Origin of the sequence: Bacillus sp. 105MF (genome assembly GCF_000374885.1) — a bacterium.
GTDB lineage: Bacteria > Bacillota > Bacilli > Bacillales > Bacillaceae_G > Bacillus_A > Bacillus_A pseudomycoides.
In genome coordinates this window covers 403,701-519,043 of sequence record NZ_KB895565.1, presented here as the reverse complement: position 1 = coordinate 519,043, position 115,343 = coordinate 403,701, and the positions used below count along the sequence as shown (strand labels likewise).

Annotated in this window: 128 protein-coding genes, 3 other RNA genes, 6 pseudogenes and 3 riboswitches (2 of these 140 cut by a window edge); of the genes and pseudogenes, 28 read left to right on the top strand and 109 right to left on the bottom strand. The window is 35.4% G+C overall.

From position 1 onward, the window contains the following. Positions 1–553: the 3' portion of a GntR family transcriptional regulator gene (locus C564_RS0102895; protein WP_006094393.1), read on the top strand. 119 nt of this gene lie to the left of the window's left edge; 553 of the gene's 672 nt are visible here — the last part of the coding sequence; its start codon lies off the left edge, out of view; it ends in the stop codon at positions 551–553. A gap of 62 nt (positions 554–615) precedes the next feature. Here C564_RS0102895 and fbpA read toward each other — a convergent pair whose 3' ends face one another. The 5 genes and pseudogenes from fbpA to C564_RS0102870 all read right to left on the bottom strand — a co-directional run bounded on the left by fbpA (position 616) and on the right by C564_RS0102870 (position 4,799). After that, positions 616–786 (bottom strand): Fur-regulated basic protein FbpA, encoded by a 171-nt coding sequence (gene fbpA / locus C564_RS0102890; protein ID WP_003196601.1) that lies wholly within the window; start codon positions 784–786, stop codon positions 616–618. A 191-nt stretch (positions 787–977) separates the two neighbouring features. Further along, positions 978–1,807, bottom strand: a pseudogene (locus C564_RS36070) (cation diffusion facilitator family transporter). Between the two features lie 279 nt (positions 1,808–2,086). After that, positions 2,087–3,187 (bottom strand): DUF4179 domain-containing protein, encoded by a 1,101-nt coding sequence (locus C564_RS0102880; RefSeq protein ID WP_018764363.1) that lies wholly within the window; start codon positions 3,185–3,187, stop codon positions 2,087–2,089. Then, complete coding sequence (locus C564_RS0102875; RefSeq protein ID WP_018764362.1) at positions 3,184–3,750, bottom strand: sigma-70 family RNA polymerase sigma factor; 567 nt, start codon at positions 3,748–3,750, stop codon at positions 3,184–3,186. The genes C564_RS0102880 and C564_RS0102875 overlap by 4 nt, the downstream gene beginning before the upstream one ends. 254 nt (positions 3,751–4,004) lie before the next feature. Then, positions 4,005–4,799, bottom strand: coding sequence for a protein phosphatase 2C domain-containing protein (locus C564_RS0102870; protein WP_018764361.1), 795 nt, complete (start codon positions 4,797–4,799; stop codon positions 4,005–4,007). Between the two features lie 162 nt (positions 4,800–4,961). Between C564_RS0102870 and C564_RS0102865 the strand changes: the two genes are divergently transcribed. Genes C564_RS0102865 through C564_RS0102855 form a run of 3 tightly spaced genes read left to right on the top strand, consistent with a single transcriptional unit; the run spans position 4,962 to position 6,632 of the window. Further along, the gene (locus C564_RS0102865) at positions 4,962–5,372 is read left to right on the top strand and encodes a MarR family winged helix-turn-helix transcriptional regulator (RefSeq protein WP_003196588.1); all 411 of its coding nucleotides are present in this window, start codon (positions 4,962–4,964) and stop codon (positions 5,370–5,372) included. Continuing rightward, on the top strand, positions 5,356–5,685 hold the full coding sequence (locus C564_RS0102860; protein WP_018764360.1) for a DUF3147 family protein: 330 nt from the start codon (positions 5,356–5,358) through the stop codon (positions 5,683–5,685). Before C564_RS0102865 ends, C564_RS0102860 begins: the two co-directional genes overlap by 17 nt. A 14-nt stretch (positions 5,686–5,699) precedes the next feature. Next, entirely contained in the window at positions 5,700–6,632 is a 933-nt protein-coding gene (locus tag C564_RS0102855) for an alpha/beta hydrolase (RefSeq protein WP_018764359.1), read from the top strand. A 46-nt stretch (positions 6,633–6,678) separates the two neighbouring features. On the opposite strand, the gene C564_RS0102850 is transcribed toward C564_RS0102855, so the two are convergent. The 8 genes from C564_RS0102850 to C564_RS0102810 all read right to left on the bottom strand — a co-directional run bounded on the left by C564_RS0102850 (position 6,679) and on the right by C564_RS0102810 (position 13,119). Continuing rightward, positions 6,679–7,071 carry a hypothetical protein gene (locus C564_RS0102850; RefSeq protein WP_018764358.1) on the bottom strand — a complete coding sequence of 131 codons (393 nt, stop codon included), beginning with the start codon at positions 7,069–7,071 and terminating at the stop codon, positions 6,679–6,681. Positions 7,072–7,190: 119 nt separating this feature from the next. Continuing rightward, positions 7,191–7,754 (bottom strand): histidine phosphatase family protein, encoded by a 564-nt coding sequence (locus tag C564_RS0102845; protein WP_018764357.1) that lies wholly within the window; start codon positions 7,752–7,754, stop codon positions 7,191–7,193. Between the two features lie 142 nt (positions 7,755–7,896). Further along, on the bottom strand, positions 7,897–8,976 hold the full coding sequence (locus C564_RS0102840; protein ID WP_018764356.1) for a serine hydrolase: 1,080 nt from the start codon (positions 8,974–8,976) through the stop codon (positions 7,897–7,899). A gap of 135 nt (positions 8,977–9,111) precedes the next feature. After that, positions 9,112–9,738, bottom strand: coding sequence for a cupin domain-containing protein (locus C564_RS0102835; RefSeq protein WP_003196576.1), 627 nt, complete (start codon positions 9,736–9,738; stop codon positions 9,112–9,114). 171 nt (positions 9,739–9,909) lie between these two features. Next, entirely contained in the window at positions 9,910–10,071 is a 162-nt protein-coding gene (locus tag C564_RS0102830; RefSeq protein WP_003196574.1) for a hypothetical protein, read from the bottom strand. A gap of 165 nt (positions 10,072–10,236) precedes the next feature. Then, positions 10,237–11,031 (bottom strand): SDR family oxidoreductase UcpA, encoded by a 795-nt coding sequence (gene ucpA, locus C564_RS0102825; RefSeq protein WP_018764355.1) that lies wholly within the window; start codon positions 11,029–11,031, stop codon positions 10,237–10,239. A 160-nt stretch (positions 11,032–11,191) separates the two neighbouring features. After that, positions 11,192–11,716, bottom strand: coding sequence for a DUF4398 domain-containing protein (locus C564_RS0102820; protein ID WP_018764354.1), 525 nt, complete (start codon positions 11,714–11,716; stop codon positions 11,192–11,194). A 134-nt stretch (positions 11,717–11,850) separates the two neighbouring features. Then, entirely contained in the window at positions 11,851–13,119 is a 1,269-nt protein-coding gene (locus C564_RS0102810; protein WP_018764353.1) for an MFS transporter, read from the bottom strand. Between the two features lie 119 nt (positions 13,120–13,238). Between C564_RS0102810 and C564_RS0102805 the strand changes: the two genes are divergently transcribed. The 5 genes from C564_RS0102805 to C564_RS0102780 all read left to right on the top strand — a co-directional run bounded on the left by C564_RS0102805 (position 13,239) and on the right by C564_RS0102780 (position 16,244). Beyond that, positions 13,239–14,453: a helix-turn-helix domain-containing protein gene (locus tag C564_RS0102805; RefSeq protein WP_018764352.1), complete on the top strand. Its 1,215-nt coding sequence runs from the start codon at positions 13,239–13,241 to the stop codon at positions 14,451–14,453. A gap of 68 nt (positions 14,454–14,521) precedes the next feature. Further along, the gene (locus C564_RS0102800; protein ID WP_006094378.1) at positions 14,522–14,701 is read left to right on the top strand and encodes an H-type small acid-soluble spore protein; all 180 of its coding nucleotides are present in this window, start codon (positions 14,522–14,524) and stop codon (positions 14,699–14,701) included. A gap of 226 nt (positions 14,702–14,927) precedes the next feature. After that, a complete protein-coding gene (locus tag C564_RS0102790) occupies positions 14,928–15,263 on the top strand; it encodes an antibiotic biosynthesis monooxygenase family protein (RefSeq protein ID WP_018764351.1) in 336 nt (111 codons plus the stop codon). Positions 15,264–15,266: 3 nt separating this feature from the next. Continuing rightward, on the top strand, positions 15,267–15,872 hold the full coding sequence (locus C564_RS0102785) for a dienelactone hydrolase family protein (protein ID WP_018764350.1): 606 nt from the start codon (positions 15,267–15,269) through the stop codon (positions 15,870–15,872). Positions 15,873–15,884: 12 nt separating this feature from the next. Beyond that, positions 15,885–16,244 (top strand): hypothetical protein, encoded by a 360-nt coding sequence (locus C564_RS0102780; RefSeq protein WP_018764349.1) that lies wholly within the window; start codon positions 15,885–15,887, stop codon positions 16,242–16,244. Between the two features lie 30 nt (positions 16,245–16,274). Here the strand turns inward: C564_RS0102780 and C564_RS37280 are convergent. From C564_RS37280 to C564_RS0102745, 8 genes and pseudogenes are all read right to left on the bottom strand, one after another. Next, positions 16,275–16,490, bottom strand: a pseudogene (locus C564_RS37280) (hypothetical protein); the annotation flags it as partial. 83 nt (positions 16,491–16,573) lie between these two features. Then, the gene (locus C564_RS34315) at positions 16,574–16,744 is read right to left on the bottom strand and encodes a DUF3951 domain-containing protein (protein WP_018764348.1); all 171 of its coding nucleotides are present in this window, start codon (positions 16,742–16,744) and stop codon (positions 16,574–16,576) included. Positions 16,745–16,806: 62 nt separating this feature from the next. Then, a complete protein-coding gene (locus C564_RS0102770; RefSeq protein WP_018764347.1) occupies positions 16,807–17,118 on the bottom strand; it encodes an AzlD domain-containing protein in 312 nt (103 codons plus the stop codon). Next, a complete protein-coding gene (locus tag C564_RS0102765) occupies positions 17,109–17,834 on the bottom strand; it encodes an AzlC family ABC transporter permease (RefSeq protein ID WP_003196550.1) in 726 nt (241 codons plus the stop codon). The genes C564_RS0102770 and C564_RS0102765 overlap by 10 nt, the downstream gene beginning before the upstream one ends. Next, positions 17,834–18,664, bottom strand: a complete 831-nt coding sequence (locus tag C564_RS0102760) for a TrmB family transcriptional regulator (protein WP_018764346.1) — start codon at positions 18,662–18,664, stop codon at positions 17,834–17,836. Before C564_RS0102760 ends, C564_RS0102765 begins: the two co-directional genes overlap by 1 nt. Positions 18,665–18,775: 111 nt before the next feature. Then, positions 18,776–18,921 (bottom strand): annotated as a pseudogene (locus C564_RS37275) (alanyl-tRNA editing protein); the annotation flags it as partial. A gap of 208 nt (positions 18,922–19,129) precedes the next feature. Further along, entirely contained in the window at positions 19,130–19,543 is a 414-nt protein-coding gene (locus C564_RS0102750) for an NUDIX domain-containing protein (RefSeq protein WP_003206653.1), read from the bottom strand. Between the two features lie 99 nt (positions 19,544–19,642). After that, entirely contained in the window at positions 19,643–20,548 is a 906-nt protein-coding gene (locus C564_RS0102745) for a DNA-binding domain-containing protein (RefSeq protein WP_018764345.1), read from the bottom strand. A gap of 181 nt (positions 20,549–20,729) precedes the next feature. Between C564_RS0102745 and C564_RS0102740 the strand changes: the two genes are divergently transcribed. Further along, positions 20,730–21,332 (top strand): HD domain-containing protein, encoded by a 603-nt coding sequence (locus C564_RS0102740; RefSeq protein WP_018764344.1) that lies wholly within the window; start codon positions 20,730–20,732, stop codon positions 21,330–21,332. A gap of 214 nt (positions 21,333–21,546) precedes the next feature. Here the strand turns inward: C564_RS0102740 and C564_RS0102735 are convergent. After that, positions 21,547–22,332: pseudogene (locus C564_RS0102735) on the bottom strand (nucleoside triphosphate hydrolase); the annotation flags it as partial. Between the two features lie 334 nt (positions 22,333–22,666). On the opposite strand from C564_RS0102735, the pseudogene C564_RS33280 reads away from it, so the two are divergent. Then, a pseudogene (locus C564_RS33280) lies at positions 22,667–23,130 on the top strand (VOC family protein). A 279-nt stretch (positions 23,131–23,409) separates the two neighbouring features. Here the strand turns inward: C564_RS33280 and C564_RS0102725 are convergent. The 10 genes from C564_RS0102725 to C564_RS0102680 all read right to left on the bottom strand — a co-directional run bounded on the left by C564_RS0102725 (position 23,410) and on the right by C564_RS0102680 (position 31,032). Beyond that, positions 23,410–24,231, bottom strand: coding sequence for a GNAT family N-acetyltransferase (locus tag C564_RS0102725; RefSeq protein ID WP_018764342.1), 822 nt, complete (start codon positions 24,229–24,231; stop codon positions 23,410–23,412). Between the two features lie 31 nt (positions 24,232–24,262). Continuing rightward, on the bottom strand, positions 24,263–24,691 hold the full coding sequence (locus tag C564_RS0102720) for an NUDIX hydrolase (protein WP_003196533.1): 429 nt from the start codon (positions 24,689–24,691) through the stop codon (positions 24,263–24,265). Positions 24,692–24,708: 17 nt separating this feature from the next. Then, positions 24,709–25,506: an ABC transporter permease gene (locus C564_RS0102715; RefSeq protein ID WP_018764341.1), complete on the bottom strand. Its 798-nt coding sequence runs from the start codon at positions 25,504–25,506 to the stop codon at positions 24,709–24,711. Positions 25,507–25,508: 2 nt separating this feature from the next. After that, positions 25,509–26,492, bottom strand: a complete 984-nt coding sequence (locus C564_RS0102710; protein WP_018764340.1) for an ABC transporter ATP-binding protein — start codon at positions 26,490–26,492, stop codon at positions 25,509–25,511. Between the two features lie 11 nt (positions 26,493–26,503). After that, positions 26,504–27,313, bottom strand: coding sequence for an ABC transporter permease (locus C564_RS0102705; protein WP_018764339.1), 810 nt, complete (start codon positions 27,311–27,313; stop codon positions 26,504–26,506). Next, a complete protein-coding gene (locus C564_RS0102700; protein ID WP_018764338.1) occupies positions 27,304–28,275 on the bottom strand; it encodes an ArsR/SmtB family transcription factor in 972 nt (323 codons plus the stop codon). Before C564_RS0102700 ends, C564_RS0102705 begins: the two co-directional genes overlap by 10 nt. Positions 28,276–28,407: 132 nt before the next feature. Continuing rightward, the gene (locus C564_RS0102695) at positions 28,408–28,992 is read right to left on the bottom strand and encodes a DJ-1/PfpI family protein (protein ID WP_026008444.1); all 585 of its coding nucleotides are present in this window, start codon (positions 28,990–28,992) and stop codon (positions 28,408–28,410) included. A 99-nt stretch (positions 28,993–29,091) separates the two neighbouring features. After that, positions 29,092–29,826, bottom strand: a complete 735-nt coding sequence (gene nfsA / locus C564_RS0102690; RefSeq protein ID WP_018764336.1) for an oxygen-insensitive NADPH nitroreductase — start codon at positions 29,824–29,826, stop codon at positions 29,092–29,094. A 197-nt stretch (positions 29,827–30,023) separates the two neighbouring features. Then, positions 30,024–30,341: a DUF4870 domain-containing protein gene (locus C564_RS0102685; RefSeq protein WP_018764335.1), complete on the bottom strand. Its 318-nt coding sequence runs from the start codon at positions 30,339–30,341 to the stop codon at positions 30,024–30,026. Positions 30,342–30,453: 112 nt separating this feature from the next. Further along, positions 30,454–31,032: a YdcF family protein gene (locus tag C564_RS0102680; RefSeq protein ID WP_026008443.1), complete on the bottom strand. Its 579-nt coding sequence runs from the start codon at positions 31,030–31,032 to the stop codon at positions 30,454–30,456. A gap of 173 nt (positions 31,033–31,205) precedes the next feature. Between C564_RS0102680 and C564_RS0102675 the strand changes: the two genes are divergently transcribed. Further along, positions 31,206–31,883 (top strand): DUF421 domain-containing protein, encoded by a 678-nt coding sequence (locus C564_RS0102675; protein ID WP_018764333.1) that lies wholly within the window; start codon positions 31,206–31,208, stop codon positions 31,881–31,883. 20 nt (positions 31,884–31,903) lie between these two features. On the opposite strand, the gene C564_RS0102670 is transcribed toward C564_RS0102675, so the two are convergent. Both C564_RS0102670 and C564_RS0102665 read right to left on the bottom strand, forming a co-directional pair. Beyond that, complete coding sequence (locus C564_RS0102670) at positions 31,904–33,262, bottom strand: MATE family efflux transporter (protein WP_033794770.1); 1,359 nt, start codon at positions 33,260–33,262, stop codon at positions 31,904–31,906. Between the two features lie 96 nt (positions 33,263–33,358). Then, positions 33,359–34,192, bottom strand: a complete 834-nt coding sequence (locus C564_RS0102665; protein WP_003196509.1) for a MerR family transcriptional regulator — start codon at positions 34,190–34,192, stop codon at positions 33,359–33,361. A 293-nt stretch (positions 34,193–34,485) separates the two neighbouring features. Here C564_RS0102665 and C564_RS0102660 point away from each other — a divergent pair, with 293 nt between their 5' ends. Then, positions 34,486–35,643, top strand: a complete 1,158-nt coding sequence (locus C564_RS0102660; RefSeq protein ID WP_018764331.1) for a cation:proton antiporter — start codon at positions 34,486–34,488, stop codon at positions 35,641–35,643. A 140-nt stretch (positions 35,644–35,783) separates the two neighbouring features. Here the strand turns inward: C564_RS0102660 and C564_RS0102655 are convergent, their stop codons facing one another. The 7 genes from C564_RS0102655 to C564_RS0102625 form a co-directional block, all read right to left on the bottom strand. Then, on the bottom strand, positions 35,784–37,136 hold the full coding sequence (locus C564_RS0102655) for an aspartate aminotransferase family protein (protein ID WP_018764330.1): 1,353 nt from the start codon (positions 37,134–37,136) through the stop codon (positions 35,784–35,786). A gap of 190 nt (positions 37,137–37,326) precedes the next feature. Then, positions 37,327–38,877: a solute symporter family protein gene (locus tag C564_RS0102650; RefSeq protein WP_003196504.1), complete on the bottom strand. Its 1,551-nt coding sequence runs from the start codon at positions 38,875–38,877 to the stop codon at positions 37,327–37,329. Positions 38,878–38,879: 2 nt separating this feature from the next. Continuing rightward, entirely contained in the window at positions 38,880–39,218 is a 339-nt protein-coding gene (locus C564_RS0102645) for a DUF485 domain-containing protein (RefSeq protein ID WP_018764329.1), read from the bottom strand. Positions 39,219–39,410: 192 nt separating this feature from the next. Then, complete coding sequence (locus C564_RS0102640) at positions 39,411–40,040, bottom strand: sterol desaturase family protein (protein WP_018764328.1); 630 nt, start codon at positions 40,038–40,040, stop codon at positions 39,411–39,413. Between the two features lie 83 nt (positions 40,041–40,123). Next, entirely contained in the window at positions 40,124–40,417 is a 294-nt protein-coding gene (locus C564_RS0102635) for a hypothetical protein (protein ID WP_018764327.1), read from the bottom strand. Between the two features lie 19 nt (positions 40,418–40,436). Continuing rightward, positions 40,437–41,069 carry a LysE family transporter gene (locus C564_RS0102630; protein ID WP_018764326.1) on the bottom strand — a complete coding sequence of 211 codons (633 nt, stop codon included), beginning with the start codon at positions 41,067–41,069 and terminating at the stop codon, positions 40,437–40,439. 141 nt (positions 41,070–41,210) lie between these two features. Next, complete coding sequence (locus tag C564_RS0102625; protein WP_018764325.1) at positions 41,211–41,939, bottom strand: YqcI/YcgG family protein; 729 nt, start codon at positions 41,937–41,939, stop codon at positions 41,211–41,213. A 270-nt stretch (positions 41,940–42,209) separates the two neighbouring features. Between C564_RS0102625 and cspB the strand changes: the two genes are divergently transcribed. Further along, complete coding sequence (gene cspB / locus C564_RS0102620) at positions 42,210–42,407, top strand: cold shock-like protein CspB (RefSeq protein ID WP_003196492.1); 198 nt, start codon at positions 42,210–42,212, stop codon at positions 42,405–42,407. A 120-nt stretch (positions 42,408–42,527) separates the two neighbouring features. Beyond that, positions 42,528–42,776 carry a DUF2564 family protein gene (locus C564_RS0102615; protein WP_003206638.1) on the top strand — a complete coding sequence of 83 codons (249 nt, stop codon included), beginning with the start codon at positions 42,528–42,530 and terminating at the stop codon, positions 42,774–42,776. A 31-nt stretch (positions 42,777–42,807) separates the two neighbouring features. Here C564_RS0102615 and C564_RS34305 read toward each other — a convergent pair whose 3' ends face one another. From C564_RS34305 to C564_RS0102600, 3 genes are all read right to left on the bottom strand, one after another. Further along, positions 42,808–42,984: a zinc-finger domain-containing protein gene (locus C564_RS34305; RefSeq protein ID WP_003196489.1), complete on the bottom strand. Its 177-nt coding sequence runs from the start codon at positions 42,982–42,984 to the stop codon at positions 42,808–42,810. A 12-nt stretch (positions 42,985–42,996) separates the two neighbouring features. Then, positions 42,997–43,656 (bottom strand): ribonuclease H family protein, encoded by a 660-nt coding sequence (locus C564_RS0102605; protein ID WP_006094345.1) that lies wholly within the window; start codon positions 43,654–43,656, stop codon positions 42,997–42,999. 670 nt (positions 43,657–44,326) lie between these two features. Beyond that, positions 44,327–44,812 (bottom strand): QueT transporter family protein, encoded by a 486-nt coding sequence (locus C564_RS0102600; protein WP_003196485.1) that lies wholly within the window; start codon positions 44,810–44,812, stop codon positions 44,327–44,329. 6 nt (positions 44,813–44,818) lie between these two features. Continuing rightward, positions 44,819–44,863: riboswitch (PreQ1 riboswitch) on the bottom strand. A 131-nt stretch (positions 44,864–44,994) separates the two neighbouring features. On the opposite strand from C564_RS0102600, the gene C564_RS0102595 reads away from it, so the two are divergent. The 3 genes from C564_RS0102595 to C564_RS0102585 all read left to right on the top strand — a co-directional run bounded on the left by C564_RS0102595 (position 44,995) and on the right by C564_RS0102585 (position 47,268). Continuing rightward, complete coding sequence (locus C564_RS0102595; RefSeq protein WP_018764324.1) at positions 44,995–45,867, top strand: aldose 1-epimerase family protein; 873 nt, start codon at positions 44,995–44,997, stop codon at positions 45,865–45,867. A 95-nt stretch (positions 45,868–45,962) separates the two neighbouring features. Continuing rightward, positions 45,963–46,349, top strand: a complete 387-nt coding sequence (locus C564_RS0102590) for a reverse transcriptase-like protein (protein ID WP_003196481.1) — start codon at positions 45,963–45,965, stop codon at positions 46,347–46,349. A 13-nt stretch (positions 46,350–46,362) separates the two neighbouring features. Then, a complete protein-coding gene (locus C564_RS0102585) occupies positions 46,363–47,268 on the top strand; it encodes a DMT family transporter (RefSeq protein WP_018764323.1) in 906 nt (301 codons plus the stop codon). 2 nt (positions 47,269–47,270) lie between these two features. On the opposite strand, the gene C564_RS0102580 is transcribed toward C564_RS0102585, so the two are convergent. Further along, positions 47,271–47,531 (bottom strand): DUF6123 family protein, encoded by a 261-nt coding sequence (locus tag C564_RS0102580; RefSeq protein ID WP_018764322.1) that lies wholly within the window; start codon positions 47,529–47,531, stop codon positions 47,271–47,273. 374 nt (positions 47,532–47,905) lie between these two features. On the opposite strand from C564_RS0102580, the gene C564_RS0102575 reads away from it, so the two are divergent. Further along, positions 47,906–48,466 (top strand): cysteine hydrolase family protein, encoded by a 561-nt coding sequence (locus tag C564_RS0102575; protein ID WP_018764321.1) that lies wholly within the window; start codon positions 47,906–47,908, stop codon positions 48,464–48,466. 400 nt (positions 48,467–48,866) lie between these two features. Here the strand turns inward: C564_RS0102575 and C564_RS0102570 are convergent, their stop codons facing one another. The 9 genes from C564_RS0102570 to C564_RS0102530 form a co-directional block, all read right to left on the bottom strand. After that, on the bottom strand, positions 48,867–49,718 hold the full coding sequence (locus C564_RS0102570) for a GNAT family N-acetyltransferase (RefSeq protein WP_018764320.1): 852 nt from the start codon (positions 49,716–49,718) through the stop codon (positions 48,867–48,869). 220 nt (positions 49,719–49,938) lie between these two features. Then, a complete protein-coding gene (locus C564_RS0102565) occupies positions 49,939–51,918 on the bottom strand; it encodes an acetoacetate--CoA ligase (RefSeq protein ID WP_018764319.1) in 1,980 nt (659 codons plus the stop codon). Positions 51,919–52,184: 266 nt separating this feature from the next. Continuing rightward, positions 52,185–52,436 (bottom strand): hypothetical protein, encoded by a 252-nt coding sequence (locus C564_RS0102560; protein WP_018764318.1) that lies wholly within the window; start codon positions 52,434–52,436, stop codon positions 52,185–52,187. 111 nt (positions 52,437–52,547) lie between these two features. Continuing rightward, entirely contained in the window at positions 52,548–52,688 is a 141-nt protein-coding gene (locus C564_RS34295) for an FbpB family small basic protein (protein WP_006094338.1), read from the bottom strand. Positions 52,689–52,935: 247 nt separating this feature from the next. Further along, entirely contained in the window at positions 52,936–53,802 is an 867-nt protein-coding gene (locus tag C564_RS0102550; RefSeq protein ID WP_018764317.1) for a 5'-3' exonuclease, read from the bottom strand. 134 nt (positions 53,803–53,936) lie between these two features. Next, positions 53,937–54,668 carry a P-type ATPase gene (locus C564_RS0102545; RefSeq protein WP_018764316.1) on the bottom strand — a complete coding sequence of 244 codons (732 nt, stop codon included), beginning with the start codon at positions 54,666–54,668 and terminating at the stop codon, positions 53,937–53,939. Between the two features lie 394 nt (positions 54,669–55,062). Then, a riboswitch (M-box (ykoK) riboswitch) is annotated at positions 55,063–55,226 on the bottom strand. 67 nt (positions 55,227–55,293) lie between these two features. Then, entirely contained in the window at positions 55,294–55,680 is a 387-nt protein-coding gene (locus C564_RS0102540) for a DUF350 domain-containing protein (RefSeq protein ID WP_018764315.1), read from the bottom strand. Next, on the bottom strand, positions 55,677–56,909 hold the full coding sequence (locus C564_RS0102535; protein WP_018764314.1) for a glutathionylspermidine synthase family protein: 1,233 nt from the start codon (positions 56,907–56,909) through the stop codon (positions 55,677–55,679). The genes C564_RS0102540 and C564_RS0102535 overlap by 4 nt, the downstream gene beginning before the upstream one ends. 3 nt (positions 56,910–56,912) lie before the next feature. Continuing rightward, positions 56,913–57,224, bottom strand: coding sequence for a hypothetical protein (locus C564_RS0102530; protein WP_003196444.1), 312 nt, complete (start codon positions 57,222–57,224; stop codon positions 56,913–56,915). Between the two features lie 82 nt (positions 57,225–57,306). Here C564_RS0102530 and C564_RS0102525 point away from each other — a divergent pair, with 82 nt between their 5' ends. Continuing rightward, entirely contained in the window at positions 57,307–57,756 is a 450-nt protein-coding gene (locus C564_RS0102525; protein WP_018764313.1) for a hypothetical protein, read from the top strand. A 169-nt stretch (positions 57,757–57,925) separates the two neighbouring features. On the opposite strand, the gene ssrS (C564_RS34290) is transcribed toward C564_RS0102525, so the two are convergent. The 5 genes from ssrS (C564_RS34290) to C564_RS0102510 form a co-directional block, all read right to left on the bottom strand. Beyond that, positions 57,926–58,109, bottom strand: a non-coding RNA gene (gene ssrS, locus C564_RS34290) — 6S RNA. A gap of 21 nt (positions 58,110–58,130) precedes the next feature. Then, positions 58,131–58,313, bottom strand: a non-coding RNA gene (gene ssrS, locus C564_RS34285) — 6S RNA. A gap of 115 nt (positions 58,314–58,428) precedes the next feature. After that, positions 58,429–59,262 (bottom strand): sulfurtransferase, encoded by an 834-nt coding sequence (locus tag C564_RS0102520; RefSeq protein WP_018764312.1) that lies wholly within the window; start codon positions 59,260–59,262, stop codon positions 58,429–58,431. A 2-nt stretch (positions 59,263–59,264) separates the two neighbouring features. Continuing rightward, entirely contained in the window at positions 59,265–59,537 is a 273-nt protein-coding gene (locus tag C564_RS0102515) for a DUF2533 family protein (RefSeq protein WP_003196439.1), read from the bottom strand. A 56-nt stretch (positions 59,538–59,593) separates the two neighbouring features. Beyond that, a complete protein-coding gene (locus C564_RS0102510; protein ID WP_018764311.1) occupies positions 59,594–60,049 on the bottom strand; it encodes a GNAT family N-acetyltransferase in 456 nt (151 codons plus the stop codon). 71 nt (positions 60,050–60,120) lie between these two features. Between C564_RS0102510 and C564_RS0102505 the strand changes: the two genes are divergently transcribed. Continuing rightward, positions 60,121–60,375, top strand: a complete 255-nt coding sequence (locus C564_RS0102505; RefSeq protein WP_000369734.1) for a DUF3931 domain-containing protein — start codon at positions 60,121–60,123, stop codon at positions 60,373–60,375. A gap of 3 nt (positions 60,376–60,378) precedes the next feature. Here the strand turns inward: C564_RS0102505 and C564_RS0102500 are convergent, their stop codons facing one another. Continuing rightward, positions 60,379–64,038, bottom strand: a complete 3,660-nt coding sequence (locus C564_RS0102500; RefSeq protein ID WP_018764310.1) for a dynamin family protein — start codon at positions 64,036–64,038, stop codon at positions 60,379–60,381. Between the two features lie 490 nt (positions 64,039–64,528). Here C564_RS0102500 and C564_RS0102485 point away from each other — a divergent pair, with 490 nt between their 5' ends. Continuing rightward, entirely contained in the window at positions 64,529–65,692 is a 1,164-nt protein-coding gene (locus tag C564_RS0102485) for a DUF418 domain-containing protein (RefSeq protein ID WP_018764307.1), read from the top strand. 19 nt (positions 65,693–65,711) lie between these two features. Here C564_RS0102485 and pbuX read toward each other — a convergent pair whose 3' ends face one another. From pbuX to C564_RS0102470, 3 genes are all read right to left on the bottom strand, one after another. Then, entirely contained in the window at positions 65,712–67,034 is a 1,323-nt protein-coding gene (pbuX, locus tag C564_RS0102480) for a xanthine permease PbuX (protein WP_003196428.1), read from the bottom strand. Between the two features lie 2 nt (positions 67,035–67,036). Further along, positions 67,037–67,630, bottom strand: a complete 594-nt coding sequence (locus C564_RS0102475) for a xanthine phosphoribosyltransferase (protein ID WP_016114144.1) — start codon at positions 67,628–67,630, stop codon at positions 67,037–67,039. A gap of 106 nt (positions 67,631–67,736) precedes the next feature. Beyond that, a riboswitch (purine riboswitch) is annotated at positions 67,737–67,838 on the bottom strand. 126 nt (positions 67,839–67,964) lie between these two features. After that, entirely contained in the window at positions 67,965–68,711 is a 747-nt protein-coding gene (locus tag C564_RS0102470; RefSeq protein WP_026008441.1) for a type I methionyl aminopeptidase, read from the bottom strand. Between the two features lie 439 nt (positions 68,712–69,150). Here C564_RS0102470 and C564_RS0102460 point away from each other — a divergent pair, with 439 nt between their 5' ends. Beyond that, positions 69,151–69,624, top strand: coding sequence for a cytochrome c oxidase subunit II (locus tag C564_RS0102460; protein ID WP_018764305.1), 474 nt, complete (start codon positions 69,151–69,153; stop codon positions 69,622–69,624). Further along, positions 69,621–71,270 carry a b(o/a)3-type cytochrome-c oxidase subunit 1 gene (locus C564_RS0102455; RefSeq protein WP_018764304.1) on the top strand — a complete coding sequence of 550 codons (1,650 nt, stop codon included), beginning with the start codon at positions 69,621–69,623 and terminating at the stop codon, positions 71,268–71,270. The genes C564_RS0102460 and C564_RS0102455 overlap by 4 nt, the downstream gene beginning before the upstream one ends. A gap of 90 nt (positions 71,271–71,360) precedes the next feature. Here the strand turns inward: C564_RS0102455 and C564_RS0102450 are convergent, their stop codons facing one another. From C564_RS0102450 to C564_RS0102405, 11 genes are all read right to left on the bottom strand, one after another. Continuing rightward, entirely contained in the window at positions 71,361–71,918 is a 558-nt protein-coding gene (locus C564_RS0102450; RefSeq protein WP_026008440.1) for an SMI1/KNR4 family protein, read from the bottom strand. Between the two features lie 94 nt (positions 71,919–72,012). Continuing rightward, on the bottom strand, positions 72,013–72,492 hold the full coding sequence (locus tag C564_RS0102445; RefSeq protein ID WP_018764302.1) for a GNAT family N-acetyltransferase: 480 nt from the start codon (positions 72,490–72,492) through the stop codon (positions 72,013–72,015). A gap of 84 nt (positions 72,493–72,576) precedes the next feature. Next, positions 72,577–74,094 (bottom strand): carboxypeptidase M32, encoded by a 1,518-nt coding sequence (locus C564_RS0102440; protein WP_018764301.1) that lies wholly within the window; start codon positions 74,092–74,094, stop codon positions 72,577–72,579. A gap of 147 nt (positions 74,095–74,241) precedes the next feature. Continuing rightward, positions 74,242–76,179 carry an ATP-dependent DNA helicase gene (locus C564_RS0102435; protein ID WP_018764300.1) on the bottom strand — a complete coding sequence of 646 codons (1,938 nt, stop codon included), beginning with the start codon at positions 76,177–76,179 and terminating at the stop codon, positions 74,242–74,244. Between the two features lie 133 nt (positions 76,180–76,312). Next, positions 76,313–76,498 (bottom strand): DUF3921 domain-containing protein, encoded by a 186-nt coding sequence (locus C564_RS0102430; RefSeq protein ID WP_003196411.1) that lies wholly within the window; start codon positions 76,496–76,498, stop codon positions 76,313–76,315. 62 nt (positions 76,499–76,560) lie between these two features. Continuing rightward, positions 76,561–77,700, bottom strand: a complete 1,140-nt coding sequence (locus tag C564_RS0102425; protein WP_018764299.1) for a THUMP domain-containing class I SAM-dependent RNA methyltransferase — start codon at positions 77,698–77,700, stop codon at positions 76,561–76,563. Between the two features lie 180 nt (positions 77,701–77,880). Continuing rightward, positions 77,881–78,272, bottom strand: an RNA gene (rnpB, locus tag C564_RS34280) — RNase P RNA component class B. An 87-nt stretch (positions 78,273–78,359) separates the two neighbouring features. Continuing rightward, a complete protein-coding gene (gene gpsB, locus C564_RS0102420) occupies positions 78,360–78,695 on the bottom strand; it encodes a cell division regulator GpsB (RefSeq protein ID WP_016114126.1) in 336 nt (111 codons plus the stop codon). Between the two features lie 97 nt (positions 78,696–78,792). Then, positions 78,793–79,347 (bottom strand): DUF1273 domain-containing protein, encoded by a 555-nt coding sequence (locus C564_RS0102415; protein ID WP_003196406.1) that lies wholly within the window; start codon positions 79,345–79,347, stop codon positions 78,793–78,795. A gap of 56 nt (positions 79,348–79,403) precedes the next feature. Continuing rightward, entirely contained in the window at positions 79,404–79,877 is a 474-nt protein-coding gene (locus tag C564_RS0102410) for a CotD family spore coat protein (RefSeq protein WP_018764298.1), read from the bottom strand. A gap of 151 nt (positions 79,878–80,028) precedes the next feature. Next, positions 80,029–80,493 carry a YppG family protein gene (locus C564_RS0102405; RefSeq protein WP_018764297.1) on the bottom strand — a complete coding sequence of 155 codons (465 nt, stop codon included), beginning with the start codon at positions 80,491–80,493 and terminating at the stop codon, positions 80,029–80,031. 175 nt (positions 80,494–80,668) lie between these two features. On the opposite strand from C564_RS0102405, the gene C564_RS0102400 reads away from it, so the two are divergent. Further along, entirely contained in the window at positions 80,669–80,860 is a 192-nt protein-coding gene (locus C564_RS0102400) for a YppF family protein (protein ID WP_006094322.1), read from the top strand. Positions 80,861–80,883: 23 nt separating this feature from the next. On the opposite strand, the gene C564_RS0102395 is transcribed toward C564_RS0102400, so the two are convergent. The 3 genes from C564_RS0102395 to C564_RS0102380 all read right to left on the bottom strand — a co-directional run bounded on the left by C564_RS0102395 (position 80,884) and on the right by C564_RS0102380 (position 82,941). Continuing rightward, positions 80,884–81,210 carry a YppE family protein gene (locus tag C564_RS0102395; RefSeq protein ID WP_006094321.1) on the bottom strand — a complete coding sequence of 109 codons (327 nt, stop codon included), beginning with the start codon at positions 81,208–81,210 and terminating at the stop codon, positions 80,884–80,886. 33 nt (positions 81,211–81,243) lie between these two features. Then, positions 81,244–81,486, bottom strand: coding sequence for a hypothetical protein (locus C564_RS0102390; protein ID WP_003206610.1), 243 nt, complete (start codon positions 81,484–81,486; stop codon positions 81,244–81,246). 429 nt (positions 81,487–81,915) lie between these two features. After that, the gene (locus tag C564_RS0102380) at positions 81,916–82,941 is read right to left on the bottom strand and encodes a DUF2515 domain-containing protein (protein WP_018764295.1); all 1,026 of its coding nucleotides are present in this window, start codon (positions 82,939–82,941) and stop codon (positions 81,916–81,918) included. A 103-nt stretch (positions 82,942–83,044) separates the two neighbouring features. On the opposite strand from C564_RS0102380, the gene recU reads away from it, so the two are divergent. Together recU and C564_RS0102370 are read left to right on the top strand one after the other, a co-directional pair. Beyond that, positions 83,045–83,647, top strand: coding sequence for a Holliday junction resolvase RecU (gene recU, locus C564_RS0102375; RefSeq protein ID WP_018764294.1), 603 nt, complete (start codon positions 83,045–83,047; stop codon positions 83,645–83,647). A gap of 65 nt (positions 83,648–83,712) precedes the next feature. Beyond that, a complete protein-coding gene (locus C564_RS0102370; RefSeq protein WP_018764293.1) occupies positions 83,713–86,373 on the top strand; it encodes a PBP1A family penicillin-binding protein in 2,661 nt (886 codons plus the stop codon). 23 nt (positions 86,374–86,396) lie between these two features. Here the strand turns inward: C564_RS0102370 and C564_RS0102365 are convergent, their stop codons facing one another. The 17 genes from C564_RS0102365 to C564_RS0102285 form a co-directional block, all read right to left on the bottom strand. After that, positions 86,397–86,915, bottom strand: a complete 519-nt coding sequence (locus tag C564_RS0102365) for a YpoC family protein (protein ID WP_006094318.1) — start codon at positions 86,913–86,915, stop codon at positions 86,397–86,399. 4 nt (positions 86,916–86,919) lie between these two features. Continuing rightward, on the bottom strand, positions 86,920–87,567 hold the full coding sequence (nth, locus tag C564_RS0102360; RefSeq protein WP_006094317.1) for an endonuclease III: 648 nt from the start codon (positions 87,565–87,567) through the stop codon (positions 86,920–86,922). Positions 87,568–87,582: 15 nt separating this feature from the next. After that, entirely contained in the window at positions 87,583–88,290 is a 708-nt protein-coding gene (gene dnaD / locus C564_RS0102355) for a DNA replication protein DnaD (protein ID WP_016114116.1), read from the bottom strand. Between the two features lie 144 nt (positions 88,291–88,434). Further along, entirely contained in the window at positions 88,435–89,622 is a 1,188-nt protein-coding gene (aspB, locus tag C564_RS0102350) for an aspartate transaminase AspB (RefSeq protein ID WP_003206480.1), read from the bottom strand. A gap of 19 nt (positions 89,623–89,641) precedes the next feature. Then, positions 89,642–90,118 (bottom strand): cell wall elongation regulator TseB-like domain-containing protein, encoded by a 477-nt coding sequence (locus C564_RS0102345; RefSeq protein ID WP_003206481.1) that lies wholly within the window; start codon positions 90,116–90,118, stop codon positions 89,642–89,644. A 7-nt stretch (positions 90,119–90,125) separates the two neighbouring features. Next, positions 90,126–90,296, bottom strand: coding sequence for a YpmA family protein (locus C564_RS34275; protein ID WP_000412180.1), 171 nt, complete (start codon positions 90,294–90,296; stop codon positions 90,126–90,128). Between the two features lie 413 nt (positions 90,297–90,709). Continuing rightward, positions 90,710–93,502: an ATP-dependent DNA helicase DinG gene (dinG, locus tag C564_RS0102335; protein WP_018764292.1), complete on the bottom strand. Its 2,793-nt coding sequence runs from the start codon at positions 93,500–93,502 to the stop codon at positions 90,710–90,712. Positions 93,503–93,871: 369 nt separating this feature from the next. Continuing rightward, a complete protein-coding gene (gene panD / locus C564_RS0102330) occupies positions 93,872–94,255 on the bottom strand; it encodes an aspartate 1-decarboxylase (RefSeq protein ID WP_003206486.1) in 384 nt (127 codons plus the stop codon). Between the two features lie 13 nt (positions 94,256–94,268). Then, the gene (gene panC, locus C564_RS0102325; protein WP_018764291.1) at positions 94,269–95,117 is read right to left on the bottom strand and encodes a pantoate--beta-alanine ligase; all 849 of its coding nucleotides are present in this window, start codon (positions 95,115–95,117) and stop codon (positions 94,269–94,271) included. Further along, positions 95,117–95,953 carry a 3-methyl-2-oxobutanoate hydroxymethyltransferase gene (gene panB, locus C564_RS0102320; protein ID WP_003196375.1) on the bottom strand — a complete coding sequence of 279 codons (837 nt, stop codon included), beginning with the start codon at positions 95,951–95,953 and terminating at the stop codon, positions 95,117–95,119. Before panB ends, panC begins: the two co-directional genes overlap by 1 nt. Before the next feature lie 383 nt (positions 95,954–96,336). Then, complete coding sequence (locus C564_RS0102315; protein ID WP_018764290.1) at positions 96,337–97,317, bottom strand: biotin--[acetyl-CoA-carboxylase] ligase; 981 nt, start codon at positions 97,315–97,317, stop codon at positions 96,337–96,339. Then, on the bottom strand, positions 97,302–98,495 hold the full coding sequence (locus tag C564_RS0102310; protein WP_018764289.1) for a CCA tRNA nucleotidyltransferase: 1,194 nt from the start codon (positions 98,493–98,495) through the stop codon (positions 97,302–97,304). Before C564_RS0102310 ends, C564_RS0102315 begins: the two co-directional genes overlap by 16 nt. Next, the gene (gene bshA / locus C564_RS0102305) at positions 98,482–99,627 is read right to left on the bottom strand and encodes an N-acetyl-alpha-D-glucosaminyl L-malate synthase BshA (RefSeq protein WP_018764288.1); all 1,146 of its coding nucleotides are present in this window, start codon (positions 99,625–99,627) and stop codon (positions 98,482–98,484) included. Before bshA ends, C564_RS0102310 begins: the two co-directional genes overlap by 14 nt. After that, the gene (bshB1, locus tag C564_RS0102300; RefSeq protein WP_026008439.1) at positions 99,624–100,328 is read right to left on the bottom strand and encodes a bacillithiol biosynthesis deacetylase BshB1; all 705 of its coding nucleotides are present in this window, start codon (positions 100,326–100,328) and stop codon (positions 99,624–99,626) included. Before bshB1 ends, bshA begins: the two co-directional genes overlap by 4 nt. Before the next feature lie 11 nt (positions 100,329–100,339). Next, positions 100,340–100,735 (bottom strand): methylglyoxal synthase, encoded by a 396-nt coding sequence (gene mgsA, locus C564_RS0102295; protein WP_006094308.1) that lies wholly within the window; start codon positions 100,733–100,735, stop codon positions 100,340–100,342. Between the two features lie 14 nt (positions 100,736–100,749). Continuing rightward, complete coding sequence (gene dapB / locus C564_RS0102290; RefSeq protein WP_006094307.1) at positions 100,750–101,550, bottom strand: 4-hydroxy-tetrahydrodipicolinate reductase; 801 nt, start codon at positions 101,548–101,550, stop codon at positions 100,750–100,752. Then, on the bottom strand, positions 101,550–101,891 hold the full coding sequence (locus C564_RS0102285; RefSeq protein WP_051107052.1) for a nucleotide pyrophosphohydrolase: 342 nt from the start codon (positions 101,889–101,891) through the stop codon (positions 101,550–101,552). Before C564_RS0102285 ends, dapB begins: the two co-directional genes overlap by 1 nt. Positions 101,892–102,275: 384 nt before the next feature. On the opposite strand from C564_RS0102285, the gene C564_RS0102280 reads away from it, so the two are divergent. Then, the gene (locus tag C564_RS0102280; RefSeq protein ID WP_016114108.1) at positions 102,276–103,157 is read left to right on the top strand and encodes a YitT family protein; all 882 of its coding nucleotides are present in this window, start codon (positions 102,276–102,278) and stop codon (positions 103,155–103,157) included. A gap of 105 nt (positions 103,158–103,262) precedes the next feature. Here the strand turns inward: C564_RS0102280 and C564_RS0102275 are convergent, their stop codons facing one another. From C564_RS0102275 to aroB, 15 genes and pseudogenes are all read right to left on the bottom strand, one after another. Then, entirely contained in the window at positions 103,263–103,901 is a 639-nt protein-coding gene (locus tag C564_RS0102275; RefSeq protein ID WP_018780979.1) for a uracil-DNA glycosylase, read from the bottom strand. Between the two features lie 201 nt (positions 103,902–104,102). Beyond that, positions 104,103–104,786, bottom strand: coding sequence for a zinc metallopeptidase (locus C564_RS0102270; protein WP_018764284.1), 684 nt, complete (start codon positions 104,784–104,786; stop codon positions 104,103–104,105). A gap of 104 nt (positions 104,787–104,890) precedes the next feature. Continuing rightward, positions 104,891–105,679: a sporulation protein YpjB gene (gene ypjB, locus C564_RS0102265; protein ID WP_018764283.1), complete on the bottom strand. Its 789-nt coding sequence runs from the start codon at positions 105,677–105,679 to the stop codon at positions 104,891–104,893. A gap of 78 nt (positions 105,680–105,757) precedes the next feature. Beyond that, on the bottom strand, positions 105,758–106,444 hold the full coding sequence (gene lit, locus C564_RS0102260) for a lipoprotein intramolecular transacylase Lit (protein ID WP_018764282.1): 687 nt from the start codon (positions 106,442–106,444) through the stop codon (positions 105,758–105,760). A gap of 27 nt (positions 106,445–106,471) precedes the next feature. Then, on the bottom strand, positions 106,472–107,062 hold the full coding sequence (locus C564_RS0102255) for a DUF1405 domain-containing protein (protein WP_026008437.1): 591 nt from the start codon (positions 107,060–107,062) through the stop codon (positions 106,472–106,474). 124 nt (positions 107,063–107,186) lie between these two features. Beyond that, positions 107,187–107,954, bottom strand: coding sequence for a menaquinol-cytochrome c reductase cytochrome b/c subunit (gene qcrC / locus C564_RS0102250; RefSeq protein ID WP_003206500.1), 768 nt, complete (start codon positions 107,952–107,954; stop codon positions 107,187–107,189). A 57-nt stretch (positions 107,955–108,011) separates the two neighbouring features. Further along, on the bottom strand, positions 108,012–108,686 hold the full coding sequence (gene qcrB, locus C564_RS0102245) for a menaquinol-cytochrome c reductase cytochrome b subunit (RefSeq protein ID WP_000932700.1): 675 nt from the start codon (positions 108,684–108,686) through the stop codon (positions 108,012–108,014). Continuing rightward, entirely contained in the window at positions 108,687–109,199 is a 513-nt protein-coding gene (gene qcrA, locus C564_RS0102240) for a menaquinol-cytochrome c reductase iron-sulfur subunit (RefSeq protein ID WP_003196349.1), read from the bottom strand. 139 nt (positions 109,200–109,338) lie between these two features. Further along, entirely contained in the window at positions 109,339–109,800 is a 462-nt protein-coding gene (locus C564_RS0102235) for a YpiF family protein (RefSeq protein WP_018764280.1), read from the bottom strand. Between the two features lie 164 nt (positions 109,801–109,964). Continuing rightward, a complete protein-coding gene (locus C564_RS0102230; protein ID WP_003206504.1) occupies positions 109,965–110,501 on the bottom strand; it encodes a ReoY family proteolytic degradation factor in 537 nt (178 codons plus the stop codon). A 73-nt stretch (positions 110,502–110,574) separates the two neighbouring features. Then, entirely contained in the window at positions 110,575–111,837 is a 1,263-nt protein-coding gene (locus C564_RS0102225; RefSeq protein ID WP_003196347.1) for a tetratricopeptide repeat protein, read from the bottom strand. Positions 111,838–111,958: 121 nt separating this feature from the next. Beyond that, positions 111,959–113,242 carry a 3-phosphoshikimate 1-carboxyvinyltransferase gene (gene aroA / locus C564_RS0102220; protein WP_371410351.1) on the bottom strand — a complete coding sequence of 428 codons (1,284 nt, stop codon included), beginning with the start codon at positions 113,240–113,242 and terminating at the stop codon, positions 111,959–111,961. Positions 113,243–113,573: 331 nt separating this feature from the next. Next, positions 113,574–114,686 carry a histidinol-phosphate transaminase gene (hisC, locus tag C564_RS0102215; protein ID WP_018764278.1) on the bottom strand — a complete coding sequence of 371 codons (1,113 nt, stop codon included), beginning with the start codon at positions 114,684–114,686 and terminating at the stop codon, positions 113,574–113,576. 14 nt (positions 114,687–114,700) lie between these two features. Then, positions 114,701–114,923 (bottom strand): annotated as a pseudogene (locus C564_RS36060) (chorismate mutase). Between the two features lie 115 nt (positions 114,924–115,038). Beyond that, on the bottom strand, positions 115,039–115,343 hold the end of the coding sequence (gene aroB / locus C564_RS0102205; protein WP_018764276.1) for a 3-dehydroquinate synthase. The gene runs 787 nt beyond the window's last position; only the last 305 of its 1,092 coding nucleotides appear in the window; its start codon lies beyond the right edge, outside the window; its stop codon occupies positions 115,039–115,041.

The window sequence follows — 115,343 nt, the reverse complement described above, 5'->3', positions numbered from 1 at the left end:
TGGAGAGCTAGCTGAAGCTTTAGGTGTGAGCAGAACACCGGTTAGAGAAGCACTGCAAGTGTTAGAACTTTCAGGACTGGTCGAGATGGTTCCAGGACAAAAAACAAAAATCACCCCTATAAAATTAGAGGATGTATCTGTCATTTATGAAACGATCGCTGGTCTTCATACCATTATTGGAAAACAAGCAATTCATCAAATAAACGACACCGACCTGATAAGACTTTCTGAAATAAACGAGGCATTTCAAAATGCTATAGATGAAAAAAATTCAAAACAAGCATTAAACTTAGATATACAATTTCATAATACAATCGTATCAATCGCTAAAAATACATATATCGAGCCTTTCTTAGCAAACATACAACTTCATGTGTTACGTCTTGAATACCTTTTTTTCCAAAACTTCATTCCTGCACGTAAATCGATTGAAGAGCACAATTTAATAATTGAGGCATTAAAAAACCAGGATGCAGCACAAATAGAACAAATCATGTCTCAAAACTGGTTACGACCAATGAAAGAAATCCAAAAAATAATCTCTATGAAATAATGAAAAGAGCCGTTTACGTGTTCTCTCAACGCAAACGGCTCTTCCTTTACAATTCTATATAACTATGCGCGAATCTCGGCATATTTCTCAATGTCCCTATACTCTTTTTCTAGTTCCTCTAAAGAAAGCTCGTATAATTGTCGATCGAGAATTTTAAACACACCCGCCCCAATTAACTGATCAATTAACTGCCTCTTACGATTTTCAACAGCAAAACGGAGTTGACTACTCATCTTTTAAAAACTCCTTTCTACAATCATTGAAAATGATAATCTCTATCAATTACCACTTTGATTATAAAAGATGATATTTTAGAAGTAAAGTAATATCATGAAATATTTACCTTACAAACTGTTTGTGGCCACATTATATATATGTATGTTTCCTAAGATGGTTTATGACACTTTTTATCATCTTTTTTCTTTCATACTTTGCAAAGTGGTTCTTTATGGATAGAGTCCCTCTCTATTTCTATTTGAATCGTAACATGCTCGACATGAAAACTGTCCTTCAATAAACGTGTTGCTTCTGCTAATACACTTTGTGCTTCCTCACCTTTTTCTATAACAAGATGACACGTTAAAACTTGAAAATCTGATGTAACCGACCATATGTGTAAATCGTGTACTTCTTTTACAATTGCAATGTTTAATAATGTATCTTTCACTTCTTCCACATCAATATATGAACGGTATCATGTGTTACACGCCAGCCACTTATAATGACTAAGATGGAAACGAGGATACTGGCAATTGGATCGGCAACTGTCTAGCCAAAAAATTTAATAAGTAGCGCTGCAATAATTGCCCCCGCTGATCCTAATAAATCACCTAAGACATGCAAAAAAGCACTTCGTACATTTAAATTTTCTTTCACATCTCCGCCTCGCATTAAAATCCATGCTGACGTAATATTAATGAACAAACCGAAAACAGCAATCATTAACATCCCATTACTAGCAATCTCCACTGGTTCCTGAAAACGGCGAATTGCTTCGATAAAAATGTATATCGAGATAGTAATAAGAACGACACCATTGCACAATGTGGCTAATATTTCAATTCGCTTATACCCATATATTTTGTCTAAAGTCGCCTTTTTTTCTCCAATTTTAAAGGCAAGTAAACTTAAAGCAAGAGAGACTGCATCACTTAGCATATGCCCAGCATCTGATAAAAGTGCTAAACTATTCGTTACAAATCCACTAATAACCTCAGCAATCATAAAACTTGTCGTTAATATGAATACAACCATTAACGCTTTTTTATTTTGTGAATGACCATGATTATGTGAATGTCCCCTATAAATACCCCTTCAATAATAATTCCAGTATTCTATTATGCGACAAATATTACTAATTTATCATGATTTATCCATTTCAATTCATACACCACGAGTCACCCCTTTACTTAATTTCTTCGTGATTGTTAACACCAGTTCCTTGTTTCCCCGCAAAAAATATAACTATTTATTGTTTATAGTGGTTTCATGAAAAAGGACTACCTTATGTAAATAAGACAGTCCTTACACCTATTACTTCTTCAAATCAATTACGATATCATCTAAAACAATATCTTTACTTTTTGCTTCTTTTTTAGGTACTTCAATCTTCTTCTCTTTTCCACCACTCATTTCTACCCCGCCATGGTTTTCAGGAGTATGAACTCGCAAATTAATCCGGGGAGTAATAATTAGTTTCGTTGCATTTTCATGTAGCTTTTGAAATGTATCACTCCAATGAATATTATAGGAATCCTTACCTGATCCACCATTTCCTTCTCCAGAATAATGATTACCTAAATCATCTTTAACTTCCAACTCAACATCTACAGCATCCCATTCCTTCCTTGTATTTTTAGAAACTTCTTGATTGTAATAAAGAATAAACGTTATCGGTGACACTGCCACCTTTTCCATATTTACTTTTACGCCTTCTTTTTCGGAACTTCCACTAATTATTTTTTCTTTACTATCCATTGCCTTTACAGTAAGAGCAAAATTCCAATTCCCTTTTATTTCTTTCTTTTTATCCAGTATTTCTATTTTGTCTATATTCCATCTAAGGTTTATTTTGTCTTTTTTATTACTGCTATGATGTGTCGTTGTCGCCATACCTACATACTTTTTATCTGCAACTTTAGAAATTTGAGAACTTCCTGTTCCTCCATCAGACCCCATTATATCTAACCCACCTAATATAATTGGGTCATCTCCTAAATCTTGCTCACTTTCCATTGAATATGTTATTGATACAGTTCGTCCATCAGAAATCACATCATTGATTGTTATTTTAATCCCATTACTTTCCCTCACCATATTTAACTCAGTAGAAAATTCTTTATAATTTTCATAAAGTCCCGTTCTACCATTATCTAAAAATCGAAAAATATTACCTACAATCGGAATCCCTCCTGCATAAGTAGGAAATCCAATTCCAAGTGTTGCAACTGACAACCCTACTAAAATAGATGCAACAGCGACACCCTTTTTCCAGTTCTTCGTTTTTTTCTTTATATATATAGCCTGTTTTAAGTTGCGTTTCACTTTTTCCTTTTCAAATTCATAAGCCTTCATTTCCTCTAATTCTTTTTCATCTATATCAATGTCATTTAACAGCTCGTAAATGTCTTTCATATTACACTACCTCCTAAACTAAGATTCGTAGCATTTTTTTGTAATTTCTTTTTCCCTCGATAAATCCGATTATCTATCGCCGCTCGCGTTAAACCGAGCTTTTCTCCTATTTCCTCCGTCTTTAACCCTAGAAGAAATTTCATGATAAAAATCTTTTGATCTATAGGCTCTAATTGATTAATTAACTTTATCAGTTCATCCCTATCTTCCATTATAATCAGTTCATCTTCTATCGATTTTCCTGTATTTACATCAAAATCATTTGAGGTAACCTCAACTTCCTTAATGGATTTTCTGTAGTAATCAATTGCTTTAAACTTAGCAACCGCTGCAATCCATTTCTTAAAATCTTCCGGCTCTCCATGAAACTTGTTTGCATTATTCCAAACTGAAAGAAAAATATCATTGATACATTCGTCTATAAGTCCATCATTTTTAAGCGGAATAAGAACCTTATGTACGATTGCTTTTATTAATGACAAATAAGTATCGACAATAAACTCTAACGCATCTTCTTTTTGTCGCTGCAGCCTTTTTATAAAATTTTTCTCATTTGATTTCATTTCGCAATTCCCCTTATTTTTTTGTAAAAGCTTTTACACCTTATATAACGTACAGGAAAATTTTTTCTCTCATATTTATAATCATTTTTTCATTTTCACAGAGTAAATGTGTTTCCACATATACAATAAACCTTCGATACACTAGAAATATACTGACGGTTTGTTTTCATTGGATTATTTAAATTTTACGTTTATTCAAGAAATAGAAAATGAGCTTAGAATGGATTTATCCTAAGCTCACTTTATGAAAAATATTAATCCGCATATTCTCTATTTTCTGTATCAATTGACCACCCAATGATAGTCGCACAATCTCTTCCCTTCCATTCAAGCACATTCGCTAATGCAGGTTCAATCTGAAGAGAATCTCCTTTATGCAGTACTTCAAGTAAAGATTGATCATCATCAAACGTTTGCTTATCACACTCTAACACACCGTCTGTCGCCAAAACAATATGATTCATTCCCTTCTCTAATCCACGAACCCCAGAAGTGAAGCAGGGCGAATTAGCAGCAAAAACATTTTTTCTTCCAATATATTCATAAAATTTACGTTTATTTAATCTCCCTTTTCCATTCTGTAATTGTTCCGAATGAAATAAATAAGCAAAGCACTCTCCTACTGATAACCAATATAAAAATTCACCTTTTCGTAAACAAATTAAGCACGCGAGTTCTTCATTCTCTTGTTCACATTTCTCAATAAATAACTCATCAGTAAATAACGCTAATAAATACATATGTGTATGATGAAACGCAAGATGAACTGGATATGAGAATAATTCTTGTAATTTTTCTTTTCTTTCAGAAATTGCTTCTATTATATAATGTATATTTTTCGTTTTATGATGAGCATCAAAGATCATAACAAATTCAAATTCTAATTGCGGATCCCACCAAGCTAGTACTGCATCTCCTCTTTCATACGCATCACTCTCTTGATTCCCGCCATATACACCAACTGAAAGAGGACCACATTTTTCAACATGTATTTGGTCTAAATACATCTTTTCATGACTAATCCATTTAAATGTATTCACTTCTATCATCCTCTCTCTTGCTATTTGTATGCCTTTACATTAAGAGTACCGTATATTTCAAGAAAAATAAACTTTTTCAATAATTTTTATGAAAATAAAGGAATTTACTTCTTGTAAAACGAATATATCGTATTGTAAGATATAAATAAAAAACGGAGGAATATTATCATTATGAAGAACATCAATCAAAATTGGGAAACCATTTATTATCATTTACGGTATGAATATGAAGATAATCTTTCTCACCAAGCCATTCGGATTCTTCAAATCATTTCCCGAGAAACGGAGACTACAATTGGGAAAGTTGCATCTGAATTAGGCTTATCTCATAATACAGCATCAGAGCATGTGAAACGCCTTATTCAAAAAAGATTCGTTATAAAGGAGCGAAATAAACAAGATGAACGAGTCGTTAATCTAACATTGACTACAGAAGGTAAGGAAGCGTTAACGAAACATACATTATTAGATGAAGAAAAATTAAAAATATTAGAATCTCAATTTTCAAAAGAAGAACAGCAATTAATCGAAAAGGCTTTTTCATTACTAGCAAAGGAGTCAAAATATGCATTTCCTCGTTAAAGTAATCGTTTCCGCCCTCATCATCGGTGGTGTAACTGAGTTTGCCAAACATTATAGTACAATTGGTGGTTTTATCGCTGCCCTTCCTCTTATCAGTTTGCTTAGCTTGTTTTGGCTTTCATTTGAAGGTGGGAGCAAACAAGATTTAAGTCAATTTACTTTAGGAGTATTATACGGCTTTCCTGCATCAGCACTTCTATTATTTGTTGTTTATATTGGATTAAAAAATTCTTTTTCACTCAGTACCTCTGTACTATTCGGTGTAGGCATTTGGTGTATCGTATTTGCTTTTCAAAAAACATTTCAATCTTAGTGGAGGCTATTACCATGAATCGTTTTGTAAAAGTACGTGGAAAGAAAATAGAAGTTTGCACAATGGGAAATGGCTCTCAGACCGTTGTAATTCAAACAGGGATGGGATGTTCCTTTTATGATTGGTTCCAAATTGCAGAGAAACTTTCTTCAAATTATACCGTAGTTCTATTTCATCGCCCTGGTTATGGGAAAAGTGAACTTGGTAACGAACCACGTACAACACTACAAGCAACAAAAGAATTACAGGAACTATTACATATGTTAGCTATTCGACAACCCATAATTTTAGTTGGTCATTCTTATGGAGGGTTATGTGCGCAACATTTTGCTATGGTACACCCCAATCAGTTAAAAGCTTTGATTCTTGTTGATTCTACTTCTGTAAACTTACATCGATTAGATGAACTGGATTTACCTACCTCTGATCAAACCGATTCGGATGATATATGGCTACAAAAATATAGGGATTATTCCAATATGAATGTAGAAGCACTTCGTGCAGAACTAGACTCTACATTAAATCAATACAGTCACTTGTCACCATATAAACAAAAACAATACGTGAAATTCCTTACATCACCTTTCTTATATAAGGCTACTACTTCTGAACTTTCAGAGTGGAAATCTTGTGCACATAGAATAAAACAACTTAGAGTCACATTAAAAACACCATTAATCGTCATTGGAAGAGATCCCAATCATTCTATCGGGCAAATGATTCAAGAGGGAATGCCTAATGAAGAAGCTAAAAAGCTTGAAAAAACATGGCAAGAACTTATTCAAGAACAACGTATGCTCTCCCAAAACAGCCGATATATTCTCGCTCAAAATGCTAGTCATGGAATCGAAAGTGATCGCCCTGATATCATAATTCAGGCAATCCATTCCTTCGAAGTAAGTGACGTACATGACCCTGAAAACAATGAGCATTCTAGAATTAAATAAACATGCAAAAAAGAAAGCAGCCTTCACTGCTTTCTTGCCTTTTCATCTATTCATAATCTTCCTCGTCTTCATCACCATCATAATACGAGTTTCCATTATTCACATATATAGGTCCATTCGCAACATCAACACGAAGTACCCATGCCCAAGGTACAGCTAAGCGTTTATGTAATGCCCGCCAAAACCCTATTGACTTTCTTTCATACTCCTGGAACTCCTGAAGTATATCCTTGTAGGAGGAACCGTCTAGCTGAATATTTGCTTCTAGTAAACGAGAATAGGCATAGTGCTGTAATTCGAGTTCGGCAGCAACTTCCATCTCTTCTGGTGTTGCCATACCAATAATTGTTCCATCAGGTGGCACAATTTCATATACGTTATGAACTTCAATGAGCCCTTCTGGTGGATGATCTACTAACCCCTTCTCTTTCTCAAACATGTAAACAGCCTCCTTTATCATGCATTTTTTTATGTTACAAAAGCATACTTCTCTAACAAACCCGTTCTTTCCTGCTTTCTCGATAAAATTTTACAAATTATTCACATGATGACTTGTTTCTATATTTTAGTGCGCTCTTCTACTCTTGCAGTAGAAAGTAAACTCTCTTCATTAAAAGTCAATTTATATACATCTGGCATGTCGAGTGTTTTCCAAAAATGATAATCATATGTAGAATCAAAATAATTCATTATTAATACCATAATATTTCCATGGGTACCAACTACAATATTTTTCCCTTTATATTGTTTTAATATATTTTGAATACATGTAACACCACGCTTTTGTGCAATATTATTTGATTCCCCGCCTTTAAACGAGAAGATGGGATTCTCCCACACCTTCATAATTGCTTCCTCAAAATCTTCTACCGATTCTTTACTTAGTAGTCTCTCACGCAATTCTTCTTCAAATTGTATTGGCAATTGGAATTGGTTTGCAACCCCTTGAACCGTTTGAATCGCTCTTTTGTATCGACTAGAGATTACAACATCAATTTTCTCTTCTTTTAATAACTCTGCCACACTTTGCGCATCATTCCGTCCTTTTTCGGATAATGGACGTTCTCTTTCTTCCGGTGTATATATAGAATGGGCGTGACGGACAAAATATATATGAGTCATGAAAATCCTCCTTTTATTTCCTCTTCTATCCCATTGATTCTATTAGATATAGACCAATTCCTTTCAATATTTTTTGCTGTATAACAAACAAAAGGCACTTCATGAAAAAAGCACCTTTTGTTTACATAATAAAATTATATTGTTATAACTTTTTTCTAAATTCCTCACTCATTACTACAGATCGAATAAAATAATCTAAGTTATTCTTAAGTTTTTGTAATTCCATAGAATCTAAATCATTAGACATAAAGACTATTTCAACCTTGTTTCCTTCTTTATCTGTACCATAAAAACTATTTGTCAATACAAATGGAGTTGAACCTCCTTTTTTACCAGCATATTCATATATACTATCTCCAACAGTCCCATTAAAAATCTTCTCAATCTCATCTTGCATTGGCTTTGGAAAAGCAGTTCTATTATTGATTTTCCCTATTAGACTCATGTAGTCTTTTGCAGTTGCCCTTACTAGCCTATCAGACCAAATACGTTGAAATTCCATGTCAACTTTTAATGGTAGATTGTGTTTTTTCCATTCCGCTTCATCTTTCATCCATTCATGTATTTTCAAAGCATGCTTTCTATATTCATCCATAGACATTTTACGTAACACTTCTAATGATTGATCTTTAGGTACATTCAGTTCTTTTTCTACATACCCTCTCATATATAAGGGGGATGTATATGGATAGAATGCATCATGGCTATTTAGCTCTAATTCTTTTAAGCTATTATTTATTCTTTCGAGTCCTAATTTTTCTAATAAATAGGTTGTATTTGCATTAGAACTAAAGTGAATCATACCTCGGGCTACTTCTTCTAAAGAAAGCTTTTCATTTTTTATTGCATTTCTTATTTTTGCATCCTCTAACCATGCCGGATGCGCTCCAGCATCTGTGTCTGGTACGTAGTATTTTTCTAAATCTTGTAATGGAATTTGCTCCTGTGGATTTATCTTTTCTTCTGAAACTTGTTTTGCAAATTCCACTGCTACTACTATTTTTGCCATACTTGCTAACGGTAGTTTTTTATTCTCATTCACAGTAGCTAAAATTTCACCATTTCTTCTAATCATTAATGAACATGTTTGCTCATTCTTATGCTCTTTTATGTAATCTAGCACATAGTTTGGATCTTCTTTTGAATAGTAATATTCCATAATCGCTATGATGATTGCTATAATAATAAAAATACTCCATCCTATAACCTTTAACACCTTCACTATATTGCTCCCCCTAACAAAATACCTTTTATCAATATATTCATTATATCAAATGTATAAGGGAGTTTTATGTAAAAAAATCCAGTATTTTGCTAGAAACACACAAATGAAATAGCCCTCACTCGAGAACAAGGGCTACTCTATCTCACACGAAGTTACCTCTCCGTTTAATACAACCACTATATCAGACCGCTGTTCATCCGTAAAACGCTTTAAATTAGGTGGTCCAATCACAACAGATTCTTTAATAGGTGCAAGATCCTTAGCTAAATGTTCAGCATTAACACCGTAAGCGACTTGGAATACTTCTGGTGGGGTCATTCTAAGGACATCTGAACCCTCAGCTGTTTCAAATTGATCATTATTGAAGAAGAGATGTAAATGGGCTTCTTCTGATACAGCCGTAATCCAGTGCCACCAACCCATTGGAATAAATACCGTTTGCCCAGCTTTCGCTCGATAATTTTGCAGTTGATTCGTTTCTGGATTTAAAATAGAAGTAATTGCTTCTCCAGAAACGATGACATCTAATTCCCAAGCGTTTGGATGCCAATGTGGTTCCCTCATATGACCTTTCGTCATAAAAAGATCGACAAACGCTCCTCCAATCATTGCTGGTAATTGTGTTGAAGTCACTTCATAAGCAATATTTTTATCATCTCGTTTAAAAAATATATTTTCCCGTGAGTCAAAGAAAAGATTTGGTGTCCCAGAACTTTTCTTTAAGTTTTTATTATCTGGAACATATCCTGAATTAGCCATTCGATCCCTCTTTTCTATTCCCAACATTTCATACTTAACATTGTATCGTATGGAAGAAATCAAACTGATGTGCCTATCTACTATCGTTTTTACATAACAAAAAAACATGCTCCACAATGCTAGCATGTTTTGTGATATCCTTCACATTGTTTAACTAAAAAATAAACCTCTTTACTTACCATGATGTAACATTAAATCGCCAAGTTCTTCTTCAATATGATTTAACTTTGCAATCCCTTCTTTCCATTTGTGGATATAACGTGAAACTCCAAAAACAAATAAAGCAATAATAGTAGAAAGAATAATACCATATACGATAGCTACTGTACTCATAAGTTACACTTCCTTGTAATAGGTTATACATTTATTATATTCCTTTTTTTGATGAAATAGTGGAAATTCAAGTTATTGTAACAAAATTGATTTTTCTAATTATACAAAAAAACACCCTAATAGGAGAAACCCTAAAAACATTAAGATTCCTCCTATATTTAAATATTACTCCACACCAACAGAAACTGTTTCTGGCAATGTACTTCCACCATCAATTACAATGTGTGTTCCTGGTATGTAACTTGATTCGTCAGATGCAAGGAATCCAGCTAATTGTCCTACTTCTTCAATTTTCCCTAAACGTCCTAACGGAACACCTGAAGCGATTCCATCAATAACACTATTCGGTTCATTTGGATCAGACTTATTTGCAATTTGCTCTGCCATTGGCGTCATAATATAGCCTGAACAAATCGCATTTACCGTAATATGATGCTTGGCTACTTCACGTGCTAACGCTTTTGTAAATCCCCAAATAGCGGCCTTGGTTGTCGCATAAGCTGTTTCTCCTTCATCTGCAACTAGCGTTCCTGTTACAGAAGACATGTTCACGATTTTTCCATAGTTTTTCTCAATCATATATGGCAAGACTGCTTTAGAGAAGTTCCACACACCGTTAATATTTACTTGAAATTGAAAATCACGCATTTCATCTGACATCTCTAAAAAGTTAGCAAGACGAATAACTCCTGCGTTATTCACTAATATATCAATCTTCCCATATTTTTCGTATACATCTTTTTCTATTTCTTTTACAGCTGCAAAGTCAGTTACATCTACTTCGTAACTAGCTGCTTCTAACCCCTTACTAACAATTTCTTTTGCTGTTTCATGAACCTTTTCTGAAATATCAACAAGTAATACTTTCGCTCCTAATTCAGCAAATACATGGGAAATTCCAGCACCATTCCCCATTGCAGCACCGGTAACAAAAGCAACTTTTCCATCTAATTTTCTCATTTCATAGCCCCCTTATGATTTGTAGAAAACTTTTCCAATAACTTTATCATACCAAATATTTCCTGTGTTTTTTTATTTCTTTCATTTGTAAAAAATGTTCAAAAAGAAAGGCTGTCATAAAAATGACAGCCTCATACATACCTTTTCAAATACTATTCTATTAGTTTTTCTTCGCTTCTATTTTTTCTTGTGCATTTTCAGCTTTATCCAATACTTCTCCAGCTTTCTTCTGCTTTTCTTTTACTTCATCAATACTATCTACCGCTTTAATTACTTTATCAATTCCTTCTTCGTCCACTTTTTTCTGCTTTGCAATTCTTTCCTTTTCTTTTTTCTCAATGTCTTTTGCCTTTTGAAGCATATTTTCTGCGTTTGACTTTACAGATTTCTCAAGGGATGCATCCTTTTTCTTTTGTAATACTTGGTTCGCGTCATCCTTTGCTTCTAAATATTTACCATCTTTTAACGCCGTTGCACCATGATCCATCAGGCTAGCAACTTCTTTATAGGCTTTTACCTCGTTCGTAGATTTTTCTTTTTCTGCTTTTTCAAACCACATAATTGCGTCACTATATTTCTCATCTTTTAATGCCTGCATACCTGTATCAACTTGGATATCGTAATTACTGCTACATCCAGCCACTATAAACAGTACAAAAAGCATTACAACCATTTTGTATTTCATGTTGTTCTTCTCCCTCTCTCTTGCCATTCAACATGGATTTCTAAATTTAATTTATCATAACTAAAAAACACTTTCAAAAAAGAAAAAACTTCATTTCCTTCAAAATGAAGTTTTCCTAGAAAAACATTGTACATCTATGCTGATACATCCACTTGTTTTTTCACATCCATTTGTTTCATCCCTAATAATACTACCATCCATACTCCAATAGCCGAAATAACCATTACCATACTAGTTGGCATTATATCTAATAAAAATCCATACAAAATAATTCCAAGAGGCGTAATTGCCGTAGAAATTGTTTCAATTAATCCAAAAACCCGTCCTAGATATTGTGAATCAGTTGTTTTCTGAACATATACTTGAAGGGGAACATTGATGGAAATGCTCGTCATTCCAAAAATAAGCATAAAAATTATATAGTAAATAAAACTTACCGTCCCTGGAATTGTAACTAATAACGGAAATGCAGTACACAAATACAAACCCGCTAAGACAAATAAACTAATGCGAACCGCGCGAAATAAATTATTCATTTCCTTACGAACAGATAAAACAATTGATGCAACCAACATTCCTACCGCCAACATTCCTTCCACAACACCTAGTTGCTGAGACGATAAACGTAAGTTTTGAATGATAATATACGGAAGTGCAACAAACAGTGCACTGCCAAAGAAATTAATCCAAATAAACACTTTTAACATCGTATACATATCATCACGTCTTTTTACATATAAGAATCCTTCTTTAATACTGGATAAAAAATCAGCTTTCTTCTGTTCTGCTTGTACTTTATACAGATCAAATGCAATAAAGAACTGTACAATTACTGCTAAAAAAAATGTAATACCATTTAGAAGAAAAAAGAATTTCATTGAAAACAAACCAAACACTATTCCACCAATAACTGGTGCTAAAATAGTCGAAAGTGCTGTCGCTGTTTGGTTTAAAGAACTCGCTTGTTGAATACGTGCACTGTCAACTAAAGTTGGAATAGAAGCCGTAAAAGAAACAGAATAGAAACTTGCACATATCGATAACAGTGCTGCAGATACATAGATGAATAGAAGTGAAATGTCAAATAAAGTAGAAAGTGCAAACATCGTGAACATAATAAGACTACTTAATAAATCCGCACCAATAACAACCCACCGTCTGTTTATTCGGTCTGCCACAGCCCCTGCAATTGGTCCACATACCATTCTTGGAATAGAACCACAAATAAGCGTAATTGCAAAACCTACTCCTGATCCTGTTGTTTTTAAAACATATAACCCCATTGCAAACGTATAAATCCCTGCACCTAATAAAGAAGTCATTTTTCCAATCATCATCAAAATGATATTTCTCGTTGCGATTTTGATTCTTGGATCATTTTGACTTATACTTACATCCCCCATTACGCCACTCTCCCCTAAAAAGTTAAATTGTGTTAAACTTATTATATAATCATTTTTCGAATTTTTACAACAAAAAGTTTAATTGTATTTAACTTTTTTTATAATAAAGGAGCAACGATATGGCTACTCTTGGTGAAAAAATTAAAGCATTGCGAAAAGAAAAGCGTCTTACTCAGACACAATTAGCTGGCTCAGAGCTAACGAAAAGTATGCTGAGTCAAATTGAAAATGGGAAAGCAACACCTTCTATGAAGACATTACAATATCTTGCTAGTCAGCTTGAATGTGAAGCAAGTTTTTTACTAGAGGAGGACAACGAAGAAGTAACAAAGCTGATTCCAAAAATGGAACAAGCTATAAAAAATAATCAATTTGAAGAAGCGTATCGTACACTGCTACCTATTGTTCAAAAAGAACTACCACCTACTTTAAGTACAGCTCGTTTATATAAACAATTTATAAGCGTTGCATTTAATATGAAAGATTACAGCATACATTCCTATATTGAAAAAGCAGTAGAAATTTTTCAAAAGTATACTTTATATCGTGAAAGTACACAAACTAGTTTAAAGCTGTGTTATGTATTATTTGTCCATAAAAAATATAAAGAATGCCTAGAACTTCTTACCTCTATTCGAAAAGAGTATGAAGCAAAACAATTAGAAATGGATCTTATTATACAAATAGAATTATTCTTATGTGAGGCAATTGTTTTACTCGCATTTGGTGATTATGAAGGGTGCGAAAAAATTATCTTACAAGCTCTTGACTTCTCAAAAGAAAATCAAGTGTATTATAAAACAGATGAATTTTATCGAATTCTCTCCTACCAAAATGTAATAGTAGCAGATGAAAATAAATATCTACACTATATAAAAAAATCCGAACAATTTGCCGTTTTCACAGAAAATATTTTATCTATTGCGATTATAGATATATTAAAAGCTTATTATTATAATACAATAACAAATGAATATACATTAGCTCTCAAACATCTAGATTTATTTAGAACAAAACTTCAAGATAAACCGCTCTTTCAAGAGGACGGGGTTTATTACCTAGAAAAAGGAAAGGCTTTATACGGCCTTAAGCGATATGAAGCAGCATTAGAAACATTACAGCAAGCGACAATTCCAGATTATATGTTTCACCCACTAGACCAAGCATGGATTATAACTGGGGGGGCTTACCGTGCCCTTTGTTATATGGAACTCAAAAATAAGCAAAAGGCGCTTCAAGAAGCAACAGAAGCTTTTCATGCTATACAAGAATTCCCTGATTCGACATTTACTGTGTTTATTAAAGAAACATTACAAATAATACAAAAACTTTAAACCCTTCTCAAAATGGTATATTATTCCTCCTTTTCAGCAAAAATAATAAAGATGGGAGGAATGTAAGAATGAATGTACAACGTGCAAAAGAGCTTTCCGAGTCATCAGAACAAGCGCATGTTAGTTTTCAAGGCATGCCCGTTATGATTCAACATGTTGATGAAAGCAATGAAACCGCCCGCATATATGATGCAACGAATCCAGATCGCGAATTAACAGTTCCAGTTAATAGCCTAGAAGAAATATAAGAAACTCCACTTCAGTTTTATTTGAAGTGGGGTTTTTCTTGTATGCCGTATGATTTGTCTTTCCAAATATTTTTATCATCACTGCATGAATAACGTAAATTTCTATTTTTTCAACAGTTCTCCCAATACGGTCCGTGATATTTCTCAAAACATTTTTATACTCAAAAGACATACTATTCAATCTTTATGATATGATACAATCCATAAGTATATTTGGAGGGATACGATGAGGGATACAAAGCAAAGTAACGGACCTTATTATGCAGTTATATTCACTTCCCAGCTTTCACAAGACACGACTGATTATGGCGATGTCGCTGAAGAAATGGAAAAACTCGCTAAAGGGCAACCTGGCTTTATAAACGTTGACAGCGTACGGGATGCATCTGGTCTCGGTATTACAATTTCATATTGGGAGTCACTTGAAGCAATTAAACAATGGAGAGAAAATGCAGCACATACTATAGCAAGACAAAGAGGTCGTGAACAATGGTATGAAAGCTTTCATATGAAAATATGTGTTGTAGAAAGAGAATATAATTTTCAGAGGAAAGGTTTATAATCAATGAAGAACAAAGTAGCTTTGATTGTTGTTCACGAAATATACGGCATAAATCAGCATATGCAGGATGTCATATCCAGGTTTTCTTCACCACAGATAGATATCTTCTGCCCAAGTCTTTTACAGCTAGATGCTCCTTTTCATTATAATGATGAACAAAAAGCTTACTCCCATTTTATGCAAAACGTTGGATTTCAACATGGAAAAGAAAAAATTGAAGAAATGATTATACAGTTTTCAAAAAATTACCCATATATTGGACTCATAGGTTTTAGCATTGGCGCAACCATCTCTTGGCTATGCAGTAACAATCCAAAAGTTAATTTTATTATTGGCTGCTATGGCTCTCGCATACGAGACTACTCTTATATTATTCCTACATGTCCTACTCTTTTAATTTTTCCAGAAACAGAATTGAACTGTTCCATTTCTTCTCTTATTACGACATTGCAAAGACAAGACAACTCATTTCTACATATACAACAGTTCCCAGGAAATCATGGATTTCTGGATCCTTATACTACAAACTATAACGAACAATCTACAAAACAAGCATATGAAATGATTGATTCATTTCTTCTAAAAACTATAACGAAACAAATGTATTAAAGGAGTTTTGCTATGTCATTTACATTACTTTTACTTGCTTTCGTTATTCTAATCATTCTCATAACGTTAGCTTTCATTTTTACAACTCTTAAAAATCGTAAATATTTAAACCGTCCTTATCGACATTCCTTTATCGTTATGACCTTATTTCTTGGACATTGGATTTTAGTTTTGACTAGTTTTTATACATTACTCCCTTATTATATTAGCGATTTTATTTTTCTACCAATCTGGTATTTTCTTTGTATTTTAGGATTTATGGTTTTCATAAAAGAATGGAAAAATAATCGAATTATTTCTGTATCCGTCGGTGCTTTCTCTTTTATCAGTCTACTCTTCGGCATACTATTACAAGGAATTGCTAAAATGTAAGTTTGTTTTATAGGAGCTGATTTTTAAGAATCAGCTCCTTTTTCTACACGTAAATAGGAAGCATTTTGCAAACGATCGTTCCATCCATACAGGAATGAATAGATATAGTGCATAGGCTATAGCCATCCAAATTGCGAAAGATAGAACTTGTTGTGATGAAAGCGTCGAAAAAATACTAGAGGAAGAATAAAGAATGAAAGTATCTAAAAACAACCCTATCCCGATGCCGAAAATCCCCCACCTAACTTCTTTACTTTTTCTGAATTTTGAGGTGGGGTCTTACTGCACGTTAACGCGGGATAAATAAAAAGAGGAAGAAAAGCCTAAAATCAACCTCTCTTCCCTCTATTTTTTTTATGAGATTGTATTGTCATGGAATCACAAGGTGTGTAGTAAATTTGTGGAGTTGCTTTATTAACAAGCATTGTAAAAGTAAGCAGACCAATGATGAAGAAGATAAAAACTATAAACAAAATAGCACCTATCGTTAAAAGAATCATAACACCACCCCTATTTTTTTCATGATATTACACTCTTCGATATACTATGAAAGAAATCCTTGTTATATAAACAAACGTAACAAAATAATCACAATCACCCCAGTTAACACTGTTCCTAACAGGCTACGTGTATAAACAGCAACAAAGAATGTCGGAATTGCTGCCATTATATAATCCCATTGCATCGTTTTATTCATAAAGAGCACTTCAGCAAGGAGCGCCGCCAATATAGCAATTGGTATATAACTTAACCATTTTAATCCCCAATCTGGAATTTGTATTTTACTAAATACAATGAGCGGTAATAGGCGCGGAATTAAAGTAACCAGACCTGCTCCAATTAAGAGTAATAACACATCGATTCTTACTTCCATCTTTCAATCACCACCCCTATTGTCGCTGCCGTAAGTGTTGCAATTATAACTGCTACGCTTGCCGGAACGAAAAAATGTATGCTATATGCGATTACAATTGCCACAATCGCAACACTGAGATGAATGACTAATTTTGGATGACTACTCATTAACTGCAGGACAAATAATCCAATAAACATAGCTGGTAAAGCATAATCCATACCATACGTATGAGGGTTTGGTATCCACTCACCAAAAATACCACCGATGACATTCGCAATGATCCAGTTTAAATATGCTGTCACATTTAAACCAAGCATCCATCTCTCGCTTAGATACTTCTTTTTTGAAGCTTGCTGAACCGCAAGACCAAATGTTTCATCTGTAATTTGCGAGCCAATTATCATATTTTTCAAGAAAGGAACCTTCATTAAATAGGGGGCAAGCGCAGCACTCATTAACAGATGACGTAGATTGACAAAAAATACGGTGAAAATAATTGCAGAAGTAGGTGCTCCAGCGGCAAACATACCAGCCAGTATAAATTGTGAGGAACCAGCATAAATCAAAGTAGACATTAATGCTATTTCTGCTAACGAAAACCCTGCTGTTTTTTCAATTACACCAGCTGCGATACCAATACTTAAATACCCTAGTACAGTTGGTAAACAATCTTTCACTCCTTGTTGAAATGTTTCATTCCCGTGCATTGTCATCTGTACTTCAGCCCTTGCCATCACTCTTCCCCCTTCGTTTCTTGCATCAAGCGTTTACCCGTTACAACGTGAACTAAATCTGCATTACCACGCCATAATGCATCTAATTTATCAGGACCAAATTCCTGTGTAATTTCTTCAACCATAATGTCATGACGAATATATTCTGTTGCGACAAGCACTAGCGCTGGATCATATGTTGTAACAGCCCATGATGTACTATGTTCTGAAAAATTGGCAATAAGCACCTCTTTTCCATCTCGTGCAACAATTGTTAAATGCCCTCCCATCCGCTCTTTCACAACATCTGGAATCATATAATTATGATGAAATGTTGTTCCTATTTTTGTTTGAGGTGCCCCAAAAAGTATCGAAAAAACATGTACACCTTCTTGTTCCTTTTTGTGAATAAGAGGCCCCAGCTCGCTCACTTGCTGTTCCCATACAGAAATCCATAACTCTTCTTCTGCACGCTCAATAATGTTACTTATTTCCTTTAAAATTCGTTCATCCGTACGAATATGAGAGATTACATCTACTTGACGCTCCTGCTCTAAACAATTTAACTTCTGATCAAGGAAATCAAATGACTTTTCAAAATCTTGTCGCATTCGATTCATTAACTCACTTGCCGATACTGGAACGTACTTAACTGGTTCTGATGGTACTAAATGCACTGCGCCTTTATCCATCAATTTCCCAAGTACCTCATAAATCATGGAACGCGGTACACCCGTTTGTTTACTAATTTCATATCCTGTCGCAGGATAATGTTTTAATAAACCGATGTATGCTTTACATTCATATTGTGAAAACCCTAACTTTTGCAATTCTTTCATGACTTCATCCACTGTAATCCCTCACTTCAATTTACCTCTATTTGCATTTACATGACAGCGCGTACATCAAAACGACGATTTTGCTTTCTTTACTTTTACAACTTCAAAAGTATTCTCACCTTATGTAAGTACGCCTGTATCGCATTCTTGTCCTCCGCCAGTTGGATAAAATATCGTTTCTTTTACAAATACTCGGTTTCCATCCACTCTTGTTACTTCTGTTTGACAGTTTTTTTATATGTATCCTGTAAAAATAATGCCTCTGTCATATCCCTACTCCTTTAGTAGTTATTGCTATACCTACTAATATAAAAAGAAAAAAATGTATAGTTAATAAAATTCTGAATTTTAATTCAATTAACAAGTAATAAGCTACCTTTAAAACAAGATAGCTTATTACATTTATCCCGCTGCTAATCCTCAGCGAAGGTTTTCTTCCTCTTTACTAAGAGCTCGATACATTATATTTCCATATACTTATTTAAGTTTCTCATATTCCTTCAAAGCATTTTGTAAAGTTAAAGTTAATGGTTCTGGAAGACTATCTAATGAAAACCACCCCACTTCACTAATAGCATGTTGTTCCAGATTTTCTGCTATCCCATTAGTTACTTTTGCAATATACGTCGGACATACCCAATGTGCTTCTTCTTCAGGTAAAATGTGATTCGTCACACATAATAACGATGTGAGTTCAATTTCTAACCCTACCTCTTCTTGAATCTCCCTGACAACTGTATCTTCTGCTGTTTCCATCCATTCCACTTTTCCACCTGGGAGACTCCAGTGTGCTTGCTCTGGTGCCTTCTTTCTCCGTACAAGTAATAACTCGCCTTGCTCGTTTAAAAGAAACGCTCCAACACCGACGCGTGGATGTAACTTTTGGTTCATATTAAATTCTCCTCTTAATTTGTAAGTTTTCTTGATTTTAACATAAAAATAATAGAGCTACTTTCTATCAGCTTCATAAAAAACAATAGAAAGTAGCTCTCATTGTTTCATAGATATTATTTGTTCTTTTGTATCCATTTTGTCATGATGAAGTTTGTTTTTCTCCAAATATTGTTTACACATATTCACAAAAGCTGGTAATGTTCGAATTTGATCAATATCAGAGCTCTCAATAAAACGATTCATTTGATTTGTCATTTCGTCCATACTAGAAATAACCTCTTCTTTTTCATATCTCAATCTCTCATTTTCAGCACGAAGATTTTGAAGCTCTTTCTGTATCTCATGTGTATTATTTTCTTTTGTATGCCCAGCTGCCATACTCGAAAGTTTGTAAATCCCTTCCATAAATTGATATAGTTCTTGTTTCTTGCCCTCTACACCAATTGTTTCAAAATTATCGACAATCCCTGATAATATAGTAACCAGATTATTCTCTGTCTTTTCACTTTGGACCACTATACTTTTTACTCTATTCTCCTTCTCACAAACATACTGTTCTGGCTCGTGCTTTTTCTTACGCCCCGGCTTACCCTTTTTTATATTTTCAAATGGCAGCTCTTGATTTTTTAATTTATAATACGTATTCTGCAGTTGACTTTCTGTTTTCGGAAATAATTGTAGATTCTCTTTACTAATTGCCTTTGAAGTATCTGAAATATTTAAATTGTAATGCTGACAAAATTGATACGTAGCATATAAAAGTTCTAATTCAGATTTCAACCACATCATTTGAGATTGTTCGTATGCAAATAAACCACCCATTTTTTCAATCTCTCTTTGAAAAGCTATCATTTTATCATATAAGTCCATTAATTCTGCATACGTCACATGGAACTCTCTTTCTATTTTTCTACATTCCACTTCCACTTTCTGAATATTTTTCATTCCATTTACAATATTTTTCAAAAGATCTAGTACATGAATTGCTGTCTGTTGGTACATTTTATATTCACTCCCACTCAGCATTTTTGCAATTTCAACTTCTTCTTTGTCTTTTGTAAAAATAAAAAAATATTATGGAAATATTTTATAATATTTCTGAATTATTAGTCAAACGAACGTAAAATTGACACATTCTATTTTTATATTAATATTAGTTTATAGCAATATGAGGGGGATCCATATGGAACATAACATTTTAAAAGTCATTGCACTAGCAGAAAAACTTAAATACGAAATGCGACATAGCTGGCTTTCTAATGGTCGACAAGAGAGTGTTGCGGAACATACGTGGCGTATGTCCCTTATGGCTGTTTTAGTTCAGCCTTATTTAGATAAAGAAGTAAACATGGAAAAACTATTAAAGATGGTTATTATCCATGATCTCGTGGAAGCAGAAGCCGGGGATATTCCTGCTTTTGACACAATGAACAGCGAACAATTACAATTACAAAAACAAGAAAATGAACAAAAAGCCATTTTGAATATTAAACATACATTAGAAGGCCCTCTTGGGGACGAACTGTACAATTTATGGATAGAGTTTGAAGCAAAAGAAACATACGAAGCGAAAGTGGCAAATGCTCTTGATAAACTAGAAGTTAAAATTCAGCATAACGAAGCCGATATCGATACTTGGATTCCCATCGAACATAAAATGACGTTCCAAGTTTCCAAACATACTGACTTTGACTCATTCTTATCAAAATTACAAAAAATTATTGAACAAGAAGGCGAAAAAAAATTAATTGCTGCTGGCATTGATGTCGAGGCATGCAAACAGTAGCAACTCACTGTTTTTCATACTTTTTTGCAGATGATTAAAGAAGTATATACCGTTTTATAGAATATTAAATTACAAAAGGTGACACACATTAATGATGTACAATGTGTGTCACCTTTTAATTTTTATGTTTTCACTTTTTATGCTTGGATAACATTTCAGTTGCCATCTTTTCCTGTCAAAATCTTTTAAGATAGTTAAAGAGTTCTCTTTAACTCATAACACCATTATCTTTGAATGAATACCATTTTCCATCAATGAAATGTTTACCTATCGCCATTGCACCGTTAGACTGTAAATAATACCAATTCCCATTCTCTTGTAACCAGCCTGTTTTCATCATGCCATCTGCATTCATGTAGTACCATGTATTATTATCTTGTACCCAACCTGTTTTCATCTTAGCACCAACAAAGTAATACCAGCTTTCTTTATAGCTTAGCCAGCCATTATAAGCAGCTCCGTTTCCGCTGAAATAATGCCAATGGTTGTCAATTAAATTCCAACCTGTTGCCATTGATCCATCAGAAAGGAAATAATTACCATCTGGATGTGAACCTATCCAACCTAATAGCATTTTATTATTATCTGGATTTAAAAAGTATGTCTTACCATTATATTCAAGAAAATCCCAATGTAGCTTTCCACCTTGGTGAACGTAATACCAATCTCCCTCATACTGAACCCATCCTTCATTGGTATATAGCGCACCGTCTGCTCCTAATAAGTAACCATTATATTGCTCTTCAATACGACCCGTTTTCATTTTTCCGTTTGCATCAAAGTAGTACCATTTTCCTCCATCTTGTAACCAACCAGTTTTCTTCATACCATTTTGATCATAGAAATACCATGTGTCTCCATCTTTTACCCAACCACTTTGTTGCATTTTCTGTGCTGCTTTTGGAGCATTTTGTTTCACATTCTCTTGTTTTTCTGCATGTGATACTGCAGGAACTACAAACATTGCAGACATTAAAACCGGCAAAATAACTTCCTTCATTTTCCATATCCCCTAAATAATGTTTAATTTTTGTTTTTATTTCCACAAAGAGAATTGTATTATTATATACAAATATAATCAATACTTTTTTGTAATGAAATCGTAATATTTTTAACTTCACAGAAAATATATTCATTTAAAAGTAACTTTAGATGCATTTTTGAGATATTAAACAGATTAATGTATACTTTTTGTAATATAAAATAAAAAGAATGGAGAATATTTCATACTTTTGTATGAATCATTCTCCATTCTTTTTATTGATTTAACCTAGAAGGACATAGATTACAATTACAAATAAGAACAATATATTATCTAAAGAGGAGGATTATTTATGATCAAAGGATTATACGAATCACATCTACCCGTTCGCAGCCTAGAAAGATCCATACCATTCTATGAATCATTGGGATTAAAACTATATAAAAGATATGAGGATACTGCCTTCTTTTGGATTGTAGAAGAACAAAGTTGGCTCGGACTTTGGGAAGGAGAAGAATATAAAACGCCGTATCATCCTTCCCTTCGCCATATTGCGTTTCAAGTAGACTTCGAGTTTCTTCATACATCTATTAAGTGGCTGAAAGACCGAAATATTACGCCCGTTCCATTTAGTAATCGAACTCCATTGGACCTTTTGTTCGCCCTAACCAAGGCAATGCTTCTGTCTATTTTAAAGATCCAGATGATAATAGTATTGAGTTTATTAGTTTTGTTAATGTTCCAGATGAACTAAAACATATTACAGAAAAACTTTCTTTAGAAGAGTGGACTACACTATCACGATCCTATTTGTAGATGATTTAATAACTAGATATCATCGGTACCTCACTGGGCAATATGATTGCTCAAATAATTAATGTGAAGGCTTTTTTATTAATAGTGTTTCTCCCATCATTTTGGCATTACACATTTATAAAGAAAAGTGACTTTTACAAGTCGCTTTTCTACATCAAATATTTCAAAGTTAAAAGTACACCCACTGCAATTACAAATATATTGAAAAAAATATACCAAGCAGAAAAAGAACAAATACATTCTTTTCCCTTGAGGTATTTCTTATTTTCTTTAGTCAAATTAAAATTGATACTCATATACAATGTAATCAAAAATGTTTGTAAACCCTAAGCCCTCTGCCACAGCAATTGAAGGTTTATTCACTTCCATACAATCCCAATAGGGCACATACCCTTGTTTGAAACATTCTTGAACAAATTTATGTGCGACTTTCTTGGCAAGATTCTTCCCTCTATGTTCCAAAATTGTCTCGATATTTACCGCATGCATATTCCCACTTACAAATCCTGAAAAACAAAGACTCACCACTTGATCCTCATGCAAAATCACATACCCAATTCCTTTTTCAAAAAATGATTCCACCGAATTCCAAAATGATGTAATTTGTGAAACGAAAAATGATTGCTTGAGCAAAGAGTATGTCACAAGATTTTCCTTCGTTACTTTTAATACTGTATATACCTCATCAATGATTGGTTCATTATATGCTTTGTACGCACTTTCATATAATTTGTATACTTTTTGATTGGATTCCTCGTATGATTGTTCACATAATATTTCTCTAATTGTACGATCCCACCCTACTTGATGACCAAATCCTTCAAACCACTTCAAGTCCAAACAGGCTGCTTCTTGTGCAATTTGTTCCCTTAAAACCTTTTTTATTTCAAGGTTAAACATTTTGTTATTTGCCTCACCAATAAATACAAAACCATCTAAATTTCCAAGCCAAACTAAACCAGACCGTGGTTCGCTCGCATTGTCAACAAATATACGGCCCGAATTATTCCCTTCAATGATAGCTTGCACTTCTATATGCCTTTCCTTTTGTAGAAGATGTTTGCAATTCATAAACTGGTCTTTCTGCAATTCGTATATCATCTTTTTTCTTTCCTTTCATGTGTATCAGCGCTTAGGTTTCATCACCTGCTGTACAATCTATGAATCCCTGCAATAACTTTCTATCTTCTAGAAAAGAAAGGGTAATACCTGCTATTTCTTCACTGCTTTTCCAAGCCACTTCATAAATTAATCCATCTGGATCGCATATTTCTTTATTTCCTCCAATCACTTCTACCTCATAATACACAATGTGAACATCATATCCATTACTATTCCCCTTCTTTTCGTACATACTTTTAATGACACGTACATCATATCCCGTTTCCTCTTTCACTTCTCGTATACAACACTCCTCAAATGTTTCCTCTTCCAATTTCCCACCAGATGGAATAGACCATTTTAGTTCTGCTTCTTTTACATCTGGGCGCCCTTGCAATACCATTAACAATTTCCCATCATTATTTTTACATAATGCCGCTGCACCTTGAAATATTCCCATTTCTCTCTCCCCATTCCTTAAAATAAAACCATATTTCCTGTTCGTTTCGCATGCTTTTCTGCTTTTCGAACAAGCACATATGATATTCCAATTAAAATGATTAATAAGCTAGCTAATAAACCTAACTCTGGAAATACATTTATAATACTTTTTCCTTCCATTAATAATGAACGGAAAATTTGAAGTACATACGTTAATGGAAACAAAGCTGCTAGTACTTTGCCCCATAGTGGTAATACAACAATGGGAATGCGTACACCCGCAAAAAATTGCATCGGTTCTTCTAATATTGTAAATAGAATACTAGCATCTCGTGAAAATAAAAAAATCGTATTTAAGCACCCCCCCCACACAACAGCCGAAATACATAAAATCATAAAAGCAAATACAATATTTTCAACTGGTCGTATCGGTGTGTCATTCAGAAACAATGCGATGAGAATCGAAAACATCGTAAACATCCATACTCCTTCTATTAAATTTGCTCCTGCCCGGCAATACATCATCCATACACGCGATGCTGGTGTTAAAAATATAAGTTCAAGTGTTCCATTTTGGCGTTCCCATGACATTTGCCATGCCGATTGAACGAGGCTCCAAAAGAAAACATATCCAATATAACCTGTAAGGAGAAAAAAACTAATCTGCTTTGGATCCATCCATTTGGCAAGTGTACTACTATTTGAAGTATCAAATGGCTTCACCGAAAAATAAGCAGTTGCAAATAATAAAACCGGCCAAATGAATAAAGAAAAATAAACCATCTTACTATGAAAATGATTGCGGTGACTTTTTTTCCATTCTGCAAAAAACATATTCACGCACTCACCTCATTTGCAATTTGTAATATTGCATCTTCCAATCTTGCTTTATGTGTTTCTAACTGTAATATACGAATTTGATATTTTGTTAATAATGATAAAACCGTTGTTGTCATATCAAAAGATGCCTTTAGTTCATATCGTATATGTTCACCCGTATGTTCTTTTTCATATTGAATTTCCTTCAGCCCTAAAGAATACTCTAATCGTTCTATCGTTTCATTCTTCATTTCAGGAATCACAATTTCTAAACGATATTCACGGACAATAGACTGGATAATTTTATCGGGAGTTCCTTCATAAAGAAGTCGTCCTTTTTCAATAATATAAAGGTGATCACAAAGTTCCTCTACTTCTTCAAGATAATGGCCCGTTAACAAAATACCCTTATTTTGTTCCTTCGCCAATCGATATACCATTTCTCTCAGCTTTTTCGCTACAGGTGCATCAAGTCCTAATGTTGGTTCATCAAGAAATAAATAATCTGGATCATTAATAAGACCTCTTGCGATTTGCAAACGTTGCTTCATTCCCTTTGAATATCGTTCTACAGGCGTATCAGCAGCTTCTTTGAGCTCTACTTGACCAAGGAGAAACTGAATACGTTCCTCTAGTTCGGCTCCTTTTAATCCATACAAACTCCCGAAATATTGTAAGTTTTCTTTACCTGTTAAACGCCAATATAACATGCGTTCTCCACCTGCAATCATATTGATCTTTTTCTTTACAAGTAAATCTTGCTTTGTACTATCTATACCATCAATTGTAATGGCACCTGAAGTTGGTTCAAGAAGCGTAGCTAGCATTTTAATCGTTGTTGTCTTCCCAGCGCCATTGACACCTAGCAATCCTACAATTTCTCCTTTTTGAATTGTTAAATCTAGTCCATTTACCGCTTCAACTACTCTTCTTTTTTTACGAAAAAAACCTACTTTCTCTTTTAACTCATACCGCTTTACAAGTTGTATTGCTTGTATCATGATAAGCCCTCCTATGCAAAATGTTTTTCAATCACATACTTTTCCATTCGTTTCATCGCATATACACCCGCAATAAAATACACAACTCCTAATCCCAATAACCACATAAGTTCAATTTGTATGGAAGCTAAATTCCCACCTTCAATGATACACAATCGAAATGCTGATAAACCATGTGAGAGCGGCATCAATACACTCATAGGTTGTAAAAATGCAGGAAGATAACCTACTGGAAAAAACACACCACTGACAAGGCTCATAAAAATAAACAATGTATTTTGTGTTAAATATGTATCACGAAAATAGAGCATAAAAGTCCCCAACACTAGTGCTTGAGCGAATATAGCAAAAAAGAAAATAAATAATAAAAGTACCACTGGTATCATATTTATTTCTCGAAACTGTAATCCGAAAAACAAACCAAAAATAAAAATCGCGATAAATTCAAGTCCCACACGCAATATTCCTTGCGCAGCTGCTCCTAGAAAATAACCTTGCCGAGATGATGGCGTTAATAATAAAACATCAAGCGTCCCTTCACGCAGTTCGGTTATCAATGTCCGGCTCACAATCATTAATAGAGAAACAGAAAATGAATAAAAAATAGCTCCTAATATAACGTAAGAAAGATAATCATCCGTCTTCCCTAACTTTGCAAAATTAGCATCTAACTTTCCTTGAAACATAAAATGATATGTTAGATAAGCAAACAATACGATATATACACCAGTTAAAATATGCCCTAAAAAAAATGACCATGGGTACGCTCTACGCATCGTATAGAAATCACGACGAAATGTAGCCATAAACGTTAGCCACATGTTCTCCCCTCCTCTAATTTTTGAACAATTGGGAAATCCATAAATTGATCTAAATCAACACGAATTTGTTCTAATCGTTCTCGATTTGTTTTATAAAATACGTGATAACCTTTTCGTTCCTTTTGTATAAGACCTGTAGACTCTAACATTTTTAAATGATTGGAAACCGTTGACTTTGTAAGACTATACCGCTCTGTTAATTGCTGTGTACAAAAAGATTGAAAGGATAAATCTCTTAGCATTTTTAATCTCGTTTCATCTGATATCGCTTGTAGAATTCGCAAAAGATCCTTTGGTACTTCATCTGTATACGACGATGCGATTTCCACCTCATAATAGACTTTTATATGAGTAGAAATAAGATTATCTATTAGTAAATGAGGTGCGACAAAAGTTGATGGATATAATGTAATTGCTGATAAATCCTCATAACGATATTGCCAAGTACGGGCTTTTAAAAAGATTATTTCCTTTTCATCAATTAAAAATCTCGGATGCAAGTTTTTAGAAAGGGACAACGGGTTTTGTTTGATTGTTTCTTTCACATCATATACAGATCGTTCTAGCCATGGTTCTATTTGAAATAACTCTCGTGCAAAATAGCGCTGATGATATTGATATAAAAAATTACAAACTAATTCTTTCTCTAGCTTAGGAAAAAATGATTGAAAGCCTTTTGTATCCGTTACTCGTAATTTTTCAATCCCTTCTTCAACATAGACTTCAGCCTGAAACTCAGAGCACCAATCTATAAAATGTAACCAGTCATCGCTTTTCTCATTAATCTCATATAATATTTCTTTTTCCTCCTGATCCATCTGATTTAATACATTTTCTGCCCACTCTAATCGTTTTACATGATGGGTAGGATTAGATAAAACATGTAAGCTTAATAACATTTCGCGAAATGGTGAATATACAACTTTAACATGTCGTTCAAACCATGATGTAACTCGCAACATAAATTCCCCTCTCTTTGATTCGATTTCTATCGAATCAATTTTATAATTTTGCAAAATTATTCAGTATATTAACAACTTACAATGTAAACGTCAATGAAAAATTAGAAATATTTTCATAAAATAAGACCTCAGCTACGCTAAGGTCTTATTACTTAATTCTTTTATGTTTTTAAAATACAGGAGTGTTTCTTTCTCTTCTCCCTCATCAAACAAATTGAGTTGTTTAATGATTTCAGCTGCAAACTCGACATAAGCAGAGCCAACTGCTGTAATGATTTTCCCATCCACTGTTACATCTGTACTTTGTTTATACTTCCACTCATGGAGATGTGCTAGACTCTCCACTTCTGGTGTTAAAGAAGTTGAAAATCTTTTATTTTGCAACACATCAGCTGCTTGTAATAAAGCGGTTCCTGCACAAATACCAGCTAACCATTTATTTTGTTCATTTATCTCCCGGGCAAGCGATAATAACTTAGGATTTTCTAGATGATGAAAGATCTCTCCGCCGGGGACAATTAAAATCTCATACTCTTTTGCAATTATGCCATCTATGGAAATATGCGGTTTACACTGGAAACCTCCTTCTCCTGTAACAGTCGCATTATCTACACTTGCTGTGACAATTTCAAATCCCTTACTCTTTAAAAATAAACTCGCTAGATTCACTTCGAATTCTGCAAATCCATCAAATAGAAAAAACAATGCTTTTTTCATTTCATCAGCCCCTTTACTTTCGACACACTTATACATATTCGAAAGTAAAAAAACTTCTCCTTCTAAAAACAAACCTGCTAATGCAGATTTGTTTTTACCTTATCTTCTATTAAACCCTTTTTTACTCAAAAACTCCTTCATATGCATTCTTTTCTCTTTTGACATAAAAGCACTCATTGATCCTGTCCATGTTACATCCTTTTGATTTGTAGATCTTCCCTTATAATATTCATTAGTCGTACGGTCATATTCCTCTAGTAATTCATCATATTTATTTTCGTCATATACGTTTTCATGTAAAATCGCTTCAACTGGCAAACGCGGTTTCACTGCATGACTTTCATTAGGTACTCCAACTGTCATCCCAAATACCGGGTATACTTTATCTGGTAAATGGAGCAGTTCACTCACTTCTTCTGGATTATTCCTGATTCCTCCAATATAACAAATGCCATATCCTAGTGATTCTGCAGCGAGCGCTAAGTTTTGTGCAAATAAGGATGCATCTACTGTAGCTACAATAAAGTCCTCTGCACCATCATGTTTAATCTCTGTTCCATGTTTCTCACATGCTGTTTCTAAGCGCTTTAAATCTGCACAGCAAACAAAAAATGCCGCGCAATCTTTCACATGACGATTACCTGATAACTCCGCCAATTGCACCTTTAAATTTTCATCTGTAACGTACATAACTGAATACGCCTGAACAAAATGTGATGATGCTGCATACTGCGCTGCTTGTACCATTCTTTCCACTATATTCTTAGGAATTGGTTCTTGTTTATATTTCCGAACTGATGTATGTTGCTCCATTTTATGTATCATCTCATTCATAGTAAAGCCTCCTTATTTCTTATTACTGAAAAATTAACATATCCTTTTCATTTATCACAACTTTTATGCCCATCTAAAAACTTCTATATAATATGCTCTTTTTTCACCTCAATTAAAGCAGAACCCTTCAAACCTATACAAAAAGAGAACGAATTTTTAACCATTCGTCCTCTTTCATTCTTGAAAAAATAAATCGTTTAAGCTGCTCTCAGCACTTTAACACCTTTAACAATATTCCAAACAAAGTAATAAATACCTACAATTGCAAAAGTTACATAGGTTACAATCATTCCGATTCCAACACTTGCGGATTCTCCAAAACTTAAACCGAATACACCTGAAAATGCCAATCCACCAAACAAAATTGCATATGGAAAAATGTGTGTCCAAAATGCCTTTTTCGCATGATATTTCACATCATCTTCTGCAATAAAGTAGACGATGATTGGGAATAGAAACGGTGCAAAGAAAATACTAAAATAACAAAGTGAAGATAAAATATTATTGCCTTTCATACGATTCACTCCTAAAGTTTCGTTGTTTTTGTTACCTTTATTATGGCACTTCACTACTTTAGGAACTATCGTTTTACCTTTCAATCAGATTACATTTTTGTAAGATTTATTACTATATACGATTCGTTAGCCAATACTGTGTAATCGCAAAATATTCCCTCACATTTGACTGAATAATAATCGATTTAGGTGTTTTCGCAGGAAGTCCATTTACCTTCAACCCTTGTTTTTCAGCAATTTTTTTGGCCCGAAACATATGAAAATCATTTGTAACAATCATCCCTTTTTTCTTATTTGCTGGAATAAGAGACTTTGAGAATTCAATATTTTCATCTGTATTTGTAGAACGATCTTCCATTATAATTCTTTGTTCTGCAATACTTTGTGTCATTAATCCTTTTTTCATAGCCCGTGCTTCTGAAATATCTTCTCCTTTTCCTTTACCACCGGATACAATAACAATCGTTTGTTCATGTGTTTTTAAATATTCCGCTGCTTTATCAATACGATATTGTAAAGAATAAGAAGGCTCTGTTCCTTTCACCTTTGCTCCTAAAAGAATCATGTAGTCTGCATCGTTCGGTGCTTCCATATGACCATGCTTATAAATGTTATATTGTAAAATTCCTATATAACCTACTATAATCATTATCACAACTAAACTATACTTCATCATCTTTTTCTTCTTTATCATTTACATTTACTCCTATTTTTTCTATTTTCTCATCATAATATTCTTCTCATTATTTGTATAGATTTAATTTCCTAAATAACCCTCGATAAGTAATATTTACAATAAATAAAGGGAATAGTGGATAAGGTATATATAAGATAATGGGAACTTTGCATTAAGGAGTGTAAACATTGATTGTTTTTTTATGTAATATAACCTTCTTCTTTTTATTATTTCTTATCTCGCTTAAACTACTAGGAAAATCCGCACTCGCACAGCTTACACCACACGATTTCGGGGCGATTATCTTTTTATCTTATTTAGCTTTTCGAGCTATACCGGTTGATGGCGCTCTGCAAGCTACTGTAGGTATAATTGTGATTACATGTCTTCATCTCTTGATTACAAAATTGAGCTTGCTAAATAAACTGAATCGTTTCATTCTTGGTCACCCCATTATTTTAATTAAACATGGAGATATTGTTTTTGAAAATCTAAAGAAAAGTAGATATCCAATTGCTGAGTTACTATCTAATCTTCGCGTAGCAGGATATCCTAGCGTACATGAAATCGAATATGCCATTTTAGAAGCGAATGGCGCCATTAGTATTTTACCAAAAAGAGAGCTTGTTCCTCTCACTCCAAAAGATATGCATATAGATGTAAAATATGCAGGATTACCAATTGCCCTTATCGTTGATGCACAAATTCAATACGATAATTTAAAATTAATCCATAAAAATGAAAAATGGCTTCGGAAAGAGTTACTAGAAAAAGGATTTGAAGATATAAAAAACATTGCATTTGCTTCTGTACAAGAAACTGAAGGCTCTTTTGCAATTAGCCTAAAAAATAAGAAATCCCCTTAAATACATTAAGGGGATTTCTATCATGCCACATGTTCTCTTTCTATATTTCGTACTGATACAGGATGAGAAATACGATTCATCCCAAATACAACAATCGCTGTTAATACTTCAGATACAGGCATTACAAGCCAAATTCCATTTACTCCAAACAATTTTGGCATAATCCATAAGAGTGGAATAATGAGTAATAAACCGCGGTTCAAAATAATCAAGATAGACTTTCTTGTTTGTCTCACCGATTGGAAATACTCTCCATATACAATGTTATAGCCAAAAAATACATATTGAACAAAGAACAGACTCATTCCTGTTACAGTTAGTGTCAGTAACTCTTTTGATTGAACATCAAATAAACCAATAATGTATTCCCCAAAGAATAATCCGCTCACAATTGCTACACATCCAAGTACAATAGCTGTTTTGACTGCAAAGTTTAGTCCTTCCTTCAACCGTTCAGGTAAATTTGCACCGTAATGAAAACTTGCAATTGGTTGCAATGCCGCTCCAACACCTAAGAATACTAATAGCATCATGGAGTGAATACTATTCACTATTGCGTAAGATGCTACACCTAATTCTCCTGCATATTTCATAAAGGTTATGTTAAAACCAATCGTTACAATCGCTACTGTTATTTCTGCGGTGAAACTTGGAAAACCAATCACCATAATTTGTTTGACTGTATTCCATTCAAAATGAAATTTCGTCCATTTTAAAATGCTACTTTTTCTAAAGAAATGACTTAATAAAACAAGAAAACCAATTGCTGCTGACAGGATAGTCGCTGCCGCCGCTCCTGTTACACCCCAGCCAAAAATAAAAATAAAAATATAATCAAAAGCAATATTTAACAACGCTGTTACAACAAGCCCTGCCATCGCTAAATTTGGATTTCCGTCGTTTCGTATAAATGTACTTAAAATATTTTCTAATACGTATATCATTCCAAATGTTAATAATACAGTTAAATAGTCTAATGCATATGGTAAGATTACTTCATTAGCTCCAAATAAATAGGCCAAATCTTCTATTCTCCATAAACAGATGACCATTAAAGCACCAACAATTACAACAGCCACTGTCATAGACTGAGTAAAAATGGATCTCGCTCGCTCTATTTTATTTTCACCTAATGCTATGGAATATAGTGTAGCTCCGCCCATTCCAATCCACAATGATATAGAGAAAAAAATGGAAAAGGCTGGGATAGCAACGTTTACTCCCGCTAAGCCATTCGCTCCGACTCCTCTGCTAATCATAACGGCATCGATTACAATATTCACCGACATTAATACCATTCCAAGAACCGCTGGTATTAAATAAGATATAAATAAATTTTTCATTGGTTTTTCTCTTAATTTCTCAGTTGTTTCCATAATAAAATGCTCCTTTTCAATTCTCTGTTCACATTTTAAACCTTCAAGCAACTTGAAGGTCAAGTGAGAATTCAAAATACATTTTTGTTATACAACCTCTTACTTCTTTTTTATTACCGGGATTTGTATTTCTGTAACTTGCTCTTCTGGATTCTCCGTCACAGAACAGTCAATTAAAGCGAGCTCAATTGCATCCCCAGACACTTCATATCCTTTCTCCTTGATATCCATTAACAGCTTCTTATAAGTTCCATCCGTTTTTTCATATGGCCCATGGTGATAAGAGCAAGCGAACATTCCTTCTTTAATTTCATCTGAAGTAATAATTTGAAACGGCATATAATCAAGGAGAATAAAAACACTGTTATATGCTTGAAATTCATTTTGAAGCAACCCTTCTTTTGACACTGTCACACCTAGGTCTCCTGAAAATAAACTATCATCTATTTGCTTCATATTTTTTTGGAGTGAATGGATATAATATTCAAACATATCATCCGTTATATTTGGTGCAATAGCTAACGCTGTAATTTTTCTCTTTGGTAATTTTTTAAGTGTCACATTATTAGCTTTTGACTTTGTAGCTTCTTTCATCAAATCGATTTTATGCTTCATTTTAGCCAATGCATATTCAATTTCTCTTTGTTTTTTTAACATCATCTCTTGTTGTTTTTTAAGTAAATTTAAGGCATAAGATGGGTTTCTTTCATCAATATATTCCTTTATTTCTTTTAAAGAAATATTTAACTGCCGTAAAAATTTAATTGTATCTAAAAGTGCAAATTGGTCGATTGTATAATATCGATACTTTGTTTGTGGATCAACAATGGATGGATGAAAAATACCTTTTTCATCGTAATAACGTAATGTTGACTCCGCAATATTATGCATTTTTGCCATTTCTCCAATAGTAAAGCGTTGATTGAATAACATATTTTCTACTCCGTTTCTTTCAAATAAATTGATTCGTTAAAAACAAATTTGTTTTTCTTCCCCTTCATTATATAGACATTTATTCCTTATTCAAAATGAATCATCCCCATGAAAATCTTCCGATTTAACATTGATTTTTCTTGAAATTTATTATATATTTATTACAGGTTCAAATTACGAGTTCAAAAGAACTCGTATAAAGACCTCTTGTTTAATGTGTTTTACATATTAGTACATTAGGCAAACTACGAGAAATCGTTTAATAAAAACAAAAAATGAAAAGGAGAGATGAGATGGAATTTTTCTTTCAAATTGCGTTAATTTTACTAAGCACCAAAATTGCTGGTGACATTAGTGTGAGATTAGGACAACCTTCTGTACTCGGGAAATTAATTGTTGGTATTGTAATTGGTCCGGCGGTATTAGGTTTAGTTAACAATTCAGATTTACTCACACAGTTAAGTCAAGTAGGAGTTATTCTCCTTATGTTTATGGCAGGTCTAGAAACAGATTTAAAAGAACTAAATGAAAATCGCAATTCATCTTTAGCTGTTGCTGTTGGCGGTATTATTCTTCCATTTGTAGGTGGTTATGTTTCAGGACTAATTATGGGTATGGAACAAGCAAATGCTGTCTTTTTAGGATTACTTCTATGTGCAACAAGTGTTAGTATCTCTGTACAAACACTTCGTGACTTAGGAAAAATGAAGACTCGCGAAAGCACAACAATGTTGGGAGCAGCTGTATTTGATGATATTCTTGTTGTTATTTTACTAGCATTTGCCATGAGTTTCTTAGGCTCAGGTGATGTAAGCTTAACAATGATTATTTTGAAAAAGGTTGTTTTCTTCCTTTCTATCATCCTAATCGGTTGGAAAGGTGTTCCAATGATTATGCGTTGGTTATCACCACTGCGCGTATCAGAGTCTATAATTAGTGCGGCTCTTATCATTTGTTTCGCTTTTGCATATTTCGGTGAACTATTAGGAATTGCAGGCATTATCGGAGCATTTGCAGCAGGTATTGCTATCTCTCAAACAGATTACAAACATGAAGTAGAAAAGAAAGTAGAACCAATCGCTTATGCAATGTTCGTTCCTATCTTCTTTGTAAGCATTGGTATGAATATTACGTTTGCAGGCATTGGAGATAAAGTATGGTTTATCTTGGCTTTAACTGTAATTGCTGTATTAACAAAACTGATTGGTTGTGGCTTCGGAGCGCGCATGACAGGATTTGATTTACAATCATCTACAATCATTGGGTCCGGAATGGTTTCACGCGGTGAAGTTGCTCTTATCATTGCAGGACAGGGGCTTACTTCTGGACTACTAGCACAAGATTACTTTACAGCAATTGTAATTGTCGTTATTTTAACAACAATGATTACACCACCAATGTTAAAATATTCTTTCGGTGTAAAAGATAAGCAATTAAAACAAAGTGCATAATAGCTATATAGAGTACTAGTTTCATAATATAAAAAACGAGATGATTCTCTTCAAAAGACAATCATCTCATTTTTTATCATTTTAACCGAGAAGACCCCCTCCTCTAAACGAAGTGAAGGTGGGGGATGAATCGTTTTTTTTTAAATACGTTCCATCGCTGTCTTCAATGTCCCGACAACAAAAGCAATTTCTTCACTTGAAATAATAAGAGGCGGTGCTAACGTTAAAACATTATTATAGCCTGCTGTTGTCATTCCGTTACGTCCAATGATTAATCCTTTTTCTTTACAAGCATTCACTACACTGGTAATTTTATCATTATCAATTGGTTCTTTTGTTCCTTTGTCATTTACCAACTCAATGCCAACTAGCAACCCTTTCCCTCTAATATCTCCAACAAGTGGATGATCATCTCCTATTTCTTCTTTTAATTGCTCTAATAAAAGCGATCCCATTTGTGCAGAACGCTCAATTAAATTTTCGTTTTCCATAATCTCTAAGTTTTTAAGTGCTAACGCACAAGCTGCTGGATTGCCACCAAACGTGTTAATATGACGGAAAAATTCATATTCTCCCTTTCCTTTAAATGCTTCATAAATCTCTTTCTTCACTGCTGTTGCTGATAACGGTAAGTATGCACTTGTAATCCCTTTTGCCATTGTAATAATGTCAGGCTTTACATCATAATTCATAAAACCAAACGCTTTTCCTGTCCGACCGAAACCACAAATTACTTCGTCACTAATTAGCAATGCACCATGTTTTTGACACGTCTCATGAACAGCTTTCATATAATCTTGCGGGGGCATCAAAATTCCTCCGCCTGTAATAATTGGTTCCATAATCAATCCAGCTATCGTTTCACTTAGTTCCCACGTCATAACACGATCAATTTCTTTCACACACTCTACATCATAAATATTTTGTGACGAAATCTCTGGCATTCGGTAACAATCTGGTGGCGTAACATGTAAAAAACCAGAAGCAAATGGCTCATACTGATACCTCCGCTGTGCCTGTCCTGTCGCTGCCATCGTCGCCATTGTATTTCCATGATAACCACGATAACGTGACATAAATTTATAACGGTGTGACTCTCCCTTATGAGCATAATATTGACGAGCAACTTTAAATGCTGTTTCATTCGCTTCCGATCCACTGTTAGAGAAGAAAATAACATACTCTCCTCCAAGCCATTCATTTAACTTTTCAGCAAGCTGAATTGCAGGTTCATGAGATTGTGACATTGGAAAATATGATAATTTTTGCAATTGCTCATACGCTGCTTCAGCAAGCTCTTTTCTTCCATATCCACTATTCACACACCAAAGCCCACTCATCCCATCTAAGTACCGTTTCCCCTCTATATCTTCTACCCAGCATCCTTCTGCTTTTGCCCCAACCATTGTACTATTTGGAATAAAAGGACGCATTCCATGCCACACATACTTTTCATCCTTTACTAATAATGCATCTGATTGTTTCGTTTTCATCATACATTCCACCTTCCAAAACAACTTATATTTTCCCAAGCTGTACTGGCGCCATGATGAGATAAAACTTTTCCCTATTTATTTTCATTCCACATGAACAAAATAAATCCTACCGACTGCCGAGTAATATTTTCAAGCAACATTACAAAACAAAAGAGCTCTCCAAGCAACTGGAAAGCTCTCTTTCTTCTTAATGCGCAGACACGTCACTAACTCCATGACCTGTGTTAGATTTAACAAGGATTTCATCGAACTTCGCTGCATCTTCTTTCTTACTTGAAAAGATTGTCCCTAAATACGCTGCTAAAAATCCAAGTGGAATAGAAATAATTCCAGGTGTTGTATAAGGGAATAATGCTTTTCCAACAAAGATTGCTTTCCCAGCTTCGGGATTCCAAACATTCGGGCTTAGTGCCACTAATACGATAGCTGATACTAACCCAACAACCATTCCACAAATTGCTCCTGTTGTATTAAAGCGTTTCCAATAAATTGTAAACAAAATCACTGGTAAGTTAGCACTTGCAGCAACCGCAAATGCTAACGACACTAGAAACGCAACATTTAACGTTTGAGCAAATAACGCTAAAATAATAGATAATACAGCTACACCAATTGATGCATAGCGTGCCATGGACACCTGCTCTTTTTCTGTTGATTTTCCTCGGCGAATAATTTCATTATAGAAATCATGTGCGAAAGCTGAAGCGGCTGTTAAAACTAAACCAGCTACAACGGCTAAAATCGTCGCAAATGCAATTGCAGAAACGAATGCAAATAAGAAATCTCCCCCAAGTGCTTTTGCTAATAAAGGTGCTGCCATATTACCAGCTGGATTTGCCTGAATAATTGCAGCATTCCCTACAAATGCAGCTGCACCAAAACCTAGGAAAATGGTCATAATATAAAATGCACCAATTAACCACGTTGCATATACAACAGACTGACGTGCTGTTTTCGCGTCACGAACAGTGAAAAAGCGAACAAGAATATGAGGTAAACCAGCTGTCCCTAAAACAAGACCTAAATTTAAAGAAATCGTATCTAATCCATTTTTATATTTCACACCTGGATTTAAAAATGCCTCTTTTAGAGGTGTTGCCGTTTTCATCTGCGCAAACATTTCTGTCACGCTAAAATTAAATTTAGCAAATACAATTACTGAAATAATAAATGTCCCTGCCATTAGCAAGACAGCTTTTACAATTTGCACCCAACTCGTCGCTGTCATACCTCCGAAAATCACATACACCGTCATTAACGTTCCAACAATTAAAACGGATGTCGTATATTCAATCCCTAATAATAATTTAATAAGTGCTCCTGCTCCCACAAGCTGTGCAATCATATAGAAAATTGAAATCGTCATCGTATTTAAAGCTGCAACTCCGCGCACTTTTCTCGCATCAAAACGTGCTGCAATCATATCAGCTAATGTATATTTCCCTAAGTTTCTAAGCGGTTCAGCAACAAGATATAATACAACTAAATAGGCAACAAGAAAGCCTATGCTATAAAAGAAACCATCAAATCCAGTTAATGCGATTGCCCCTGCAATCCCTAAAAAAGAAGCAGCTGACATATAATCTCCCGCAATGGCCAAACCATTTTGCCACCCAGTTAAGCCTCCTCCTGCCGTATAAAACTCGCTCGCATTTTTCGTCTTTTTCGATGCAAAATATGTAATGACGAGCGTACCAAGAACGATAATTAAAAAAAGTGCAAACGCCGTTACGTTCAAATTTATCCCCTCCCTTTTTGTATATCTTGAAGAATTTTTTGCGAAGTCTTGTCGAACGATTCCGCTTTTTTGTTATACATCATACATAACGACCACGTCATAACAAATTGTGTAAAAGCAAAGATCCACGCCCATGTAACATCTCCAAACGCTGGTGTATTCAACACTTTTGAATAAGAAGTCAAAAGCGGCAGAGCAATAAAAAAGCTTAAAAAGAAAATGCTCATCGGAACAATAAACTTTCGCTTCTTTTCTAGCAATGCTTGAAATTCCGCTGACTGGACGACTTCTGTATAATTTACCTCACTTTGCAACTTACGTGCTGAACTCTCTCGTTTCATTTGTCCTCTCCCCTTTCCTTCAACCCTTAAATAAAATTCCCCCTCATAAACCAAAAACCGAATTTTATAAATATTCAGAAACTTACATTTATTTTAGACAATCTCTTCTCCTCTGCAAAGATTTTTCGATAGACATTTTTCGTCATATTTTCCCAATTTTTTAATATATTTTTTTAAAATAAAAAGAAGTGCTTATCGCACCACTTTCTTGTCCTTCTCTTTTTCTAAGTTACGTGCCGTCCTACTTAATTCAACATCTTTTCCGTTTTTATAAGTTCCAAATAAGAAATCATAAACTGGATTCGACACACCAAACCAATAATTTTCATTTTTATAATGATGCAAAATATGTTGTTTTTTTAGCCATCTACCAAAACCAGTCAAAGGACGGATTGGTCTATGCGCTATATAATGTTTCCATTCATAGACGAGCAACATGACAATCATCCCAATTCCAAATGAAAATGTAATCGTTATATTACTTGTAAGTCCATACAGAATGAACAAATAAATTGCAAATCCTGTCATGCTATACCATACTGGTAAAAATAATAGCTTTAAATCATCCGGGTACACATGGTGATCATAATGTAATCTCTTTAACATTTTTAGTAAAAATGGATTTTTAGGAGGTTTCATATGAAATAAAAACCGATGTGTTATATACTCATTGATTGTATAAAAAACGATTCCCGCAAGACATGATAAAATCGCCACCCCTGTAAATAATTGCATTTTCAAAATAATGATAAACAATATAAATACTCCAAACATAATCACAATATCATGTTGGAAAAAGAACTCCTTCATCACCCTTTTCATTCATCCTCTCCCCTTTCTTAGAAAAAACAGCCATAACATATCGTTACGACTGTTTTCATTCTATCTATCTTATTCTCTTTTACTCACAAATTTGCTCGCTGTTCTATTGTAGAGAAAAAATTTTGCGAACCAAATATATTTTGTTTCGGTATAATGTGTTCAACTGCAAAGACAGTTACTTCACCTCCCTGTACCTCTCCAATAATCAGTCCCAGTATTGCATGATTTACAGCAAATGTTAGCTGCTTTGTTTGAAGTAGTCTTTCAACAGTTTGAAGAACGGCCTCATATAAAGGGTCCCTATCCGTTATTTCTTTTCGAATTTTTGGTGCTAATGTAATGATAATTTCTTTTCCATTAACTGTGGTTCGATACATAAAAATCTCCCCTTCAATCTTATATGAACAACTGTAAAGCTTTATACGCAAAATGAATCGAATACCCGACTAAGATAAAACCAGCTCCCGCTGTAATATAACCGAGTACCTTTGGTTTAAGTACTGTGCGTCCAAAATGAACAGAAAAGGCAATATTTAAATTCCATAAAATAATGCCACCAATTATGCAAAGACTATATAAAAAGGCCTCTTGTTTTGTTACTTTCGTGAGCAGTGAATTAAGCGTACTCCCATATACACCAAACCAAAAGACAAGATTTAACGGATTAGATACCGCAATTAAAAACCCTGCCATAAAGGATTGACGAAGTCCACCTACCTCTTCTTGTTTATATTCCATATTTGAATGTAAAATTCCTTGTTTTACACTTTGAAATCCTAAATAAAACAATAAGAAAAAACCTATACAATACATAAATGCTTGTACATATGTATACATAAATACAGAAGATAATCCAAAGTAAATAAGCAGCATAAATAAAATATCTGCACTCATGCCTCCTATCCCAACAAGCCAAGCATGCCAAAACCCACGTTCGATCCCTCTTTTTAACATTTCAATATTAATTGGCCCTACTGGTGCCGCTAGTGAAATTCCTAGTATAAATTGCTGTATAATTGCTCCAAACATCGCTCTATCCTTTCTATATCATTTTACTATTAGCTAATGTAAACAGTACTAAAAATAGACTAACTTTTATAAAAAATATACATATATAAAATGCCCTTTTTTATCCAAAATATGCAAAAAAGCCATCCTTAATGATGGCTTTCATTTTAGTACTTTATGATGAAATGGACATTTCCCTTCGATTGGTTCGATGTCATCTCCAATAAAATATTGTTTCCATTCCTGATGATTCGGATCACCATAGTGACTAATATTGGGATGTTTCGGCAGCTGATCCCACTTTTCCACTCGTTCTCTAACCGTTTGTCTGGAATATGCCCCTTTCAGTCGATCTCCTTCTAATCCATCAAATATGATCCGTGGCTGAAATCCTATAATGAGCGAATTTCCTAAATGCCTCGTTTTTCTCTGTTTATAGGCAGGAGCATTCCCAAATGCAAACATCGGCTCCCCACCAAATGAAAATTCCCATAAGTAATGATCTGGATTTTTTGGAATTTGCTCTGGCCATGGCTGTTCATCCTTTTCATGTAAATATTGTAGCACTCTCCAAAAGTATATGCGGTAATATTCGAGCGATCTTTCTTCACACTCTGGCTCAACAAAAAGAAAAAAACCTCTTCTTACAACTGGTCGCTCATTCATTAACTGTAAAAAAGAAAACAGAGTCTTGGGTAAATGACTCCAATCATCCTGAGATAAAAACGAGTAACGAAGTTCATTTTTCTTTAAGGCCGTTAAGCCAAAATAGCACGGAAAAGTTGGCTCTAATACAACATTAGAAAAATTCTCAAATTCTTTTGAAACCCAACTTGGTATATCACTCCTAGTTTTAATTTCTTGATTATCTAACAAATAAGACTTACTCATTCTCTCACCTCATTATGTACAGCATTCATTTAAGCATATTAAGAATAAAAGTTGTCCTATACCATTTTAAAAACTTGTGTAAAAAAATTATTTGAAAATACAAAAATATAAAACCGCTTACTTGACTAAAATCTACCATTTCGTGTATATTTAAAATATCATTTAGCAGAATATTCGATAATATAGCATTTTCAGTTTTATGGATTCGCAAATATTTCAAATGAACTTCACTAAATGAAAAAGTAATCGTTTTTTAGGAGGAATTGTAACATGCAAGGAAAAGTAAAATGGTTTAACAACGAAAAAGGTTTTGGATTTATCGAAATTGAAGGTGCTGACGATGTATTCGTACATTTCACAGCTATTCAAGGCGAAGGCTACAAAGCTTTAGAAGAAGGTCAAGAAGTATCTTTCGACATCGTTGAAGGAAACCGTGGACCACAAGCTGCTAACGTAGTAAAACTTTAATCCAACATATAACAGGAGGTTACCTTATTTGGTAACCTCCTTTGTTATTCCTTTGTATATTTCCTTTTTGCAGAGTAAAAACTATGTGAAATGTGACAGAATACAAAGGAGGAATCGACAATGGGTTCACATGTAAATGATTTTGAAGAAGTAAAATTCCGCGTAGAAACAGCACAAAAAATGGTAGGTTCTGCAACAATTACAATGGATCCTGAATCACTGCAGCATGCGACAACTGCAGTAGAATCTGCACGCTCTCAGCTTGAAACAATGAAATCTGTTGCAACAGATTTAGACGAGCCTTTCTTAATGAATGAAGAAAAAAAACTAAGCCTATGCGAACACCAATTGAAAGAAGCTAAGCATTAAAAAAACATCCAGAGATACCTCTGGATGTTTTTTATGATAATTGATTGCCATATTCTTTTAACTTCGCTCCCACTGTGCATTGCCGAATACAAAAAGAATGGGCATAGTACTTACTTTGTGTTTTTCTATAGTGTTCTTGTAAAAAACATCCTTCACAATACGTCTCTAATAAATCATTTACCTCTATAATGAGCTGCTTCTTATTCACCAGTGCACCTCTCTATTCTGTTACTTCCTTATGACTATCGATCGGTGTCCCTTCCAATGCTTGCGCGGCCAATTGATGTGCTTCTTTATTTTGTTTTCTTGTTACTGGCTCACAGACAAGCTTCAATTTCATTTGCTTTGCTTTTTGTTCAATTTGATCTAAATAGTGATTCAAATGTTCATCATAGCATGGCCACTGTCCAGCTAATTGCTGAAGTACGACTTGAGAATCACCATGAAGCGTAACTGATTCATATTTGATTCCTAATTCTTCTAATACATCCATTCCATATAATAACGCTGCATACTCTGCCTCATTATTATCATATATACCTTCTATGTAAGCATTTCGACGAACACGATACACTTTTTTCCCTTTTTTATAGTACACGCATATTCCAAGTCCCGCCTCTTTCGTTTCGATGTCATACCCTCCATCAAAGTAAATGCGAATTTCTTGCGGATCTTCTTCCACTTGTTTACTCAATTTTTTCATTTCTTTCAGCGTCCATTCCGCGCCCATTTCATCGTAAAATACGAGTTCTTTTACTCTTCCCGTTTTCTCAAAATCCACTGCAAATTGGAGAGCTTCTTCCATACTCATATAATCTGTTATTAATTCTGTTTGAAGACCATGTTTTGTTTTATACAACCAATTCATTTTATACTTCATACTATTTTCCCCTTATATAAGACTTCATATTTTTATTTTATTATATTTTACCAAGAGTCACAGTATTATATGCGAATGAATCAAATCATATTGTAAGTAACTACCATTATCTGAACTTAACTTAGACTGCTCTCCTAACTCACAAGAAAGAGGAGCGTCTGTATGATTAGAAGGGCTTCATCCTCCATCAAAGTCCTTTGAACTCCTCAAAATTTTGAGATAAAGTGAAACTTCCATCAGTGGGGTTTTTCTTCATCCCCCACTGATGGCTAGTTGAACCAATCGGGCTTTTACGAGCAGTTATCCCCCACCTATCTTCCTCATTTCTCTCTGAATCTTGAGGTAGGGGTCTTACTGTCCGTTAATGCTGGATAAAATGAAACTTTAATCAGTCCTCACAAATCGGGATAAAGCGATTACTTATAGAAATACTAACTTAGATTTAGCCCTTATCCTCTTCGAAAACAAAAAAGAAAATTCAGACACGTGTTATAGTAATGAAAAAACTATTAATTCTAACATCACAATCATTAAAGTTCCTAATCCAACAAATGCAATTTTTTTCTGAATCTCGGTTTCTTTACTGCTATTAGATATACTGAGAGAACTTACTTATATACAAATAAAGAGGCTACCCAATCCTTTCGATTTGGTTCAGCCTCTTTATTTATTACATCACCTTTTCAAACTGCACTCGTTTATTAATCCAATACATAACAGGCATACCAATTGCCATCACGACAAATTCACCAGCTGCACATGTAAGCCATGTAAATAAAAATGGCAGATCGAATGCAAGATGAAGTTCAATCGCTATCATAAACATTGTAACTGTAAAGATAACTGTATTAAAAATCATGCGCGCCCAAACACCCTTAATAAAACGCATGGAAATAATAGTAGCAAGAAGTGCAAGAATGGATTGCCCCACTCCAAATACTAAATCATACGCAATCATAGGTGAGAAAAAGAGATTTGTTAAAAATACCCCTAAGACAATTCCATAAATTGATTTCTTATTAAATACAACGAGATGATTAAACATCTCCGAAATACGAAATTGTACATTCGTAAAGCCAAACGGCTGAATAAGTGCTGAAACAGCAATATATAATGCTGCTAAAATACCATTACCAACTAATGTTTTTATATTCATGACAAAATCTCCTTAGTTTTTTTACGTGGGATGGTTTCGAACCACGTGATTCGTTTTTAAACAACAATTTTATATTGTACGCAATAGCAAACCATTCGTCAATAGATTCCTACCATCCACTACCCTTTTTCTTATAGACCACGTATAATAAAGAATATGAAAGATTTAGGAGGTTTCACTTCATGACAGCAACAATTCAAAATGAAAAAGTGATCGTTTCCATCTCTGAAAAAGGTGCAGAGTTACAAAGCGTTCGCTTAAAAGAAGACAACACAGAATATATGTGGCAAGGAAATCCTAACTATTGGGGGCGCCATGCACCAATTTTATTCCCAATTGTCGGTAGATTAGTGGACAATATATATTATGTAGATGGTAAACCTTATTCATTAACACAGCACGGCTTCGCTCGCGATCTTACATTTTCAGTAAAAGAGCAAAGTGAAACAAAAATTACTTATGCAGTCACTAGTAATCAAGAAACTTTACAAAAATATCCGTACGAATTTGAGTTACGTGTTTCTTATGAACTAGACGAGCAAAATATACATGTTACTTATGAAGTTATCAACCCTACTTCAAAAGAAATGTTCTTTTCTATCGGAGCACATCCAGGCTTCAATTGTCCTTTAATAGAAGGTGAATCATTTACAGATTACCATTTATCATTTAATGGCCCTGAACATTTAGAAACAAATGTTCTAAAAGGACCATTTCTTTCAAAAGAAAAACAACTAATGGTTGAAAACAAGACAGAATTACCACTTACATACGATTTATTCAAAAATGATGCCCTTATTTTTGAAAATATGAATACAAATGAAATTTCCATTCGCTCTCATAAACATAATAAGTTTGTAAAAGTAGCATTTGAAGGTTTCCCATTCGTTGGTGTGTGGACACTAGGAAATGACGCTCCTTTCTTATGTATCGAACCGTGGTATGGAATTGCTGATGAAGTAGAACCAGCTAAAGATTTCAAAGAGAAAAAAGGCGTACAATCCTTACAAGCAAATGAAACGTTTACATGTCGCTACAGCATTACAATTGGATAAAGTGCATTTTTCATATTCTATCCCCCGCCCCTAGAAGTTTTTAGGCGGGGTGATTACTATCAGCTAACGCTATATAATAATGGAGGTATTCAATTTTGATTGAAGTATATATTGATGGTGCATCAAAGGGAAATCCAGGTCCTTCTGGTGCTGGGGTTTTTATTAAAGGTGTGCAGCCACCTGTGCAATTATCACTGCCACTTGGAATCATGTCCAACCATGAAGCTGAATATCATGCATTACTGGTCGCATTAAAATATTGCATGGAACATAATTATAGCATTGTATCTTTTCGCACAGATTCACAGCTTGTTGAACGTGCTGTAGAAAAAGAATATGCAAAAAACAAAACGTATGCACCACTTTTAGAAGAAGCACTAGCGTACATCAAAAGCTTTGATCTTTTCTTTATAAAGTGGATTCCAAATAGTCAAAACAAAGTTGCCGATGAATTAGCAAGAAAAGCCATTTTACAAAATTAATGGGGGTTTTAGTGTGAAAAAAGGATGGATTGCTCCTCTCGCTTTATTATTTGTCTCCTTTATTTTGGGAGCCACATTTGTTGTCGTTCAAAATGCAATGTCATTTGTTGGGCCATTTACTTTTAATGGTGTTCGCTTTTTATTTGCTGGAATCATTTTATTATTTGTCCAATTTATATTCTCGAAAAAAACTTCAAAACAAGAAGTTCAACATAGTAGCATTGCTGGTTTAATTATCGGATTTTTCTTATTTATCGGTTATTTATTACAAACATTTGGATTACTCTATACCACTTCTTCTAAAGCAGGATTTTTAACTGGACTCAGCATTGTTATGGTTTCGATTCTTTCATTTATCTTTTTAAAACAAAGAGTTACACCTTTTATCATACTTGGCATTACTGCTGCAACAGCAGGCTTATATTTACTAACCGCTGGTGATTCATTTCAATTGAATATTGGTGATATACTTGTTCTCGGCTGTGCAATTGCTTTTGCAGCTCATATTCTCATTAACGGAGTCTTTTCTAAAAAAATATCCCCTTTATTATTAAGCACATCTCAAGTATTATCTGTTGGAATTTTCTCTTCTATCTGCGCTTTTTTATTCGAGGACTGGAAAAAGTTATTTTCAATCTCTTTATGGACGAATTCTGCTTTTTTATTTGCTCTACTTGCAACATCCGTGTTCGCAACATCCATCGCTTTTTTTATTCAAACAGCTGCGCAAAAACACACCTCTCCAACAAGAGTTGCCATTATTTTCGCAATGGAACCTGTCTTTGCTGCATTAACAGGTGTTCTTGTCGCAAACGAACAACTTTCTATTCCCACAGTACTTGGTTGCCTTTGTATTTTCTTAGGCATGATCTTCGTTGAACTTCCTTCAAAAGCAAAAAAAGAAGCGCAGGCTGCGTGATGTTACGCTTGTAACGTCCACATAAAAGCCTTTGCGCTTTTTTTATCAGTAATTTTCTCTTCCTTCAAACGCTCCAATAAAGCGATAAAATAACTACCATCAAATTGTAATTGATGTTTAATTGTTGCCTCAATCGCTGCATTCACAATCCCATCCGACGCACCAGTATACCCTTGACCAAACATAATAAACCCTTGTGCGTCCTCTGATAATTTAAATCCTTTTGTGTGTAAGAATGAAAGATATTCTTGTACCGTTTGCATGCTGTTCCCACCTACCAAAAAATTCTCCACTTCCTATCATACATTTTTTTAGGCTTTATGAGAATGAATTTTCTTTGACAATCTCTCTTAGATTTCTTGATTTCCTAAAAGATAAAAACAACACTAAATACTTCACTAATTTTCACTTTCTCTCCTTGGTTATATTGTAAGGTATTACATGATGTGAAGATCAATAAAGAAAATGAAATAATTCCCTTATATAAAAAGGATTCATGTACAGCATCACGAAATAAATAAAGTGTAACTTTAATCAACGGGAATTTTCTTTATTCCGTACCTGTCTCTCTATCTATATTCTAAACATCGAGACAAACTTATTACCTACAAATCACGAAATAAAAAGGAGAAATATAATGAAACAAGCTCTATTAATTATTGATGCTCAACAAGAACTTATTGATGGAAACGAGCAAGAATCTGCAGTATTTCATAAAGAGCAATTATTAACGAACATAAATATAGCCATTCAAAAAGCAATTCAATCCAATGCTCTTATTATTTTCGTCAGAGATACTGATGTTGCTTCTGGTATGGGGAAAGGATTTCAAGTACATGAGGAACTCAGAATTCCGCATGCAGCACAAATCATAGACAAACAAGCAACCAATTCATTTTATAACACCTCTTTACATGCCATTTTAAAAGAGAAAGAAATTGGTCATCTCGTTATAGGCGGCTGCAAAACAGAGCATTGTATTGATACTGCCGTTAGAACAGCAACTGTACAGGGATTTGATGTCACTTTAATTAAAAATGGGCATTCCACGAATGATTCTACGATTTTATCAGCCAAAAAAATTATTGAACATCATAATAAAACACTACATGGTCATTATAATGTGGATCATTTTTCTGTTGTTAGAGATATCGAAGAAGATCTATTTTCCCCTATTCATAATCAATATCGAGAATAGAAAAATCACATTTATAAATTTAAAAGATTCCTTTTTTAACACTCTATCCGAAAGAATTCTCCTTCTTCAAGCGTGTGTAGGGCGATAGCCCAACGCTAGGTGGGAGATGAATTTCGGTTTGGCATAGCAAAAAGATTTTTGATAAACTAGACACATGAAGTTCTTTGATAACTTGATATATAAGGTTGCAGGAAGAAAACAAAGTGCGAAAACCAAGCCGTTCGGTTCCTGCGTAAAATATCAACCGTAAAAAAGAACGTCCAAGCGTTGGACATCTAGGGGTGGAATAACCCGAAGTAACGCTCAGGGAGACGAAAGTTTGCTTTCGTCGTGGAACTGAGAAGCCCCACTTCAAAATTCGTTAGAATTTAAGTGGCGGGTAGTTCACAAGGAATCTTTTTCATCCAAATATCTGTGCAGCAATTCCATATAATTCACCATTTCTTTTCAAAAATTGAGTGCTGTTTTTCAACATAATTGGTGGTTGATTTACCTTTTGAAATCCAACTGTCTCGAGCACTGTCATAAAAAATTCTTTTCCTTCTGGTACATCAATTCTAAGCTTTCCTTTATAATCTTTTGCCAAATGATGAACAATTGTAGTTGCGATATGATCATTCGGCGCGACAATTGGTCCTATAATTCTATTTTCTGGAGTTTGTACGCTCATTCCATATCCCACAATATAATTTTCTTTGTCTTTTACAACTATACATTGCTCAGATTGTTCAATTCTTCTCTGTATAAAATTACTTCTATTTACCCCGAAAGCGGCTTCATCTAACTTCACAATCCCATTACTATCTCCCTTATCATAATCCATAAAAATATGTTGCTCATTTCTATCGTAATCTTTAGGAGTTACATACTGATTACATATATACTTTGAAACATGACTAACCACTTGAAAACCTAATCTCTCATATAAAGGTCTTCCTTCTTCTGTAGCAATAAGCATAATCGATGTCTTTTCTGAAACACTTCTTATACAAGCCTCTGTAATTTTTCTTCCAATCCCCTTTCCTTTATACTGAGGATGTACAATAACCATACCAATAGATGCTAGTTTCTCTCCATATAGGATGATAGCTGCACTAGCGATTATTTCACCTTGCTTATTTTTCCCACCATATATAATTCCAGAATTAACAATTGTTTTAATTTCTTCTGAGCTATAATCCCATCCAACTGATTCAGATAAATTTATAAGATGCGGTATATCATTTTCCTGAATTCTCTCTATTGCAATCACTATCTATCCTCCTTCTATATTCCATAAATGAATGTCTCAATACAACTCCTTTGAAACTTTAATCAGTGGGGGTTTTCTTCATCCACCACTGATTATTAGCCCTCACCAATCGTTTTTTTACGGGCAGCCCGATCCCCACCTACCTTCCTCGTTTTTCTTTGAATCTTGAGGTGGAGATCTTACTGCCCACGAATAGCAGGATAAATAAGGAAGAACTCTATTATTCTTGCTTATTGATAATTCGTGCTAAATCCATAAAAAAGCTTAATGATTCAGGATTCGCCATGGAACCTTGATTGACTACCTTTTCTGCCGGAAATCCTAATAGAATTTTGCGAATTGGGACTTCTAGTTTTTTCCCACTCAATGTTTTCGGAATTTGCTCTACTACGTAAATTTCGTCAGGGGCAAACCGAGGCGAAACTTTTCGTTTTATTTCAGCTCTTATTGTTTCTTTTAAGTTATCACTCATATTTACTTCAGGTTTTAATACCACAAATAGCGGCATAAATGATCTACGTCCAAGGAGCTCTAAATCCACTACTAAACTCTCTATAATGGCATCCAGGGACTCAACTACACGATAGATTTCGCTCGTCCCTAGACGTACCCCTAGCCGATTGATCGTAGAGTCTGATCGCCCGAAAATGACACAGCTGCCTTTATCATCAAATTTAATCCAATCACCATGTCTCCAAATCCCTGGATACATCTCAAAATAACTTTCAAGATAACGCTTATTATTGTCATCTCCCCATAAATATATAGGCATAGATGGCATTGGAGAAGTTATAACCAACTCTCCAACTTCATTAGTAATCGAATTCCCTTCATCATCAAATGATTGTACGTTTGCACCTAAAGAACGAGTTTGTATTTCACCTGCGTAAACAGGCAATATAGGAGAGCCACCAACAAATGCAGTACATACATCAGTTCCTCCACTGGTCGAAACAAGCCATACATCTGTTTTCACATTTTCATATACCCATAAAAACCCTTCCACAGGTAGAGGTGAACCAGTTGAACAAATAGCCTTTAACTTAGAAAAACTGTTTCTTTCTTTCGGCTTAATCCCAAATTTCATACATGCACTTAGGAAACCGGCACTTGTACCAAAGAAAGTCACACCAACTTCTTCGGCAAGATCCCATAATCTATGTATACTAGGATAAGATGGACTGCCGTCATATAAAACAATTGTACCTCCAGCTAAAAGACCACCCACTAAAAGATTCCACATCATCCACCCTGTCGTTGTAAACCAAAAAAACACATCATCTCGGTTAACACCTTGCTCAACTAATAATGTCTTAAGCTGTTCTAATAATATTCCACCTTGACTTTGTACAATTGGCTTTGGCAACCCTGTCGTTCCAGAAGAAAATAAAATCCAAAGAGGATGATCAAATGGGACCTTTTCGAACACAAGATCACAATCTCCTCGCAATAGGTCATTCCAATACATTGTACGATTATTCAATTCAGAATCATTACTGCCAACATAAGGGATTAAAACTGTCTGCTTTAAGGTAGGTAGGCTCGATTGAATTTCCGAAACATTTGTTATTCTATTCTGAATTTTACTATTATAGGAATACCCGTCGACTGCAAATAAAATTGTCGGTTCAATTTGTTTAAATCGATCAATAACAGTATTTGTCCCGAAATCAGGAGAACAGCTGGACCAAACCGCTCCAATGCTGGCACATGCTAAAAAAGCAATTATAGTTTCAGGAACGTTAGGCATATAAGCCACAACACGATCTCCTGGTTTAACCCCTAATTCCTTTAGAGAATTGGCCACCATCGCTGTCTTTTCCTGAAGTTCTTTCCAGCTTAATTCTGTTCTCGGAGTGGTTTCTGATTGAAAAATTACTGCCGGTTTATTTTTTCTTGCATTTCGAAAAATATGTTCCGCATAATTTAAAGTAGCACCCGGGAACCATTTTGCCCCGGGCATCTTTCTTGATTCTAAAACTTGATGATACGGTGTAGTAGAAATAACTTGGCAATAATTCCAAATACTTTCCCAGAACGCTTCAAGTTCTTCAACAGACCATTTCCATAGTTCCTTTTGATTTCCAAAAGATAGCCCCTTCTCTTGTTTGAGCCATTTCATGAAAAGACTGACACCTGAGCCTTCTATTTGTTGCTGTGATGGCTCCCATAACAGCACACCTTCAGTAATCGCTTTCATTATTATTCCTCCTTAGCTATCATTTTTTTTAAGAAGTAAATAATAACTATATACAGCGTATGCTCTTAAAAAACCTTTTTTCAGAAGGGAGAGTTCGTGATTTAATAAAATGAAACTTTAATCAGAAGGGGACTTCTTCATCCCCCACTGATTATTAGCCTTCACCAATCAGGCATTTGCGCGCAGTTAATCCCCCACCTAACTTCTTTGCTTTCGCTGAATTTTGAGGTGGGGGTCTTACTGCCCGCGAATAGCGGGATAACAAATTACTTTATCAATATTCCATTCAATTCTTTCTGAAATATCATAATTTCTAAATCACTTTTTAACATCTTTTCAATATCGTATTTCATAATACACTCTCTTACCTCTGGTTGAAACATCACAATGGTATCATATTTATCTTGAAACCACTTTTGTTTTCTTAGTAACTTGAATTTTTCGTTAACAATCCTTTGTTTTTTTGATGGAACAGAAAGAATTAATTGTAACGCCACCTTTTCTATTAACTCACTCATTTCATTCCCCTTCTTTCTCCGTTACCCCCCCGCTCTTAAGTATGATCCATATATAAATAAAACCCCTTCGAACCATAAATGAAGGGATTTTACATAATTTTTTTATCTTATTCAGTTACTTGATACACGATATGATACATGCCTTTTTTCGATTTTTTCTTCTATTTCTCTTATATTCTCTTTATCGCTTAATAATAATTGTTTATTCTCTATCAATAATTGTTTAAATGATTTTCGTATTTTTTTTCGCATATTTAATTTCCTCCTTCACTATTACAAATAACTTATCAAAGGATCATTTATATAAAAGATAAGTAATTATCTGTGTAGTCTTATAATAAAAGATTCGTGTGAAATCTATTTGAATTCCAAATGAAAACTAAGTATTTTTTCTGATAACTTTATCGATTAAAAGAAATCACATAAAAAATAACGCCTAATCAAAATATATTTGATCAGACGTTATCTATAGTGGTAAGCAATCTCTCTAGCATTGCTTTTACAGCATATTTATAAATATTTCAGGTCTTCCCCAGTTCATTTGGTCGCAAACAAATCGTACTTTCTCTTCATCAATTGTATGCAGTCCTTCTTCTAGCGAGCATGAAATCGGAACTTCACAATGAATTTGTGCTAATTGTAATGATATGTTTAAATTCTCCAAATCATTTTCAATTTTTGTACGCTGTGCTTTTGTTAATGCCGCTATATTTTCTAATACTGCCGCTACGGTTCCGTGTTCTTGAATTAGTTTATATGCCGTCTTTTCGCCAATTCCTTTTACACCTGGATAATTATCACTCGTGTCTCCCATAAATGCTTTGGCATGAACGATTTGCCAAGGCTCTACGCCTTTTTCTTCCCTAATCTTCTCTGGCGTATAATACTCATAGTTTCCGATACCCTTACGAAGAAGCATTACCCTAACATTTGTATCAACAAGCTGTAATAAATCTGTATCGCCTGTTAAAATGTATACTTCTGCCTCACTAGCGTATTCTTTTGCCAACGTACCAATACAGTCATCAGCCTCATAGCCTTTCAGACCAATTACAGGAATAGATAACTTCGATGTCATCTCTTGCACGAGATCAAATTGCGGAATCAATTCTTCTGGTGGTGCTGCACGATTTGCTTTATAGTTTGAGAAAGATTCTGTTCGGAATGTCGTACTTCCCATATCCCAGCACGTTACAATATGCGTCGGTTCAATCGCTTGCGCCGCTGTTAATAAATGTTTCATATAACCATGAATCCCGTTTGTTGGGGTACCATCTTGTCGTTTCATAAATTGGCCGTAAACACTTGTTGCGTAAAAGGCACGAAATAATAGTGCCATGCCATCAACTAACAATACTTTTTTCATAATTCCTCTCCTACTAACAAAAAATAATAACCTCACGTTATCACGTAAGGTTATATAAATAGATTACCATTCTACGTTTCTGTTCAACTTTATCTATTATACAATGTTTTAATATATTTAGCACCATTAATAGTTTAACATGTTTGACTACAGCATGTATGAAGTAATCCAGAATACGTGTTTTTACCTGTTGAAACGACCACAGCCTTCGCAGTTCCATTTACAACATGTGTGCCTTTAAAACATACATTTTCAAGTTGAAGTGGATTGTAATCTTTCATTCGTTTTAACGGAATAAAACGTTTGCGTTCAAGATGATAACAGTTTTCAAATTTCTCTACATTCGTTTCTTTCCCTGTTAGCACCGATTCATTTACTAACAAATCCTCTGCAAAAATAATACGTACATCAGCTGGAACTGTATCACCTGCTGAAAGAAAAATCATATCCCCGGGAACTAGCTCCTCAACTGGAAGTTTCATTATTTTTGATTCGCTATTCATCTCCGCAGTTGTACATCCTTCTATCCTAGAAACAGTAACCATTACAATCTCACACTGATTTTGATTATGAACACGTTGCTTTGTAAAGCCAGGGAGCATTTCACATAATTTCATCATTACATCAAAAAGAATTGCTCTTTTTGAAGGTAATTCATTTTTCCCGTACACATGCATGCGTTTCTGCGCTTCTTTAATAGAAAGACCATCTCTTGTCGTTTTAAAATAAGCAAATACAGACTTTACATCTCTTGTTGCAATTTCAATTAACAAGTCTTTATTTTGTTTTAACATAGATTGCTCTTTCATCATTCTTTTACTTTGTTTATGAGACATGTTACCCACAAGTTTATTTACATATAACATATTATCGTCTCCTCCTTTACAACATAGGAAGAAACGCTTTGTTTCTCAATTTATCTCACTTTAACAATGGATATCCCTAAACTCAGTTAAAGTGTCTACGCTCAACTCATAATTATTTCAGCACATAACTATAAGCTGCCCGCTATTTTAGTGATAAATTATAGAGGGAGGAACAAGTCGTTTCCTGCCTACATCATATATTTTTGTTTTGCAGTATATGGGTAACGGAACCGAGTCAGAATTTGACATGCTCCTCACCTCCTCTTTCATTTGTTAGTCAGTATTTATACTATGGAAATGGTCATAGTTTGTTAATAAAAAGACCTTTACTCATAAGCGAGTAAAGGTCTTTACATACGTAAATAAGCGATTCCTAATCAACATAGAAATCTGCGAACCTCTCCCTCGCCGAGTTTTAGCACTGTATAGCATAGGTACATTACCAGCTACGTTAAGAAAAACCTTAATTCGATCATTCCTGTTGACCCATTGGCGTCTCTCGACATTTTTGGGCAGTAGCATTTCTCTATACAGGAGCCTCACCTAACAGAGACTTATTTTTTTATTACATAGAAAATGTTACTCCTATTTAAAATAGATGTCAACACCTTCAGTTCAAGGTTTTTCAATACGTTAAACACCCAGCAATCACGATTCCGATGGAAATTGATAAAAACATAAGGAAAAGTCCGACGGCCTGATTATCTTCTTCGATGCTTTGATTGATATTAAAACGCGGTGTGAGCCATTCAGCTAAATAAAACACAATAATCTGTGCTAAAATTCCAATCGCTCCCCATAAAACCATATCCAAAAATGAAATAGAATTAGCTGCGGTCGAATACAAAACAATAGCAAGACCAAGAAGTCTTCCTCCAAGTGCATAACTTGCTGCTTTATTACCTTTCGCCATTAACGAAAATTCCTTGACTTTCGTTGTCACTTCCATAAGAAACAGACCGATACATAAAAGACCGATTGAAATCGCTAAATAAAGTAAGAAATTTATCATTTATAATCCTCCTTTTTAATTCCTACAGGTAAATAATAAGATTCATTCCCCGTAATTTTTTCACCGGCACGTATACCAATACCACTTGGTTTTCCTGCAATTAAAAACGATCCAAACACATACGACAGCTCCTCGTTTCCCCTTTCAGTCTCAAGTGAAACAACTGGAAGCTTTATATATTTTTGAAATACAGGAAGTTCTTTTTTATACGTTTGATATGAATTTTGATTAACAATATTGGTGTCTTTGTCACGAATTGTAACCGTGTCGCCTTCTCTACCGAACGAAGGCTTTTGAACAAAAGAACTTTTCCCTAAAAAAGGATCCTGTTCTAGGTAAGTAGGGAGCATATATTTTTTTATCCATTGTCGTTCCTCATTTGTATAAAAAGCGCCCGCCTCGGCCAATCCCCAAATCAGGCATTGAATCGATTTTGGCTGAAGCAGAAAGGATGAGATAGGATTTATAATAAAGAGCTTTCCTTCCTTTACAAGTTGCAGTAGCTCAATCCCTACAAGATCTCCGGTTTTGGGATCCCTGTCCTCAACCAAGTCTTCAATAGGATATGTCTGACGATACAAAATATCAATTGGCACACCGTCTCTGTCGACCAAAGCATCGTCAGTAATTCTGAGTTCTGGCATTGACATCATTTTGTTTTTAACCTGACATAGGTGACTCAAATACGCAGTCGTATTCCAATCCTCTATATTTTCATGATGGGCTGTGAAGACAACATTTGGACTTTCTATTCCCTTAGCAGCCTCCATCACAGCTTTTGTAATACCAGAAGAGAGAAGACGTTCCTGATTCTTATTCGGATCATGATAATCTAATTCTTTACAAACCACTCCATTCATTTGAAAGCATTCCACGATAAAAGTTGGAGTATCACTATTAAACTCAAGCATTTTGATACCACTATCCTTCAAAACAAAATCAAACCGTGAAATAATAGATTCAGGAAACAGAGATTTCATTCTAATAAAAGGCAAACTTGAAGATGGAAAACCAAATTCAAGAAGCTGAGCGTCAGACAAGGTCCGAAGAAGCCTAGCAGTCTTAAAAAATACTTTCCCCATTCTTTCTGTTGCTAATTGCAAATCTTGGATTGTTTGTTCTGTTATTTCAAAAACATGAAAAAGGCTATACTCACTTCCGTATAAGTCAGACCAAAAGTGAGGGAACCTTGAATAAAATTCACTTCGTTTCTTTATGTAAAGCGACATAGTTTAACCTCCGAATCCACCCTTTGAACCGCTTCCAATTCCCCCTTTAAAATTGGACGAAGCTTGGTAGGACTTAAATTCAGATGAATTTTTGAAGGTGGATTTATTTTGATAGTATGTACTACCGTAATAATAATGCCCATGATAACTTGAACGGTTGTCATCACATCGCCACACACCAAGTTCATCATCCCAATCCCAATCAGCACAACTCTTATCCTTCGGTTTTGGAGGGAGATCTTCTGTACATCCCGATAAAGTGCTAGTCATTAAAGAAGTAAGAACACCTGTTACTAACCATTTGGTTTTTGTCACTTTCCAACGCTCCTTTGTATATTATTTTTTTATTATAATAGAATTCATGATAAAATAGAAGAAAAAGGAAGAGGGAGTACAATTGCGGTTAGAATATCGACTCAATGATGAAGCGAAACAATACCCTGCCCTATGGAGCTACGCGAACATTCCTGTTTCCGAAACCGTCGCAAGGATGACTTGTGAGTATTTCATTAAAGAAGGAGATACATATGTCGTAACAGCGACCGCGATGGATCCTGATGGAACAGCAGTATTATATGTCCAAAAAGAAGCGTTCTTCGATGATCCTTCAGAGCCTACATATTCCCATATAGGTTTTGAGATTAGAGAACTACAAGAGGCAAATTCAATTTTAATAGAAAGTAAAGATGTATGGAACCATGACGAGATTTTAACGTATCTCCATTCAGATATTTTGTACGTTCAAAAAGACGGAATATTTATGGAACTCGCCTTAGATTCCAGAGAGATTGATGAAGACCGAAAGTGCTATGTTTATTATGGAAATTTTACAGGTGGGCACAGATAAAGTGAAACTTTAATCAGTGGGGGGTTTCTTCATCCCCCACTGATTAAAGTTTCATTTGATTTCTAATATTTTTATGCTCTCCACACAATGAAATTCTAATCATTTCCATAGTCCCGATAAAAGGTTCCTAAAACAAAAAAACCTTACGTATAAAACGTAAGGTTTTTTATATAGCCCCACACATGCCGTTCTCTCTAGATGTCCATAAACCTGCTCTCACAGGTGGATGTTCTCATAAATGCTTTCAGCTTCCTTCTTAAAAAGATGGCATGCTGTTTACATTTAGATATTGAACTTCCGTATTATACTTATTGGTTTAAGACATACATAAGCTACGTACACCGTAGGAATTTTATATAATGTTAGTTAAAATAAGACCCCCGCACGTGCCGTCCCTTGTAAATGTCCAAAAACCCGCTACTCGCAGGTGGATGCCCTCACAGCTACCGTACATCTTCCTCCACATGGAAGGCTTGATGATGGTCGCTAAATATTGAGCTTCCGTATAACTAACATCGGTTTTAGACATAAATAAGTTACGTACACCGCAGGATGTTTTATTTACTTGTCGTTATCTTATCACATTGCATGCAATGTGTAAAATGTAATGTTTTGAAGCAAATTCTTGCTTGTGACCTTATTTTAATACAAAATATTTTTGCATGCAAGAGGTTACTGTCCTTCTTTTACAATTTGGTTTTCTGGATAAGAAATCCAATCACTCCAGCTTCCAGCATATAACTTCACGTTACGAAAACCAGCTGTTTGTAACGCTAATACATTCGGGCATGCTGTTACACCAGATCCGCAATAGACGATTGTTTCCTTCTCTTTACTAAGATAGCGGAAACGATCTTCTTGTTCCTCTTTATCTTTGAACTGACCTTCCGATGTGATTCCATCTTTCCAAAAATAATTTTCTGCTGTTGGAATGTGACCAGCTTTAGGATCAACAGATTCTTCAGCGCCAGCATAACGTTTTGGCTCTCTCGAATCAATTAACGTAACATCTGCATTTGTACGAATTTTTTCTTTCACATCTTTCATCGTTACAAGCATGTTGTCTTGCACATTTGGTATGAATTTTTTCCGTTCAATGGTTGGAACTTCAGCTGTTGTAGATAAATTTTGGTCTTTCCAAGCAGGAAACCCACCATTTAACACATATGCTTTTTGATGTCCTACATATGTTAATAGCCACCATAGACGCGAAGCCATTGCACCAGCTTGACTATCATATGCAACCACTGTCGTATTTTCATCAATACCAGCCTGAGAAAGCTTTTCGGCAAAATTCTCAAGACTTGGGAGTGGATGACGACCACCATGCTCCGTAACAGTGCTTGATAAATCAAGATTTAAGTCAAAATATAATGCATGGGGAATATGTTCTTTTTCATACTGCTTTCGTCCCCAATTTGAATCAGCTAAGTCAAAACGACAATCGACTACACGGACATGTTCATCTTCTATGTGATCACGTAACCATTCGACTGTAACAATCATGCTTAACGACCTTCTTTCTCTTGCAGACGACCTACATACTCCATAACCATATCTTCTGTTACAATTTTACGTTGCGGTGCAACACCTCGTTTAGCAAGAGCATTGATTTGCTTCGTTACCATATTAATTGCATCTACTGAGAAATGTTTTCCATTTGACGCAAGTGCTACTGCTGCTTCAATTGCCGCTTCACGCTGTGCTTCTAACTGTAAAAATGTTGTCACAATTTCATTTTGTTTACGAGAATGTGCTGTAATTGCTTTATGTACTTCCATCTTCTCTTCCCCCTAAATAATTTATACTTTCTCGCCAATTCTTCATAAGAAAATGACTAGAGTTCTATTGTAAGCCGAATCATATCTCGGCATACAATCCCATTTTCAATAATCTCTTCTTCATAATGCTTCGAAAAGTAATCAAAATCAATAGAAAAAATACGAAAACCACATTTTTGATAGAAAGCAAGCTGTGAAATACTAGAATTCCCTGTCCCTACCTCAAGGTTATGCATGTGTTTTTCTTTGGCAGTTGCAATTGCATGCTGTAATAACTGTTTTCCAAGTCCTTGCCCTTGTATTTCTTCTGAAACAGCGATATTCATAATTTCCATTGTTTGCGGTCTTGTTTCAAGTAATACATATACGCCTATAACATTTTCTTCATATTTTGCAATATATAAAAGACCTCTCTTCAAATATGAATTAATTTGCCTCTCACTGGGATCAGCAAGCAACAATAATGACATCGGCGCCTTATCTTGCGAAATACGTTCCATGACAATTTTCATGAAATTCCCCCTTTCTCTCTTGTTCTAAACCCTCCTTGTCTACCATAAGTAATACAAAGGAGGGATTCACCATGGACAACAATGAGAAAAAATGCAACGTCATCTCGATTGATGGAAAGAAAAAGAAAAACGGAACATATTCCCACCCAAAATTAGTTGTAGATGGAAAAACATATGAGTTTTCTTCATTCGTCTTATGCGGTGAAACACCAGATGGCAGACGGTTAGTTCTGACTCATATGATTTCTACAGATGAATTTGCAGGATTCGTAAAATCTCTGGATGCTGTATTACAAAAGAAAATTGAACGAATCTTTTTTTCATAGAGCTTATAAAATATGAATTTCTTTTTCGATTGCTGCTAACTGTTTCTGTAATTGTTCCTTACTTTGTTCATATAGCGACACATCAATTGTCTCTGCTAAAGCGAATAATACACTTGCATAATATTGCTTAACATCTTCCTGCATCACTTTTTTGAATAAGTCCCATTTCAATTCCCATTCTTGTTTATAATGCTGGATAAATATCTCTTCTTCATCAGCTACATATTGGGATACGACAGGCTCAAGTGATTCCTTCGTATCTTCCTGCATTGTTGCTTTATCATTTTTTTCAAAGAAACTTTTCTCATTTTTGAAATGAGATAATGCCTTTTTAAAATGCTTTATTTCTATAGAAGGAAACGGCTCTTTATGCGTAATAACTTGGTATTCATAATCTGCTGTCCCATTCATAGAAATAGATTCGTTTTCCAACTTACATTTCACTGCAATTTCATCTTTTGCACGTTGCATCGCTTCATCCATCCATTTTTCAAGACGTAGTGACGTTGCTCGCATTTCCTGTAATAAATCATGTTGGATAAAGGCTACAAGTTCCATGAGACATTCTTGCAACTTAATTTTCACATTTCCATCTGTTCGAAGGGATGCTGGGTTAATAAATTCAGTAAACACATCGTTATAACGTAAAAATAGACGTTGCTGCACATAATATAACAGTTCTTTCACTTCATTTTGCATCGCTTGCTCTTCTGCAAGTACACTATACGATGAAATAATATGAAGTAGCTGCTCACGTTCTGCTTCATATTTTTTTATTTGTTTTTCTTTCTCATCGTTCCCTTGCTTTGCTCCTTGTATCATATTTACAAGAAGCTGCTCAGCACTTTGCAATGCGCTATATAAAGAATGGACAGATACGAGCATTAAATCACGCATCATAAAGGATGTAAATGATTCTTCAAACTTTGTAATCCCCGAATTTTTCAAGATACCATACTTTTCTTTTGCAATACTCTTTCCTTGTTTCTCCTCAAGTGCACATAAGCTAGAAATTGCAAATAGACGTGGATTTCGGATACCGTATTGCAGGAGCTGGTCTGCTATATAGCCTTTTACCATTTCAAGTTCATCCTCAGACTGAGCTAAATCCGCTGCATTAATTAAAAAGAACATTTTATCAAGCGCAAATGTATCTTTGACACGGCCAAGTTGAATTAAAAATTCACGATCCGCCCTTGAAAAGACATGATTGTAGTATGTTACAAATAAAATCGCATCAGCGTTTTTAATATATTGGAATGCAACGTCTGTATGTCGAGCATTAATAGAATCTGCTCCTGGTGTATCAACAAGTGCAACACCTTGTCTCGTTAAAGCACAATCATAGTATAATTCCATATATTCAACAAAACATGATTTCTCTTCATTCGCTACATAATCAGAGAATTCTTCTAACGTAACTTGCACTTGTTCTCCCAAATGATTAGAAACTGCTTGATATCCCTTCTGCACTGCACGTAAAAAACTAAATGTTGTTTTCTGCTTTCCACTTGGTGACGGGTATTGTAGGATTGTATCTATTTGTAATAACGCTTCTTCAAATGTCTTTATTTCATAATGAAACAATTTATAAACTGCTTTCATATCTTCTAATAGCGCCTGCTTCGATTTAAACTGAACAATTACTGTGCCGTGAGGTTTGTCTTCTGTAATCGGTAAAATCTGATTAATCGTCGCCGTTGTTGGATTTGGTGATACCGGGAGTACATTCGCACCCAGTAATGCATTTGCAAATGATGATTTCCCTGCACTAAAAGCTCCAAATAACGCTACTGTAAATTGCTTTGTTTCAACACGTTTTCTTTTCCCAACAACTTCTTGATGCAAATGTTTAAGTGTAGGAAGAGTTTCTAATATTGTTTCCGCATCTTTTACTTGTTCTAATATACGATGAATATTTAATGTTGCTGTTGTTTTTATATTTTCTTCCTTATACGAAATACTATCACTTTGTACCTCTTGTTCTTGTAATGTAAACTTCTCATTTACAACCTGTTTCTTCCCTTGTAATACTTTTTCTACTTGCAATTCATTTGGCACCGGTACATGATCGCTCCAAATACCTTGTAAGTAATTCTCGTATTTATCATACGCCTCAATATATTGTAATTTTGTTTCTTTTGCTGTCTGTAACATAGTATATTGCTCAATTTCTTGTTCAATATGAGCAATCTCTTTCTCCATCTTTTTCCGTAAAACGCCCGTGCTTTGCTCAAAAATTTGCTGTGCTTTCATAAAGTAGCGTTTCTTCAGCTCATTCGCAACATCCGCTGTATAAAGAAGCAAGTAATCTCCTGTAAACCCTGCACCTTGTTTAATGGTTTCTGCTAATAATTCTGGACCAAAAGAAATTCGCAGTGCATATATGTCTTTTCCGACTTCTTCTGTAAACATCCCTTCATCTTTTAAGAAAGCCACAATAAACTCTTTCACATGAAAATCAATCTGTGTTTCAACGGTCTTCCCTAGTGCTGAATAAAATGCATCTAAACGCCGCTGTTTTTCTTGCTCTGTTTTTCCTTTTGCAAATAGCAAACCAACTTTAAACTTCGTTAGCTTCGTTTCTAAATATTGATTTGCTAGCTCTCTCATTTCAAATGGCATTAAGTAAGCATTGTCTAATATTGCTTGCAATCCTTTTATAAATTCATTTTTCACGTCCGATTCTTTACTAGCCACACGTCGTTTATTTTCAATAAGCTCTTCTTTCTTTTCCATTACGTCTGTAAGCGATAGAGGTGATGCTAATTCTTTTTGGTAGGGCATTAATTGTTTTTCATTTTCTGCAAGAATAAATGAAAAATGTTCTTGTAATAAATATGCCGTTTCTCTTTCCATACCATTGCCCACATACTGCTCACGCTCTTTCATAATCGAAGAAAGTAATTTCTCTAATCTTTGTATTTCATTATACGGATGGTTCATCATTCGTAAAGAAGTATAAAAAATACCATCTACTTCAATATCCCAGTTAGAAAACGATTGACTCACACTTTGCCTATAATCTTCAAATGATAGCTCATTTTCTTTATGCTTATCGATTTGATTGATAACAAGATAAACTGTTTTATTACGCTGCTTTAATTCTTTCACAAACTGCAAATTCACTTCTGACTGAACATGGTTATAATCCATCATGTAAAAAATAACATCCGCAAGATGGAGTGTTGATTCTGTTGCTAATTGATGCGCATCATCTGTTGAATCAATTCCAGGTGTATCAACGAGCATAACGCCATCAGGAATTGGCGCATCATTTCGATAAATATGAACGCCAATTATTTCATCACCATTTTTACAAAGCTGTTTCAATTCTTCCGCCGAGTATGCACCATCATATTCATAATGCTCTCCAGATTTCACTGTCACAACAACACGGTCCTGTCCCTTTTCAATTTTAACAACGTTCGCGCTTGTCGGAATCGGACTTGTTGGTAATAACTGCGCTTTATATAAGTGATTCATCATTGTCGATTTTCCAGCAGAAAAGTGACCGCAAAAAGCAATCATAAGCTGTTCTTGCTTATATTTTTGAATCACTTCAAACAACTTCAAACTATTTTCCGTATCACCATGCTTCTGCCATTCTTCATAAAAACAAACAAGCTTTTTCATACTGTTTGTCTGTACTATGTTTGTCATCCCCTTGTTCCCCTTTATTCCAAGATGTATATACCCTACTATCATACTAAATTTTCAGGATATTCTCATTAAAAATAAAAAATCCCTTTCATTCTTTTGACAGATGAAAGGGATTCTATGTAAGTTTGTTCATTTTGTTGCTCCGACTCCATTTAACACATATTTTGTAACGACAGCATACACAGCCACCGTTCCTGCAACTAATGCATATACCATATTTAGCACACCAACCTTTTTTGATAATGATTATCACTTTTGAGTATATTTTATCATTAAAGAGAATCATTATCAATATTAATTTCTGAAAAAGAAGCTCCTTGAAAATAAGGAGCTTCTTTACTACCTGTTTTAAAGGAGTGAAAAACTTGCTGTGCATCCTTATTATATCTCATAACAAACATCTTAACAGTTTCAAAAATTGGAAATCCCCTCTATCTCCTTTTGATAACATTTTGTATAATAAAAGGGCTTTATTCAAAGGAGGAAAATAATGGAACAAAGCGTTTCGTACAGTGAGAGGATTCATTCTATCGATATTATTAGAGGGATTGCTGTATTTGGTATTTTTCTTGTTAACTGGCCTGTTATTGCTGGTGTTGACACTAGTGAAATCACAGGAGGTTATGAAGGAATAGACCGTTATATTCGCCTATTTTATGACATGTTTATTCAAACAAAATTTTATACTATTTTTTCATTTTTGTTTGGACTAGGATTTTACATTTTCATGCAGCGTGCTGAGACAAAAACAGATCATCCAAAAACATTATTTGTTCGTCGTCTCCTCATCTTATTATTATTCGGCTTCATACATTATGTCCTTTTATGGGATGGGGATATTTTACATAGCTATGCAATTGCAGGATTTTTCTTATTTTTATTTTATAAAAGAAAGCCTCGTACTGTTTTAATATGGGCTTTAGTTCTATTAGGACTTTTCCAGTTTTTCATGCTACTAATGAGTTTACTCCTTATGTTTATGCCAATAGAAGAATTAAGAACTTCCCACCCCATTATGCCTTTAGAAAATTGGGGAGTACAAGTGCAAGATCGCTTTACAGACTTTTATTCTGAAGTAATCCAGACAAACCTTTTTATACTTCCAGAAATAGTTGGATTATTCTTGCTCGGCTTATATGCCGGCAAAAACGACATTTTCCGCCGAACGAAGGAACTAGATCCAAAACTAAAAAAGTGGCAAATCATTATGTTCGTTTTAACATTACCTATTTGGTTCTTCATGATTCGCTACTTTGTGGCAAAACAACCATATGAACCAATCTACATGAGAGGTCTTACAATGTTTAGCGGGAAAACATTATTTATCTTTTACATTTTCACACTTATGCGCTTATTACAGAAGGAGCGTTGGCAGAAGCTATTACGTCCATTCCAATATGTAGGACGAATGGCACTAACAAATTACATTTCAAGCACAATCATTACATTGCTTGTGTTTGGTCTGTTTTTCAAAAATTATTTACCAGTACCATTATGGATCGGCCCAATATTTTGCATCGGCTTTTATACATTACAAATCTGTATTAGTCGCTGGTGGCTCTCTCATTATCAGTACGGTCCACTTGAATATATTTGGCGCCTTGGCACATATGGAAAAATGATGCCTCTAAAAAAGAAAAGCAAGGTCTCTTAATGAGAACCTTGCTTTTTGTTTATGCTTCTGTTACAGCACTTTGCATTGGAATTTGCTCTTCTTTTGTTTTCGCTTTGCGCTGCGGAATCATATTAAACACAATATTTAAGAGTACAGCTGACGCACTTCCAAGTACAATTCCGTTATCTGTTAAAATACGAATACTTTCTGGAAGCTGAGAGAATAACGTTGGAACGACTGTTACACCAAGGCCAATTCCAACAGAGCATGCTACGATTAATAAATTTTCTTGTTTTGCAAAGTCTACACTACTTAACATTTTAATACCGTATGCCATAACCATCCCAAACATTGCTAGCATGGCACCACCAAGTACTGGCTTTGGAATAATCGTTGTGATAGCTGCAATTTTTGGAATAAAACCAAGAACGATTAACATACCACCGCACGTATAAATAATGACGCGATTTCGTACACCTGTTAATTGAACAAGACCTACGTTTTGCGAATAAGTCGTATATGGAAATGCATTAAAAATACCACCTAAGATCATCGCTAATCCTTCGGCACGATAACCCTTTGTTAGCTCTTTTTCACCAATCTTTTTGTTACATATATCGGATAAAGCGAAATACACGCCAGTTGCTTCCACAATCCCAACACAAGCAACGAGAATCATCGTAATAACCGGCGTTAACTCAAATGTTGGTGTGCCAAAGTAAAACGGTTGAATACCGTGAAACCACTCAGCTTCTCCAACAGCCTGCAAGCTCACCTTTCCCATAAATGCTGCAATAATCGTACCAAATAAAAGACCAAGTAATATAGAAATAGAACGGATAAAACCATCAAAGAAGCGGTACATAATTATAATAAATAGTAAAACACCAAATGCTAACGCTAAGTTTTCTAGACTTCCAAAATCCTTACTTCCAACTCCTCCAGCCATGTCATTAATAGCCGCTGGAACTAATGTAACTCCAATAACTGTAACAACAGAACCCGTTACTACAGGCGGGAACAGTTTCACAAGCTTTCCAAATAATTTTGCAAAAATAACAACGAACAATCCTGCTGCAATAATTGCTCCATATATGGAAGAAACACCGTACTGTTTACCGATGGCGATCATCGGTCCAACTGCTGTAAACGTACAACCAAGTACAACAGGAAGACCAATTCCAAAAAATCGATTCGATAAAGCTTGTAAAATTGTTGCGACACCACACATTAATAAATCGATGGATACTAAGTATGTTAATTCTCGTTGATTTAAGCCAAGTCCTCCGCCAACAATAAGTGGAACAATTATTGCTCCTGCATACATCGCAAGCATATGTTGCACGCCAAGGGATGCGATTTTAAATGGGTGTTGCTTCATGACTATTTCACCTCCGCAGTCTCATGCTGAACAAATGTAACAGTACCGTTATCAAGTGATGCAATTTCTGCAAGTGATTCTACACGAACACCGTTTTCACGTAGTTTCTTTCCTCCGTCTTGAAATGCTTTTTCAATAACAATTCCAATCCCAGCAATACTTGCACCGGCTTGCTCTACTAAACTCATTAAGCCTAAAGCAGCCTGACCGTTTGCTAAAAAGTCATCAATGATTAATACACGATCATTTTCATGGATATGATTTCTAGATAATGAAATCTCATTCGTTTCTTGTTTTGTAAATGAGTATACTTTTGCAACATACATATTATCTTGTAACGTTAACGATTTCCGCTTTCTTGCAAAAACCACTTTTACACCAAGCTCTAAACCTGCCATAACCGCTGGTGCAATACCCGAAGATTCAATCGTCACGATTTTTGTAATATTATCTTCCTTAAAACGCTGTGCAAACTCTTTTCCTATTTTTTGCATAAGTACTGGATCAATTTGATGATTTAAAAAGGCATCTACCTTCAACACATCACCAGATAAAACCTTTCCTTCGTTTAAAATCTTTTCTTGTAATACTTTCATGTTTGCTCCCCCTCTTATGCAAATAAAAAACTCCAAAAGCAGCCACCACTCGTTACAAGTGAGAGACGTGCTTTTGGAGCTTCGCAAAAAAGAATGCTAAACCAGCAATATATTCGTCCTCACCCATAGTCAAAGTATTTACGGTACTTCGGTAGAAACTTGCAGGCCATATCCCCGCGATTATATGAGTGTAGCTAACCTATTTATTTTATAGAAGGATTATAACGCACTTTTTTTACTTTGAAAAGCGTTTCCAGAAAAAAACACGTACAAATTTTACAAAAACATCTTTTTCGTTCGAGTTTTGAAACCTCTTACATTTCGTATTCTTCTACTAGAGACTCGTTAAAATAACTGGTCCATCCTTTGTAATTGCTATCGTGTGCTCGTATTGCGCTGCTAATTTTCCATCCATCGTCCGGGCAGTCCATCCATTTAAATCTACTTTTGAATATCGCATACCTACATTTACAATCGGTTCGATCGTTATTACCATTCCTTCTTGTAATTCTGATCCTTGACCTGGCTTTCCAAAATGAAAAATTGCTGGTTCTTCATGGATTTCTTTACCAATTCCATGCCCTGTAAAATCCCTTGCGACAGAAAACCCTTCCAAAGCTACATAACTTTCAATCGCATATCCAATATCACCTACACGATTTCCGATTATCGCTTGCTCAATTCCTTTATATAAAGCATTTTCCGTTACTAGTAATAACTTTTCTGCTTCATTAGAAATATCCCCTATTTTATGAGTCCATGCAGAATCAGCAAGAGCACCATTTAAGTTCACTACCATGTCAATCGTAACAATATCACCTCCCTTTAATGGGTGAGTAGTCGGAAAACCATGACACATTTCATCATTCACAGATGCACATATTGCATATGGATAATCGTTATATCCTTTTTGTTCAGGTGTCGCACCATTCTTTTCTAAATACGTTTCAACAAATGTATTAATTTCCAATGTCGTGATGCCTGGTTTTATTATTTTCGCAATTTCTTGATGACACGAAGCTAGTAAATTCCCAGATTCGCGCATCAAATTTATTTCTTTTTTCGTTTTTATTGTACTCATGAAATCTCCCCTCGATAAAAGCTTTCCAAATTCAATCATACACATCCTCCTCAACAATTTCAAAAGAGCATTCATTTCACATTTTTTTCACAAATTAACATTCCAAAACTTGTAAGAATCCGCGACTTTATAAGTTCTCATCATAGACATAGTTTTTATTGTATCAATGAACACTTTTTGAAAGCACATTCGGACGTGATGAAATTATCTAAATTTTTTGTATTATAAAAATGTAAGATTTCATTTATCCAAGGAGGGGTATCATGGGGGAACATAATTTACATCAGACAGAAACTGAAAACACTCAAAAAAGTTCGTTAAAAGGAACTTTAATCTCTGTTTTTTTTATTGGTTTTTTCATTATTTTCACGTGGTTTAGCGTCTATCAAATTTTTGTTAATCGGCTATAAGATATAGTTCTGAAAAGGGAGATGGAGATATGCACTTACATAAATACGAAAAAATTTGGCTCATTTTCGGTGTCGGCTCACTGTTCGTATTTTTGGCTGTTTTAGGGATTAGTGCTTTTTATATGGGTAACAAACCGCCAAGTTGTTTAACTACAATTGACCCAGAAAAGGTTCAAGCGACCGCACCATTTGATCAACCCGGCGTTAAACAAGTTGGAAAAAATCATTATCAAGTGACGATTGTCTCACAAGCTTTTTCTTTCACACCAAATACAATTAAAGTACCAAAAGGGGCAAAAGTAGATTTTGTCGTTGCGACAAAAGATGTTGTACATGGTTTTGAAATCGCAGGGACAAATGTCAACATGATGATTGAACCTGGATATGTAAGTACCACTTCACAAGTTTTCCAAAAATCTGGAGAGTATTTAATTGTCTGTAATGAATATTGTGGTACTGGCCATCATATGATGAGCGCGAAAGTAGAGGTGACCGACAAATGATTGCACTGCAGGATAAAATAAGCAAACGAGATGCAAAATTAGCAATGGCCCATATTCACATCGCATTTATCGCCTTGTTTTTAGGTGGGTTATGCGGATTACTACAAGTTCTTGTCCGTTCAGGAAAATTCAATTTACCTGCTGGTATTGGCTATTATCAAGTGTTAACAACACACGGTGTTTTACTCGGGCTCGTCTTAACAACGTTCTTTATTATCGGTTTCTTATTTGCTTGTATGAGTAAAACAACTGGTGTCCTCTCAAAAGGTGCCCGACAAACAGGCTGGATTGGTTTTTGGCTTATGACAATTGGAACAACAATTACTGCAATTTTTATCCTACTCAATAAAGCTACTGTACTCTATACGTTCTATGCTCCATTAAAAGCACATCCTGGATTTTACATTGGCCTTACCCTTGTTATTGTTGGAAGTTGGTTCAGCGGATTTGCAATGTTTGCTCAGTATCGTACATGGAAAAAACATAACAAAGGAAAAATAGGTCCTCTGTTAAGCTTTATGGCTGTTGTGACAATGGCACTATGGCTTGTTGCAACACTTGGTGTAGCGGCAGCAGCACTTATTCAATTTATTCCATGGAGCCTAGGTTTTATTGATAAAATTGACGTCCTGGTCAGCCGAACACTATTTTGGTACTTCGGTCATCCGCTCGTTTATTTTTGGCTCCTTCCTGCCTATATGGCTTGGTATGTCATTATACCGAAAATTATTGGCGGTAAAATTTTCAGTGACTCACTAGCTCGTTTGTCATTCATCTTATTTTTACTATTTTCTATGCCTGTAGGATTCCACCACCAATTAACAGAACCAGGTATTGATCCTGGGTGGAAATACTTACAAGTTGTCTTAACATTTATGGTTGTCATTCCATCTTTAATGACCGCCTTCTCTTTATTTGCAACCTTTGAACAGTTTGGGCGTTCAAAAGGAGCTACTGGACTATTCGGATGGCTTCGAATGCTCCCATGGGGAGATGCTAGATTTTTCGCTCCATTCGTCGGTATGTTAATGTTTATTCCAGCTGGTGCTGGTGGACTTGTCAATGCAAGTAACCAACTAAACCAGGTCGTTCATAATACTGTATGGATAACTGGGCATTTCCACTTAACATTAGCAACATCTGTTGTATTAACATTTTTCGGAATCGCCTATTGGTTAATTCCACATCTAACAGGACGTGTCATGACAAAGGAAATGAACCGGCTTGCCATGATTCAAACTTGCGTGTGGGCTATCGGTATGTTCTTTATGTCCGCTGGTATGCACTTTGCCGGGTTACTCGGGGCACCTCGGCGTTCTGCTTTTTCTACATATGGAAATTCGCAGCAAGCACTTGAATGGATTCCATATCAAATTGCGCAAGCAGTCGGAGGAGCCATTTTATTTGTAGGAATTGTAATTGCTATCATTATTTACTTAGATCTTGTCTTCTTTGCCCCAAAAGGACAAACAGAGTTTCCAATCGGTGAAGTAGCTGATGCATCTGAACGTACACCGATGGTTTTTGATAATTGGAAGCTTTGGATTGGTATTACAGCTCTACTCATTCTATTCGCTTATACTATTCCGTTTATCGATATGATTCAAAATGCTCCGCCCGGTTCAAAAGGGTTTAAATTATGGTAAGTGAAAAGCAGAGGGGATATCCCCTCTGCTTTATTTCGAGAATAGCTATTTAATCAGGTACCTGCAGGCTTAATAAGTATATTCCTTTTCTTAATATTCTTCCTTGATTTGTTCGCTATCATCATAGACTTCCCCATTTACAAGCCCTCTAATAAAACTCTCAAAGTCTTTTGCTAACCATGTAATTTTATAATCATATTCTTGATCGATATGTACAACATAAGGCTCTCCTTTCGGGCCGCACTCCCTATAATCAAGAAATATCATATCGTGTCCAGCCGAGGGACAATCACAAATAGCTACTCCTATTTCAGGATATCCCCATTCTTCAATCCAAAATTCACTACCAAATTCTCCACCTAATGAAGAACTTTTTTTATATCCAATACCATAAATACCAGTTATAGCAACATGATCCTCTGCCCAACTTGTAGGAATATCTGTAGGAAAACAATCGTTTATTGGAATTCCCCCATTATGCTTCTTCATTAACCAAATATAAGATTCAGGTAGCTTATACCCTAATTCATTTTCTAGTTTAGAAATCATTTCATCTGTAGGATATTCAGAAATATATTCATCTCTTGCATATTCGCTGTCATCCCAAAAGTTATTAAAATCAAAATCATCAAAACAACACACTTTCATATCCCTCCATAAATTTCAAAAAAATGTATTTTTATATACGATAGAATCCATAAAAAACATAAATCACTACTAAGCAAATCGTTTCAAAACTATTTTATCTTGATGGACATAAAGTCACATACATCATTTTTAAAAATTCAAAGCGACTTCCATTTGTCTCTTGAATAAAAGCTCCAACTGCTTCAAAACCTGCTTTCTTATAAACATTAATTGCCCTTTGATTAAATGTTGCCACTGATAACGTTATATACTTAGATTGATATTTTTTTTCACAAAAAACCAGACCTGCCTTTATAAATACCAAACCTAATCCATTTCCAGTCAGGTTTGGTTTCATTCCAAGTCCAATATCCACTGTATGTATATCTACTTTATTAAAACTAAAAAATCCAACAAGCCTATTATTCTCACTAACAGCAAAAGTCGTTTCTCCGCGTATTTTAGGATCTAAAAACTCCACTAAATCTTCTTGATCGGCTTCCATATCATAAAAAGAATACTTATCCTCATAGTGCCATTTAAACGCAATTTCTTCTGCTTGCTCTTGTGTCATCACTTCAAAAGTATAATTCACTTCTCTTCCTCCTTAAGCAACGCACATATACAGTAAAATGTTAATTCATAAAAAGGAGCTGCATTAAAGCAGCTCCTTTTCTTTTTATAACTCATAAATCTCTTTATATTTCGCTTCTAAATAATCCGCTAAATAATTTGCATTTAACCCTTCACCTGTTATATCCTCTAATATTTGTAATGGTTTTTTCGTTTTACCATATTGGTGAATATTTCTTGTTAACCATTCACGAATTGGTGTCACATTTCCTTCTTCTAGCAATGCATCGAAGTTTGGAATTTCCTCTAACATCTTATGTTTAAATTGCGCTGCATACATATAACCAAGTGCGTAAGATGGAAAATATCCAAAAGATCCATCTGACCAATGTACATCTTGTAGCACACCCTGTGCATCCGTTTCTGGACGGATACCTAAATAACTCTCCATCTTGTCATTCCATGCTGCCGGCAAGTCTTTTACTTCTAATGTTCCATCAAATAATTCTTTCTCCAGTTCATAACGAACCATAACGTGAAGCGGATATGTAAGTTCATCTGCCTCAATACGTATAAAGGAAGGCTTTGATTCATTAATCGCATCATAGAATTCATTTACAGATACGTTTTCAAATTGCCCATCACTAAATTGTTTCAATATATCATAATTTTTCTTCCAGAACGATTTATTACGTCCAATAAAGTTTTCAAAGAATAGCGATTGCGATTCATGAATTCCCATCGATGTACCACTGCAAAGCGGTGTTCCTTCTAATTCTTCTGAAATATTTTGTTCATATACAGCATGTCCACATTCATGAATTGTTCCGAAAACTGCCATGCGGAAGTCCTTCTCATCATAACGAGTTGTAATGCGAACATCCCCTCTATTTAATGTAATTTCAAAAGGATGTATCGTTTCATCAAGACGGCCAGCCTCGAAATTATAATTTAATTGCGTTAGTAACTCTAAAGTAAAATTCTTTTGTTGTTCTTTTGAAAAATGTTCAAATAAGACATTTGTTTTTAATTCTTTATTTGATTCACCAATATCTTTTACAAGTGGAACAATACGCTCACGTAGTTGTCCAAATACATGATCTAACACTTCTACTGTCATACCTGGCTCATACATATCTAAAAGCGTATTATACTTATAAGTTTCATAACCCCAATATGTAATAAATTTTTTCTTATATTCAACAATTTTTTCTAAGTATGGTCGGAACATTTCAAAATCAGATTTTTCACGTGCTTCTCCCCAAACACTTTCCGATTTTGCTTGCAATTTAACAAACTCTTCATACTCGGCCTGTGGAATTTTTTTATTTCGATCATACGCTTTGCGGCACTCTTCTACAATTTTCTTTGTTGTTTCGGAAATTTCATTATCTACTATTAGCTGTTCTAATTCTTTTAAATATCTTTCCATCTCATCAGAAGTTGATAATGAAAATACCTCTGATGAAAGCATTCCTATTACCTCAGAGCGTTGATCCACACCTTGTTTCGGTGCTCCTGTACGTAAATCCCAAAATATTAGGCTTAATGCTTCCCCATAATTATTTATCTTTTTCACGTGTGCTAAAAACTCTTTTTCTACTTCATATGTAGCGATTGTCATATTTTATTGCCTCCTTTTTCTACCTCACCTATATTTCGACATAAAGATATAAAGTCCTTTTCCATATAGAAAGAAAAAGCTTAGCAAACGCTAAGCTTTTTCCATTGGTGAGGGGTGCAGAAAACCACTACTGATTACAGTTTCACTTTATAGTACCGTACCTTCTACTGGAAGTACTTTCTTTACAGCCTCAATAACCTTTTCATTTTCATTCTCTGATAAGAATAACGAAATAGCACCTTTATCTTCGCTCGTACGAATTAAACGTCCAATTCCTTGACGAAGACGTAAAATCATATATGGTACATCTACATCCCAAAACGGATCATTAACATGCTTACGTTTCGCTTCAAACACAGGATCGTTTGGAGGGAATGGTAGCGACCAAATAATGACATGTGATAGTGAAGAACCCGGAATATCTAAACCTTCCCATAAATGAACAGCGCAAAGCACAGTCTCTTGTTCATTTTGGAAGCGGGAAACAAGCTGACTAATCTCTTGATCTCCTTCATATAAGAACGGAACAGACATTTGTTCTTTATTCACATATTCTTTGAACGCCGCAAGTTCTTGTGTTGTGCGGAATAATACAAGCGTACGCCCATTTGTTTTTTGAATGTTCTCAAGCGTATACTGACATTTTCGTTCCCATTCATTTTCCTGGTTATACGATGGTAAGTATACTTTCATTTGCTCTTCATAATCAAATGGAGAAGCTACTGAGAATGATAAATAATCTTTTACCCCTAAACTATTTGCTGTAAATGCGAATGAATCATTTTCAGATAATGTAGCAGAAGAGAAGATATACGGAATCTTTTTCGAGAATACTTTCTCCTGTAGCACTTCTTCTACCGCACGTGGCATAATAACTAACGTAAAGGCACCATCACCTTCTTCTCCCCATGTAATTACATTTTTCTCATGCATAAAGAGACGAAGTGAATGTTCCAGTACATCTAAATGCTCATCAACGATATTTAAATCATAAGTGTTTACTGTATACATTTCACTTTCAAATACAAGAGCATCACCAACTTCAGCAATTTTTGCATAAAGTCGTTTCGCTTCTGTAATCACTTTTTCTGTTACTGTAATTTCTAAACGATCTGATCCAGCAATTTCTTTTTTACTTTCTCTTAATACATCAAAGAAACGCTCTGTTTGCCAAATTGTCTCTTCTACTAAATGAGCAAACTCTTCTCGAATATCATTTTGTAATAATCTTGTTAAGAGTTGCTCCATCATCGTTTGCTTTAATCGATACGTCAGTGCTTTTTGCGCTGCGTATTCCACAAGGTGTCCTTCATCAAAAACAACGCAACTGCTTTCTGGTAAAAGCGACATTTGCCCTTCGCGTTTACGAGCATCATATGTCCAAATATGATCCATATAGAAATCTTGAGAGCAAATAATTAAATCTGCTGCTTTACGGTAATGTTCACGAGAGAGCGTTTGACCACAGCGGTGACGAGAATCACATGTGAAGCAGTCTTGGAAATAATCCCAAGATACCTTTGACCATTCTTCGTCATTTAATAATGGAAACTCTTTTCGATCACCGTAATGCGTAAAGTTTTGCATTGTTCCATGATCAAATACAAACTGAGGTAATTCATAATATAGATCTTCAATTACTTCTGGAGCTCGTCCACTCATTACATCTTCAAGTTTACGTAAACATAAATAATTATCCATTGATTTCGCTAGACGTACATCAACAGATAACCCTAATGCTTCTGATAATTTCGCAATGTCCCCTTCTTCTTTCACAAGCTGCTCGATTAGCGTTTCGTCTGCACAAGCAATAATAGCTGGCTTTCCTGTATAACGTGCATAACAAATTGCATATAAAAGATACACAATCGTTTTTCCCGTTCCTACACCCGCCTCTGCGAACATAACTTTCTTCTCTTGAAACGCTCGTTCTAATTGGAATGCCATAAAAATTTGTTCATCGCGTTCTTCAAAACCTTTTTCTGGGAGGATATCGTAAAACACATCTCCAATCCACTCATTCAACTTATCATAAAAATTATCTTGTTTCCCTACTTCAAATGGTAATCTCTTCTCAGTAAACATCCTTAGCCTCCAACCAAAAAGTTTTTCTATAAAAAGATATAGCAACTGCTATATCTAAATAGCAGTTGCTTTCCCCTGTTGCAATACATAGAAATGAGCGAAAAAAATTTTCCTTTATATAAAGGAAAATTTTTCACTCTATTAATGACTTTAAGTAACGCTTATCAATCAATGTCTCATATGATAATGCAGATAAATATTCTTCCTGTGCTTTCTGTATTTCATCTGCAACTACACCCTGAAGATTAATTTCTTTTCCAAGCTCATCATACGTACGATGAATGGCCTTTTGAATCATCGACAATTGGAAACCATCCATATTTATTCCTCCTTTTGCACATTACATAATAGCCAGTATATGCGCGTCAAAGAGGTTTTATACTATGAATTACGAGGTGGGCGTTTACCAAAGTACTGGTAATAGTCTGTACGAATAAAACCGTTAAATAGTTTACGCTTTTTCGATGCATCTTTTCCATAACATTTTTCAAACGCTTCATAGCTCGTTAATAAATACAGTGACCACGTATCTAATGGGCGGAATACTTCTCCCATTTCTTTATATAATTTTTCAACAAGCGCTTTTTCACTTAAACGTTCTCCGTATGGAGGATTCGTTACAACATAGCCATATTCCTCTTTTGTTGTAAAATCTTTTACTTGCATTTGTTTAAATGAAATTAAGTCACCCAGTCCAACTTCATCAGCATTGTCCTGTGCAACTCTTATCATACGGTGGTCGATATCTGATCCAATAATTTGCAATGGTTGATCATAATTCGCTAAATCCTCTACTTCTTGACGAGCCTCACGCCAATTTTCTTTACCAATCCAACCCCATGCATCTGATGCAAACTCACGGTTAAAACCAGGAGCAATATTTTGACCAATTAAAGCTGCCTCAATCGGAATTGTTCCAGATCCACAAAACGGATCAACAAACGGACGATCTGGCTTCCAATTTGTAAGTTTAATTAAAGATGCCGCTAATGTTTCTTTCAAAGGCGCTTCCCCTTGGTCAAGGCGGTATCCACGTTTATGAAGACCAACGCCACTCGCGTCAATTGTCAATGTTGCAATATCTTTTAGCATCGCAATCTCGATACGGAATAAAGGACCATCTTCTTCAAACCAAGTTGTACGTCTATATGTTGTCTTTAGTTTCTCAACAACAGCCTTTTTCACAATACGTTGACAATCTGAAACACTAAATAATGTTGATTTTAAAGACTTCCCAATTACAGGAAACTCTCCGTTTTCTGGAATGTAATCTCCCCAGTTCAATGCTTTTGTTTTTTCAAACAATTCATCGAATGTTGTTGCTTTAAATTCACCAACTTTAATTTTCACACGATCTGCAGTGCGTAACCATAAATTAGTGCGACAAATCGCTTTTGCATCCGCTTCAAACGTTACTTTTCCGTTTTCTACTTGGCATTCATAACCAAGATCGCGAACTTCTCTTGCAACTAAAGCTTCAATTCCCATTGCTGCTGTTGCAATTAAAGTAACTTTTCCCATTTGCATTCACCTCTTATGTATAATCAAACAATAATTAATAGCTTTTCCTTCTATTAATTATTAAATATTACGAAGTATTTTCTTATTTACCATTTTAACTCACAAGTTATAACTTCATACAAATAAAAAGCCCTCCTCTTACAAAGGAGAGCTGAGTCATTCCATAATTGGTTCATAACGTTCTGTAAGCCATGTTCTGTTCCTTTGTACTGCAAACGGCCCACGCCTCGTACTCCGGTGGCAATCATCTATCTACAGGTTACTCGAACCTGTCCTTTTCCATCGTTCATTTCCTTGGAAAAGATTCCCCTACCATTATTTGGGTTTCTCGCTCGTGGGGTTTACCTCGTTCCACTCCTATCATTTCTTCAAGGACTTCGTCACTGTGGCACTTTAAAGGTAGTCAAACCATATCCAAAAGGACTTAGGTTTTTTCCCTGCCGTTAATCCAGCCTTACAGCCAGAATACCCTAGCTTATGAATTGGCTAGGCACGAACACTACAACCATCTCAGGTCGTGCGAGCATGGACTTTCCTCTACAACGTTGGCGTTGCAGCGATTACCCAAACGTTATGACAAACATTAGTATAGTGGAAACAAAAAGATTTTGCAATGCTTTTTTATATGTAAAATGCTTTAATCTTTTTCTATCCCTAGATTACTCGTATAACTTACTTCCAAATACAGCTTTTTCCAGATTAGATAAACGCTTTAAAATATCCGTGTTCGTATTGTTGTATACAGGTTGTGCAACCGGTGTTGGAGCTGGTTGTTGCGGTACTTGCACTGCCGCTACTTTTTGCTCTTCTAATTCACGTTTTAAACGAACATTTTGTTGCTGTAATTGCTCAAGTTCCTTATGAAATGCCTCATAATCCTTAATAATCATATCAAGAAACTTATCTACTTCTTCTTGCTGGTAACCTCTCATACCTGTTTTAAATTCTTTTTCCAAAATATCTTTCGCTGTCAATTTAATTTTATCCGAAATCATTTTCTTCACCTCAAATTTTTACCAAAACTTTCATTAACTAAATTTTTTCAGAAACAATGTCTTTTGTCAATCCTATATACATGAGCTATATTACATATTACTCGGCATTATCCCACTGTTCCTCTTCTATTATATCTTGTAAATCAGAAAAAAGAATGAAATAACTGTGATAATTTTCTATTTCGCCTTTTTTCTTTGCTGCTTCTACTATGTATTTAGGACTTCCTGGTTTTTCTTCATCATACACTGCCAAAAGTGCATTACTTTTTTCAATAAAAAATTGATTTTTTAATCGAAATTGCTCAGGACTTTCATATTTTCTTTTCGTAATACTATCAACATGATCTGCTTGCCCTAGAATAAACTCATATAGTTCTCGATTTCCCTCTTTCCAATTTTCCTCTTGTTCTAAAAAAGGAGTAAACACAGCAAGCTTTAAATTAGGATATTCTAGCTGCAAGTCAAAAACAACTTCAGCAGCCCATAACTCTACTCCTAACTGCCCACTAATAATAACCCATTCCAACCCTTCTTCTATAAAAGCAAGTAACTTACGATGCAATGCTTTTTTTATACAAATAACGCCTGGATGATCATCCTTAAATATCCCAAGTTCAAATGGTTTATATCCTGTTACCGCAACAACTTTCATATCAACACTCCAATAAAAAGAAAAGAACTAGCATTTTGCTAGTTCTAACATAACATTTACTTTTTAAACATTCCACCTACATTTGGTCCTGGTCCGTATGGAGATACTTGTGGTCCTACATTTGGTCCTGGTCCGTATGGCGATACATGATGCCCATGGCCACACGGTCCACCGAATCCTCCAACTCCAGGTCCACCGAATCCTCCAACTCCAGGTCCGCCGAATCCTCCAACTCCAGGTCCGCCGAATCCTCCAACTCCAGGTCCGCCGAATCCTCCAACTCCAGGTCCGCCGAATCCTGGAGCAACAGGTTCTACAACATTCACATTTGAAACTGTTTGCGGGAAGAAATGTTGACTTTTAACTTGTTGATGATGAACATGTGTTGTATGAGTTGGGTGAATATGTGGTACCACCGTTGTGGAAAAAGTGTTCGTTACACATTGCTTTGTTGGATGAACGACAGGAGGTGTTGTGCAAATAGGTCCTACAGGTTTATGCCCTCCAAAACAAGGATGACAATGATACATAGTTTTTTTCTCTCCTCTCTCATTAAAAAATCTGACTACACTTTACAATATGAGAAAGGGGTAAAAGCCGCTTGTTATATATACCCATTTATTTAATGGAAATTTGTCTATATAATAGCCATTTAAATATGATAACTTGGACACGCAACTATCATCCTTTAGCAAAAAAGCCGCCAACTTGTTTTACAATCCCAGTGACTTGATTCATAGCATTCATCATTTGGCCTGCTGTATTCATCATTTTATTCACATCATAGTTACCATCTGACGTCTTAAATTGAGATACGAAACTAGAAAATTGACTTGGCTGCTGTTGTTGCTTTTGTTTATTCATCGTTGGATATGGTTGAAAAGGCTGTTTCGGTGGGTAAAACATTGATGGCTGATTCATAAAGGATTGTGGTTGCTGTGGTACATAAGATTGCTGATTCATATAGGACTGTGGTTGCTGATTCATAAAGGATACTTCAAATGGCTGATAATAATTCGCTTGATTTCCATAATAAGGTGCAAATGGGTGCATATTATAGCGTAAATATGGATCTTCATTATATTGATAAAAATCCGGTTGTGTATACGAATTGATGTGTTGGTATACATTAGATTGCTGAAACATGCATTCTCCCCCTCTAACTAAGTTTCTACATATAGAATATGTACCTATAAAATAAAATGTGTAACCTTATAAATGTCTATTTTTGTCGGAAGTTTAAATTTTTAAAAAAATAAGAAAGTAAGCCTTTTCATGTTATGATAATGAAGAAGAAGATTCTCATTGGGGAGGAATCAACATGATATTAGGGGATTTAAAACAAGCTTTCGCTCAAAAAAAGGGGTACTCTACAGAGGATATGAATGAGTTGCTTGATTTTGCTAGACATCACTATTTAGAAGGAAAAATCTGCATCTCAGAATACCGAGTATTAATACGTGAATTAGAAATAAATGGGGCGAAACCCACACATACAACTGTAGAATCATAAAAACAAGAGGGTTTTCCCTCTTGTCACTTACATTGTTCTATTATGTTCTGCAACGTGTATAAAATCGCCTGATGTGTTTCATAAAACCGCTTACCTTTTCCCTTATTTACAAAACATTGCAGTGCATTATTTTGTAAATTCTCATACACTTGGTCAATTTGTTGCACATGTATATACTTAGGCTTTTCATGTTTTATCCATTGATAAGCTAATTCTTTCCACACTTCTAACTCTTGATCAACCATATCCACAAAAGGCTTCATATCTTGATAAAAATCAAACTCTTTCTCTTCTCTTTTTTTTATAATCGTTTCATCATTGTACTGTATTAATTTTATTGAAGACTGCATTAATTTTCCATAATCCAATTTATTTCCACCCTCTTATGCACTTACTATGACGTTTTGAAACGTTTGAAGCCAACTTCCTTTTTCTTCGTGATGTAATAATTTATCCTCCATATGTTGAATGTGCATTTCTGTTATTTCTCCTCGATTACATATATCTTCACGTTTATCTTTTAAAGAATGATTAACTCTAAGTGAAACATTCATTTCCAGCAAATCAAGAGCACTTAACATTTGATCCATTTTTTTCATTACATTTTCCTTCTGAACCATCGCCATTTATAAAACGCCTCCTTCTTTGCTTTTCCTTTGTCATGTTATTTCGACGGGTCACTTACCACTCCTGCACGACTGACAAAACTAGTTGATATTCGGCAAAGAAATCGGTTTGTATGAGTTTTATAGAAGTGGTAACAATACAAAAGGGAGGTGTTTACCATGGCTAAAAATAAAAATAAAAATGAGAAGAAGAAAAAACAAAACACACAGCAAAATAAACCTGAAACTGGAAATCCGAAGCTAGATGGTCCGAACTTTCCTGCTACATAAAGTAAAACTTTAATCGGCGGGTCTATTTCTCTTACCTAGCTTCCTCAATTTTCCCTACATTTCAATTGGAATCATACTTATTGAAACTGTATAAAAACATGAATCGATTTATGTAATCCATTCGTCCCGACTCCCTGTCAGAGAGCGGGACTTTTCTTATTATATCATGAAGTCATTGTTCCTTTTAAAAAAGCTATTCAATGAAGAAAAAAGATGTATTTGTTGTTGTTTTTGTAAAAACCATTCTGTAATATTAACTTCTTCTTTCAGTTCCTGAAAGAAAAACAATGCCTCAATATCCATTTTTTTATGGAACCAATCTTTCGTTACGTTATGGTGATGTAAAACAATTGAGAAAGCATCTCTTAACTGCGGTGTATCTTTTTCTTTTGGAATTATAAAGTACCGCTCGTAATCCATTCTTGATCCTGTAGGAAACGTTCGCAAGGAGAAATCGTAAAATAACGTTTCATATTTAGGATGAAATAATAGCCAAGCTAATTTCTTTCCGAGTTCTATACGTTTTTGTAATGTTTCAAATTGATAAACCGAAAAACCATATAGTTGCCCTTTTGTAGTCGGAAAAATTACAGCACTAAAATGAAAGAGCTCTTGAAATTTAAACAGTAAAGTTTGGAATACGTGCTTTTGAAAATATGGGTGTTCAATAATCGGTTTTTGAATCCTATTTTGTTCATTAATAATAAGTGCTGTAATAAGACGTGTGAGATCTCTTTTATTCCAAAAATCATTCCATTCCTTCTCCATAAAAATAGATACGTTAAAAAACTGTAATAAATGAAAGATTGGTTTATTCATTTTCTTGCTGTACTCGTATAACAACAATTGTGGGTATGCATCTGAAAAAATAAGCCAATTTGCACTTTCATAAGTAAGGAACAGTTGCTTCCTCATTCTTTCAGATAAAATATTCGGATAATATTCCCCTGCTAAATCTGTCATATTCCACCCAGAATTTCTCGAAACCATACTCGCCAAAAATGACCACCGGATTTCTTTATTTCTCAAGTAATATTCTTGATAAGCCTGTGTGCGTGAAATATTATCTATATTTGCTAGAGCCGTCTGTTGTTTTATATATGCTATTAATTGTTTCTCTTCTATTGTACAAGAAAGTCCACTGCGCTCTCTATTTATTTTCTCATACTCATTCTGCATATGCATACAGGAATCACCACATCTCTCTTGAAAAAAATCGCATCTTTTTTGTTTTTTTTGATATAATCACCTTTGTAAGTAATTCTAGGTAAGTTGAGGTGGACAAACTATGACCATTCGTTATCCAAACGGAAAAAGGTATAATCAAGCGTTACAACCTCAAAAAACACAATTTAAAAAACATACTTATAGCAATAGAGGTATGTCTCTGGAAGAGGAACTAAATGAAACAAATCAATATTATTTAACCCATAATATTGCATGCGTACATAAAAAACCCACTCCTCTTCAAATTGTAAAGGTGGATTACCCCGCTCGAAGTGCGGCGGTTGTGAAAGAAGCTTATTTTAAACAGCCTTCTACAACAGACTACAACGGTGTATACAAGGGGAAATACATTGACTTCGAAGCGAAAGAAACAAAAAATAAAACAAGTTTTCCGCTACAAAATTTCCATCTTCATCAAATTAAGCATATGGAACAAGTAATAGCTCATAACGGAATTGCATTTGTTATTATTAAATTTACACTTTATGACGAGTTTTATTTACTTGATGCAAAACATGTCGTTTCATTTTGGAATCGCCAAGATGCTGGTGGACGCAAATCGATTGCGAAACATGAAATCGAAGAGCACGGATACTTGTTATCATGCGGTTATCATCCTCGAATTGATTATATTCGTGTACTAGACATGGCTTATTTTTCGTGATAGAGTCAACAATAAGGCTCTTTTTTCGACTTTTGGGGAAAAAATGAAAGGTAGGAGAAAGTATAATGTCAGAAAATTATCGTTCTCGTACAGAACGAAAACATGCACAACATCAAAAACAAGAAACAAACCAAACGGAGAAACCAAAGAAAAAAGCTTCCTTTTTCAAAAAATTTTTAATTGGTTGCCTACTTCTTGGCATTGTTGGTCTTATAGCTGGAGTTTCCGCCTTTTTTGTAATGGTACAAGATGCTCCAAAGCTAAATAAAGCAAAACTTGTCAATCCGCTATCAACTAAATTTTATGATAAAGACAAGAATTTCTTTTATGAATATGGTGCCGAAAAGCGAACGAATATTACTTACGATCAAGTTCCGAAAGTAGTAGAAAGCGCATTCCTAGCGACAGAAGATGCTCGCTTCTATCAACATAACGGAATCGACGTTAAGCGTACTGGAAAAGCAATCCTTGAAAATGTCACAGGTGGTTTTGGTTCTCAAGGCGGTAGTACAATTACCCAACAGGTAATTAAAAACTATTTTCTAACGATGGAAAAAACATCAAAACGTAAAGTACAGGAATGGTATTTAGCTTATAAATTAGAGCAACAATATTCCAAACATGAAATTTTAGAAATGTACTTAAACAAAATCAACCTCGGCAATCGCTCTTATGGGGTTGCAACAGCAGCGAAAACCTATTATGGAAAAGACTTAAAAGATTTAAAATTACACGAAGCAGCGATGCTTGCTGGATTACCTCAAGGTCCAAATATTTACGATCCAACAAAAAAAGAAAATATCGATCGAGCAACAAAACGTCGTAACGTTGTATTAACGTTAATGAATCGACATGGCTTTATTTCAAAGCAAGAAATGGATGAAGCGATAAAAATCCCTGTAACAGAAGGACTTCTTCCATCTAAAGATGTAACCGAAATGCCTTATCAAGCCTTTTTAGACGCAGTCGTAAAAGAAATCGAAAAAGAAATGCCCGATGTAAATATTGGATCTGACGGATTACAGATTTATACGACAATTGATACAAAGGCACAAGAATACGCTGAACAATTACTGGATGGGGATATTATTAACTATCCAAACGATCGTTTCCAAGGTTCTTTCGTATTCATGGATACAAAAAATGGTGAGGTTCGTGCAATTGGTGCGGGCCGTAAAGAAAATAAAACGACATTTAAAGGACATAATATGGCCGTTGATATGCAGCGCCAAGTAGGTTCGACTATGAAACCAATTTTTGACTATGGTCCTGCTATTGAATATATGCAATGGTCTACATACCATCAATTAAATGACTCAGAATATACGTATTCCAACGGTAAAAAAATCCGAAATGCTACAAACAGCTATAAAGGTGATGTCTCTTTACGTGAGGCATTGAAAAAGTCATTAAACATCCCTGCTTTAAAAACAGCACAAGCAGTTGGATTAGACAAATCAAAAGGATTTGCCGAAGGACTTGGAATGACATTCAAGGACAACACAGTATACGAATCAACAGCCATTGGTAGTAACAGCGCTTCCCCATTACAAGTAGCTGGTGCATATGCCGCCTATGGTAACGAAGGAAATTATAACAAGCCACATTTCGTAACAAAAGTTGTCTTTCCTGATGGAAAAGAGAAAAACTTTAAACCAAAAGAAATACGAGCAATGAAAGACTACACAGCATATATGATTACGGATGTTCTTCGTGATGTTGTAAAACCAGGTTCTGGTGGTACAGGTCCAACGGCTTATGTATCAGGAATTGATGTTGCTGGTAAAACAGGAACACAGAACTATGATCCAGATACATTAAAAAAATATAATATTCCAGAAAGTGCCAACAGAGATAGTTGGTTTGCAGGTTATTCACCGCAATATACGATGTCAGTATGGACAGGATATGAAAAAGATTCTGAAGAAAACTATATTGCAGATAAATCACCTTCAGTCCGAATTGCACAGCAAATATTCAAAGAAATGATGAGTAAGTTTGCTACAGATACATCTCGTTTTGAACAACCTTCTTCTGTAGAACGTTTAAATGAAGAACTCTATGTGAAAGGTGCAAAAAAGGATGCTGTTAAGCAGATTAAAGTAGATCCACCAACTGGTGTAACGCCATCTTATGATGCATCATCTAATACGATTACATTAAACTGGTCTGGTCCTTCAGACGCTGAAGCTTACTCAGCAAGCTATAAAGCAAACGACGGTTCTAGTGGTAGCCTATCCGTGAGCGGTACAAACGCTTCACTTGGCGGGGTGAAACCAGGTGTAACTTACAGCTTCTCAGTAGTAGCGAAAAAAGGAACAGGTACAAGCGATGCAGCTGGTGTATCCTTTACTGTTCCTGGTCAGAGCGAAGATGTCAAGAAGAAAGCTGAAGACGACGCTAAGAAAAAGGCTGAGGAAGACGCCAAAAAGCAACAAGATGAGCAGAAAAAAGCTGAAGACGCTAAGAAAGCTGAAGACGCTAAGAAAGCTGAAGACGCTAAGAAAGCTGAAGACGCTAAGAAAGCTGAAGACGCTAAGAAAGCTGAAGACGACGCTAAGAAAGCTGAAGACGACGCTAAGAAAAAAGCTGAAGACGACGCTAAGAAAAAAGCTGAAGATGACGCTAAGAAAAAAGCTGAAGACGACGCTAAGAAAAAAGCTGAAGACGACGCTAAGAAACCAAAACCTGATCAGCCAAAAGAGCCTGTTATCCCAACACCATAATACAAAGAAGAAGTCACCTTTCTCTAACGAGATGGTGACTTCTTTTTTTGTATTATTTTTTTTGCATACAGCTTTTCTATTTCTACATACAACTGTGCCAATTGAATATAGGAATGATAGTGATTTGGTTGCTTTGTAATAAATGAATAACGTTCCATAAAGTTAATCGGTTTTATTTGTAGCTCATCAATCTTGTTTTTAATATCCTTTAACCCTGACACTGGTTTTCCGTTTAACCAATATAAACTCGATAATAAATGAGCTGCAAAGTGAATCATTGGCCTTTTTGCTTCATTTCGCTTTCGATCCTGAAAAAATATCGATATATCCTCTTTTTTGTCTTTCCATATATCTAATACAGCTGGAATTCCCATTTCTATTTCATTCCATGGCTCATATTGTTTTCCTATATCAAATAAGAAATAATGGCTTTCTAGCAATTGCACAAACGATTCATCTGTATGATATATAATCTTATCTATCTCCCCTTCAAAAAAAGGATTACATTGAAACTCATCCGGTACTTGTACAACTTGTTCCATCTTTTTATTTCCCCTTCATTCGCTTCTTACCTTCACGACACACTTCTAGTAGCCGGCATTCTTCACATTGCGGCCGCTGTGCTTTGCAATGATAACGTCCAAAGAAAATCATTCGGTGATGCGTAACTCCCCACTCTTCCATTGGCACTTTCTTCATTAATGTTTTCTCTACCTCTAGAACGGAATCTTTCCAACGGCAAATAGCCAAGCGTTTACTTACACGTTCCACATGTGTATCAACAGCAATAGCTGGGATACCAAATGCTACAGAAACAACTACATTTGCAGTTTTTCTACCAACCCCTGGTAGTTTTGTTAGTTCATCCCGATCCTGTGGTACCTCTCCATTATAGTCTTCAAGCAACATTCGGCATAACTTTTGAATATTTTTCGCTTTGTTCCGGTACAATCCAATTGAACGAATATCTTGTTGCAACTCTTCTAAGGATACATTTAAATAATCTTCAGGTGTCTTATACTTTTGAAATAAACTTTTCGTTACTTTATTTACAAGGACATCTGTACATTGTGCAGATAATGCAACTGCAATTACAAGTTCAAATGGATTATCATGATTTAATTCACAATGTGCTTCTGGATACATTTCTGCCATTGTATCTAAACAATAACGAATTTGTGTCTTGTTTAACATACCTTTCCTCCTATATCACTGCTCCAACCAATTATAAAAAGGCACTTTCCCCGTATATTTGGTCTCTTGTTTCGTTACTTGCTGCGAGCGTTGTTGATTTGCTCTAAATTTCCGCCCTTGATCTTGCGCTTGATCAACTGTCTTAATTCCATTCTTTTTCCACTCAAAGAGAATACGGTCAATATATCGAAAATTAAGTTTCCCACTCATTACAGATTCTCGAAGAGCTGCTTGAATTAAATTCGGATGATGTTGATCCTGATCTTGCCACATCGCTAATGTTTCACATTCAAAAGGCGATAATGGTCTCCCAAATTCCCGTTCAAAAATTGTATATAAATTCACTTGAAGTTTCTTTTGTTCTTCTTTTTCTTCTTCTATTGTTTCATTCATTAAAAAATGCAAGATTTTTTCCCAAAGTGGTTGCAACGAATAACTTTCGCACATCATAGCTTCAGATTTTTGACTACCTTCTAATGCTAAAAAGCCTTTTTGAATTAACGCTTGAATGATTTCCATACATTTCATTTCTGTTATTGTCATTCGTTCTGCAATCTCTGAAGGAGTTGGAAAAGAATTACCCGATTCTAGAAAAGTATGCACATGGAGTACAACCATAAATTCCATCTCATTTAAGCCTAATTTTTTATAATGCATCATAAGCAATTTTGGAATTGCGACGCTGCCTTGTTCAAACCATTGTAACATCATTTTTTTCTTCATGACCATACACCTCGCTTTCTAGTATAACACACCTGTTATAATTTTCTTTTACCACAATTCGTCAAAAAACCTCCCTATAGATAGGGAGGTCATCTTCATTTGTTCAAAGTAACTTATGTGGTAAAAATGAAAGTAATTAGCCTTTTAAGCCTGTACTTTACTTCTCATAAACGTATTAATTCGCTCTAACGCTTTCTCTAATTGTTCAAGAGATGTCGCATAGGATAAACGAACATTGTTTGGTGCACCGAACCCTGTTCCTGGAACAAGAGCTACTTTCTCTTCTTCTAACAATGCTTTTGCCCACTCATCAACGGTTTCATATCCAGCTAACGCTACAGCCTCTTTTACGTTCGGGAATAAATAAAATGCACCTTGTGGTTTAATACAAGTGAAACCAGGAATTTGAATTAATTTATCATAAATAATGTTTAATCGTTCTTCGAATGCTTGACGCATCATTTCCACAGGCTCTTGCGACCCAGCATACGCAGCAATTGCGCCGTATTGAGCGATTGAAGTAGGGTTTGACGTACTATGACTTGCTAAGTTCGTCATCGCTTTAATAAGCTGCTTATTTCCTGCTGCATAGCCAATACGCCATCCTGTCATGGAATGCGATTTAGATACACCATTAATAATAAGTGTTTGTTCTTTTAATGCATTAGAAAGCTGGGCAATTGAAGTATATTCCACGCCGCCATAAACCAATTTCTCATAAATCTCATCAGAAACAATTAAAATGTCGTGCTCTAAACATACTTCTCCAAGCTGCTGTAATTCTTCTTTGCTGTAAATCATCCCTGTCGGATTGCTCGGTGAATTTATAATAACAGCTTTCGTCTTCTCTGTAATTGCCTCACGTAGCTGCTCTGGCTTAATTTTGTACTGATTGTCTTCTAGTCCTTCTACATAAACTGGCTTACCACCAGCAAGCTTTACTTGTTCTGGATAACTTACCCAATAAGGAGTCGGAATGATAACTTCGTCCCCTTCGTCAAGTAGCACTTGAAATAGTGTATAAAGTGCATGTTTTGCTCCATTACATACGATAATCTCAGTTGGATCATACGCTAATCCTTGATCACGAGTAAATTTCTTCGCAATTTCTTGTTTTAATGTTGCTAATCCACCAGTTGGTGTATATTTCGTATGTCCTTCTAACATTGCTTTATGTGCAGCATCCATAATATGCTCTGGCGTATTAAAATCAGGTTCTCCTGCTCCTAATCCAATTACATCATGGCCTTCAGCTTTCAATGCTTGTGCCTTTGCTGTAATTTCTAAAGTTGAAGACGGTGTTAAAGCAGCTACTCGCTTTGCTAATTTCATTTGTGGTTTCCCCCTGCATCTATTTTTCAATGCTGTAATATCCAGCATATTTCCCATCTTGAAATTCTAGATAATAATACGTATAACGACCTTCTTGATCAATATATGTAATTTCCCACAACGGAACATCGTTTTCAGCACCTAATTTTGCCTTTACCAATTCTTTGGGCTTGCGTTCCCCAGCCACAATTTGTAAAGCTTTCTTTTCAGAAATGCCCTCGTTCTTTTTACGTACTAGAACATTCCCTTTTTTCTCAGGTACCCAAACAATGATTTGTTCTCCTTTTTCATCTACACCTTGTACGACTGCATATGAAGATTTTCCGTTATAATAATCAACCGTTTTTACTTTCGTAAGCTTTGCTTTTTCTTTTGCAATTTCTACAACTTTTGACTCTTTCGGAATTTTCTTTTCCATTGTCGCATTATAAACATGCACCCCATATAATCCAATGGCAACGATAACGATAATGATGGCAAAGATCCACTTCTTCATTGCATCACTACGTTCTGTATATCGTAAATACTGCTGTTTCTTTTTCGTTTTCGTCTAATGCCAATCCGAACATGAGGTCCTGCTCTTTTAAAGTGCGATTCAAACTATCAACAATTTTATATAAGTCAGACGAATATTTAATACGCGTCGTTGATAGCACTTCGATTTTCTTCTCCATGAAAACTCCTCCGTTACACAAAAATTTCTAATTATAGAAGAACGCAATACGGTTACAATAAGAGTACATTCTTTACAACCCCTGCTTCATCACCCATCTATTATAGCAGGACATGTTCAGCAAAAAAAGGTTTCAAATTGAAAACCGAAACATTTGTATACAAGAAGTAAGAAAAAATAAATTTCCTCCTACCCACATTTCATGCCTGAAGTACGTCGTACTTCAGGCATATTTTTTCACTTACTGTTATTCCTTTAGCTATTTACCGATAGTAATTCCACCTACCTCAAAGTTATCTAAAAAATAACAAAAGTGAGGTAGGATATACTACCCGTCAAAAAACGATTGGCGAAGACGAAGAATCAGTGAGAAATGAAGGAACCCTCAGTGATTACAGTTTCACTTTATCCGCTTTATTCTTCTAAGTGATCTAACAGTTCTTCTAACGACCCTTCATAAAGAGGAACATTTGGAATAGATTGCATAAATCTTTTTCCGTAGAAAGAGTTGGTTAAACGACGATCTAAAACAAACACCGTTCCAGTATCCGTCATTGTACGAATTAATCGTCCAAACCCTTGCTTAAAACGAAGAATTGCTTGCGGAAGTGCCAGTTTCGTAAATACGTCGTCTCCTTTATTTTTCAACCATTCACTTTTGGCTTCCATCATTGGCTGATGAGGCGGTGTAAATGGTAACCGAACAATAACAAGATAGCTTAATGCATCTCCAGGAATATCAATCCCTTCCCAAAAACTACTTGTTCCTAACAAAATTGCTTTGTCGAACTCTTGAAATTTCCGAACTAAACGACTTCGGCTACGATTATGAACACTTTGTGTTAGTAATACAAAGCCTTCTAATTCATCCGCTTGTTTTAAATTTGTATATGTTTCCTTTAGCATTTCATAGGATGTAAACAAAACGAGCATTCTCCCATTTGTCGCTTTAGCAATCTTCATAATATGATGTGATACTTCTCTTATATACACATCCTCGCTTACTTGCTTAATAAGAGGAACATCAGTAGAAACCATTAGCTTTACTTGTTCCTCATAATGAAACGGCGATGGAACTGTTAATGTGTCTGGTGCAAAGTCATATAATCCAAGTTGTTCCTGTATATAATCGAATGTACTATTAACAGTTAAAGTCGCCGAAGTAAAAATAACGCTTCGCTTTTTTGTTAAGAACTCATCCGCAAACCTTTCTCCTATATGGACAGGTTGTGCATATAACACAGTGGAATGAATTGTACCTTTCGTTTCCGTTTCCATCCATGTCACATACTCTGTTTTTTCTAATATAAGCAGCTGCAATGAGTCGACCATTTTACGCAATAATTCAATTAAATGCATAAACTCACCTGTAACAACATGCATCTCCCATTCGATTTTACTTTGTAATAAGTCCGCTTGTTGCTCTAGCGCAGTAAGTATTTTTCTCACTTCGTATACGAAGCGATTTGTTAACTCAGCTATACTTCTCCATAGCTTTCCATCCTCTTGGTCCGCGTTATATCGATAAATAAGCGGCATATTATTTGCCCCTTGTTCTTGCTTCGTTTGCTGAAATATAAATGTACGTAACATTTGAAATAATTCATCAGCATCGAATTTAATTTCCTTTAACCTATGACTCACCATTCGAAAAGCTGAGCGTGACGAATGATGAGATTTTTTCATCAATTCATATACCTTTGATAGCACATCGTCCGTCTCTAACGTACCAAAGCGTGATAAGATTAATTGAAAGTACATGCATGAAAACTGCTCTCCAAGTGTCCTAGTCGCTGTTTCTTCGATGTGATGAGCTTCATCAAAAATAATATGTTCACAAGATGCCAAAAGTGGATCTTCACTAACAAAATCTTGAAATAGTAAAGCGTGATTTGTAATAACAATATCTGCAAATAACGCTTTATTTTTTGCTCGTTGATAAAAGCAGCGACTAAACCAGTTGCTTTGCATGCCGCCCGGACTGTACGTATCACTACAAATCCGATCCCACAGTAACTTCCCGCCTTCTGGAATATTAAGCTCGTCACGATCACCAGTCTCCGTTTGCAATAACCATACTAATACTTTTGCTTTCGTAAGCGCAACATCATAGTTTTTCTCTTCTTCTTGCAATGCATATTCAAATTTATGTAAGCAAAGATAATGTTTTCTTCCTTTTAAAAGAGCCACTTCGAATGGAAATGGTAATATACTTTGTAATAAAGGAATTTCATTTTCAATCATTTGTTGTTGCAGTTGTACCGTTTGCGTACTAATAACAACTGACTCTTCTCTTCTCTTTGCAAAATAAATACTTGGAAGTAAATAAGCAAGTGTCTTCCCTGTACCTGTTCCTGCTTCAATTAATGAAAAACGAGAATCTCTTAATGCTGTATATATTTCCTTCATCATTCGCTGCTGACTTTCTCTTTGTTCAAAATTTGGCATCTTTAGCTCAAGTTGTCCCATTGACTTGTGTAAAAAAGCATCAAATTTAGATAAACAATCATCACCGATTTCTAATGAATAATTTCGTTTTCGAAGCGCAATATTTCGATATACTTCATATTCCTTTGCATCTTCTGTACCAAGCATCACTTTATTTAAAATATTTTCTGAAATGATATTCGCTATATCACTTTGGAATACATCGCTTAGTTCATATAAAGATTGTAATGTGACAAGCGGTAGTTTTTCTAATTGATTTAGAAATTGTAAAAATAATTCCGCTGTCACAAGAGCATCACTATCCGCACGATGCGGTTGATCATGTTCCAATTCATGTTTTTTTGCTAAATCACGCAATTTATAGCTATCAGCTGTCGGCAATAAAATTTGTGCCAATTCAACCGTATCAATTTTTGGACAGTTTACTTCTCCATATCCAGCCTGTTTTAATTCTTCCTTCAAAAAATTCCAATCAAAGTGAACGTTATGTGCAACAAAATAAGCACCCTGTAATAGTTCGGATACCATCGGCGCTACATCGCAAAATAGCGGGGCTTGTTTCACGAGATTTTCATCAATCCCTGTTAATTCTGTAATAAATGGAGGAATCTCTCTCTTCGGGTTAACAAAAGACGAAAAGATTTCCAATATCTCTCCATCTTCTACTACAACAGCTGCAATTTGTGTAATTCTGTCCTTCCCATCTTTCCAGGAGTTCCCTGTCGTCTCTAAATCGACAACGACATAACGCTTACTCATATGTAACACCTCAATTTCTTACCCTTTCAAACAACAAAAATTCATATATTGTTACTATACCACGTTTTATATCATCTTAATGAAAAGATGGACAAAAAATAGAAGAGCCTGGTGTTGAAAAAAGGACTCTTTCTATTCATTCGAGTATATAGTTTCAAAAAAATCTTTAATCTTCTTTATTAATGAATAATTTTTCCGAACCGTTTTTTTACTTGTATTTACATAAAGTAAGCTTCCATCTGCGGGATTTTACATGCTATTATCCTCACTCACCTATTTGCACGCCTCTCTGAATCTTGAGGTAGATGTCTTACTGCCGTGATAGCAAGATAAAATGAAAAGCTACCTCATATGAGATAGCTTTTCATTTTATAAAATCGTACCTGCTTTTTCAGCACCTAACATTTCAACAATTTGATTGTTATCACCTAACACCGCAATTTTTGGTACTTGTTTATCTACATCTTCTGTCGCTACGAGACCGTAACAAATAATAATAACTTTATCTTCAGGTTGTACAAGTCTTGCAGCTGCACCATTTAAACAAACAACACCGCTGCCACGTTCTCCTTTAATTACATACGTCTCTAAGCGAGCTCCATTGTTATTATTTACAATTTGTACTTTTTCATTTTCTACAATCTCCACTGCGTCCATTAAATCTTCATCAATTGTAATACTACCTACATAATTTAAATTTGCTTCTGTTACAGTCGCGCGATGTAACTTCGCTCTCATCATTGTGCGAAACATAGATGACTCCCCCTTATTCAACCGTTAATGTAATATTGTCAATTAAACGTGCATTATCAAACTTCACTGCAATTGCAAGAATAATACGCCCACCAATTGTTTCAACTTCCGTCAAAGTTGGGTACGCATATAGATCTGCATAATCGACGATACCTTGTGTATTTTCCTCAATATATTCTTTCACAAGACATGTAATGATTTGTGGATTACGCTCTCCAGCTTCAATTCGTTTTTTCGCTATACATAAGCTTTGATATAAATGGGGTGCTTCCTCACGTTCTTTTTCTGATAAATATACATTACGAGAACTTCTTGCTAGTCCGTCCTCTTCCCTAACGATATCAACAGGTACAATTGTGATTGGAATATTGAAATCACGTACAAATCCTTGGATAACAGCGACTTGCTGTGCATCTTTCATACCGAAGTAGGCACGCTTTGGCATTGTAATATTAAATAGTTTCATCAATACAGTCGCAACACCTGCAAAATGAATCGGTCTTTGCTTACCACATAATACGTCTGTACGCTTTATAACTTCAACCTTTGTTGTCTGTTCTGCAGGATACATTTCTTCTACGCTCGGATAAAATAAATAATCCACCCCGGCTTCTTTTGCTACTTTCTCATCTCTCTCGATATCCCGAGGATAGCGATCTAAATCTTCATTTGGTCCAAATTGTAATGGGTTTACAAATACGCTTAAAATAACAACTTCATTTTCTTCCCTTGCTTGACGTAATAAAGTTGCATGCCCTTCGTGTAAATATCCCATCGTTGGAACAAAACCGCTATCTTTACCACTTGCACGAATTTCACTAGCAATTTGTTGCATCTCTTGCACTGTTGTTACAATTTTCATCACTGTTTCCCTCCGTATAATGCTACACATTCTTCCTCTTTCATTGTGAATGAATGTTGTTCTTCCGGAAATTGTCCTGCTTTTACTTCAGCAACATATTGCGCAATTCCGCGTACAATTTCTTCTTGAACTGATGTATATTGTTTCACAAATTTTGGAACACGCTCCACTCCATACGAAATGAGATCATGATAAACAAGTACTTGACCATCTACTTTACTACCTGCACCAATACCTATTGTAGGAATCGTCAGCTGCTGTGATACAAGCTCTGCTAGTTGCATTGGTACGCATTCTAAAACGATTGCCATTGCACCAGCCTCTTCACATTTCTTAGCATCTTCTAACAATTTCTTTGCACTTTCAGCATCTTTTCCTTGCACTTTATAGCCACCTAATACACCTACAGATTGAGGTGTTAAACCAAGATGAGATACGACAGGAATTCCTGCATTCGTTAAGAAGCGAATGATTGATACTACCTCATCGGCTCCTTCTACCTTCACTGCATGTGCTCCGCTCTCTTGCACGATGCGGCGCGCATTATGCATCGTTTCTTGCAAAGATACATGGTAAGACATAAACGGCATATCCGTTACAATAAAAGTTTCCTTTGCGCCGCGGCGCACTGCTTTCGTATGATGAATCATATCATCTACCGTTACTGGAATGGTAGAATCGTATCCAAGTACAACCATTCCAAGGGAATCCCCTACTAAAATCATATCAACTTCAGCTTCTTCTGAGAGCTTTGCAGATGGATAATCATACGCAGTAAGCATCGTAATCGGCTCACCTTTCTCTTTCATTTTTAAAAAATCTGTTGTCGTTTTCAAAAACTACTCCTCCTTTATTCAGGAGAGAGGAGATGGCCGAAATCATATAAAAAACCCATCTGACCAAAAAAGGGCAGATGGGTTGTGTTAGTCGGCAAAATTCATCCCTCTGTCCCAGTCCGTTGTTGGATCAAGGCAGAATCCAAATTATTTTTCTTCATTGCTTGAAATAATGGTGCAGTTCACTCAGATACTGCCCATATTCGAACTAATTATAGCAAACTAAGAAATAAAATTGCTACATTTTTTTGAAAAAATAATTTTCTATTCCTATTACAGTATGTGAAATTTCAAGAATAGCAACGAATATAACAGTAAACAATTCTATTCTTACTGTCATCCAATGTACAAATAAAAAGAAGCTCCCAAGCAGGAACTTCTCTCTACTTAATTTCTATATCAGCAGAATGAATATGATGAAGTTGACCTTTATCATCTTCTAACATAAGTACACCATCCGCTGTAATTCCTTTTGCTACACCTGTAATCGTATCTTTCATCGTTCGGGCCGTAATTTCTTTTCCAATACTTATTGCATAACTTTCCCAAAGAAGTTTAATAACCGAAAAACCATTTTTTACATATTCTTGATATAACTTTTCCATTTGTAAAAAGATCTGTTGCATAAGCTCTGCTCGCACAATTGGTTTTCCTGATTCAATTGCTAAAGATGTTGCAATTTCTTTAATCTCATCTGCAAAATGTTCTTGCCCTTGATTTGCATTAATTCCAATTCCCATAATAACAGCATTAATCTTATCTGGGTCAGCCTGCATCTCTGTTAAAATACCGACAGCTTTTTTTCCTTCAATTAAAATATCATTGGGCCATTTAATTCCCACATTCACACCTGTACATTTCTCAATTGCTTGTGCTACACTAACAGCTGCTAATAAAGTAAGCTGAGGGGCATGATGAACGGGAATAGCTGGACGTAAAATAATACTCATCCAAATCCCTGTCCCTTTTGGTGAGTGCCATTTTCTACTCAAACGGCCGCGTCCTGCTGTTTGCTCTTCCGCAACGACAATTGTTCCCTCCGCTGCCCCTTCATAAGCAAGTTTTGCTGCAATATGCTGCGTAGACTCTACAGATTCTTTAAAATAAACAGTTCTCCCTATAAATTCTGTCTGTAAACCTAATTGAATTTCATTCGCTGTTACTTTATCTGGCTTACTAGCAATCCGATATCCTAGACGGCGCACAGCTTCTAGTTCATATCCTTCGCTCCGAAGATCCTCCATATGTTTCCAAACAGCGGTTCTTGAGCAGCCAAGCTTGTCACTAATTGTTTGACCAGATACAAACTCGCCATCTGCTGCAGAAAAAATCTGCAGCAATTGTTTTCTTATAGTAGATTGCATCCTTGTAGCCACTCCCTTATTTTCTCTTTCTCATTTTCTAATCGTTCTTGTAAAATTTCTTCTTCGATTCTTTGCAACACTTCTGCCACCCATGGTCCTGGCGTTTTTTCTGTCCAACCTAACAAATCATTACCGCTTACTTTCATTTCCTGACGATTATGAATGGATAATGAATCAAATAATGACTGTACCTGATTTACAGAAAATATATCATATTTTTTTATAATAGCTTGATATACTCTTTCCGCCATTAAAGCAGTATGCAAACCTGTCTTGTATAGAAAAACTGCATCCCAAGACTTTGTTTTTCTAGAGCGGATTGCTAATATAACAGCTACAATATCTTTTATTTTTTTGTTTGAAAATTTCCATTGACGTAAGAAAACTGATGGATGTTCTTCACCAATACAATATAAGAAAAATGCCCACGCCTCGATATCGGTTTCAAAAAAACCCCAGTTATATTGCATAGCTTTTAAAATTCTTTCTTCTGACATTTGTAAATATGGTAAGTGCGTAACTAGTTTCGTCTCTACTAGTTGTTGAAGCCCATTTACACAATATTTACCCGTCAACAGCTTTTCAAACTCAACTGTAATTCTTTCAATCGCTATATGTTCCAGTAAATGCCCATACTCCTCAATCGCACGTTTCGTTTGTTCCTCTAAAAAGAATCCTAAAGTACTAACAAAGCGAATACCCCGCATCATACGTAGTGCATCTTCTTGAAAGCGATCCGCAGCATTCCCTACTGTTGCAATTTCTTGTTTACGAATTGCCTCTTGCCCCGCAAACAAATCAATGATGTTTCCTTCTTCATTCATCGCAATCGCATTCATAGTAAAATCTCGTCGTTTTAAATCTTCTTCTAATGAACGAACAAACTGAACACTACTTGGTCTGCGAAAATCTTCATAATCACTCTCCGTTCGAAATGTTGTCACTTCATACGGAATACCTTCTTGAACAACAATAACCGTACCATGTTCAAGCCCAACAGGGACATGTCTTGGGAATAAATGCATCACTTCTTCTGGAAGAGCTGATGTTGCGATATCAATATCACCAATTGGTCTATTGATAATAAAATCACGCACACTTCCCCCAACAAAATATGCTTCATGCCCATGTTGTTTCAATGTCTCAATAATTGCTCCAGCTTGTTTAAATCGTTTCATTTTTGTCATCCCTTAGTATGTCATAATAAATTGCCTCATATTGTGAAACAATATTTTCTGAACGAAATTGCTCATATACAGCTTCCATGGCGCGCTGTGCCATATTTTGATGGAGATCGTCGTTTTTAAGCAATTGTATCGCTTGCTTAGCTATACCTTTGATATCTCCAACTTCACATATATATCCCGTTTCACCATGTTGAATAACTTCTGGAATACCTCCAACACGCGTACCAATACATGGCACACCACACGCCATTGCTTCTAGTAAAACGAGGCCAAAGCTTTCTTTTTCTGATAAAAGCAACATTAAATCGCTCATTGCAAGAAGCTCAGCAACATTATCCTGTTTTCCTAAAAACAAAACATGTTCTTCAATATGTAAGCTTTTCACCAACTGTAAAATTGTACAAAATTCTGGCCCATCACCAACAAGTAATAATTTCGCTGCCACTTCTTTTACAATTTTAGCAAATGACTGGACAACATCTTGTGCACGCTTGACCTTGCGAAAATTCGAAATATGAATTAATACCTTTTCATCTTCACGTATGCCATACTCTTTTTTTAGTTGGGACATATCTCTCTTAAAATAGACACGCTCATCAATAAAATTATATACAGTTTGAATTTCTTTATTTGGCTTTACAAGCTCATGTGTTTCTTGAATTAACGAGTGAGATACAGCTGTAACAACATCAGATTGCTCAATACCAAACCGTATTAAATTATTTAGAGAAGGATCTGAACCAAGTACAGTAATATCAGTTCCATGTAACGTCGTAACGATTTTAATATCGTCTCCAATCATTTGCTTTGCTAAGTATGCACAAATTGCATGTGGTATTGCATAGTGTACATGTAAAACATCCAAGTTTTCTCTCTGTGCAACCTCTGCCATTTTACTTGCTAATGCTAAATCGTAAGGTGGATATTGAAAGACAGAATATTGATTTACCGTTACTTCATGAAAATAAATGTTTGGATATACTTTATTTAATCGGAATGGAACTCCAGAGGTAATGAAGTGAATTTCATGACCTCGTTCAGCCAATTGTTTTCCTAATTCAGTTCCTACAACCCCAGAACCACCAACAGAAGGATAACATGTTATACCTATTTTCAATTTCATTTACATCCCCCTATTAAATCAGCATGTAATAAAACTGGCTTTTTACTCATAAATCCTTCAGCATACATAACTCCAACTTCTTTTCCAAACATTTTCTCACGAGCGATTACTGTTTCGACATAACCTTCTGTTAAAGGTGTCTTCACACCATCACTTCCTGCTGTAAATTGGCTTTCATAGGCTTCTAACGCGGCTATCTTTTCAGAAAGATGTTCGCTAATATCAATGCAGAAATTCGGTTTATGAAAACCATTAATCATATAATAATAAAAAGATTGTACGCGATGTGGTGACATTTCTGGCATATATTTACGAACACCTGCTGAAAACACAGCTTCTTCCACGAGTCTCGCACAATTCGCATGGTCTGGGTGGCGATCTTCATAGTATGGTGCAAAAATAAGTGTTGGCTTATATGTCCGAATAATTTTTACGATTTCTCTTATATATTCTTCTTTCATATACAGACCGCGGTCTGGCATTGCTAAATTGATTCGCTCTGTCACTCCCATGATACGAGCGGCTGCTTGTGCTTCTTCTTTTCTTAGTTCAACCGTCCCATTTGAGGATAAATCGGCTTCTGTCAAATCACAAATGCCAACTTCATATCCTTGTTTTGTATATTTGGCAATAGTGCCAGCCATGCCGATTTCAACATCATCGGCATGGGCACCAAACGCTAATATATGTAATCCTCTCATAATTTGTTCCCTCATTTTCGTAACTTTCGGTAGTCTAAATCTCCTCGTTCTAATGCATGCATTAACATCTCAGCACTTGCCATATTCGTTGCAAGCGGAATCGCATACACATCACATAAACGAAGCAATGCATTTACATCTGGCTCATGTGGTTGTGCTGTTAGCGGGTCCCGAAAGAAAATCACCATGTCTAAATCGTTTTTTGCAATCATTGCACCAATTTCTTGATCGCCGCCAAGAGGACCAGATTGATATCGTGTGACTGTAAGTCCTGTCGCTTCCATAATGCGAAGGCCTGTTGTTCCCGTAGCAAAAAGTTCATGTTGTTCAAAAATTGGTTTATATGCGTATGCAAACGAAACTATATCATCTTTCTTTTTGTCATGTGCAATTAAGGCAATCTTCATCCGTCTTCCCCCCTTTAATCGATGATCTTCTCTAATCCATATACAAGATGGTCAAGATTCATTACTGTTTCAATAGCTAATTTTACTCCAGACATAAATGATGCTCTGTTGAATGAATCATGACGAACTGTTAACATTTGTCCGTCTCCGCCAAACAATACTTCTTGATGCGCAATAAGCCCTGGTAAACGCACGCTATGAATATGAATACCATCTACATTTGCACCACGTGCTCCTTTTAATTGTTCTGTTTCATTTGGATGACCTTGTTGTTTTGGTTCACGATTTTGACGAATTAAATCTACCGTTTTTACAGCTGTACCTGATGGTGCATCTAATTTTTGATCATGATGTAGTTCAATCACTTCAACATCTTGGAAATATTTCGCTGCCATTTGAGAAAACTTCATCATAAGTATTGCACCAATTGCAAAGTTTGGAGCAATAATAGTACCTACCTGTTTTTCTTTCGCAGTGTCTGTTAAATGCTGAAGTTCTTCTTCTGTAAACCCTGTCGTACCAATAACGGAACGAAGACCATGTTCAACAGCGAGTGTAACATGTTCTTTGCCGACTTCTGGTGTCGTTAAATCTAGCAATACATCCGCTTCTACTTCATTTAAACAAGTATGTAAATCCGCATAGATTGGTGCATGTAATGTAGGCATTCCAGGAAGATTTGAAATCATTTCACCACCATGCTTATAATCAACTGCTGCTACTAATTGAAAATGTGGTGTTCTTTCCATTAGAAGTACCGCTTCGTGTCCCATACGTCCTCTTGGTCCAGCAATAATCACTTTAATATCTTTCATTATTCTTTCTCTCCCTCTTCAATACGTGTCCAGCGATCTTTATCACGTGTATTAAATTTATCCATTACAATGTTATGTGCTGTTTCTAAATCAATATGTAAGCTATTTGCCATGCAGATCATAACAAATAATACATCTCCAAGTTCTTCTTCAATTGTTCGTTCTTTTTCAGTCGTTTTCTTCGGCTTCTCACCGTAATAGTGGTTCACTTCCCTTGCAAGTTCACCCATTTCTTCTGTCAAACGAGCCATCATTGCAAGCGGACTGAAATAACCTTCTTTAAATTGACTAATATATGCATCTACTTCTTTCTGCATACCTTTCATCGTTTTTTGTTCCATGTTGTTCACCTCTAATCCTTCCTCTTTCATGTTAGCCAATTCATGGCGATTTGACAAATATTATTCCTCTTTCGTCCCTATTTGCCACGTATTTTTGGATAGACTATAATAAAGTGAAACTTTCTTTTGCAAATGTTCTTCTTGCAAAAGATTAGTTGAACCAATCGGGCTCTTACGGTTGGTTAGTCTTTTCTTCTCGCCTTACTCCTTACCAACCGTTAGTGCGGGGTAAAGTGAAACTTTCTTTTGCAAATGTTCTTCTTGTAAAAGGTTACCTCTTACCAATTACAATCATACAAATGACTTACTATTCTTATCGTTTTTCTTCGTCATTAGCTATTTCAACGGAGCAAAGTAACAATTACATATTAGGGGGCTTGCTACATGAAAACCAACTTAAAGATTCGAAACATTATATTTATTTTGATTGGTTCCGCTATCTTCTCTTTTGGCATCGTAAATATTAATATTGAAAATCACTTAGCAGAAGGTGGCTTTACAGGAATTACGTTATTGCTTTATTTTCTCTTTTCGCTTGATCCATCGTATACAAACTTAATCTTAAACATCCCTCTCTTTTTTGTCGGTTGGAAATTACTCGGCCGAACAACTTTCTTATACACATTAATCGGAACGTTTAGCGTCTCCTTATTTCTATGGATTTTTCAGCGCTACGAATCATTAAATTTACATTTAAATTTGCAAAATGATATGACATTAGCAGCCCTGTTCGCTGGAGCATTTATTGGGATTGGTCTCGGAATTATATTCAAATACGGTGGAACAACTGGTGGCGTCGATATTATTGCTCGATTAGCTCATAAATATGTTGGCTGGAGCATGGGAAAAACAATGTTTATGTTTGACGCTGTTGTCATTGTCATCTCCATTCTTACATATCTATCTTATCGCGAGGGCATGTATACGTTAGTTGCGGTCTTTATCGGAGCAAAAGTCATTGACTTTATGCAAGAAGGAGCATATGCAGCAAAAGGAGCAACCATTATTTCAGATAAAAACGACGAAATTGCTGCCAAGATTTTATCCGAGATGGAGCGCGGGGCAACCTTTTTAAAAGCAGTTGGCTCTTATACAAAGATTGAGCGAAACGTACTTTATTGTGTTGTGGCAAAAAATGAAATCGTAAAACTAAAGAATATTATTACTTCAGTAGATCCTCATGCATTTGTTGCAGTAAGTGATGTACATGATGTAGTTGGTGAAGGCTTTACATTAGACGAAAATAAAAATCCATTACATAATTAAACATGCTAGATCTCTAACATTACTACACTTTCCAAATACACAACTTAAAAAGCTATCGAACCCGATAGCTTTTTAAGTTGTAAACCACTATAAAGAAAACTTCTACTATATATACTTCCCTAATTTTTCTAAATCCTCATAAATCAAATCCAACAAGCCTCTATTATAAAAAATTGATGCTGGATGAAATGTCGGAAAAATATTATATATCTTCTCGGTCCATATAAAATCTGTACTTTGATTATTTTTTAGTCTTCGTACTGGCTGCTGCAATAATTGTCCATGAACATCAGTAATTTTTTTATCTGGTCCCACTAAACGCTTTAATGCAATATTTCCAAGTGTGACAATAACCGGTGCTTGCACGTGCTCCATCTCATAATCTAACAAAGGAGCATGTATAAGTATTTCTCCCTGATTTGGGGTTCGATTATATTTCTTCTGAGCAACTTGCCCGCTCCGCTCTCTTTTCTCTCTCCATATATAAGGCCGGCTACGTACAGTGCTCGTAATATATACTTCTTCCCTTGTAAGGCCGATACGTTCTAAAAATCCCATTAACTCCTTACCTGCTCTTCCACTAAACGGAATGCCATTATGAATTTCTGTTTCTCCGGGCGCTTCTCCAACAAGCATTAGTTTCGGCTTTTCAGGACCTTGTCCACATAAAAAACCTTCTAATGGATAGGGAGCACTAAGTTTTTTCACATGCAGTACTAATGAATCTGGATATTGCATTTCCATCACCTTCACTCATAATCATTTTACCTATGCTTCTTACTATTATAACTTGCTCTTTAAATTTCATTATGCTACTTGTTATCAATTTACAATAATAAACAAATTATAAAACAAAATTCATCGCTTCTCTCTGAAACTTAAGGCTTGAGTCTTACTGTCCACAAATAGCGGGATAAAGAAAAAGACTATCGAAATCGATAGTCTTTAATCATCGCTACGCTGCATCCCTGTATAAACTAATACTAGACGAAGCAATTCAAATACCGCTACTGCCGCCGCTGCAACATATGTTAAAGCTGCTGCATTTAATACTTTACGTGCTTGCCCATATTCGTCTGTTGATACAATTCCAAGTGCTTCAATTTGCTGCATTGCGCGTTTTGAAGCATCAAACTCAACCGGCAATGTAACGAGCTGGAAAACTACACCTGCTGCCATTAAAATAATCCCTAGTAACAATAGCTTTGTCATCGATGCAAATATACCAATCATAATGAACACCCATGACATGTTCGATCCGAAGCTTGCAACTGGAACTAAAGAATGACGAAAACGCATAAACTTATAATCTTTCGCATCTTGAATCGCATGCCCTACTTCATGAGCTGCTACAGCTGTTCCAGCAACTGAATGACCATAATAGTTATCAGTTGACAAGCGAACCGTTTTGGCTGTTGGGTCATAGTGGTCTGACAAATGCCCTGGTGTTTCTTCTACAGCTACGTTATACAAACCATTTTCATCTAAAATTTTTCGAGCTACTTCCGCTCCTGTCATACCCGATGTTGAATACACCTGTGAATATTTGCTATAAGCACTGCGTACTTTTGACTGTGCATACAACGGTATGATCATAATGATCGCGAAATAAACTAAATAAAAAGCCATTATGAACCTCCATTGAAGTCGTAATTATAGTACTATCCATTCTATTTTCTTCTTTATATATTGTCAATAAAGAAACCTTACAATCCTTGTCTATATTAGTGATCTTATCGATTTTTAGAATGTATCCCACTGGTACGCTTCGCTTTCTCTCCCTTATATTTTCTCCAACCGACGTACGTTAATGTAAAGAAAATAAGTCCACCTGTAATTGTCATAAACCATATGAGAGAAGAGTCCACTTCATCTTTCTTTGCTGTTTGAAATATTTTTTGTAAATCTCCTTTTATAATCCCTACTTGCATTTGTCCACTTTTATTTTTTAACATCACATTACGGAATTCATCCAAATACGATAAATGCGCATTTACACGCTGTGATTGATTTTCCGGCAATGCAATCATTAAACTTGGATAAATCACATCAAATTCATGCAAAAATGTATTTAATGATTGTTGGAATCGTTCATCATCTTCTGTTTGAAGTGCCTTTTCAACTTTATCAAAAGCCCCCATAACACGTCCTTCTCGTTCTATCCAAAGCGGTTGATACTTAGATACTTCCGCATCTACCACCAATTGTAGTGCCAATACATCATCTATTTTTATTTGCTGATCTAAACTTTCTTCCCCAAGCGATCGCTGTGCCCTGTCATACGCTAAAGAGATTACCCGAAAATGCATGGGTGTTAGTTTATTTTCCTTTTCATTCTCCCGCAATACAAATTGTTCTGAAAAATGTTGCAATACTTGCGTTGCTTTCTTATATTCTTCTTGTTTTACAAGTTGCAAGGAATCATCTAATAGCCCCGTTAACTCATTCCATTTTTCAGCGTATATACGTACTGGAAACAATATAATCAGAAATGCTATCATTCCAATTAAGACTCTCTTCATTCCGGTCCCCCCTATAACTACTAGTACAAAATATGTTAAGGTGGACAAGAATAGAACAGAACGAAACCGAAAAATATTTTATGAATAAAGATTTTCCATTGAAGACTTCCGCTTTTTTAATAAATATCTATACATACAATAACAAAAAGCACTCCCACATAAAATCAATATTAAAATTACACATGCTGCATGCATAAAAAACTGTTCTGGTAGCATTAAAATAATAGGATCTGTTTCACTATCAAATTGCCAATAATCATTGCTAAAAAGAAGTTTATGGAATAGTACAAAACTCTTTTCAAAATTAATTGCAATAGGCAAAGTAAGCGCAATCGGAAATATAATGGTCAAAATTGCGCCATGTAATAAAAACTTCATCTTTCGTTTACGCAATAAATACCCCCCGCCCAATAAAGCAATACTGAGCGCCATACACATCCCGTATTGAATCTTCACTAAAATATTTTTCACATCAACAAAATGAATTCTTCCACTTGTTGACATATCTAGTGTAGGCAATTGTAATGATTCATGATAAAAAGGAGAAAGGTATGTCATCAGTACATCATAGTTCTTCTTAATTTCTGATTCTGTCATATTTGCTAAATCTGGTATATTTAAAAAATGTATATCTGCATAATATAACCATTTCCCATATACAACAATTGTAGTTGCAATAGCAAAAATAGAAAATGCTATACAGTATGAGACAATAGTAGTTATCAAACGATCGAATATTCTTACACCTATCTTATTTTTATTCATTTTCTTTCTCCAATTCCTCATTTAATTTCATAACGAAAACTGTTTTCGATTTTTTCTCAAACAATAATAGTATGTAATAGCTAATACAACAATACTTAACCAAAATGTAAAGTAACCAATCTGTTCTACAAACAAATGCATAATACCATATCTCGGCATTTGCCAAAACAAATAGTCGATTACATCATTATGTAACGTCCATATACCTGCTACAATAAAATGCCACTTTTTTATACGGTAAAACGGGGCATATAATAAACCTTGTATAGCCATTGCAAAATGAGAAAGCACCAACATATAACTCATAAACTCAAGATTGCCCTTAACCATAAACATAATGCCATTTACAACAACAGCCCAAATACCATATTTCATTAAGGAAACGATTGCTAAAGCTTCTATTAGTCCCCAATTTTTATTACACAAAAAGGCCAGTAATACAAAAACAAAGAAGAAACTTGCAATAGGACTATCAGGAACAAATGGCCAGAATATCAATGAAGTTTCCATCAGTTGATCTCCATACCAAATAAAACCATATATTGTCCCTAAAATGTTAATGATGAACAAAAGTAGTAAAACCGAACGCTGTCTTAATAACGCATACACGTAGACCAATATGTATATACAACACCTTTCAAACAAAGTAACTTTTTTATTCTCTAAAACGCTATGCTTTTATTATAGCAAACTTTGTGTTACAAACAGAAAAGCTGACTACAAATTCGTAGTCAGCCTTCAATTATTTTTTATTATATTTCGTAATAAATTCTGAGAGCTTCTTCAATTCTTCATCTGTGCCCTTAAATACTCCTTTAGGCATCGCACCTTTTCCATCTTTCGCAATCTTTGCAATTTCTTCTGGTTTTAACGTTAAATTCTGCAGCGCTGGCGCCGCTGCACCACCTTGCAAGTTATCACCATGACATGTTAAACATGTATTTTTTTGCATCAATTTATAACCTTCATCATTTTTATCTACTGGTGTCGTTTTCACAATTGCACCTTGTTTTTTTGCAGCTTCCCAGTCATGATGTGCCACAGACTCCCATGTTAAAAAGATGATAGAAGCAATTGCTAAAAGCATGAATCCAGTTGCAACTGGCCGTTTCAATGGACGTCTTTCAGGACCTCGATCGAGAAATGGCGCCAATAGTAATGCTCCAAATGCAATCCCTGGCATAATAAACGCGCCGATTACAGTAAATGAGCCTGATGCATATGAGTACTTTAAAAGCTGATACAGAAATAAGAAATACCAGTCTGGAAGTGGTATATATCCTGCATCTGTAGGATCCGCCATTCTCTCAAGTGGCGACGGGTGCGCCACCGTTAAACATAAATAACCGATTAAAAAAACCGCACCAACCATCCATTCTTTCAACAAGAAGTTCGGCCAAAACGCTTCTGTTTTCCCTGGATATTCAGAATAATCTTTCGGGATATTCGGTTTACGTGCTACAGGTACTCGTGAATCTCCCACAAACTTCATCCCTTTGCCGCGATGCATAATCTCCCTCCTTCAATTCAGTTTTTCTCCTATTCTTTCAAATTAGCAATCTCTTACTTATAGCGGACCAGAAATACCTTGTTTGCGAATCATGATGAAGTGGAAGGCCATTAAGCCTAGAAGTGCTGCTGGTAAGAAGAAGACGTGAATAGCAAAGAAGCGAGTTAATGTTTGAGCCCCGACAATTTCGGAGTGACCAGCAAGTAATGTTTTAATATAAGGGCCGATAAGCGGTGTTTGCTCCGCAATTTGAATCCCTACTTTTGTTGCAAATAACGCTTTCATATCCCATGGTAATAAATATCCGGTAAAACCAAGACCTAGCATAACAAAGAAAATAAGAACACCGACAATCCAATTTAATTCACGAGGTTTCTTATATGCACCTTGGAAGAAAACCCTAAGTGTATGTAAAAACATCATTACAATTACAAGGCTGGCACCCCAATGGTGCATGCCACGTACAATTTGTCCATACGCAACTTCATTTTGTAAATAATAAACCGATTCCCAAGCATTTTTAATATCCGGTACATAATACATTGTTAAAAACATTCCTGACAAAATTTGAATTACAGTAACAAAAAACGTAAGTCCTCCAAAGCAGTAGACGAATGCAGAAAAGTGATGTGCTGGATTTACATGTTCGGGTACTTCATGGTCGGCAATATCACGCCATATCGGTGTAATATCTAACCGTTCGTCCACCCAATCATAAATTTTATTTAACATCTATTTCGCACCCCCTCTTGGCTTTGCTTTTCCTAAATAAAGCGTTCCATCCTTCACTTTGGATTCATACACATCAAGTGGAGCAAGAGGCGGCGTTCCCTTTATGTTTATGCCATCTTTTGTGTAACGTCCCCCGTGACATGGGCAAAAAAATTGATTAGGATGCGACTTGTCTGAATTCCAGTTAACCGTACACCCTAAATGTTTACACACTGGAGAAAACGCTACAATGTCTCCGCTTTCATCTTTATGCACCCAAGCAGATTTTGGTTCTTCGGACTTGTACCATCCATCAACCTGCTTTACCTTAAAGTCAAAGCGTTTTGGTTCTGTTGTAATCTCTTTAACTTGCGCAACAGCAACCATCTCTCCCCCCGCTTCTTTCCTTAAAACTGGATCAAGTGCAAAGCGCGTCATTGGCATTAAAATTCCAGCTGCCATAAAACCTCCTACACCTGTAAGCGTGTAGTTTAAAAATTGTCTTCTTGACACACGATGTTCTTTCTCGCTCACGAAAATTTCCCCCCTCTATCAGAAATTGTCCCCTCGTGACAAAACAGTATAAAAAAATAAAAACTAGGACACTATCATGATATAATACCCACATGCGCAGGTCAATATCATACTACTCATAATCATAAGAACTATCTGCTTATTTTTTATTTTCCCACTTTTCTGTCAATAATTCCATTATATTTTTTACATGCGCATGAATTACTTCTCTTTTCGCTTGATCACTAAATTCCTCTAGCGATAAAGCAGGTAACCAAAACAAATGACCTGGTAACGTATCTACACCCTCTTTCCATGCAAAGTCACTTGTAACATAAGCAATATGTTTCAATCCTTGCTCCTGCAAATGACTTGTCCAATCTTGTAAACGCCCTTTCTCTTGCTTTTGCTGCTCCGTTAAGTACGTAAACGGCGGTAACAAAAGCACTCTTCCTTTATATTCTCTTTCTAACTCCATGCTTAAAGTTTCAATAAATTCCCCTTGCGCTACAACACTCTTCATTTCTTTTGCTACTGAAATAGAAAGAAGGGGTATAATACCAGTATCCACATACTCTCTAGCTTGTTCAAATTGCTCCGCATCTTTTACAGCCCATTTCATCATAATTCCCTCCTTTGCCCATTATCTCATTCTAAATGACAGAACTTTCACTTTATATCTATTAAACCATACTAAAACAGGTAAAAAAAGAAAAACTACCTATATTAGGTAGTTTTTCTTTAAATAGTTAGAAATTTGTCAAAATTAAAGAAAATTATCATTCCCTACAAACTTTTCAATTCCTCTGTTAACTTACAAAAAGCTTCCTTATCTTGATTGTCCAGCGCTTCATCAATTTGCTTTAAAAGTCGATCTCTTCGAAATGAAAATACACTCTCTTCTAAAAATCGTTCTGCAAGTAAACGATCTTTTTCATTTACTTCAATATGCTTTGGCAAGTACGGATTTTCTTCTAATACTGCTACATAATTTGCATTTTGGAACGATGATTTAAAATTAAGTTGAATATAAATATCCTCATCTCGATTTAAACGAATGTCATGAAATGATTTTTCTGCATCCGTCGTCATAACATTTTGTTTAAAGAAGTGAAACGGTGTATCTTTCACACAATTTGCTGACATCACTAAACCACGAGGGCAATATTTTGCATGTTCTACGAAGTGGACTTTGTGCATTAATTGATCATGACTCATTAAATAATTTAAAATCCATACACATTCACGCTGTTTCAGTTGATAATTGTTTAAAAACCATTTTACAAAATCCTTCTTCTCGTTTACAGAAACAGGGGTATTCATAGCGCTCAGTCCCTCCTCTGTCTTTCTCTTTTCTTATTTAGATTCAAGAAGCAGCATTCACTTTCCTTCCAACTTATGAAAAATCCTCTAAATTATATAGCAATTCTTCGATGTGAATTTGTGTTGGATCCAGTTGTAGTAAGCGTGTAAATACTTCTTTCGCTTCTTTTCGCAACCCTTCTTCTAATAGGAAATAACCGTACTCTTCCAAGAAATCCGGATGATTCTTAAAAGAAGTATATGCACTCTCATAGTGTTTTAATGCATCAGAATACATTTCTAATTGTTTTTTCGCAAATGCCAGATCCCAAAGTAATTGTGTATCTTGTTCTCCACTATCCATTGCATTTTCTACAACAACAATTAGTTCTTCATATTTCTCTTGTTCTTTTAAGATATATGCATATTTTAATATCGCACCTAAATGTCCTGGATCAATCTGTAATGCTTTTTGAAGCAATTCTTCTGCTTCTGCTAATTTCCCTATCTTCGCTGCAATATTTGCAAGTTCTACATAAAGAGGCACAGATAATTCATCAATTTTAATTCCTTCATGAAGTGTTTCATAGCTTTCTTGAAGCATTCCTTCTCTTTCATAACATTTAGCCAAATACATATATAAGGATGCATATTCTGGGTCTAGTTCTTTTAATTCTTTCCAAGCTCCAATCGACCTTTGATACTCTTCACCTTGATAAAGTGTAAATGCATACCCAAATAAAGAATGAATATCTTTTTGTTCTTCTAATCCTTCTTCATAGTACGTAATTGCTTCTTCCCAGTTTCCAATTGCACTTAGCGTTTCAGCTAAGCGAAGGGCAATTACAACACCTCCCATTACTTTGTGATCAGAAAGTAATGACTGGTAATAAGCAATCGCTTTTTGCTCCTCACCTTTACTGCTATAAAGTTCTGCTAGTCCAAAAGTAATAACAGGCTCTTCTGGCATCATTTCTTTTGCTTTTAATAGTTTTTGCTCTGCAACATCATCGAAGCCCTGCATTTGAAATAGATCCGCAACAAGTAGTAAAGATTGAACATACAGTTCATCGTCTTCAGAGATATCATGAAGCACTTCAATTGCCTCATCTTCTTTATCTAAATCAATATATAATTCTGCTAAAAATATTGTAAACTCACTTTCTTCTGGATATAACAAACGTAAATCTTCTGTAATCGCTAACGCTTCATCAATAAATCCAAGCGTATGATAGTAGCGAGCAATATCATACTTCTCTTCATCTGTCCCTTGTTTTACCAATTCTTTTAATTGTGTTAATCCTTTTTCCGCTTCCCCATTTTCAATATAAGAAACAGCCTGTTCAAACTTTTGCATAAATGTCTCCTTTAATTCTTATAATATTCTCTTCTGTTCATTAATCATAAACAACTGTTGCCATGTAAGCAACTCAAAGAAGCAGAAAAGAATCTTCCCAAACCGAAAAGATCCTTTTGCTTCACAGAGATTCTAACTGCTCAAAAAAATTCGGATAGGATACAGCAACTGCATCACCATTTTCAATTTGCATTTCTCCTTCTGCTATACAAGACGCAATTGCAAGCATCATGCCAATGCGATGGTCCCCATGACTATTAACAATATTCCCTTGTAACTTCTGATTCCCATTAATAATCATACCATCTGGTGTCGCTTCAATTTCCGCTCCCAGTTTTCGAAGCTCATCAACAACCGTATTGATGCGATTCGTTTCTTTTACTTTTAACTCCTCTGCATCTTTAATAATTGTTGTTCCTGTCGCCTGTGTCGCCAGTAAAGCAATAATAGGAATTTCATCAATTAACCTTGGAATAAGTGAACCGCCAATTTCAATTCCTTTCAGTTCAGAAGTTTCAATTGTAATATCTCCACATGGTTCAAACTCTTCATTTCGAACATTACGAATTGAAATAAGCGCTCCCATTTCTGATAACACATCCAGAATCCCTGTTCTTGTTGGATTTAAACCAACATTTTTCAATACAAGTTTACTATTTGGTACAATTGCACCCGCTACTAAGAAAAAGGCAGCTGAAGAGACATCACCTGGAACCTCTATTTCCGTTCCTACAAGCGATTGCCCCCCTTGTAAAGAAACAGTTCGCCCTTCTACATTCACTTCACAACCAAATGCACGCAGCATTCTTTCCGTATGATCACGAGATTGTAACGGTTCTGTTACTGATGTCACCCCTTCTCCTTGCAATCCTGCAAGTAAAATAGCTGATTTTACCTGCGCACTTGCTACAGGAGAATGATAGTGTATACCTTTTATGTTTCCTCCACGAATCGACAACGGCGTATATTGTCCATCTTCCCGACCTTCAATTTGTGCATCCATTTCACGAAGAGGGGCTGTAACACGTTTCATAGGACGTTTTCCAATAGATTCATCCCCAATTATAGTACAATGGAAAGGAGCATTCGCTAAAATACCAAGTATGAGACGAATAGTGGTTCCTGAGTTCCCTACATCTAGCACCTCTTTCGGTTCCTGTAATCCAGCTAATCCTTTTCCATATACAATGACATCGTTACCATCTTGCTCAATCATTATTCCTAATTTCCGAAAGCAAGCAATCGTACTTAAACAGTCTTCTCCTAATAAAAAATTTGAAATTTTTGTTGTTCCCTCTGCTATCGCTCCAAACATCACAGCGCGGTGTGAAATAGATTTATCTCCAGGCACAGCAATCGTTCCATTCAAACCATTTTTCCGCCTTATGAGTCTCCTCATTTTTATCACCCCTATTAAAAATAATATATACTTTTGTACACCTATATCATCTATATATATCCATTTTGATTTTCCAACATATAAGTCGCGGCTATAAAAACAAAAGAAGATCCCCACTCATTTTCTCTCTTTGTTTTCACTTGGCATGGGACTGACTGAAAAAAGCTCTGACCGCTTCTATGCACGACCGGATCCTCTCTCCCTCCTAAAAAGAAATGTTTTATGGCGGTTTTCCAATTTGTATGTATATATCTTTATTGTACTGCTTTCCTTCTTCATCGTGCAAATATGTATAGCCTAAAGAAAACGACTCCTATAATGGGAGCCGCGCCTTTTCTTAAGAATATGTTTCTTCTTTCTTTTTTTGCTCTTTCACAAGTTCCGTCAGCAATTCAATAATCTCATCATTCTCTTCTTTTAAACCAACAGTAATACGAATACCATCTGGCAAGCCAAACGCAGCACCTGAACGAACAATATACCCTTTTCTCATTAATCTTTCAAATGCTTCATTACCGGGAATCCCAAGCTTTAAGAATATGAAATTTGTTTGTGATGGATAGTAAAAAACGTCGTACTCCTTACAGAACGTATAATATTGATTTAATCCTTCAGCATTTTGCTTCACGCACTCTTGTAAAAATTCTTGATCTTCTATCGCTACCAAACCAACAGCTTGTGCAACAGCTGATGTATTAAATGGTAATCTTGCTACTTCTAATTGCTGTATGAGTTTTTCATTCCCTACAGCATAACCAATACGAAAAGCAGCTAAGCCATATGCTTTTGAAAATGTACGTAACACCATGAGATTTTCATACTCTTCAAGAAGTGGCAATGTTTGTGGATACTCTTTCTCTCCTGCATATTCATAGTATGCTTCATCCATAATTACGAGTGTTGACTTCGGAACCGCCTCTAAAAATGAAAGTAATTTTTGCTTTTCTACATATGTTCCTGTTGGATTGTTCGGATTACAAATCCATACGATTTGCGTTTGTTCATCAATTTGCTTTAGCATCGTGTCCAAGTCATGAATACCGTCCTTAAGTGGCACTTCACGAACCTCTGCCCCTTCAATTACAGCATGGTGATAGTATTGTGAAAATGTTGGATTTGCCATCACAACATTTGTACCTTTTTCTAATAAAGCGCGACTAACCATTTGAATTACTTCATCCAGACCGCTACCAAATAAAAGTTGCTCTGGTTTCACATGAAGGTGTGCGGCTACTTTTTCACGAAGTTCAAAAGCTGCTCCATCTGGATATAAAGCATATTGTGTGCTTAATGAAGCTAAAGCTTCCGTTACACGTTTTGAACAGCCGAACGGGTTTTCATTAGATGCTAATTTTACAATTTTAGATAATCCATATTCTCTTTTTACTTCTTCAATGTTTTTGCCAGGTACATATGCTTTCAAAGTTAACAATTGCTCTTTTACTCTCATTTTGATTCCCCCTGTCATTTTACTAGATCAGACCGCAGTACAATCGCCTTTTCTACATGCATACACTCTACTTCATGCTGCAACTGTCTTGTCGTGACTGTCATCATCACACGAATACACTTCTGCAAAGCATTCGGTACATCTATTTCTTTCACACACATCACCGGTAATAAGTAAAGCCTTCCAAGTCGCTGCCTGAAAACATGCATTTATGTCAGCTGTTGTAGAAATTAACACCGATACAATATCAGCCGGATAGATTCCATTGTCATTTGCTATTCTCTTCACTAAACAGTCAATATCTCCTCAGCTTCATTATGTTCGACTGTAATCGCGCCGCGAATTGCGCGAATCAAATAGATTCCTCATCTCTTTGAAATGCTTCTAATGTAGTATGGACAGTCTCATCTGAAATAGATACGACATTCACTACCCCATATTCCTGCATAAGTACCATACGAATTATTCCTGCGTTCGCTTTTTTATCTTGCTTCATCACTTGCACAAGACGTTCTATATTTAGATTCCTTGGCATATGTGGATAACCATACTGAGAAAACCACCGCTTAATTTCCTTATAACCAAGGTCTACTTTATAAATTTGTTCACTTAAGAATATCGCGAATAACATACCAATTGCTACTCCATCACCATGAG

What these genes read in the sequence shown, in the direction of transcription:
- C564_RS0102605 (WP_006094345.1), bottom strand. Translation starts at nt 43,656, where the DNA reads ATGAAGTATAAAATGAATTGGTTGTATAAAACAAAACATGGTCTTCAA.
- C564_RS0102625 (WP_018764325.1), bottom strand. Translation starts at nt 41,939, where the DNA reads ATGAGTAAGTCTTATTTGTTAGATAATCAAGAAATTAAAACTAGGAGT.
- C564_RS0102415 (WP_003196406.1), bottom strand. Translation starts at nt 79,347, where the DNA reads ATGAAAGTTGTTGCGGTAACAGGATATAAACCATTTGAACTTGGGATA.
- C564_RS0102430 (WP_003196411.1), bottom strand. Translation starts at nt 76,498, where the DNA reads ATGGATGGTTTCCAATTGTCGATGATTCAAAAGGCCATTCATCGTACG.
- C564_RS0102225 (WP_003196347.1), bottom strand. Translation starts at nt 111,837, where the DNA reads ATGCAAAAGTTTGAACAGGCTGTTTCTTATATTGAAAATGGGGAAGCG.
- C564_RS0102455 (WP_018764304.1), top strand. Translation starts at nt 69,621, where the DNA reads ATGATTGCACTGCAGGATAAAATAAGCAAACGAGATGCAAAATTAGCA.
- C564_RS0102470 (WP_026008441.1), bottom strand. Translation starts at nt 68,711, where the DNA reads ATGAGTACAATAAAAACGAAAAAAGAAATAAATTTGATGCGCGAATCT.
- C564_RS0102505 (WP_000369734.1), top strand. Translation starts at nt 60,121, where the DNA reads ATGGACAACAATGAGAAAAAATGCAACGTCATCTCGATTGATGGAAAG.
- C564_RS0102845 (WP_018764357.1), bottom strand. Translation starts at nt 7,754, where the DNA reads ATGACTCATATATATTTTGTCCGTCACGCCCATTCTATATATACACCG.
- C564_RS0102595 (WP_018764324.1), top strand. Translation starts at nt 44,995, where the DNA reads ATGACAGCAACAATTCAAAATGAAAAAGTGATCGTTTCCATCTCTGAA.
- C564_RS0102520 (WP_018764312.1), bottom strand. Translation starts at nt 59,262, where the DNA reads ATGATTGTTACAGTCGAATGGTTACGTGATCACATAGAAGATGAACAT.
- C564_RS0102835 (WP_003196576.1), bottom strand. Translation starts at nt 9,738, where the DNA reads ATGGCTAATTCAGGATATGTTCCAGATAATAAAAACTTAAAGAAAAGT.
- C564_RS0102630 (WP_018764326.1), bottom strand. Translation starts at nt 41,069, where the DNA reads ATGTTTGGAGCAATTATACAGCAATTTATACTAGGAATTTCACTAGCG.
- dnaD (WP_016114116.1), bottom strand. Translation starts at nt 88,290, where the DNA reads ATGAAGAAAAAAATGATGTTACAATGGTTTGAACAAGGCAGCGTCGCA.
- C564_RS0102720 (WP_003196533.1), bottom strand. Translation starts at nt 24,691, where the DNA reads ATGGGAATATTTCAAGGTGCAGCGGCATTATGTAAAAATAATGATGGG.
- C564_RS0102270 (WP_018764284.1), bottom strand. Translation starts at nt 104,786, where the DNA reads ATGGCTTTTTATTTAGTTTATTTCGCGATCATTATGATCATACCGTTG.
- C564_RS0102685 (WP_018764335.1), bottom strand. Translation starts at nt 30,341, where the DNA reads ATGAAAGGCAATAATATTTTATCTTCACTTTGTTATTTTAGTATTTTC.
- bshA (WP_018764288.1), bottom strand. Translation starts at nt 99,627, where the DNA reads ATGAAATTGAAAATAGGTATAACATGTTATCCTTCTGTTGGTGGTTCT.
- C564_RS0102705 (WP_018764339.1), bottom strand. Translation starts at nt 27,313, where the DNA reads ATGTGGCTAACGTTTATGGCTACATTTCGTCGTGATTTCTATACGATG.
- C564_RS0102805 (WP_018764352.1), top strand. Translation starts at nt 13,239, where the DNA reads ATGGCTACTCTTGGTGAAAAAATTAAAGCATTGCGAAAAGAAAAGCGT.
- C564_RS34295 (WP_006094338.1), bottom strand. Translation starts at nt 52,688, where the DNA reads ATGCGAAAAAAAATACGAAAATCATTTAAACAATTATTGATAGAGAAT.
- C564_RS0102545 (WP_018764316.1), bottom strand. Translation starts at nt 54,668, where the DNA reads ATGTTATATGTAAATAAACTTGTGGGTAACATGTCTCATAAACAAAGT.
- C564_RS0102820 (WP_018764354.1), bottom strand. Translation starts at nt 11,716, where the DNA reads ATGAAATACAAAATGGTTGTAATGCTTTTTGTACTGTTTATAGTGGCT.
- nth (WP_006094317.1), bottom strand. Translation starts at nt 87,567, where the DNA reads ATGTTAAACAAGACACAAATTCGTTATTGTTTAGATACAATGGCAGAA.
- gpsB (WP_016114126.1), bottom strand. Translation starts at nt 78,695, where the DNA reads ATGATTTCGGATAAAATTAAATTGACAGCGAAAGATATTTTGGAAAAA.
- C564_RS0102565 (WP_018764319.1), bottom strand. Translation starts at nt 51,918, where the DNA reads ATGAAAGCGATTACTGAAGGTGTGCTGTTATGGGAGCCATCACAGCAA.
- pbuX (WP_003196428.1), bottom strand. Translation starts at nt 67,034, where the DNA reads ATGAAGCAACACCCATTTAAAATCGCATCCCTTGGCGTGCAACATATG.
- C564_RS0102700 (WP_018764338.1), bottom strand. Translation starts at nt 28,275, where the DNA reads ATGTTGCGAGTTACATCATGGTTTGAACGACATGTTAAAGTTGTATAT.
- C564_RS0102345 (WP_003206481.1), bottom strand. Translation starts at nt 90,118, where the DNA reads ATGAAGAAGTGGATCTTTGCCATCATTATCGTTATCGTTGCCATTGGA.
- C564_RS0102880 (WP_018764363.1), bottom strand. Translation starts at nt 3,187, where the DNA reads ATGAAAGACATTTACGAGCTGTTAAATGACATTGATATAGATGAAAAA.
- ypjB (WP_018764283.1), bottom strand. Translation starts at nt 105,679, where the DNA reads ATGAAGAGAGTCTTAATTGGAATGATAGCATTTCTGATTATATTGTTT.
- C564_RS0102390 (WP_003206610.1), bottom strand. Translation starts at nt 81,486, where the DNA reads ATGGCGATGGTTCAGAAGGAAAATGTAATGAAAAAAATGGATCAAATG.
- C564_RS0102725 (WP_018764342.1), bottom strand. Translation starts at nt 24,231, where the DNA reads ATGATATACGAATTGCAGAAAGACCAGTTTATGAATTGCAAACATCTT.
- C564_RS0102710 (WP_018764340.1), bottom strand. Translation starts at nt 26,492, where the DNA reads ATGATACAAGCAATACAACTTGTAAAGCGGTATGAGTTAAAAGAGAAA.
- C564_RS0102275 (WP_018780979.1), bottom strand. Translation starts at nt 103,901, where the DNA reads ATGGAAATGCAATATCCAGATTCATTAGTACTGCATGTGAAAAAACTT.
- recU (WP_018764294.1), top strand. Translation starts at nt 83,045, where the DNA reads ATGACCATTCGTTATCCAAACGGAAAAAGGTATAATCAAGCGTTACAA.
- C564_RS0102560 (WP_018764318.1), bottom strand. Translation starts at nt 52,436, where the DNA reads ATGAGTGAGTTAATAGAAAAGGTGGCGTTACAATTAATTCTTTCTGTT.
- C564_RS0102440 (WP_018764301.1), bottom strand. Translation starts at nt 74,094, where the DNA reads ATGACAATCGCTACATATGAAGTAGAAAAAGAGTTTTTAGCACACGTG.
- C564_RS0102580 (WP_018764322.1), bottom strand. Translation starts at nt 47,531, where the DNA reads ATGCAAACGGTACAAGAATATCTTTCATTCTTACACACAAAAGGATTT.
- C564_RS0102395 (WP_006094321.1), bottom strand. Translation starts at nt 81,210, where the DNA reads ATGCAGTCTTCAATAAAATTAATACAGTACAATGATGAAACGATTATA.
- C564_RS0102855 (WP_018764359.1), top strand. Translation starts at nt 5,700, where the DNA reads ATGAATCGTTTTGTAAAAGTACGTGGAAAGAAAATAGAAGTTTGCACA.
- C564_RS0102450 (WP_026008440.1), bottom strand. Translation starts at nt 71,918, where the DNA reads ATGAAAGTGTGTTGTTTTGATGATTTTGATTTTAATAACTTTTGGGAT.
- nfsA (WP_018764336.1), bottom strand. Translation starts at nt 29,826, where the DNA reads ATGAATGAGATGATACATAAAATGGAGCAACATACATCAGTTCGGAAA.
- C564_RS0102280 (WP_016114108.1), top strand. Translation starts at nt 102,276, where the DNA reads ATGAAAACCAACTTAAAGATTCGAAACATTATATTTATTTTGATTGGT.
- C564_RS34315 (WP_018764348.1), bottom strand. Translation starts at nt 16,744, where the DNA reads ATGATTCTTTTAACGATAGGTGCTATTTTGTTTATAGTTTTTATCTTC.
- C564_RS0102380 (WP_018764295.1), bottom strand. Translation starts at nt 82,941, where the DNA reads ATGCATATGCAGAATGAGTATGAGAAAATAAATAGAGAGCGCAGTGGA.
- C564_RS0102875 (WP_018764362.1), bottom strand. Translation starts at nt 3,750, where the DNA reads ATGAAATCAAATGAGAAAAATTTTATAAAAAGGCTGCAGCGACAAAAA.
- C564_RS0102485 (WP_018764307.1), top strand. Translation starts at nt 64,529, where the DNA reads ATGGAACAAAGCGTTTCGTACAGTGAGAGGATTCATTCTATCGATATT.
- C564_RS0102500 (WP_018764310.1), bottom strand. Translation starts at nt 64,038, where the DNA reads ATGACAAACATAGTACAGACAAACAGTATGAAAAAGCTTGTTTGTTTT.
- C564_RS0102800 (WP_006094378.1), top strand. Translation starts at nt 14,522, where the DNA reads ATGAATGTACAACGTGCAAAAGAGCTTTCCGAGTCATCAGAACAAGCG.
- C564_RS0102575 (WP_018764321.1), top strand. Translation starts at nt 47,906, where the DNA reads ATGAAACAAGCTCTATTAATTATTGATGCTCAACAAGAACTTATTGAT.
- C564_RS0102460 (WP_018764305.1), top strand. Translation starts at nt 69,151, where the DNA reads ATGCACTTACATAAATACGAAAAAATTTGGCTCATTTTCGGTGTCGGC.
- C564_RS0102865 (WP_003196588.1), top strand. Translation starts at nt 4,962, where the DNA reads ATGAAGAACATCAATCAAAATTGGGAAACCATTTATTATCATTTACGG.
- qcrB (WP_000932700.1), bottom strand. Translation starts at nt 108,686, where the DNA reads ATGTTAAATAAAATTTATGATTGGGTGGACGAACGGTTAGATATTACA.
- dinG (WP_018764292.1), bottom strand. Translation starts at nt 93,502, where the DNA reads ATGAGTAAGCGTTATGTCGTTGTCGATTTAGAGACGACAGGGAACTCC.
- dapB (WP_006094307.1), bottom strand. Translation starts at nt 101,550, where the DNA reads ATGAAAGATATTAAAGTGATTATTGCTGGACCAAGAGGACGTATGGGA.
- C564_RS0102365 (WP_006094318.1), bottom strand. Translation starts at nt 86,915, where the DNA reads ATGGAACAAGTTGTACAAGTACCGGATGAGTTTCAATGTAATCCTTTT.
- C564_RS0102235 (WP_018764280.1), bottom strand. Translation starts at nt 109,800, where the DNA reads ATGAAATGGGCTGTAAAAGATGCGGAGCAATTTGAACAAGCTAGAGAG.
- C564_RS0102315 (WP_018764290.1), bottom strand. Translation starts at nt 97,317, where the DNA reads ATGCAATCTACTATAAGAAAACAATTGCTGCAGATTTTTTCTGCAGCA.
- C564_RS0102550 (WP_018764317.1), bottom strand. Translation starts at nt 53,802, where the DNA reads ATGAAAAAAGTATTGTTAGTTGATGGCATGGCACTATTATTTCGTGCC.
- C564_RS0102435 (WP_018764300.1), bottom strand. Translation starts at nt 76,179, where the DNA reads ATGTTTACTGAGAAGAGATTACCATTTGAAGTAGGGAAACAAGATAAT.
- aspB (WP_003206480.1), bottom strand. Translation starts at nt 89,622, where the DNA reads ATGAAATTAGCAAAGCGAGTAGCTGCTTTAACACCGTCTTCAACTTTA.
- C564_RS0102425 (WP_018764299.1), bottom strand. Translation starts at nt 77,700, where the DNA reads ATGGGAAAAGTTACTTTAATTGCAACAGCAGCAATGGGAATTGAAGCT.
- C564_RS0102785 (WP_018764350.1), top strand. Translation starts at nt 15,267, where the DNA reads ATGAAGAACAAAGTAGCTTTGATTGTTGTTCACGAAATATACGGCATA.
- C564_RS0102780 (WP_018764349.1), top strand. Translation starts at nt 15,885, where the DNA reads ATGTCATTTACATTACTTTTACTTGCTTTCGTTATTCTAATCATTCTC.
- C564_RS0102510 (WP_018764311.1), bottom strand. Translation starts at nt 60,049, where the DNA reads ATGAAAATTGTCATGGAACGTATTTCGCAAGATAAGGCGCCGATGTCA.
- C564_RS0102745 (WP_018764345.1), bottom strand. Translation starts at nt 20,548, where the DNA reads ATGTACCAACAGACAGCAATTCATGTACTAGATCTTTTGAAAAATATT.
- C564_RS0102765 (WP_003196550.1), bottom strand. Translation starts at nt 17,834, where the DNA reads ATGGCAAGGGCTGAAGTACAGATGACAATGCACGGGAATGAAACATTT.
- C564_RS0102660 (WP_018764331.1), top strand. Translation starts at nt 34,486, where the DNA reads ATGGAATTTTTCTTTCAAATTGCGTTAATTTTACTAAGCACCAAAATT.
- C564_RS0102475 (WP_016114144.1), bottom strand. Translation starts at nt 67,630, where the DNA reads ATGAAAGTATTACAAGAAAAGATTTTAAACGAAGGAAAGGTTTTATCT.
- C564_RS0102750 (WP_003206653.1), bottom strand. Translation starts at nt 19,543, where the DNA reads ATGAACCAAAAGTTACATCCACGCGTCGGTGTTGGAGCGTTTCTTTTA.
- C564_RS0102665 (WP_003196509.1), bottom strand. Translation starts at nt 34,192, where the DNA reads ATGTTATTCAATCAACGCTTTACTATTGGAGAAATGGCAAAAATGCAT.
- C564_RS0102860 (WP_018764360.1), top strand. Translation starts at nt 5,356, where the DNA reads ATGCATTTCCTCGTTAAAGTAATCGTTTCCGCCCTCATCATCGGTGGT.
- C564_RS34275 (WP_000412180.1), bottom strand. Translation starts at nt 90,296, where the DNA reads ATGGAGAAGAAAATCGAAGTGCTATCAACGACGCGTATTAAATATTCG.
- C564_RS0102640 (WP_018764328.1), bottom strand. Translation starts at nt 40,040, where the DNA reads ATGAAAAGGGTGATGAAGGAGTTCTTTTTCCAACATGATATTGTGATT.
- C564_RS0102515 (WP_003196439.1), bottom strand. Translation starts at nt 59,537, where the DNA reads ATGGAAGTACATAAAGCAATTACAGCACATTCTCGTAAACAAAATGAA.
- qcrC (WP_003206500.1), bottom strand. Translation starts at nt 107,954, where the DNA reads ATGCATCGCGGCAAAGGGATGAAGTTTGTGGGAGATTCACGAGTACCT.
- C564_RS0102715 (WP_018764341.1), bottom strand. Translation starts at nt 25,506, where the DNA reads ATGTTTTTTGCAGAATGGAAAAAAAGTCACCGCAATCATTTTCATAGT.
- bshB1 (WP_026008439.1), bottom strand. Translation starts at nt 100,328, where the DNA reads ATGAGAGGATTACATATATTAGCGTTTGGTGCCCATGCCGATGATGTT.
- C564_RS0102370 (WP_018764293.1), top strand. Translation starts at nt 83,713, where the DNA reads ATGTCAGAAAATTATCGTTCTCGTACAGAACGAAAACATGCACAACAT.
- C564_RS0102635 (WP_018764327.1), bottom strand. Translation starts at nt 40,417, where the DNA reads ATGTATCGAACCACAGTTAATGGAAAAGAAATTATCATTACATTAGCA.
- panD (WP_003206486.1), bottom strand. Translation starts at nt 94,255, where the DNA reads ATGTTTCGCACAATGATGAGAGCGAAGTTACATCGCGCGACTGTAACA.
- hisC (WP_018764278.1), bottom strand. Translation starts at nt 114,686, where the DNA reads ATGAGAGTAAAAGAGCAATTGTTAACTTTGAAAGCATATGTACCTGGC.
- fbpA (WP_003196601.1), bottom strand. Translation starts at nt 786, where the DNA reads ATGAGTAGTCAACTCCGTTTTGCTGTTGAAAATCGTAAGAGGCAGTTA.
- C564_RS0102405 (WP_018764297.1), bottom strand. Translation starts at nt 80,493, where the DNA reads ATGTTTCAGCAATCTAATGTATACCAACACATCAATTCGTATACACAA.
- C564_RS0102770 (WP_018764347.1), bottom strand. Translation starts at nt 17,118, where the DNA reads ATGGAAGTAAGAATCGATGTGTTATTACTCTTAATTGGAGCAGGTCTG.
- C564_RS0102400 (WP_006094322.1), top strand. Translation starts at nt 80,669, where the DNA reads ATGATATTAGGGGATTTAAAACAAGCTTTCGCTCAAAAAAAGGGGTAC.
- C564_RS0102540 (WP_018764315.1), bottom strand. Translation starts at nt 55,680, where the DNA reads ATGATAAATTTCTTACTTTATTTAGCGATTTCAATCGGTCTTTTATGT.
- C564_RS0102790 (WP_018764351.1), top strand. Translation starts at nt 14,928, where the DNA reads ATGAGGGATACAAAGCAAAGTAACGGACCTTATTATGCAGTTATATTC.
- cspB (WP_003196492.1), top strand. Translation starts at nt 42,210, where the DNA reads ATGCAAGGAAAAGTAAAATGGTTTAACAACGAAAAAGGTTTTGGATTT.
- C564_RS0102645 (WP_018764329.1), bottom strand. Translation starts at nt 39,218, where the DNA reads ATGAAACGAGAGAGTTCAGCACGTAAGTTGCAAAGTGAGGTAAATTAT.
- C564_RS0102810 (WP_018764353.1), bottom strand. Translation starts at nt 13,119, where the DNA reads ATGGGGGATGTAAGTATAAGTCAAAATGATCCAAGAATCAAAATCGCA.
- C564_RS0102655 (WP_018764330.1), bottom strand. Translation starts at nt 37,136, where the DNA reads ATGAAAACGAAACAATCAGATGCATTATTAGTAAAGGATGAAAAGTAT.
- C564_RS0102615 (WP_003206638.1), top strand. Translation starts at nt 42,528, where the DNA reads ATGGGTTCACATGTAAATGATTTTGAAGAAGTAAAATTCCGCGTAGAA.
- C564_RS0102285 (WP_051107052.1), bottom strand. Translation starts at nt 101,891, where the DNA reads ATGGAACAAAAAACGATGAAAGGTATGCAGAAAGAAGTAGATGCATAT.
- C564_RS0102410 (WP_018764298.1), bottom strand. Translation starts at nt 79,877, where the DNA reads ATGTATCATTGTCATCCTTGTTTTGGAGGGCATAAACCTGTAGGACCT.
- C564_RS0102310 (WP_018764289.1), bottom strand. Translation starts at nt 98,495, where the DNA reads ATGAAACGATTTAAACAAGCTGGAGCAATTATTGAGACATTGAAACAA.
- panC (WP_018764291.1), bottom strand. Translation starts at nt 95,117, where the DNA reads ATGAAAATTGTAACAACAGTGCAAGAGATGCAACAAATTGCTAGTGAA.
- mgsA (WP_006094308.1), bottom strand. Translation starts at nt 100,735, where the DNA reads ATGAAGATTGCCTTAATTGCACATGACAAAAAGAAAGATGATATAGTT.
- C564_RS0102740 (WP_018764344.1), top strand. Translation starts at nt 20,730, where the DNA reads ATGGAACATAACATTTTAAAAGTCATTGCACTAGCAGAAAAACTTAAA.
- C564_RS0102850 (WP_018764358.1), bottom strand. Translation starts at nt 7,071, where the DNA reads ATGTTTGAGAAAGAGAAGGGGTTAGTAGATCATCCACCAGAAGGGCTC.
- C564_RS0102695 (WP_026008444.1), bottom strand. Translation starts at nt 28,992, where the DNA reads ATGAAAAAAGCATTGTTTTTTCTATTTGATGGATTTGCAGAATTCGAA.
- ucpA (WP_018764355.1), bottom strand. Translation starts at nt 11,031, where the DNA reads ATGAGAAAATTAGATGGAAAAGTTGCTTTTGTTACCGGTGCTGCAATG.
- C564_RS0102870 (WP_018764361.1), bottom strand. Translation starts at nt 4,799, where the DNA reads ATGATAGAAGTGAATACATTTAAATGGATTAGTCATGAAAAGATGTAT.
- C564_RS0102535 (WP_018764314.1), bottom strand. Translation starts at nt 56,909, where the DNA reads ATGTCGCTTTACATAAAGAAACGAAGTGAATTTTATTCAAGGTTCCCT.
- C564_RS0102830 (WP_003196574.1), bottom strand. Translation starts at nt 10,071, where the DNA reads ATGAGTACAGTAGCTATCGTATATGGTATTATTCTTTCTACTATTATT.
- C564_RS0102600 (WP_003196485.1), bottom strand. Translation starts at nt 44,812, where the DNA reads ATGAATATAAAAACATTAGTTGGTAATGGTATTTTAGCAGCATTATAT.
- lit (WP_018764282.1), bottom strand. Translation starts at nt 106,444, where the DNA reads ATGAATAAAAATAAGATAGGTGTAAGAATATTCGATCGTTTGATAACT.
- C564_RS0102230 (WP_003206504.1), bottom strand. Translation starts at nt 110,501, where the DNA reads ATGAATACCCCTGTTTCTGTAAACGAGAAGAAGGATTTTGTAAAATGG.